Genomic DNA, 115,343 nt, shown 5'->3' with positions numbered 1-115,343 from the left:
TAACTAAATCCCAAAATATTTTATACGCTTATTTACTTTTCGCCAGTTTGGCTTCAATGCTTAAAGTTGCGTGCGGAACAGCTCTGAGACGTGCTTTATCTATGAGTTTACCGGTTACGCGGCAAATGCCATAGGTTTTGTTTTCGATGCGCATCATTGCTTTTTCCAGGTGATCGATGAACTGGATCTGACGGCTGGCCATTTGATTGAGTTGTTCTCTTTCCTGAGAGCCACTGCCATCTTCCATGCTCATGTATTTATTTTCAGTATCGTCGGTGCCGGCTTCATCTTTACGTGTGATTAATCCTTGCAGGTAGATGAGTTCCTTTTTAGCTGATTCCAGCTTCTTTTGGATTAAATCTCTAAATTCCTGCAAATCAACATCACTATATCTGTATACAGGACCAGTAGAAGGTGCTGGTTGATCCAGTACCGACTTGGTGAATTCAGGCTGGTATGTTACCAACGTAGCTTTTCCTCCTTTTTTCTCAGACTTTTCGGTTTTCTCGGACTTCTCCGCCTTTACTGATTTTTCGGCCTTTGTAACAGGCTTCTCGGCTGCTTTTTTAGTGGATTCTTTCTCCTTAGCAACTTGTTCCTTAGTATCTGCTTTCTTTACTGCCATCGTTTTAAGGTCTTTTTCTTCTGACTTAGAAATTAATGGTTTCTCTTTAACAGCGGCAACACTTTTCGTAACCACTTGCTGCTTTACAGCAGGCTCTTTTTTAACGGTCGATTTTGCAGGTACAGCAACTTTTTTAACGGACGATGTTTTACTGCTTTGGGTGGCTGGAGCCTTCTTTACTACGTGTTTCGGGACAGGTGCTGTCTTTTTAACAGTAGTCTTAGATACCACGGCTTTTTTCACTGCCGGCTTCGTTGCCTTAGCGACCACTTTTTTTGCGGTTGCTTTTTTTGGCGCAGGAGCGGGCATGGCTTTTTTAGCCGGTGCAGGTTTAGCAACTTTCTTTACAGTAGTTGCTTTCTTTGCCACAGTTTTTTTAGCCTGAGCTGCCTTTGGGTTCGATTTACTAGCAACCTTCTTTTTTGTTGCCATGGGGGATTAGCTTTTTTTGTTAACTAATACATTAAATTTAAGGTCATTCACCTCTATTTCTGTACCACCCTGTAATTGCTCCACTAATTCCAAGCTATCTGCCAAAATTTCCGTGCAAATATAGTCATTATAGTTAATAATCGCCGATTTGAGAGAATCTACTCTCTCAACAGCGACATTAATCCTGTCAGTTAATTCAAACCCGCTGTCTTTGCGGATTTTCTGTATACGATTTACCAGCTCTCTGGCATTTCCTTCATCCTGTAACTGGGGTGTAATGGTAATATCAAGCGCCACCGTTAAGGCGCCTTTGTTAGCAACTGTCCATCCAGGAATGTCTTCGGAAATGATCTCTACATCAGAGAGTTGTATTTGCAACTGCTCCTCTTCCACCACCAGGTTGAAATGGCCGTCTCGCTCGATAGTGGCTATATCTGCATCTGTAAAACCACCGATAACGGCAGCAACAGACTTCATCTTTGCCCCCATTTTACTTCCGAGCGATTTGAAGTTTGGCTTAATCTTTTTCTTGATAAAGCCTCCCGTTTCGGTAAGATAATCAATCCCTTTCACATTCACCTCACTTTTTATCAGGTCCGCAACTTTTCCCAATTGCTCCTGCATACGGACACCGGAAACAGGTATTAATATCTTTTGCAATGGCTGGCGAACTTTGATGTTCACCTTCTTACGCAATGATAATACCAGTGATGAAATATCCTGCGCCAATTGCATCCTTTCTTCCAGATCCTCATCAATTGCTGCCAGGGATACCGCCGGAAAGTCAGTATGGTGGATAGAAACAGCCTGGTTGCGCCCGCTTACTTTATTCAGGTTGTTAAATAACCAGTCTGTAAAGAATGGGGAAACCGGGGCCATCAATTGTGTAATTTTTTCCAAACATTCGTACAATGTCTGGTAGGCACTGATTTTGTCCTGCGCATATTCCCCTTTCCAGAACCGGCGACGGCACAGGCGAACGTACCAGTTACTCAGGTGTTCGTCCACAAAACGTTCAATGGCCCTGCCTGCCTGAGTAGGCTCGTAATCGTCAAAATTGCTGGTCACATCCCGTACAAGCGAATTCAGTACAGAAATGATCCAACGGTCAATTTCCGGCCTTTCTTCCAACGGAATATATGCTTCTTTAAAAGTAAACTTATCAAGATTCGCATACATTGCGAAGAAGTTATATGTATTGTACAGGGTACCAAACAGTTTGCGCTGTGCTTCTCCAATACCTTTCACATCAAACTTGAGGCTATCCCAGGGAGATGCATTCGTGATAAGATACCAACGGGTGGCATCTGCACCAAACTGCTCAATGGTATCAAACGGGTTCACCACGTTGCCGAGGCGCTTACTCATTTTAAGACCGTTTTTGTCCAGCACCAGGCCATTGGAAACCACCGTTTTATAAGCCACCTTATCAAACAGCATCACACCCAGTGCATGCAGGGTGTAAAACCAGCCACGGGTCTGATCCACACCTTCCGCAATAAAATCGGCCGGGAAAGCTTCCCCTTTATCGATCATTGCTTTATTCTCAAACGGATAGTGCCATTGCGCATAAGGCATAGCGCCACTGTCAAACCAAACATCCACCAGATCCGGCTCACGACGCATGGGTTTACCTGATTCACTCACCAGGATGATATCGTCTACATAAGGTTTATGTAAATCAAGAATGCCTTCGTGCAGGTAAGATTTGTTGACATCGCCGCCCAACACCTCGTTCGCTTTGCGGATTTCTCCATTGAGCTCTTCGATGCCACCGATACATTTTTCCTCGCTGCCATCTTCTGTACGCCAGATAGGCAAAGGTGTGCCCCAATAGCGGCTACGGCTGAGATTCCAGTCTACCATGTTCTCCAGCCAGTTACCAAAACGACCGGTTCCGGTAAAGGCAGGCTTCCAGTTAATCGTCTTATTCAGTTCTACCATTCTGTCTTTCACCGCAGTGGTTTTAATAAACCAGGCGTCCAGCGGATAATACAATATCGGCTTATCGGTACGCCAGCAGTGAGGATAGGTATGTTCGTATTTTTCTACTTTAAAGGCGCGGTTCTCTTTTTTCAGCTTCACGGCGATGTCCACATCTACATCTTTGTAGTCCGGATCATCTTTATAATTCTTTACATATCTACCTGAAAATTCTCCTACATTATCCGTGAATTTACCGGTTCTGTCTACCAACGTGAGGATACCAATACCATTTTTCTTGCCTACCCTGTTATCGTCTGCACCAAAGGCCGGAGCAGTATGTACGATACCTGTACCATCTTCTGTGGTCACGAAATCGCCCAGGATAACCCGGAACGGATCACCTTCTTCCGGCTGTGCATAAGGGAGCAGCTGTTCGTAACGGATGTTTTCCAGCTGGCTGCCTTTAAAGCTGGTCAGTATTTTCCAGGGGATTATTTTATCTCCTTCTTTATAGGCGTCAAAATCAGCATTTTCACCTTCTGCTTTAAAATACTTACCCAGCAACACTTTGGCCATGATCACATTCACCGGCAGGTGAGTGTATTGGTTGAAAGTATTGACCAGCACATATTCTATATTAGCACCTACGGTTAAACCGAGGTTGGAAGGCAGGGTCCATGGAGTAGTGGTCCAGGCCAGGAAAAATACTTCTCCGGCGCCGGCTGCTTCAAACAGGAAGGTTGAATTTTCCGCGGGAAGGGCTTTAAACATAGCCACCACGGTAGTATCCTTTACATCTTTATAAGTGCCGGGCTGGTTCAGTTCATGCGAGCTTAAACCGGTGCCTGCAGCAGGAGAGTAGGGCTGAATGCTCACGCTCTTGTACAGCAATCCTTTCTTATACAAGGTTTGCAGACACCACCACAGGGTTTCAATGTATTTGTTATCGAAAGTGATGTAGGGATCTTTCAGGTCTACCCAGTAACCCATCTGACGGGTCAGGGCATCCCATTGATCTTTATATTTCAATACCTCTTTACGGCAGGTTTCGTTGTAGTCTGCCACAGAGATTTTTTTGCCGATATCTTCTTTGGTAATGCCCAGTGTTTTTTCCACGCCCAGTTCTACCGGCAGGCCGTGGGTATCCCATCCACCTTTACGCTTTACCTGGAAACCACGCATGGTTTTGTAACGACACACCAGATCCTTGAGGGTACGGGAAATGACATGGTGAATACCCGGCAGGCCATTGGCACTGGGGGGACCTTCGTAAAAAACAAAAGGAGTAGCGCCTTCACGTACTTCCACACTTTTCTCAAAAGCTTGTTGTAGCTCCCATTGTTTCAGTATATCTTTTTCTATCTGAGGTAAATTCAGTTGGTTATATTCCTGATATTTGCTGGACATAAAACAATTCCCCGCCCTTTGATGTTATTTAGACAATAATTGATTAAAATTGTGCGAAGTTAAGAAAATACACTGGCACCAAGCGTCTCTAGTTTGCCAAAAACATAGCTTTTTGAATATTTTTTACAGATTTTTTAGTAATTTGCAATAAAGAGTATTTGTTTTACGTTTTTGGCATTGTTTTAGCTCACTTGCCGGGAAGAAAAGAATAGAAAAACCTAGTAATTAATTTAACCCAACAAACGGATAAAACCATATCTGAATATGAAAAAGTTGACGTTAATTTTTTGTGCGGTATTATTCACTTCCGGCATAACTTTTGCACAGCAGAAAAAATCAATTAAAAAACACAAGGTAGTTGCTAAAATGGTGGAAGCACCTGAAGCAGTGAAGAGTTCTTTTGATCAGAATTTTGCTGGCACAACTGACGCTAAGTGGAATAAGACAAGTGCAGGACGCTGGAGCGTAAGTTTCCACAAAGAAAATATTAAAACAATCGCTGAATATGATGCTTCCGGCACATGGATTGCAACAAGAAGCGAGTATGATGCACAGACACTGCCGGAATCGGTGGCTGGAACATTAAAAACGAAGTATCCGGCGGCCACCATAAAAGATGGCTGGAAAATTGAGAGAGCAGATGTAGCTGCTTATTACAAAGTAAATATTCAGGACAATGGTGCAGACAAAGCAGTGCTGTTGAATGATGCAGGCACCGTCACTGAATAACACAAATTAGTATTTCATAGGTATAGGGATAAATAGGACAGACCCTGCTCTTTTGGGCGGGGTTTTTCATTTTTATTACCGCTCCGCCAACGAATGAATACTTGCCCCCCAACGCCGATCCGGCAGCTCCCCCATTTCAAGCTCCAACGTACCACCCTCCATCAACTGCTGATGCGTAAAGAATGGTGACGTCAATACCTCTCCATTCATCTTTGCCCCCTGGATATATTTATTTACCACAGAACAATGATGCGCTATAACGGTAAACTGTTTTCCACCCGGTAAGGCAACCGTTACCTTACTAAAGACAGGACTCCCAATTGTATATATCGGAATACCGGCCGTAACGGGATAAAAACCCATGGAAGAAAAAACAACAAATGCACTCATGCCCCCGCCATCTTCATCTCCCGGGATACCAAAAACATTGTCTTTAAACCACAGATCCAGCAGAAAACGGATACGCTTCTGTGTTTTCCAGGCGGCACCCACATAGTTGTACAGATAAGGAATATGAAAACCAGGTTCATTCCCCATAGCATACTGCCCCACCAGCCCGGTAGCATCGGGGAACTTACACCAGAATGCATACTTCGGCATGCCCGGATCTTTTCTGAATAATTCATCCAGTCTTGCCTCAAATTGTCTTTCACCACCCATCAGCCTGATCAGCGCAGGGATATTGTGCTGCACCTGCCATAAATAGGTCCAGCCATTATTTTCATCGTAGTAGTCGCGCCCGCCGGGACCGCCATCAAAAGCGGGGTCAATATCGATCCAGTTACCGGCGCTATCCTTTGGCATAAAAAATCCGGCGCTTTCATTCCACAAATGACGATAGTTTTCCGCACGTGTTGCAAACAAACGATAATCATCTTCATGTTTTAATGCTTTCGCCAGTTGCGCCAGCGCCCAGTCATCATAACTATGTCCCAACGTAACCGCCACTGCCTGCCGCTTTTCCAGTGGATGTACGGCGCTCACCGTTTCCTTTTCATCAGGATGCAATGCGGGGTAATAGCCATTGCTGCGATAGAAAGTATCCAGCGAGCAACTGCTGCCATTCCGCCATGGCAACATGGTAGCTTCCATTGCATTTTTTCTCATGCCTTCATAGGCTTTTTCCAGCCGGGGAATTTTTAGTCCCTTCCGGTAGGCATCCAGGAATACGATGGTGCTGTGAAATCCATTCATGCAGGGATGATCACCGAAGATCCTCGGAAAAGTAGGCATCCAGCCACTTTGCTCATACATGCGCACGTAAGCATCCAACATATCTTCTTCCTGTTCAGGATGCAGGATCATGCGCAGCGGATGTAATGCCTGGTAGGTATCCCAGGTAGCATCATCTACATAAAAAGGACGGGAAGTACTGTCTGTTTTTTTATTGTAACCACTGTAGTAGAGTGAGTTCTCCGTAATATTCACCATGCGCTCATAACAACGATACAAAGCAGTATAGAATGACCGGCGTTGCGCTGTGGTACCGCCTTCTATCTGCACCTGACTCACTACTTCCTTCCAGCTTTCCTGTCCGTTACGCTGTACATCGGCAAAATCTTTCCCGGCTATCTCTCTGTCAAAACTTTTCTTGGCATTAGCTGCACTAACATACGAGATGGCATATTTAAATGTGATGGGATCTACGCTCTTATCAGTAAAAATCACGTAAGGCAAGGTATCTGATACGGTACCACTCTTTACCCGTGTGTTGAATTTTCCGTACATATATACCGGTACATCGCCATGAAAAAAAGTGGCGGCTGTTACGCCATCCGCAGCTATAAAACTAACCGGTGTTTCAAACAATAGTTGCCGCGTCACATGTTCCGGAAAAGTAAACCGGTAAATGCCCGTTTTACTACCGGGTGCAAATTCCACTTTAATATTATCCTCTATCAGGGTAGTACTGTAATACCAGGGGTGAATAATTTCAAGATCATGATCATACGTAAGCCTGCGCTGCCATTCAGCTGTGGTAAGTGGTTGCGTAGAGGGTTTCACAACGAATACAGGACCACTGTAATGACCTACCACATTGAGTGGAAAACCACTGATCTGATCGTCTGTATAATCTTTCCTTAACGGATATACGCGGATCATCTGATTAGGCAGGTGCATAACAGGTTTTGTAGGCTGCAACAACGTCGAAACATTACCTATGGTAGGGTCGATGTATTGTTCCGCACTCATTTGCTGATCAGTATCACAGGCATATAAAAACAGCATGCCCGTTACCGGCAATAAACGAAAAAGAAATCGCATATGCTCAGTTTAATAAAACGGGCCCGCTAAAGCAGACTATAGCGGGCCCTGGTTATAAAGAGGATAATTTTATTTGCTGTATTCTACAACTGCCATCACCGGAAAGTGATCAGAAGGTGTACGGGCCACATATTTTGACAAAGACACTTCTTTCGGGAAATTACCTGTATCCTCTTTTCCGCCATCAACACGTTCGCTGCGATAAGTATCGGTTAGGATACCATACCTTTTTACTTCAAACTGTTTTGTAAGAAAGATATGATCAATACGGCTATCTGTTTTACCATCGGGTTTAAAGGAATTAAAAGTACCGTTCAGTGCATAGCGCATAGCAGTTGTTTCATAAGCATCTTTCAACAAACCGGAGTTATTGATAAGCGTATACGCATCATTGTTCTGATCTACATTAAAATCGCCTGTCAGGATGGTCGGTTTATTTCCGGTCATCTCTTTCACTTTTGCCAGTACCAGTTTGGCGCTTTCAGCACGTGCTGTTACACCAATATGATCCATGTGCAGGTTGAAGAAATAAAAGGTAAACCCTGTTTTAATTTCCCTGAACTCGCCCCAGGAGCAGATTCTGGGCAATACGGCATCCCATCCTTTATTGGGCCTGTCTGTAATGGGAGAAAGCCAGAAATCGCCTTTACGCAATAATTTGAATTTACTGGTTTTATAGAAGATAGCAGAATACTCACCTGCCTGTTTTCCATCATCGCGACCAATACCGATGTAGTCATATCCGGGCATACTTCCTTTTACGTCTTCCAGCTGATGATGCAAACATTCCTGTGTGCCGAAAATATCAAAATCATGGAATTGAATCAGGGAGGCGATTACCGGGAGCCGTTGCTTCCAGCCATTGCCAGCCAGGGCATCACTTTTGTTGTTGTCGTTGCGCATGTTATAGGTGCCTACGTTAATCTGTTGTGCGTTGGACACATAGGACAACACTACTACACATGCCATTAATAAAATTACGCGCTTCTTCATCTACTATAGTTTATTCAGTTATCAATTCCATTATTGCTCCCAGCCCTGATTTTGTCCCAGCTTAGGATTGAGCTGAAGATCGGTATAAGGAACCGGGTATAAATATTTATAATCTGCCCATTTTTTAGGCACATTATCCAGCCAGTGTATTTCTCCATAGGTGTCGTTTGATAACAGCTGCGGATTTTTAACGCCGTTCACGGTAGCAGATACATTGATATAAGTAACCCCTTTTACCTGGGTGGCAGGTAATGTTTTGTAGAAACATACATCATTTACACCATCGCCATTCAAGTCCATCAACACATCCAGCGCAGGTACGTACATTCCGTTCCAGGAGTTGACCAGCAGGTCACCGCGTTTCCATCTTACCAGGTCATTAAAGCGGAAGCCTTCCAGTACCAGTTCAATGCCTCTTTCTCTTCTGATTTCCAGCAACGCAGGATCTGTTATACCCGGGAAATAATTATTCTTCAGGTAGGGATCAGCTACTGTTGGTTTTGCGCTGATACCGCCGGTAATACCGGCACGGGCACGCAATGCGCCTACTGTTTTGCTCCAGTCATCATCCGTGAGCAGACCCAGTTCCGCCTGTGCTTCGGCATAGTTCAGGAGTATTTCTGCATACCGCATCAGGCAGATGGCATTGATACTATTCTTGCCATTATCATAATAAGTATCGTCAAGACTCCATTTGATTGGCATATAACCGGTATAAACATACGAAAATACCGGCGGCGCTGCAATAGTAGTTCCATTGCTGGTTCTTGTATAAGATCCCATGCGGATGGTTTGCTGCAATCTTTTATCACGGCCCTGTGTTTCTTTTACAAAAGGCAGTGTATCATACCGGTCTTTACTGGTGAAAGGCGTACCATCGATATTCAGGTAGGTGTTGATGAATTTTCTTGTGAAACTAAGCCGGGAACCATAGGTAGAACTGGCATACCACCAGGTGGCATCGTTGAAAACACCCAGGCTGGTGTTGGCGATATTTGCCAGCATGATTTCTGATGAAACCGGTGCCGCGCTGATAAACAACTGCCGGTAAGAAAGTTCTGTACCACTACCCTGATTGATGCTGAATGCTTTACCATCCATTACTGCCTTTGCCGCGGCAGCCGCCTGTTTCAGCCAGGCATCCGCAGTGCCGGCCAGGTTCCAGGTAGTTTGATATTTACGGAAGGTCCCTTCAAACAAACATACCCTTGATTTAAAACCATTCACCACATCTTTGGTGATCTGGCTGCAGGTAGGATCTTTGGTAAGCGTAATATTGGCAGCAGCATAATCCAGATCTGCCACAATGGAATCCATAATCAGTGTGCGGGGATCGCGGCCTGCATACAGCCCCGGATCACCTACTTCAAATGGTTTTCCGATCCAGGGAACATCTCCAAAACGTTTTACTTTATCATAATAAAACCATGCCCTGAAAAATCTGGCCAGACCGATATAATTTGCTTTTGAGGCATCAGATACTTTGGGATCATTGCAGTTGGCAATGAAATAATTGATATTGCGCAATGGCTTCCAATCCCATCCGGTAGCGGTTCTTGAGTTAAGGCCGCCATCCCTCAACAGATCGGGCACCGAGTTCACTGCGCTGTAATCTGCCATGCCATCCACTGTATAGATATTAGAGAGATCTGGTAACACATCGTAGAAGGAAGTGGCGTATAATTTCATACCGTCTTCACTGCCGAAGATGGCCTCTTTTGTAGCTGTGGACCGGGGTACCTGGTCGAGGTTCTTCGAACAACTTCCTGTAAATATCCATGCCACCAGCACCACCGCTATCCATTGCAGCTTCATGGGCCTACATTTCAGGGAAAGTGCAGTTATATATTGTTGCATAACTTTTTCCTTTTATTGTTAAGATATGATGATGATCAAAGCGTGATGCTGAGACCGAATGTGAAACTCTTTAAAATGGGATAGTTATTACCATTACCAGAGCTGTTGGTATCTGTAACGGTGTCGGATCTGCGAATACTTTCTACATCAAGATCCTTTGTAATCTTGTATAAAGGTGACCATGACCAGAGATTTTCACCAGAGAGATAAACCCGCGCAGCAGTAATCTTAGCCCTGGAAATAAGCGCCTTTGGCAGATTATAGCCAATCTGAATATTCTTCATCCTGATATAAGCAGCATTCTGCAGATATTTTGTTTGCGGTTGTTTCAGTTCACCAGCCGTATTTTGTGCTACATAACCGCGGTATCTTGGGAAGTAAGCATCAGGATTATCTTCTGACCAGATCTTACCTACCTGCGATTTAGGCAGGAAGTTATATGGCCGGTTGTATTGTCCCCAGAAAACGTCTGACTCCGCACCAGGCCACCAGTCCTGTTGTGCTACCCCCTGGAAGAAAACGCTGAAGAAGAAATTATTCCAATCCGCATTCAGGGCGATGCCATAGGTATAGCGTGGTAAGGTGTCTCCGATAATCCGCATATCGCCATGATCACTCAATGTATTTGCGCCGTTATTGATGGCGCTGGCGGTATCGAGGTTTTTGAATTTGATATCTCCCGGCAACCATTGACCACTGTTGGATGCTTTGAATAACGCCTGCGTAGTTGCTGCGTTAGCTACATCCTCTTTGGTCCAGTAACCGTCATTTTCATATCCCCATATTTCACCTACTTTCTGACCCACATAAAAATCTGTGAGCTTGTTGTTGGTATTATTGTATTTGGTGATAGTAGCTTTGTAATCGGCCATGGAAACATTCACACCATAGTTGAAAGGTTTGGATGCCACGTTAAACTGTCCTCTCCAGCCTACGGACACTTCCCATCCCACCGTTTTCAGATCCGCATAGTTTCCTTTGGGTACATCTGTACCAAATACTGCGGGTTGTGTTTCACCTACCGTAAACATGTTTTTGGTGATACGCGTGTAGGCATCGCCGCTAAAAGTGAGGCGGTCGTTTAATGCAGCTACGTCCATACCGATATTCCGGGTGGTAGATGTTTCCCAGGTGAGCCCATCGGGTAATACAACGGGTTGCGAGGTTTGTTGCGGTTTAGTACCGTTGATCACCCTGCCTGATTGTTTAATATCCATTTTTTCCTGGAAAGCATAGGAACCGATATTACCATTACCCAACGAACCATAGGAGCCACGTATTTTCAGATCGGAGATAGCCGTTACAGGTACATGCCAGAAGGCTTCTTTTGATAAACGCCATCCGGCAGATACAGAGGGGAAGAAGGCATACCGCTGACTGGATGGAAACTTGGAAGAACCATCATAGCGGCCATTTACTTCCAGGAGGTAGCGATCCTTGTAGGAATAATTCAACCTGAAAAATTCACCCATAATAGCCCAACGTTCGTAACCACCAGCAGTACTGATATTGGTACCGAGTGCAAGACTGATATCATCTGCATCACTATATACCAACCCATTCCTGGTAGTAGCAAATCCTTTGTAGGTAGATTGTTCGTAGTTGAAACCCGCCATTGCCTTGAAGTAATGATCAGCGCCAAACCTTGTTTCATACTCACCATAAATATTGGATGCCAGGTACAGCGTATTGTAATTGCTCATCATCAGGTCGTTATAACCATTACCTATATATGCAGTTACCCCGGGAGCCGGGCTGTAAGGTATGGGAAGGCGTAAACGTTTCTGATTATCAGCGGTACTCTGAACGGTAAAATCTCCCTTCAGTCTGAATTTATCTTTATAGATATTGGCAACAAAACCGGTGGTGTTTCTGAATAACTGCCGGTTAAAATCGATGCCATTTTTACCATAATACATATCGCCTACGGTATACGCGGCGGAATAGGTAAGTGTACCATCGGGGTTGAGCAGCATAGAAGAAGGATGTGCTTCATCCGCCATATTCCGCCAGATACCACCGCCTTCACCCACATTTACGGGGTTATGGTAGTCTCTGCTGGAAAATTCTGTGTTATTATATATTTGCAAGAAGGGGAATAACTGGATATTACCTTTTGCACGCAGGTTATACATCTTGTAATCGTCAGAATTATATCTGAAGATGCCATCCTGCCCGTAGTATCTTCCTGTTACTAAATAACTAGCCTTACCGCTGCTACCGGATACTGAGAGGTTTTGATCCATGGCACTGGTGTTATTTTTATATAATTCCCCATACCAGTCGGTATTACCATAGTATTCATAGTTACCGGCGCCATTGATAATAGTATTGGGTAAGCCCGGATTTTCACTATGTTCTTTCAATGCTTCCAGGTAAGCCTGTGAAAAAGGCTGTGTTTTATTAATGTTCTGTGGTACCTGGGAATAATCATTCCAGGCAGTCCAGGCTTCATTGAACCCTTTAGCATATTCGTAGCCGTTAGTGACCATATCAGGCACAGTAGTGGGGCTTTTCAGGGAATAATTAGATGAATAGGTTATGCTCACCCTATCTTTTGTGGGCGTTTTAGTAGTGATCAGTACCACTCCAAAAGCACCCCTGGCGCCATAAATAGCAGCCGATGCCGCATCTTTCAGTACGGTCACACTCGCTACATCCGCCGGGTTCAGCATGCTTGGGTCACCTTCCACACCATCTATTAATACCAACGCGCTTCCGCCCTGGCCAATAGAGGTAGTACCCCTGATATTATAGGTAGGCGACTGTGTAGGCTTACCATCGCCTGGTACCAGGTTCAGGTTGGGGATAACCCCTTGTAGTCCCTGGCTCAGGTTGGGAATAGGCCTGTTTTCCAATACTTTACCGGATACCTGCGCAACAGATCCCGTCAGGTTTACTTTCTTTTGGGTACCATAACCAACAACGATCACGTCATTCAGCGATGACACGCTATTCAAAAGCGTTACCTCGATATTGCTTTGGGTACCAACGGTAATTGTATCAGATTTATAGCCAATAAAACTGAACGCTAACCGGGCATTTGCCGCAACGGAGAGATTGAAATCACCTTTCGCATCTGTATTGGTTCCCGAGGAAGTACCTAATACCTTGACCGATACTCCCAAAAGAGGCTGGCCATTTTCATCAATCACCCTTCCCTTTACAGGATGCGATTGCGCAGTGCTGCTAATCGCGTAGCCTAACAGCAGTAGAATGCATAACCATCTTTTCATGACGATTTTCTGTGGTTTAGTGGATCAGGAATAAATTATCTGTCTGCAATTAAAGAAGTGGTGGTTAACGGGTGGGTTAATTAGCGATTAACAGGAAGGATTAACCAGAAAAAATCACACATTAATTATGAATTGCGTGTTTTATGACCTAAATTAACACTAGGAAAGTTTCTTAAAACAAAGTTAACTTCCCTATTAAGGAATTTATTTGATTAGCCAGTAATTTGCCACGTTATAGAAAGCCGGTCATTCCCGCCTTCCTATCCAAGTCTTTTGAAAAACTTACATCATAATTGTAAGGATCCTATGTACAGATATATAGTCTTTTTACTAACGGCGCTATTCATATCAACCAAGAGCAAAGCCCAGGAAGCATATGGACTGGAGTTTGCCAGCAAGAATATTGCCCAGGAAACACGTACTTCTTTAAATCTTTTTCCGGAGAAACCATTACAGGTAACAAACGGGTATTCCGTTTCATTTGATTTGTCATTTATGCCGTTCTATGCGTCTTACTTTGGCTATGTGTTGCGGATGATTGATGAAAAGAAACAGAACATCGACCTTATATATAATGTACACACCCGCTCATTTGATGTAGTGACCGGCAACGAATTTTCAGGCATCTCTTTTAAAATAGGAGTGGATTCCCTGTATCATCAATGGAATAAGATCACGCTGGATTGCAATACCAATACACATATCCTGAGCGTCACCGTAAACGGGAAACATATCAAAAGTATCCGCAGCCCTGTAGTTTCCGGTAAACGGATCGGGGTATGTTTTGGCGCACATCACCGCAGGGCGTTCAAAACCTTTGACCTCCCGCCCATGCGGATAAAGGATGTGCAGATATACCAGGACAATGTATTGCAGCACCATTGGCCACTGGATCAAACCAAAGGCAATACAGACAAGGATCTGATAACCGGACAGCTGGCCAGTATTAAAAACCCGGTATGGCTGCGGCCAAAGTTTTCCCAATGGCAACTGACGGACTCCTTTGTTGTTAACGGCAATGCAAGTGTTGCGCTGGACCCTGTTACAGAATCGGTATATGTTTCGGGTAAAGACTCCATGTATAACTACAATTGTGGGCAACAAAAAAAATGGGCCAAAGCATTTGCCGGACCACAAGGGACGCCTGCCGGCATCCAGGCTGCTTTTGATTGGAAAACAAATAAACTCTATACTTTTTTCATTGACTCCCTGGAAGCCGCCCTGTATGATTCCGTCAATAATACCTGGAGTCAGCACCTCCCATCCAATGGGGTAACTACCTACTGGCATTCCAACATATTTTTTTCGCCCTTCGACAGCTCCATTTATACATTGGGTGGTTACGGCGACTTCCGGTATAAGAATGAGGTACACCGTTATATGCCGGACAAACAGCAATGGGACACCATACACGTTGACGGAGATCATCTTACGCCCCGTTACCTGTCGGCATTGGGGACCAATGAAACCGGCGATTCCGCCTATATCCTGGGTGGTTACGGCAGCCTGGAAGGCGACCAGCTACTCAACCCGCATAACCTATATGACATGGTATTGTTTGATGTAAAAAACAAAACCTTTAAAACCATCTATAAATTTAAAGAGCCGGAAGAACCATTCGCCTTTGCCAATAACATGATCATTAATAGTAAAAAGCAGGAATACTATGCATTGATCTTTGCCAATGACCGGATGAATTCATCACTGCAATTAATAAAAGGTTCGTTGAAGGAGCCTGTGTACACTACGCTGGCAGCCAGTATCCCTTACATGTTTTATGACATCCGGTCTGCTGCCCGGCTGTTTTACTGTCCGCAAAATGACAAGCTGATAGCGGTTACGTTATTCTCACTAAAAAATAATTTAACACAGGTACATATTTATACGCTGCAATTTTCTCCGTATGGACTGGAAGTAAAAGCGCCTGCCGGCAGGCATACGCCCATGTACGTTATGCGCATTCTGATAGCAGCCGCCGTGGCATTGGTATTGTTCCTGCTGGCAATAGGTATTTTATTATCAGGAAGAAGAAAAAATAATCATCTCCCTGAAAATAAAAAACGTGTACCCAATGAAACAAAAGAACCGGTAAACCCCGTTGCTACGGAAGCTCCTGTTATCATTTCTCCAACAGCCACTGTCGCGGAAAGTCAGCTGTCTGCGGTTTTCCTGTTTGGTCATTTTACCGTGCTGGATAAAGCAGGAAACGATATTACCAAATCATTCAGCCCGCTTTTAAAGGAGCTATTCCTGTTGCTTTTTCTCCACTCGCTGATGGGCAAAAACGGTATTTCCTCAGAGCGTATCAATGAATTGTTGTGGCCGGGAAGATCTGTAAAAGATGCTAAAAATAACCGCTCGGTAAATATCGTAAAGTTGAAAAGCATCCTGGATAAAACCGGCGCTTACACTTTGCTGAAAGAAAATGATAAATGGGTTTTCCATTTTGATGATGAATGCATTCATGTTGATCTGAAAACATATTTACAACTGTTGCAACATACCTGTGCCACAGATATTGCGGGTATTGCCCGCATTGCCGGTATTGTAAAAAGAGGCGCCTTCCTGCTGGAAACAGAATATGCATGGCTGGATAAATTCAAAGCAGACATCTCCACCAAAGCAATCCCGCTCCTGATCAGCTTCCTGGACCGTGAGGCCCATCATGTGGAACCGGAATTTGTGATCGATATATGCGATTGTATTTTGAATTTTGATTCATTAAGTGAAGAAGCGGTGATGTTTAAATGCAAGGCGCTGGTGGCGCTCCGGCAACATGCATCGGCAAGGAAAATTTACACTTCTTTCATCGCTGAATATAAAAGTATTTATGGCGAAGCATTTGAGATGGAATACACTAAAGTAATTGAGCAATACCAGTAAACGCTCGTCATTGCCCCAAAACAAAGTCGCCCTGCAAAAGCAAGGCGACTTTATAAAATCTGGTTGAAACTTATCTGGCAAAATTGCACTTTACTTCATGGTGTTTGATAAGAATGCAAGTTTTAATTTATGGCTTTACTTACTTTTTTTTGCCAGTTAAGCCTCTTCCATGGTCAAATCTATTAAGGAAGCTTTAGGATCTACAGATAGATATCTGCCCATCGTTCTACAAAGGAACGCCTATATTTTTTACAACATTTACGAATTCGGGAAAAGAAATGATCGAAGCGGGAAATTACCTGGAACTGATTATCTCAGCAGCAGTTCACAAGGCTTCAGGCCGGTATGCTTTTTAAAAGCGGTAGAGAAGTGGGAAATACAGGAATAACCCATGAGCATGGCTACTTCAGAAACAGACATGCCTTTTTCATACAGCAATCCTTTGGCTTTTTCCATTCTTTCCTTCTGGAAGTAGTCATAAATGGTAGTGCCATACATTGCCTTGAATCCTTTTTTCAGGTAACATTCGTTCATGGCTACACGACGCGCCAGATCACGGATGGTAACCGGCGAATCCAGCTGTTCCAGTAAAATGCCACGGGCTTTTTCTATTTTATCGCGGTCTTCCACATGTGTAAGGAAGCGGCAACCATAGCGTTCGTCCGTATCATTTTGCATGAACTGATCGGAGCTGTATAAAAGCAGGTCCAATGCGCGGCTTTGCAGGAAAATATTTTTCAGCATGCCATCATAATCGTGATGCACCATCGTTTCCAGTACGGATTTAGACCGGGTACAGGGCTGGATGGTTTTCACAAAAGGCTTGCGTGACTGATGTTCAAATAAAGAGAAAGTGGTGGTTCCTTTCTGAAGGGATTGTATAAAAGCTGGCTGGAAACGTACTGTTACAAGATCCACGGAAGGCACCCTGTCTACACAGGCTTCCTTATTCCCTTCGGAACACAATTGATCCGTACAGGCGGGGTTCTTACAGTATTTGCTTCCTGCTACACAATAACGGAGCTCGATGGCTGCCGTCTGGCCTTTTTTAGCCGGTTGATAAATGACCATGGCCACATCTTCCACCGGTAAAGGCTTATCGTATACAAAACGTTGCAATGTAAATTCAAGACAGTCCGGAACAATCACACTATCCTCCTCCGCCAGTTGTAACTGGTCGCTCATTGCTGGCTGTGGGATGGCTAGTGCTAATATTTCCTGGAATTCTTTCACCTATTTTGCTGTTTTAAACCGGGACAAATTTAGGGATTCAATTTTAAATGAAATACATTTTGACAATACACTTACAATGCAATCCTAACATAAGAAATAATTTCCACATATTTTAATCAGCCTGTGTACTACATTTACAACCAAATGGTATGAATTTCGTTTATCTTAATATAGATGGAAAAAAGAAAATTCAGCTTTTGGAGGCTTGTTAAAATTATATCGGTCGTTTTCGGCATCCTGGTAATACTCGTTCTGTGTACCGGGTGGTATCTTAATCAGCACTGGAACAAGCTGTTACGCAAGGAGTTATCCGGATACGTGACAGACCTTTCCGACAGCCTTTATACCGTGCGTTTCAGCGATCTGAAGCTGGACGTGCTTTCGGGTAGTGTTACCGTAACGAATGCCTCCATGGCGTTGGATTCGGCCATTTACAAGAAATTGCTGGCACAACACCGCGCCCCAACCGATATTTACCTGGTTAGTGTAGAGAAATTGCAGCTCAGGTATTTTAAACCGTGGCGATATTTCAACGGTAAAGAGCTGAATGCGGGTTCACTGACGGTTACCGGTCCCAGTATTATTATGGAGCAAAATGCGACCGTAAAGGATACCACCAAACCCAAAACAGCCTACGAAAACATTTCTTCCAAAATGAAATCCATCTTCATAGGCAAACTGGTACTGGATGGCACCAACTTTAAATACATCTTTACGAGAAAAGATTCTTCAAAGGTGATCCACCAGTTCCACAACCTACGGGTACGGGTAAACGATTTCCTGATCGATTCCGTGGCCATTAACGATCCTACCCGCTTTTTATATGCCCGTAACTATGAAATAGGCATGAAAGACTATATGCACCGCACCAGGGACAGTCTTTACTGGATGAATGTACGGGGCATCAGCTACGATGCAGCCGAAAGAGCCCTGAATATAGAGCAGTTCAGCATAGAACCCCGTTATGACAAGGAGGCTTTTCAAAAGAAAGTGGGCGTACAGCAGGACCGCTACGATTTATCATTCAACAATATCAGCATCCATGAACTGGATCCCCGGCTTTTACTACAGGAGCAACAGGTGTGGGCGCAGCGGATCAACATCGGAAGCGGAAAGCTGGATATTTACCGCAACCGCAACCTCCCTATGCCCCCCGGCAATAAATTAGGTCAATATCCTAACCAGCAACTGCAAAAACTGAAACTGCCTATTAAGATTGATACCCTGACGGGGAATAACGTGGAGATCCAATATGCAGAACTAAGTAATGAAACGCAGCAAACAGGTATCATCCATTTCAACCATGTACACGGCAATTTCAGGAATATCACCAATATAGACTCCCTGATAGCCAAAAACAACCACTGTGTAGCCGACCTGGACGCTATATTTATGCAAAGCGGTAAGCTCAAAGCGCGTTTCGACTTTACGCTTAACAGTAAACCCGGACAGTTTGCCGTTTCGGGGCAATTACAGAATATGAATGGAAAAGACCTGAATGTGGTAACAAAGCCATTGGGTAAAGTAGAAATCCGCTCCTGTGACATCCAGGATCTGACCTTTGTTATTAAAGGAGATGAACGAAAAGCAGCCGGTCATGTGAAACTGCTCTATAAAAACCTGAAAATAGCCGTTTTAAAGCAGGATAAGGATCACCAGGGCTTTACCCGTAAAGGATTGGTGAGTTTTGTGGCTAACCTGCTGGTAATCAAAGATAGTAACCCTCTGAAAGACGAAAAGGTGCGTACATCGGACCCTGTTTACCCCCGTGACATCAAAAAGTCGTTTTTCAACCTGGTTTGGAAGACCTTATTTACCGGCGTAAAGGAGACCGCAGGGGCAAAAAATATTTAAACAAAAAATTGCTCCTTCTCCCTGCTCAAAAACTGCCATTCTTTTATGGAAATAAGGCTTATTTTTCGTATTTTTGCATGATTGTCTACCGATTTTATTTCTAATAGATTTTACACCAACATATGAGCGAAGAATTAGTGCAAGCAACTAGCCCCAGCAACAGTTATGATGCGGGGAGTATTCAGGTATTGGAAGGTCTGGAAGCGGTGCGTAAGCGTCCGGCCATGTATATTGGCGACATTGGCACGAAAGGACTTCACCACCTGGTATATGAGGTGGTGGATAACTCCATCGATGAAGCCCTGGCTGGATATTGCAAAAATATTGATGTGACCATTTGCGAGGATAATTCAATCCGGGTGTATGATGATGGTCGTGGTATCCCCACCGGCATCATACCTAAAGAAGGACGTTCCGCACTGGAAGTAGTGATGACTGTGCTGCATGCCGGAGGTAAATTTGACAAGAACACCTATAAAGTATCAGGTGGTTTGCACGGTGTGGGCGTAAGTTGCGTAAACGCATTGAGTGAACTGCTGTACGTTACCGTAGAACGGGAAGGGAAAAAATTTGAACAGGAATTCCAGCGCGGTGTGCCGCAGTATCCTGTACGTGAAATAGGCCTAAGCGATGTTACCGGTACTACTATTCTTTTCAGACCGGATGGCGACATCTTCAAGGAAAGAACCTATAACCGCGAAATCCTGGCTGGCCGTTTACGTGAACTGTCTTACCTGAACCGCAAAATCAAGATCACCTTGTTTGACGAGCGGGAAAAGGACGAAGAAGGGAACATTTTCACGGAAGTCTTCTATAGTGAAGGTGGTATCCGGGAATTTATCCAGATGCTGGACAAGAACGGCCGTCGTAATCCGCTGTTACCGGCTCCGATTTATGTGGAAGCACATGACCCGGTGTCTAATGTAATGGTAGAAGTGGCGCTGGTATATAATGATGCCTTCAGTGAGAATATCTTCTCCTATGTTAATAATATCAACACCATCGAAGGAGGTACACACGTAGCTGGTTTCCGCCGTGCTATCACCCGTGTATTCAAATCTTATGGTGATAAGAATAAAATGTTTGAGAAATCGAAGGTAGAAGTTACCGGAGATGACTTCCGCGAAGGACTGAGCGCCGTTATCAGCGTAAAGGTTCCTGAGCCGCAATTTGAAGGCCAGACCAAAACCAAACTCGGTAACTCCGATGTAATGGGTGTGGTAGACAGCTCTGTAGCTGCCGTACTGGATGCTTTCCTGGAAGAAAATCCACGGGAAGCTAAAACAGTGATCAACAAAGTAGTGCTGGCCGCACAGGCCCGCGAAGCTGCCCGTAAAGCCCGCCAGATGGTTCAACGCAAAAGCGTGATGACCGGCAGCGGCTTACCCGGTAAACTGGCTGACTGCTCTGATAATGATCCAAAAAAATGTGAACTGTACCTGGTGGAAGGTGACTCGGCGGGTGGTACTGCCAAACAAGGCCGTAACCGTAACTATCAGGCTATCCTGCCGCTGCGTGGTAAGATCCTGAACGTGGAAAAAGCCATGGAACACAAGATCTACGAGGATAATGAAATCAAAAACATCTTTACGGCACTCGGTGTAACCATCGGTACAGAAGAAGATGATAAAGCACTGAACCTCTCCAAACTCCGCTATCACAAACTGATCATCATGACGGATGCGGACGTGGATGGTAGCCATATCGCTACCCTGATCCTGACCTTTATCTTCCGTTATATGAAGGCAATGGTAGAACAGGGATATGTATATATCGCACAACCACCATTATACCTCGTGAAAAAAGGTAAGGAACAAGTGTATGCCTGGACAGAAGATCAACGTAAAATGGCGACTATACAGCTGGCTGCCGGCGGTAAAGAAGACAGTGTTACTATTCAGCGGTATAAAGGTTTGGGTGAAATGAACGCAGAACAATTGTGGAGTACTACCATGGACCCTGAACACCGTACCCTTAAACAGGTAACGATTGAAAGCGCCGCAGAAGCCGATCGCGTATTCAGTATGCTGATGGGTGACGAAGTACCGCCACGCAGAGCATTCATTGAATCTCACGCGAAATACGCCAAGATAGACGCATAAATATTTAGGGATTTTTTGATTTACGAATTTAGGAATTTAAAAATGCAGCGAAGATTACCGTGTAGGTTTTCGCTGCATTTTTAAATTCCTAAATTCGTAAATCAAAAAATCCCTAAATATTTTTATTTCTCTTTTGAAATAACGTAGTTCGCTAAAAACTGATAAAGGAAAACCCCGATCAGCATAACGGTAACGAATATATTAAAAGAATCGTTGCTGATAAATGCGAAGCCAATTCCCAGCAAGCCCATTCCTGCTAAAGACAACGTATAGATCCTGAAAATACGGCGGCTCTTTTCGCCATCAGGTGCATAGATGCTGGATACCGGCAACAATAATACGCCCGCACAAATACAGATACTGAGAACACCGGGTATATTGGTGATCCAGAAGATGCCCGCCGCTAAAAGCGCGATCAACAGCAGTATACCTACCATATTGGACACATGGGTCTGTTCTTTCGTAAGCGCATATCTCCCATATGGATTCAGGCGCAGGAAGAGGTTACTCACCGGCGCAATCAGCCACGTAGAAATAGCCAGCAACGCCAGTAATACATATATCGGGAAAAAGACCCGGCTGGCAATTTGCGTCAATATAAAAATGGCGATGATAATGATCCATTGAGTACCGGCTTTCTGACGCCCCATAAAGAAAGCGTAGTTGAGGAACTGGCGGTACAGCCAGTACTTTGCTTTCATGGCCTGCACCATTCCACTTTTGGCCCACTGCTGGTTAGGATCAATTTTCAGTGATTCCCGGAAGTGTTCCAGTGATTTGCGGTGATCGCCCGCCTCCAGCCATTTCCAGCCGAGATTGGCGTGTGTATAGGCATTTTCCGGATTGTGCTCCAGCGCCTCATGCAGATCAGAAAAAGCCGCTTCTTTTTGGCCCAGGCTGAAAAGTGCGTGCGACCGCAGGTTAAGACAAGCCTGATTTTCAGGGTCAACAGCCAGTCCTTCTTCTGCCTTTTTCAGGGCTTCGGGATAATCTTTCTTAAACAACAGTATCTGACTCCACATACCAAAGTAATCAGCCTGATACGGGTTTATCGCTACCGCCTCCCTGATGGCACGGATAGCAGGATCTAACTGATTTTTATTGAGTGATACGCGCGCCTGTAAATATAAAAAACGGTCATCATCAGGCGCCAGGCTCAGCGCATTGCTGATAACCTGTGCTGCTTCCTCCGAATTATCCATTTCCAGGTAGCACACAGCGAGCAGGAAAAGCCCGTCAATATCATTGGCGCTTGTGCTCAGGTGTTGCCGCAGCGTGGTAAGCGCATCCTGGTAACGACCCTGCTGTAGCAGCAGTTGAGCGCGCTGAATTAATACAGCCATAAACGTTATTTCTTAATATCCAGGTATTTCAGTACTTCATCATACAGGCCGGCATCATTTGCATAGAGTGCATAGTTGCGGGCTGTATTAAACCATTCCCTGGTAGTAGCCTTGTGTGTTTTAACGGCTTTCATTAATTCTTTTTGTGAGATAGGTTGAGGTACTCCTTTCTTGAGTGCTTCCATCAATTTCTCTTCGATAGCTATATCCACAATAGCTTTCAGATCGGCGCCCGAGTAACCGTTGGTAGCTTTCGCCAATGCCGCATAATCAGGATCATCTACCGGTTTATTGCGGAGTTGCAGTTTCAGGATCTCTTCGCGGCCGGCAGTATCCGGTGGCGCTACAAAAATGATCCTGTCAAAACGGCCAGGGCGGCGGAATGCCGGGTCCAGGCTCCACGGTGCGTTGGTAGCCCCTATGATGAGCACATTTTCGTTATTGGCAGCAATGCCGTCCATTTCAGAAAGGAACTGATTTATGAGGTGACTGGCGCCACTGTTACGCATGGAATTGCGGTTGGCACCCAGTGCATCTACTTCATCGAAGAAGAGCACACAGGGCTTGCTCTGCCGCGCCAGTTCAAACAAACTATGCAGGTTCTTTTCACTGTTACCGATCCACATATCCAGTACATCATGGATACCTACATTGATAAATTCTGCCTGGATCTGTCCTGCTGTAGCTTTTGCCAGGTAAGTTTTACCACAACCCGGAGGGCCATATAGCAGGATTCCGCCGCCGGCTTTTTTCCCATAAGCCTTGTAAAGGTCCGGGAATTGCAGGGGTTTAATGATCTTCAGGTCTATTTCCTGCTTTTCTCTTTCCATTCCTCCTACATCGGAAAAATTGATGTCCGGCTTTTCCAGTGTAAATACTTTATCATCTTCCTCCTCATCATCATCTTCGTCTGTAGGTACATATTGTTGCTGGGGTAAGCGGAAATGTCCATCCAGGGCTTCGTCCCGGAAACCGGGATTGAGCAGCAGCAGATGCTGATAGATATCCCTGGCAGCTTCCATGGAATTTTCCTTTACCAGGATGCGGCAATGGAGCAACAGGCCGTCGAAATGATCGGGTTCATGATGTTCCAGTTGTTCCAACACCACTATAGCGGCTGAATATTTTTGCTGATGATAAAAGGTACGGGCCAGTCCCAGCTGCGCAGCAGCGTTTTCAGGCGACAGTTCCAATACCTTGCGGTACTGTTCTTCTGCCTGCACATATTCGTAATCCTGCAACAGCACCTGCGCCAGGTGTAAACGCAAAGGCACATTTTCCGGCGAAAACTGCACTGCTTCCTGTAATTGTTTAATCACTTCCGATGACATAATGCGCTTTTAAATGTAAACTCTCAAAGAGCGTAATAATACGCAATTACCATACAAAAATATTGTTAAATATGCTATTTCAGGCAGCAATACAGCCCCTAAAAGCGATAGAAACACCCGAAGGCTACCTTCTTCTTTTCCAGGATTTATATGGTAATGAAATAATACTGGTGCAATTAGCCTTATCCTGATCCCGGCAGACTTCTACTTATTATTTATTTATTAAATTTAAATATTTATACATATATTGCACCAGCATTTTATCCCTATGCCAGTAAAACTAACCGGTTTCCCTATGTCACTTTAATCGCTGGCCGCAGCTATTGCAGGCCAGCGCCGGTTTCCCTTTATAGATCGGCATGCAGAACAAAATTAAAATTATGCGTTTGAAACTATTTGTTACAGCCGTTATTGCCGCTGCAGCCACAGCTCTCACCGGTTGTGATCCTAAGAAGAATGACATCAGCCCCATAAGTACCTTTTCCTTTAAAGTGGACACCCTTCTTTTCAGATCCAACGCCACACAAGCCTATTTTACTGACACCATTTCAGCACACAGAAAAACAATGGTCATAGATGGTGTTACGAATAACTTTGGTCATCACCTGGAATTAATGATCACTTTCCCAGACTCCATACATACCGGCCAATATACAACCGGTGTGGAACTGTCGCTGATGAAAATACAACAGGACGGTATTGGATATATAGGAAAAACAATCACGGTTAAAATTGAAAGTATTAATAGTAAACAAGCGGAGGGAACATTCTCCGGCACATTAATCAGCGGTGACATGGAAAAACCTTTAACGGACGGGACTTTTAAAGTCAATTTTTAAGCAATTATCTTTTAAAATTCAGAAGCGCCCCTGCCTGTTAAGGCCACCATGGGGCCCGGGCTAAAGCCACCGGGCCTGTATTTCCAGGATGCAATAACCAGAGACGTGTCCTCACGGTAGCCTCAACAGGGGTTGTTTATTTTCAAGGCATTGCAATATTATTTTAACAATAAAAATAATTCCGCATGCCATTTTAAGCCTGTTTTAAGTCGTCCTTAACAATTTCGTAATGATCTGTTAACATTCTGGTTGCTTTGGACTCCGTCCTTTGCATCAGTAAATACTTACAGGCTTTATGAAATCTATCGTTACGCTAATTGCGGGCTTTATTGTGATTCTATTTTCTAATACTGCCCACGCGCAAATCACCACCTCCATTATATCCGGTAAAGTAGCGGATGCAGGTGGACAGGCAATCCCCGGTGTTACCGTGGTAATTGTAAACACCAGCACCGGCGCTAAATCCGGTGCACAAACAAATGGCGATGGCCGTTACATTCTGCCAAACCTCAATCCTGGTGGACCTTACAGCATCACCGTATCTTTTATAGGATACAAGAAAGAAACAAAAGAGGATGTCAACCTGAGCTTGGGTACTACCAACTTCAACTTCAAACTACAGGAAGAATCTACTGCCCTGAGTGAGATTGTAGTAACCGGCAGTGCAGGTAAAGCAGGTGGCACCCGCGTAGGACAGGAACAGATTAAATCCTTGCCCACCCTAAGCCGTAGCTTACAGGACTTGACAAAAGTAACACCACAAAGTAATAACAACTCCTTCCTCGGAACCAACTACCGTTATAACAACGTAACACTGGATGGCGCTATCAATAACGATGCTATTGGCTTCAGTCCTTCTTCGGGCGGACAAAGCAGCACGAGCGGACAACCCGGCAGCAGCACGCGTACCAACCCTGTATCACTGGATGCCATCCAGGACATACAGGTATTACTGGCGCCATTTGATGTAAAAGTGGGTAACTTCTTAGGTGGTAGTGTAAACGCGGTAACCCGCAGTGGTACTAACGAATTTCATGGTTCCGTATATGGCTATGGCCGCAACGCCGCTATGATCGGAAAGAACAATGCAGGCGATGGTTCCAAACTACCCAACGACTTTCACGAATACCAGAGTGGTATCCGTTTAGGTTTCCCTATCATCAAGGATAAATTATTCTTCTTCACCAACGAAGAAATTACCCGTCGTGTAGATCCCGTGATCCTCGCGGCAGGTTCTGCTGATGGCGGCGGCATCCTCACACAAAAAGACGCTGATGATATTACCGCTGTGATGAAAACCTACGGTGTAGATCCGGGTACAGCCGGCAATACCAGCATCTATTCCAACTCTACTAAATTCTTTAACAGGGTAGACTGGCATATCAATTCAAAACACCAGTTATCTGTTCGTAATAATACCATCACTTCCGATGCAACAAACCTCGAACGTGATCAACAGAACTTCCGCTTCAAAGGCATCGATTTCAAACAGGTAAATAACCAGACCTCTACAGTAGCGGAACTGAAAAGTAATTTCAGTAATACCTTTTCAAATAGCCTGATCGTTGGCTATTCCAATGTGCATGATTACAGAAACCCATTGTCTGATCCTGCGGTACCGCAGATCCAGATTAAAGGCAGAGCACCCGGCTCTACTATCTTCCTTGGTACAGACCGCGAAGCGAGTATCTTTAACATGAAACAAAAAACGTTTGAGATCACCGACAACGTTACTTTGTTTAAAGGCAATCATACCATTACTTTAGGTACACACAACGAGTTCTATAATATCACCTATGGTTTTGTAAACTCCTGGAACGGACGCCTGGATTACAACAGCATAGAAGACTTCCTGAATAACAATCCCGCCCGTGTACGCGGTAATTATAATTATACCAATAACTCACGCGATTATATCATGGCTAATCCTCCCGCACAGTTCAAAGCAAACCTGCTGAGTGTGTACGGACAGGATGAAATCCAACTCACAGACCGTTTCAGAATTACACCCGGTATCCGTGTAGATTATACCGGTATTCCAAATAAACAACCGCTGAGTGATAAAACCATTCATGCACCGGAAGATCCAAACTACGGTAACACCTATACGTATACAAAACCAGGCAACATCAAAAATGATTTCCTGAATAATGTACAGATCTCTCCGCGCTTAGGTTTTAACTATGATATCAAAGGAGATAACAGCCTGGTATTACGCGGTGGTAGCGGCTTTTTCACAGGTCGTATTCCATTTGCATGGTTAGGCTATGCCTTCTATAACAATGGTGTTACTTACGGCGCTTATGATCAGAAATCATCTTCCAAACCTTTTGTAAATACACCTAATCCAGCTGCCAAACCAACACCAAATGGTATTGCAGACTTTGCACAACAAAATGGTGTAAATGTAACGGACGCACAAGGCGCTACACAGGTAGATATGATTGACAACAACTTCAAAATGCCACAGGTATGGAGAAGCAGTCTTGCACTGGATTACAACACACGTAACCAATGGAAATTTACCCTGGAAGGTATTTATACCAAAGTGATCAAAGATCTGCAATTCCAGCAGGTTAACCTGGTAGACAATCCAACTTACTATGCTTACGACGTCAATAAATTACAACCTATTTACTCCGGTAAGAAAATAAATCCGCTGTACACCAATGCTTATCTCCTGTCTAATACAGACCAGGGGTACCGTTACAGCATTACTGCACAGGTGAGCAAGGCATTCCCTTTTGGCTTAAACATCATGACCGCGTATACTTACGGACAGGCGAAAGATCTGACAAACGGTATTCGTAACTCAATGGAATCCAACTGGCAGTTGAACCAGGCGCTGAACCCGAACAATCCGGGACTGGCTTATTCCAACTTCGATGTACGCAACCGCATTGTAGCTACCGTTAACTACAAACAGGATTGGGGTACCAAAGGGAAATGGGTATCCGGTTTCTCCCTGTTCTTCAATACATCTTCCGGTTTGCCATATAGCTACGGTTTTGTAAATGCTACCGTACAGGGTACACCGCAACAGGTAAGCCTGGCTTACATTCCAAAGGATGCCACCGAAGCCGCCAACTTCTTCACAGATATTGCCGGTGGTGCCACCGCTGCACAACAGGGTGCTGATTTCATGAACTATGTGAGCAGCAATAAATACCTGAATGGCCGCAAAGGTAATTTCACAGAACGTAATGGCGGACGCACTCCCTGGAATACACAGGCAGACTTCCGTTTCAGCCAGGACTTCAACGTAAAATCAGGTAACCGTGTGCATACTATCACATTGACTTATGATATTGTGAACCTGACCAACCTGCTGAATAAAGAATGGGGTATTCAATACTTTTCACCGAATACCTTCAACTCTACTGCGAGCGTAGGTTTGAACCCTACCGGCAAAGTGGTTAATAATTATCCTACGTATACTTTCGCTAATCCGGGTACACCTTACTCAAAAGATTTCTTTGCATCCCGTCATCAGATGCAGCTGGGCCTGAGATATAGCTTTTAATCAGATCTTACCTACAACAAAAAAGAGGTTGTCTCCATTACGGGACAACCTCTTTTGTTTGTATTAAACGGGGTATTATTTATTTGATACTGAAAGTAGCATTTACTTCCGCACGAACTTTGATAGTCTTGAAATCTGCACTGGCAAAGTCTTCTGTTGCCGCATCCGCACTTTTATACATCGCTACATTGCTTAAAGCGTTAGCACGGAAATCAACATTACGATCTGTATTTATTTCCTGTATTTCAATGACGCCACCCATTTTTTCATCTATCGCAGTGAGTAAATAATCTGCTTTTGCTTTTGCTGCCTGCAAAGCTTTAATTTTTACTTCTTTGCGATACTCTTCCATTTTTGTATGACTGTAGGAAGATACATTTACACGTTCAATACCATCTGCATCTACGGCAGCCAGGATAGCATTAATTTTATCCAGCTTACTCAATTTCAAACGAAACTGTTTGCCGGCCAGAAATTCTTTATCATCCTTTTTCCTGGCATTTAAGATCCGGTAGTTGTTGGCTTCCACATTTTCGATGGTGAAATCTTCTTTTGCAATACCTGCATCCTGAACGGCTTTTTGCAGTTGTTTTTCCAAAGTAGTGATGCTTACTTTATTGGTCTTATTCTTCAGATATTCTTTCAGGGAAATATCTATGTAGATGATATCCGGCGTGATTTCCATTTCCGCAGAACCGTTTACCTCAATCTTTTTTACGGGTTGTTTTTTGTCTGTTTGCTGTGCAAAAGTGCTGTATGCAAAGAATAATCCTGCGGCTAATAATATTACCTTTTTCATGTGTCGTTGTTTTACTTTATTCAAAAAATTTGTTTTCTTTTTCAATTACACCCACATGATGCGATAGCATAACCTGATTCCATAAACGTGTTTAAAAAAGTTAGCTTTTCTAAATCACTTTATTACAGATCGCTATCTGTTTCATATTAGATATGAAACGGTTATACCATTAAAATGTTACAGGAAAATTATTTTCTACTATCTACAATTCCTTTGAGGAAGTCGTGCAGATCATTCATATTGCGGATACGGGAAACAACCAGCATGAAGTTTTTGCCCACCTGTTTCAGTTTGGCGTTGTTGGTACGGGTTTGTATATACGTCAAAAGATGATTGAACGTAGGAGATTCGAAATAGGGTGAATCGGGGTTGTTGATGAAATAGCAACGAAGGTTTTCTTCTTTGAGCATCATCTTCTCAAAGCCAAGCTGTATCGCCATCCAGCGACACCGGATCATAGTAAGCAGGTCTTTTACCGGATCGGGTAATGGTCCGAAGCGATCGGCCAGTTCCTCGCCAAAAGCCATCAGCTTTCCTTCTTCTGTTATATTATCCAGTTCCTGGTAAAGGTTTAATCTTTCCTGGATGCTTTCTATATAAGTATCGGGGATGAGTATTTCGAGGTCTGTATCAATAGTACAGTCACTGATAAAGTCTTTCTTTTCTTCCAGCTGTTCTTTAAACAGGTCACGGAATTCATTTTGTTTCAATTCACGGATGGCTTCGTCCAGGATTTTCTGGTACATATCGAAGCCTATTTCCGCCATGAAGCCGCTTTGCTCGCCACCGAGCAGGTTTCCGGCGCCACGGATATCCAGGTCGCGCATGGCAATCTGAAAGCCGCTACCCAGTTCACTATGCTGCTCCAGGGTTTGCAGGCGCTTACGGCTATCAGCCGGTAATGTGCTCATAGGTGGCGCCAGCAGGTAACAGAATGCTTTTTTATTGCTGCGTCCTACACGGCCACGGAGCTGGTGAAGATCACTCAGTCCGAAATGGTGCGCATTATTAATAATGATCGTGTTGGCATTCGGGATATCCACGCCGCTCTCCACGATATTGGTACACACCAGTACATCGTATTTGCGGTCAATGAAGTCCATCACTACTTCTTCGAGCTGATGTCCTTCCAGCTGGCCATGGGCCGTAGCTATGGACAAATCGGGGCAAAGCCCCTGTATCAGGCCGGCCATTTCACCCAACCCTTTTACGCGGTTGTGAATGAAGTATACCTGTCCGCCTCTTTCTGCTTCATAATAGATGGCTTCCCGGATGAGGTCCTGGTTAAATACCTGCACTTCTGTTTCAATAGGCTGCCGGTTTGGCGGCGGTGTATTGATAATAGAAAGATCACGGGCACCCATCAACGAAAACTGCAGCGTTCTTGGTATAGGCGTTGCCGTTAGTGTTAGGGTATCTACATTATGTTTGATCTGCTTCAGTTTTTCTTTCGCAGAAACACCGAATTTCTGTTCTTCATCTACCACCAGCACGCCCAGGTCTTTAAACTTAACATCCTTGCTCAGCAAGGCATGCGTGCCAATGATAATATCGATCTTTCCTTCCTCCAGTCGTTTTAATGTTTCCTTTTTTTCTTTGGAAGATTTAAACCGGTTGATATAATCCACCGTACAGGGGAAATCTTTCAGGCGATCGGAAAATGTTTTAAAGTGCTGGAAAGCCAGGATGGTGGTAGGTACCAGTACAGCAGCCTGCTTGCCATCTACAATAGATTTGAAAGCTGCGCGGATAGCTACCTCTGTTTTACCGAAGCCCACATCACCGCAAACGAGGCGATCCATCGGGGCAGGGCTTTCCATATCGCGTTTCACATCTGCGGTAGCCTTACTCTGATCGGGGGTATCTTCATAAATAAAAGAAGCTTCCAGTTCCGTTTGCAGATAAGTATCAGGTGTGTGCGCAAACCCTTGCTGCGCTTTACGTACAGCATACAGCTTGATCAGGTCCTTGGCAATATCTTTTACCTGTGTTTTTGCTTTTTCCTTCAGCTTATCCCAGGCATCACTACCCAGTTTATTTACACGGGGCTCTACACCTTCCTTGCCGGTGTACTTGCTGATCTTATGCAGGGAGTTGATATTTACATACAACAGGTCGTTGTTCTTGTAAATGATGCGGATCGCTTCCTGCATTTTGCCACCGGATTCAATTTTCTGTAACCCGCTGTACATCCCTACACCATGATCAATATGCGTCACAAAATCGCCCGGTTGCAGCTCCCGCAAGGTTTTCATGGTAATTGCCTTGTTCTTGTTATAGGCTTGCTTTACCCTCGACTTGTGGAAACGCTGGAAAATCTGGTGGTCTGTATAACAAACGATCTTCAGGGAGTGATCAATGAAACCGTGGCTGATGGCTACGGGTATGGGAAAGAAAACAAAATCTGCTTTCAGGTCTTCGAAGATACTCCGCAGGCGTTCGAGCTGCCGCGGATTATCAGCGAAAATAAAAAGACTGTATTTATTGCTGTTGTGTTTTCCAAGATCTTTGAGTAACAGATCAAACTGCCTGTTAAATACGGGTTGCTCTTCCGTTTCAAAAAGGATTGTCTGCGGATGATAACCTTTCTCTTCCAGCCAGTTCTTACCATCAAATACGATGGTATGTTTTTGCAGCAGTTGCTGCATCAGTGGTGCGGCCTTCACAAAATCATCTTCCTGCAACACCATTTCTTCGTCTTCATCCACCTTTACTTTCTGCCCGGTTTGCAGCCAGTCATCCAGCCGTTGCTCCATTTGTTCAATCACGCCCTGTACATAAGCAGGGTCTTTGATCCACACAATGGTATTGGCCGGAAGAAATTCTGTCAGCGATGTTTTATTATGATCTACCGTATGTGTATCCATATTGGCGATCAGGGTCACCTGCGTGAGCTTACGTTCGCTCAGTTGTGTTTCCGGATCAAACAACCTGATGGAATCAATATCTTCCCCAAATAATTCTATCCGGTAGGGTTTTTCATTTCCAAAAGAGTAGATATCCAGGATACCGCCTCTTACTGCATACTGTCCGGGTTCATACACGAAATCAGTGGCATGGAATCCCCAGCCGATCAACTGTTCCAGCAGGGGATCTACTTTTAGTATATCGCCTACTTTCAGCTGCACCATATTCGTGCTGAATGCTTTGCTGCCGGCTACCTTTTCCCAGAGTGCTTCCGGGTAGGTAACGAGTATTTTTTTGCGGACGCTATCGGCGGATAGTTTCATGAGCGCCTCTGTACGCAGCATGCTGTGGCTGCTGTTCAGCTCATGGAACTGTCCGGTTTTTTTGAATGAGTCGGGGAAATAAAAAATATCAAGCGCCTGACTAAGCTCTTCCAGATCGTTATGGAAATAGGCTGCCTCCTCTTTATCGTTTAAAATAAAGAGATGGTTTGCATCTGCATGCGCCCAGGTGCTTACTGCCACAAAATTTATTGCACTCCCACTGAGGGAAGAAAGCTGAAAGTATTGTGGGGTGGGTGATTGAATCCCCTTCACCAGCGACTGCAAGCGCGCATCACGTTGAAATAATTGTAATACAGCCTGTAAATTCATGAAGGATGCAAAGATACGAACATTTACGGATTTTAGAATTTTGAGATTTAGTTATTTGAAATGCAGCGGATACGTTTCTTCATCTCCACAGCATTTCAAATAACTAAATCAAAAAATATCAAAATCCCTAAATATTTCATTATATTCAGTAGGACAAAACTCAACTTTCATGCAGGAAATATGGCATACAGGTATTGTAACCAAATTGGTGGATGAAACGCATAACACGCGTCGTTTCTGGATCCGTATTCCTGAAATGGAACGGTTTGATTTTAAACCCGGACAATTTGTAACCCTGGATCTCCCCATCCATGAAAAAAAGAATAAGCGGTGGCGCAGTTATTCCATTGCCTCTCATCCCGATGGCAGCAATGAATTTGAGCTGGTGATCGTACTGTTAGAAGGCGGAGCGGGAAGTACCTATCTTTTTAATGAAATAAAAGTAGGGAGTGAGCTGCAATTACGCGGCCCACTGGGTGTATTCGTACTACCGGCACTGTTAGAAAAGGAGCTGTTCTTTATCTGTACAGGTACGGGCATTGCGCCTTTCCGCGCGATGGCGCATTACATCCGGCTGCATAACATTCCGCATCCCAATATACACCTGATCTTTGGCTGCCGTTATGAAAAGGATCTGCTGTATGCTGCCGAAATGCAGCAACTGATGGCAGAGTTACCGGGTTTCCACTATATTCCTACCCTCAGCCGGGAAGATAACTGGACCGGTAAAAAAGGTTATGTACACAGCATCTATGAGGAAATTTTACAGGCCGAAAAACGGCCTGCCCACTTTTTCCTCTGTGGCTGGAAAGCCATGATTGATGAAGCCAGACAACGGATCGTAGCCATGGGCTATGACCGCCATGATATTCACCTGGAGCTCTATGGATAATAAAGTCACTATCTGCTAAAGCAATATCCAAATCCCAATTCTCCGTTCGGCGTTACCCTATTGGAGGAAAACATCGGCGTGAATGCCACTTTAAACATAAAACGTTTATCGATAAAATGACGGCGCATCCCGATAGACAGCCAACCCAGCAGGGTGTGGTCACTCACGCCTTCTTCAAACCACAGCGAATCACCAAATAAATAGGTGAGGCCGGCCCCCACCTCCATGCAATGACCATCCGGCTGCCCCAAAACATAGTTGATACCGCCAAAAATACTGGGTCTGTTATTGACATACACCCGGTGCCTGATCGTATCTGTGGGATTGCGGGAAGGAATCGTTAAAGGCCAACTACTGCTTTTAGACCAGGATTCTGCATATTCCGGTGCAAATCCAATCCCCACCCGGGCTCCCCAACCAACACGGCGCTGTGTAAAGCGCACATCATAGTTGACACCAAAGCCGCAGGCAGGACCTAACAGGCTTCCATATACGACATTCGGCCATATTTTCGGTTCATAATAAACAGGAGGAGATTCGGGTACCGGTTTCTTCACCCGGTGGGAAGGGTGACGCGGAAACTGTGCGTATAACGCGGAACAACACAGAAAAAGGGCTACAGCCATTACTAATTTTTGCATATGCATAGGAAGAGATGATATGCATTTAGAACGACTATAGCCCGTAAAAGTTACACGATTTTATTCAGCACCAGGTTTCTCACTTCAGACAACGGAATACGTTCCTGTTCCATGCTATCACGGTGACGGATGGTCACTGTACCATCTTCTTTGGTCTGATGATCAATGGTTATGCAGAAAGGCGTACCGATGGCATCCTGGCGGCGGTAACGTTTGCCGATACTATCTTTTTCTTCGTAATAACAGTGGAAGAACGGCTTACATTCATTCATCAGTTCTTTCGCCAGTTCCGGCAAACCATCTTTTTTCGTCAGCGGGAATATCGCCAGTTTAATGGGAGATAATTTAGCAGGCAATTTTAATACTACGCGGCTATCCGCTTTTTCCGGTGTGCTCAGGTCCTGTTCTTCATATGCATTGCAGATGGTGAGCAGGAACATACGATCCAGACCGATAGAGGTTTCTATCACATAAGGAACATAGTTCTGATTGATTTCGGTATCGAAATACTGTAATTTCTTTTTGCTGAATTCCTGGTGTTGCTTCAGGTCAAAATCAGTGCGGGAGTGGATCCCTTCCACTTCTTTGAAACCAAAAGGAAATTCGTATTCAATATCTACGGCAGCATCTGCGTAGTGCGCCAGTTTTATGTGATCTTTAAAATGATATTTAGCCGGGTCGGTACCGAGGCTCAGGTGCCACTGCAAACGCTCTTCTTTCCATTTCTCATACCACTCTTTCTGTGTGCCAGGGCGGATAAAAAACTGCATCTCCATCTGCTCAAATTCACGCATACGGAAAATGAACTGACGGGCTACAATTTCATTACGGAAAGCTTTACCTATCTGCGCAATACCAAAGGGGATCTTCATCCTGCCGGTTTTCTGCACGTTGAGGAAGTTCACGAAAATACCCTGTGCGGTTTCCGGACGCAGGTATATTTCGCTGGCTTCATCGGTCACACTGCCCAGCTGTGTAGAAAACATCAGGTTAAACTGACGTACTTCTGTCCAGTTAACGGTGCCGCTTACACTACATTTTATTTTATTTTCTTCTATCAGTGTTTTCAATCCTGCGAAGTCATTTTCTTTCAGCAGCTCGTCCATTTGTGCGAGCAATGCCTCTCCTGCTTCGGGTGACAGCGTTTCGGCATGACCTTCTATCAGGTGATCTACGCGATAGCGTTTATTACTATCCTTGTTATCGATCATGGGATCGCTGAAATTATCCACGTGCCCGGATGCCTTCCAGGTGGTAGGATGCATAAAGATGGCGGCATCGATCCCCACGATATCTTCGTGCAGCTGGGTCATGCTTTTCCACCAGTAGTCCTTGATATTTTTCTTCAGCTCGGCGCCGTATTGGCCGTAGTCGTATACAGCACTAAGTCCGTCGTATATTTCGCTGGACTGAAACACAAAACCGTATTCTTTACAATGCGATATAATCGCCTGGAATTTATTCTGATCTGTAGACATAGTGGCGCAAAGATAAATGCCAATTTTGAAAATATGGTTGTAATTATTTTTATATTTATAGGGAGATGATTAACAAATACTAACCTTCCTCCGGCTTTTCCATTTCCTCATGTGGCACTTCAATCTGCTTAATCCATACGGCATAATCATTCGGATAAATTTCTTTTCCGAAGTACTGCACATATACGCGGGTAAATACTGCCCCGAAGTACAGGATGGCTGCGGAATAGTATACCCAAAGCAGGATGATGACAATGGAACCGGCGGCACCGTATGCGGAGCCAACTTTGCTGGCGCCGAGATAATATCCGATGGCAAATTTACCCAGCATAAACAGGATGGCGGTGGTAACAGCGCCCACCATCACATCTTTCCACTTGATACGCGCATCGGGCAGTACTTTAAAAATGATGGCAAAAAGGATGGTGATAACGGTAAACGGCACTACCAGGTCTGCCACATACAGGATGATGGTGGTGGTGGCTTTTGTTGGGATCAGCTGCACCAGCAGTCCCTGAAAAAGCTCTACCAGACCGTTGATAGCCAGTGATACCAACAGGATAAAACCCATACTTATGACAAGCGAAAAGGAAAGCAGGCGGTTCAGCAGCATCCGTAACAGCCCATTCTTTTTGGGTTTTGATTTCAGCCGCCAGATATAGTTAATGGAGTCCTGTATTTCTGCAAACACCCCGGTGGCGCCAATGATGAGCGTTATAAAACCCACGATGGTGGCCCAGTTCATATCGTTGGAAAGGGTTGCATTGCGGATCATAGCCTGGATCTGCGCTGCGGCCTCACTGCCTACCATTCCCTGGATCTGCCCGTAAATACTGCCTTCTATGGCCTCTTTGCCGAGGAACAGGTCACATAAAAAAATGATAATAATGAGCATAGGCGCCACTGAAAAGATAGTATAGTAGGCCAATGCAGCACTGAGCTTCAGCACTTTATCATCCATAAAATCGCTGCCGGACTGCTTCAGCACCTGCCAGTAAATTTTTACTTTTCCGGTTTTTTGCATAGCGGTTATTTTAAACAAAGGAAGCAAAAAGCGTGCACCGGCCTTTTACTGCAGTGTTGGGGAGACAAGGGTTATTTTAGTTTTGGATTATTGACGTGCCGGTTGGCATCGCGGGTATTCTTCTTATCAAAATTTTTCTCCAGCGCCACCGTCATATCAATGCCGGTTTGATTTGCGATACAAAGCACCACCCACATTACATCCGCCAGTTCATCTGCCAGTTCTCTCTTTTTATCGCTTTCTTTGGCAGACTGATCACCATACCGGCGGGCCATTACACGGGCCACTTCTCCTACTTCTTCTGTGAGAATAGCCATGTTGGTCAGTTCACTGAAATACCGCACCCCGGTGGTGTTAACCCAGTTATCTATCTTTTCCTGTGCTTCCTGTATGGTCATGGATTCATTTTTATATACTAAAGATAACAGATTGGGCGCATTGCAGCCCCTTATTCTCTGTTTTGTGAATCAATAATAATGGTCACCGGCCCATCATTGAGTAAAGACACTTTCATATCTGCCCCAAAAATCCCCCGTTGGATGGTTGTTCCTATATCATGTTCCAGCTGTACAATCATTTTTTCATAAAGGGGAATAGCCACATCGGGCTTACTGGCACGGATATACGAAGGCCGGTTTCCTTTCTTCGTAGAAGCGTGCAGGGTAAACTGGCTTACCAGTAACAGTTCTCCGTGGATATCTTTCAGTGATACATTCATTACGCCCGCATCGTCATTGAAGATGCGCAGGTTTACGATCTTGCTGCTCAACCAGCTGATGTCTTCGGGAGTATCTGCATCTTCAATGCCCAGCAATACCAGCAGCCCCAGCTGAATTTCGCCGGTAATAACGCCGTCTACGGTTACGGATGCCTGGGTAACACGCTGTATAACTGCTCTCATATAAATATCTTTTCAGCGGAAAATTAATGAAATCCCTAAAGATATCCGGACTTATACCACAGTCATTATACCGTATTAAAATGTTCATCGGTGTGGGTTTGGCCGGATTTTAATAAATTGCTGTCCAATTTGCATTATTAATATTATAAAAAATAACAATACAATGAATATCAATGTTACCTCCGAACTCACATTCCGCACAGCCCGCAGCGGCGGCGCCGGCGGACAAAATGTGAATAAGGTGGAAACAATGGTGGAAGCCTATTTCAACATCATGGCCTCTGCACTGTTAACCCCTGAACAAAAAAATGTGCTGATGGAAAAGCTCTCCAACCGCATCAATGCGGAAGGAATACTGCTGGTGAAATCGCAAACAGCCCGCACACAGCTGGGCAACAAACATGAAGTCATCTATAAAGTAAATGATCTTATCAATAAAGCATTAATACCCCGCAAAAAGCGGGTACCTACCAAACCTTCCAAAGCGATGGTAGAAAAGCGGATCCAGTTTAAAAAACGGCTATCCGAGAAGAAACAAAACCGGAGACCAGGATTAATGGATTAACAGGATTTAAAAGGATGGGTGTTTTGTTGTTTGTAATGATCACCAACAACTGCTATCGCAGCTCGTTTTTTAAATCAAACAACAAAACACCCATCCTTTTAAATCTTATCATCCTATAATCCTGGTCTTTGGTTTAATTTGCATTAAAATATACAGTAACACAGCATACAGCTAAAATATACGCTATTGAGCATCAAACAACTGGCAGGACAAACAGTTTACTACGGTTTAAGTAATATAGTGAGCAAGTTGCTCAATTATTTCCTTACGCCTTTTTATCTGGGTATTCTTACGCGGGCATCTTTTGGGGAGATGTCTAACGTATATGCCTATATCCCTTTTGCCAATATTGTGCTGACCTATGGTATGGAAACTGCTTTCTTCCGGTTTGCGAAGAAGGAGAACAAGGCGCATGTGCTGGGTACTTCCACCATCTCGCTGTTGTTTTCCACTATTTCTATTACCATTCTGCTATTATTATTAAAACAGCCGGTCATTAATTCCTATGCCGGGGAACTGGCGGGGTTGAACGGGCATCCTACATTTTATACTTATGTGATCCTGCTGATGGCTTTTGATGCACTGACCGCCATCCCCTTTGCCCAGCTCAGGCTGGAAGGCCGACCGGTACGCTATGCCGCCATCCGGGTAGCGGGCATCCTGACCACGATATTCTTCAACGTCTTTTTCCTGGTGATCTGTCCCAAGCTGTATGCAGCCGGTCATCACTGGTTGCCCGATTTACAGAACGGCAGCGACCAGACGGGCTACATATACCTGAGCAATATGCTGGGCAGCGCCTTTACCCTGGTGCTGTTCCTCCCGCAGATCGGGGCCATTGAATGGAAGTTTGATACCGTCCTGTGGAAAAAGATGGTACACTATGCCCTGCCGCTGATTATAGTGGGCATGGCCGGTATGGTCAATGAAACCTTTGACAGGGCCTGGTTTTTACCCCAGTTCCTTCCCGGCAACGATATGGAAGCCAAAAAGGAGGTGATCGCACTGTATAGTGCCAACTATAAACTGGCCATCCTGATTACCATGTTCATACAGGCGTTCCGGTTAGGGGCCGAACCTTTCTTTTTTAAACAGGCCGAAAGCGGGAATCCGCAGAAGATGTACGCCCGGATCATGAAGCTTTTTGTGATCATGCTATGTTTCATGTTCCTTTTTGTAAGCCTGTACCTGAATATATGGAAGATATTCCTCCGCGTACCCTTCTATTACCAGGGGATGCGTATTGTACCGGTACTGTTGCTGGCCAACATGTTCCTGGGCATCTACTATAACCTGACCATCTGGTTTAAGCTAACGGATCGCACCAAAACAGGCGCCGTCATCACGATCATCACAGCTGTGCTGGCTTTCGGGCTCAATTACTGGTGGATTCCTCTAATGGGTTACTACGGCGCTGCACTGGCCACCATGGTATGTTATTTTGTACAAATGGTGATCTGTTATGTATGGGGACAAAAACATTATCCCATCCCATATCATCTTCCCAAACTCATTACCTATGTGGGGCTGGCAGTACTGATCTATCTTTTATTCAACTGGCTCAATGTCAGGGTGCTGTCGCCACAAGACATCTATGCCCTCAAACCGTCTTCCCTCGCAGTAGCTACCGGCTTATTCCTGGCTTATGCCTGGTTTATTTTCCGGATGGAGAAGAAAGAATTTGCGCGGCTGCCGTACATAGGGAAGTACATAAAATAAAATTTACGGATTTACGGATTTTGAGATTTCGGGGTTTTGTTTCCAAATGCAGTATCGTTTGGAAACAAAACCCCGAAATCTCAAAATTCCAAAATCCGTAAATTTTCTGAAAGGATCACACTAAAAATGGATTCGTTTTCTTTTCAAAGCCGATGCTGGTTGCTGGTCCGTGGCCGGGAAATACCCTGACATCATCCGGTAACACGAATAGTTGGTCACGGATGCTGCGCAGCAAAGTTGCGTGGTTACCACCGGGAAGGTCTGTACGGCCTATACTCTGGTAAAAGAGGACATCGCCGCCAATCACGAATAGCTGGTCGGCGCAGTAGAAAGAAACACTGCCCGGAGAATGGCCGGGAGTCAGCAAAACCTCGAGTTCATGTTCGCCGAACGGAATCTTTTCACCCGCTACGAGGTAACGTCCAGGCATAGGTGAAGGGTCAAAAGGAATGTTATACGTGGCAGCAGCCTGCTGGGAACGGTCCAGGATCCCCTGTTCCGCCTCGTGTATTTCAGGGAGTACCTTATACGTTTCAGACACCAGTTTATTGCCGAAGATGTGATCAAAGTGGCAGTGCGTATTCAATAATCTTATAACATTTAACCCGGCTGTTTGTATATATTGTAATAATTCTTTTCTTTCGTCCTGAAAATAACATCCCGGGTCTATAATTATACATTCCCTTTTTCCGTTAATAAGCAGGTAGGTGTTTTCCTGCAAAGGACCAAAAGTGAATTGTTGTATTTCGATCATTGTTACCTGATTTTTAGCTAATTTTAAACAGATCACAATATTATCAATACTTTCTGTATGAACAGATTTATTACCAGGTTATTATTCCACAGTGCCCTATTACTTGGAACGATAGTTTCGCAAGCTCAAACCAATACAGTCGAATTCGGACAAAATCGCGTTCAGTTCAAAAATTTCAAGTGGAGATACTATCAAAGCCGCCATTTCAACACCTATTTTAGCCAGAATGGGCTGGAATTAGGGAAATATGCAGCCCAGGTGGCCGAAAAGGAATTGCCCTCGATAGAGCAGTTTATGGAAACAAACCCCCGTCAGCGTATCAATATTGTGGTCTATAACAGCTTCGGGGAGATGAAGCAATCCAACATCGGTATAGGCGTGGAATGGCAGAATACCGGCGGTGTTACCAAACTGGTAGGTAACAAAATGATCGTTTATTTTGATGGTAACCACGAAAACCTGCACCGGCAGATCCGGCAGGGTATCGCCCGTATTTTGCTGGAAACCCTGTTATTTGGTGAAGACATCGGCGAATTTGCCGGTAATGCTGCCTTAATAGATTTCCCGAAATGGTTTACCGACGGCTTCATCGGCTATGCAGCTGAAAACTGGACCGCCAAACAGGATGAGGAACTGAAAGCGGTATTGCTCTCCGGCAAATACAGGAACTTCAACCAGCTGGCCTATGAAAACCCGCTCCTGGCAGGCCAGGCTTTCTGGTACTATGTGGAAAGTAAATATGGAAAGGACGCCGTGCCTTACCTCATGTATATCACCCGTATTAACCGGGGTCTTAAAAAAGGTTTCGACCAGGTACTGAATCAAAGCCCTAAAAAAGCTACCCAGGACTTCTTCCTATTTTATCAGAAAAGATTTGCAGAAGATAATCGTAGAAGGAAAACTTCTGCCAAAGGCCGCACCATTGTTGCACAGGAAATCGGAAAATCCGACTACTATCGCTTCAATGCCAACCCCAAAAACAACTCCTATGCAGTCGTACAATTCAGGAAAGGCGTGTACCGCGTACAGATCCAGCTGGGCTGGAACAAGCCTAAAGTGTTGCTGCGCAGCGGCGTTGTACAACTGGCCAACCAGGTGGACCCCAACTATCCACTCATGGCCTGGAACACAAAAGGCAACCGCCTCGCCATTGTGTACGAACACGAAGGCAAAACAAAACTGATGATCTATGACCTGATATCGCACACGACTATACGTCAGGATCTGCATCAGTTTGACCGCGTCGTGGACTTCAAATACATGCCGGTACAAGAAAATACATTGCTCCTGTCGGCCATCAAAAACGGACATACCGATATTTTCACTTATAGCATCAGCAACTACAAAACAGACCAGATCACCAACGATGTGTATGACGACCTGGACCCGTCCTTTGCGGCGTTCCCGGGTAAAAGCGGGATCATCTACTCTTCCAACAGGCCCTCACCAAAAGGAAGAGGTACCGATACGTCTCTCCCTGGCCGGCCGTTCAACATCTTCATGGTAGATAACTGGAACAAAAGTTCTGAAAAACAAATCACCCAGCTGACCAACCTCCAATACGGAGACGCCAGACTGCCCATGCAATACAATACCACCCACTTTACCTTTGTTTCTGATGCCAACGGTATCCGTAACCGTTATGCCGGTTTCTTCAAATCACAAAGTGCAGGTATAGACTCCCTGTTCTATGTAGGTTCGGAAATTCTGCATAACCCCGAAAAAGAGGAACTGGATTCAGCCCTGGCTGCTTACGGTACCTCCGCACCGGATTCTGTGGAAGCGATCACTATCACCAACGACTCTACGTACTCTTTCCCGATCTCCAACTATCCTTACGGCATCCAGGAATCCAGGATTACCGGCGAGCAGGGAGAAGTATCTGAAGTGGTAGCATATGCAGACGTAAAACGGCTGATGAAGCTGAAAGTAGATACCAACGCACTCAAGAAAAGGAATATCACCGCACGCGCTACCAATTTCAGAAAGGCAGAGATGCATGCGGACAGCCTGCGTTTAGGTCTTCCTACGTATAATACCATACCAAGGGATACCTCTTCGCATCCTAACTTCTTCCAGAATGAATTTGGCAACGAACCTGCTGATACCAGTCATGCTGTAACGGAATCTTCGTCATTATTTGAGGGGAGGAGAGATAAGGAACAGACCCTGAAGAAATCGAAACTATTCCCTTATAAATTCAAATTTGCGTCCGATTACCTGATCCTGCAACTGGATAACTCGGTACTCATCAATAAATACCAGCCTTTTACCGGCCAGCCCAGCGGGCCTATCCGCCTGACCGATCCGGTGAATGGTTTAATTCGTATAGGCGTAAGCGATTTGTTTGAAGATATTAAGTTCAATGGCGGTTTCCGTATTCCGTCTTCCCTGCAGGGCTCTGAATACTTCTTCAACGCTTCCTATCTGAAGAAACGTTTTGATTACAAACTCACTTACTACCGCAAGGTAGACAAGAGCAGCGGTATCCCCGTGGTAGACTCAAACGGCTTATATATCATCCCTACAAAAATGATCACCAACATTTACCAGGGTGAAATACGCTATCCGTTTGACCAGGTGAGAAGTGTGCGTTTGCAGTTAGGCTACCGTACCGATAAGCTGGTGATCCAGGCAATCGACAAGCCATCGCTGTACGCGAAAGACTATAAAGAAAGTTACATTTTAGGCAGACTGGAATATGTGTATGATAATACCATTAACCCGGCTATCAACATCTGGAATGGTACCCGCTATAAAATTTATGGCGAAATCAATTCCCAGCTGACGAATGGCGGTCTGAATGAATTATTTAACAGCGGCTCTCCGGCAGCCAACGGCAGGTTTACCTATAATATGGGTATTGATGTGCGGCACTACGAAAAAATATACCGCAACTTCATCTGGGCCACCCGCTTCTCTGCTGATCTGTCCTGGGGTACCCGCAAATTGCTGTACTACCTGGGTGGTGTTGACAACTGGTTAAATCCGCAGATCAACCTGAACAACCCGGTAAACACAAGTGCGAACTATGCGTTCCAGACACTCGCGGAAAACCTCCGTGGATACAAACAGAATGCGAAAAATGGTAACAATGTGATGTTGATAAATACGGAGCTTCGCTTACCGGTGTTTGCCACTTTTATTGATAAGCCGATCAACTCCGCATTCCTGCGCAATTTCCAGTTAACCAGCTTCGTGGATATAGGCACGGCCTGGAATGAAAAACTGAGCTTTAAAGACGCCAACTATACCAATTATGATGATGGTACGGGTGTAATTACCCGCGTAAAAGAAGGTTTCCTCGGACCCTTCGTAGGTGGTTATGGTTTTGGTGCCCGCACTACCATTGCAGGCTACTTCCTCCGCGCTGATGCAGGCTGGCCTATGGTAGGCTTCTTCCGCGGTGGCCCCATCTGGTATTTTGGTATGGGCGTAGATTTTTAAAATTTAGGAATTTATTGATTTACGAATGTAGGAATTTGAAATGCAGCGGATATTTACGCGAAAATCTTTACTGCATTTCAAATTCCTACATTCGTAAATCAATAAATCTCTAAATCTTAGGTTGTTGCTTCTTTACAAGGGGGTACATTAAACTCAGGAAGATACCCATACACAGCGTGAATGCCCAGGCGCTGCGGTTTTCCCAGGGATGCAACAGAATATCTCCCACATCTCCCAATAACGTCAACGGATCTTTTACCACATCCCAGCTGTTATACCGCAGGTACCTGCCAATATACACGCCCATTGCACACAGGAACATTACCGGAAAAGTAAAGAGCCATGCCGGCCAGCGGGTATGACGGGTACTCCACATCCTTTCCATACTGCGGATAGATATATATCCCATCATCATACCGTTCCAGGCGAAAGAGAAAATAACGAACAGATCGAACCATAAAGGTACGCCGCCATCAAAAAGATGGAACAGGTCTGTGAGGATATATGGTGAGTTGGGGATGAACAATAACCACACAATAAAGTAGCCGTACCAGTTATACCGGTTGCTGATTTCCTGCGGGCGCTTTTCCATTCTGCGGGTGATGGCAAACGGAATAAAAGCCAGGAAAAGGTTCCACGCAAGTGATGCACGCAGGTAGCTACCGGTATGGGCTATACGAAACAATAATAATGACAGGCTAAACAGAATAGAAGCATATAAAGTAAATTCCTGTTGGTTGCGGCTGATGCGCAGCTGTAATAATCGGACGGTTCTTTTCAATCGCATACGGCTGTTTTTTTTAATAAATAGTACAGGGATGGCACAGGCTTGTTAACAAATATGTGGAATAAAGATCAGCGCGCCCGTTATAACAGCTCCCATAGCTGCCACCAGTACTGCGCCTGCCGCAACATCCTTGATCCATTTTACTTTTGGATGTTGTTGTGGCGACAGGTGATCCATTATTTTCTCTACAACAGTATTAAACATTTCAGTGATCCAAACGAGGGAGATGGTCATGACGATCCAGATCCATTCGGGAGGGGAAAGTTTATACCAGCAGCCGGCGGCCACTACGAACAAAGTGGCTGCTGCGTGTATGCGTGCATGTGGTTCACTGCGCAGGAAAGCTGCAATGCCGCTGAATGCATATCCGAAACTGGCTATCCGTCTGCTGATATAAGAATTTCCCATGATCGATACTTAGTTTACTGGTGTTGTAGTTTGTGATAAATTATCCCACCTGATCTTTCTGCTGAAATACATGATCACTGCCAGGATGATGAAGAGTCCGAGGCTGCCCATTAGCAGCGCCTGGTCTTCCGCACTGATGATCACATAAATAAATCCATATAACAGTACCAAAGTACTGCCAATCCCTGCAGCTATACGGCTGCTTTTATAGGCGCTGGCGGTATATATGGTGATCAGGCCGATGGTGAGCCCACTGGAAATAACATAGGCCAGGACAAAGTTAAGTTGTTCTGATATGGATATCAGCAGGGTATAAAAAATACAAAGGGCTAACCCGATAAGGGCATACTGCAATGGATGAATGGCGCGGCGCTGTGATAATTCTATAAAATAAAAGATAAAGAAGGTTAACCCGATGATCAGGATGGCGTACTTAACTGCGCGCATGGATTGCTGATAGCTTTCCGCGGGCATAAAAAGCTTGATCCCAAAATCGGCGGAATGGATGTCGAATTTGTTCCCTGCCCAGCTTTGGGGATAGTTGCGGTTCAGGTGCTGTATTTGCCAGGCTGCGTTGAATCCTTTGTCATCCACCTGGCGTACTTTGGGCGGAAAGGCCTCATCGAAGCTGGGGCTGGGCCAACTGGAATTGATGTTCACCATAGTGGTTTTACCTACAGGAGAGAAGCTGATCCTCTCGGAGCCTTTTACACCCAATTCCAGCGTGAAGTTACCAGCCATGGCGGCGGTATCGGCGGGATTAAGCGGCACCGCCGTCTGAATGCCGCTGGCAAACAGGTCTGTGCTGACCACGCCGGGGTTAAACATATACGATTTACCGTTCCAGGTCATTTGTACCTGGTTGTCGATACCACGCAAATCGCTGATACCGATGAGCAAAGCGGCCTGCTCCCATCGGAGCGAGGCCGCCGGAACATCGATATTCGCCAGGGCTTCTTTGCTGAAAGTGCCGCTCAGTTGCATTTTGGCGTCATATACCGCCACATTGAAAATGCTTCTTTTAAGTTTCTGGGGCAACAATTCACCATTGATCTTTAGAAGCTCGGGCAGCAGGTATACATAGGCTGTAGTACCCTTTGAGGCAACGGTGTAAGGAATAGCGAGTACCGGGCCGGTAATGTTCTGCGCTGCCCCCCATCTGCTGGTAATTTCGCTGGTGACCTCTTTCTGCCTTTCCTGGCGCTCCCAGATAAGGTCTTGAATCATACTGGCGGGTATCAGCAATATGAGTACCATAAATACAATGAATAGGGCTTTCAAGGCGTAGAGGTGTCGGTCAAAGAAAGAAGGAGAAACAGTAGTGGAAGGTTCCATGGTTGTAAGATTTAAAAGTGCTTTGTATTTCAAAGTGTAAAGACAAAAAAAATTATTTTGTGAACTTGATCATATTTTCCAATGCAATAAGATGTCCTTTAAAAGCTTTCTCACCAGTAGCCGTAATAGCATAGGTGGTATTGGTTTTGCGGCCAATAAACCCTTTGTATACTTTGATATAACCGTTTTCTTCCAGCGTATTAAGGTGGGAGGCCAGATTTCCATCTGTTACTTCCAACATTTGTTTGAGATCATTAAAATTGATCTCATTGTTTACCATCAATATGCTCATAACGCCCAGGCGTATACGGCTTTCAAAAATCTTATTTAAATTACCGATTGGATTCATGTTATTGATTGAAAGCTCCCCCTTTCCTTTCATATTTCCACCACATCAATGCACCATAAATAATGTGCAGCAAACCAAACCCTACAGCCCAGAAATACAAGCCCTTCCGCAAAAAGAACAGGTTAACGATTCCCAGTAACGCTTCCAGTATGCCCAGGTAACGCACATCCGGTAAAGTATATTTGCTGCCATTGATCAGCGCCAATCCGTAAAAAACAAGACAACTGGGCGCCACCAATGACTCCAGGTGATTATATAGCAGTCCTGCTATAAAAGCACCACCGGCCGCCAGCGGAATAGCTACGTTCACCAACACTTTACGCGCGGTAACATCCCAGATAGGAAGATTATTCCGTCTTGCCCTGCGCCAGGTAAAAAAGGTGCCACCACATAAAGCTGCCACCAGCACACACAGCGCCAGTACAACCAGGCGAAACTTCAGCGAGGCATAGTCCGCATCATTATATACACCACTGGCATCCCACCGGTGATAGTAGTCCACCAGCCAGGTATGCGCCAGACCAGCACCTATCAGCGCACTGATCCCGGCAGAGATGCCACTCAGCCCACTGAGAGAGATAAAGCGGCTGCTACGTTCCATCAATTTCCTGATGTCACTTAACGTTTGCAGATGTTGTTGATCGTCTGTCATACAAAAAAGCACTTTGCGCTACAAAGCTACTTAAAAATATCACATTTTAAAATATAATTTTTTGTTATAACTGCGTTACCTATAGGATACCTTCGATACAGATTAGCAGTAAATAATCTAATATTGTTGTCAGATATGCTTGGTTGGAAAAGAATATTAGCAGTAATTATTGGCGTAAGTGTTTGTTGTTCGGGATTGATGGCGCAGCAGTATAAGGTTAGCGGAGTTGTAAGGGACGCCCACTCTCAGGAAATCATCCCTTTCGCCACGCTACAGTTTGTTGGTACGCAAACAGGTATGGTGAGCAATGCGGAAGGTAAATACTTGTTTGAATTAAATGTTATCCCATCAGATTCAATACTGGTAAGGGTAATGGGGTATACCATCCTTAAAATGCCGGTCAGCCGGGAACAGAAAGAACAAACCATCGATTTTGAAGTTACCCGCTCCGATGTTTCTCTCAAAACATATGAAATAAAAGCCAACGTAAACTTCGCGCTTATTCTCCTGAAACAGATCGTAAAACATAAACCGGAAAATAATTATAACCGTCTCGATAATTATAAATACGAGGTGTATAATAAGCTGGAACTGGATATGAAAAACCTGAACAAGGATAAACTATCAAAGAACCGCTTCACCAAACCATTCGCTTTTATTCTTGATAATATCGACAGTACTTCGGAAGACAAACCCTTTCTACCCATCTTCCTCACCGAATCGCTGTCTGATTATTATTACCAGGCTAATCCGCGCAAAACAAAAGAAATTATTAAGGCAGCCCGCACTTCCGGCATCGACAATGAAAGCGTAACCAAGTTCCTCGGTGCGATGTACCAGAACGTAAATGTGTATGATAATTTCATCCCGGTATTTGATAAACAGTTTGTAAGCCCTATTCATCACAACGGCGCTTTTTACTACGATTATAAAATTGCAGATACGCAATATGTGAGCGGCCAGCGTTTCATCAAACTAAACTTTACGCCTAAACGAAAAGGAGAGAATACATTTATTGGCGACCTGTGGGTACACGACACTACCTACGCCGTGCAGAAAACTACTTTATCTGTGCCAAAGGATGCCAATATCAACTTTATACACAAAGTCAGTATGGTACAGGAGTTCCGCCAGTTGAAAGATAGCAGCTGGTTCCTGTATAAAGATAAATTTATTGCCGACTTCTGGGCACCCAGCCCGAGGCCGGGAAAAACATTTGAATTCATTGGTAGGAAAACCACTAGCTATGATAGTGTCGTCACCAATGATACCGCCGCGACCAACATCTTCCATGATAAAAAATATCCGGAGAGTGTAGTTGTTCTCGATAGTGCACGCGACCGGAAAGATGCCTTCTGGGATGATAACCGCCCGGAAGACCTGAATAAAAATGAAGTAGGTATTTATAAGATGATAGATACCTTGCAACGTATGCCCCTGTTCCAGAAATATTCCAACACCATCCGGTTTCTGGCCACCGGCTATAAGCCATTCGGACCAATAGAGTGGGGTCCTTACTATTACCTGTTTTCACAAAACAGGCTGGAAGGTTTCCGTTTGCGGCTCGACCTCGGCACCACACCTAAATTCAATAAGGATCTCTATCTCTATGGCTATCTTGCCTATGGTTTTAAAGATCAGGTGTATAAAGGAAAAATGTCTGCCTTATGGCTGTTGAAAAGACATCCGCGGATGTACGTCTATGGCGCCTATACAAAGGATCTCGACAATGGCTCGCACTATTATGATGAAGTGGGTACCGATAATATTTTCACGCTGGCTATCCGGAAAGGTGGTGTACCACAAAAATTTCTTTTGATAGAAGAGAAGCGCGTTGAGTTTTTTAAAGAATACTACAGTGGCTTTTCGCACCAGGTATCGCTGATCCATAAAAAGGCCCGGCCTTATGAACCATTGCCTACAGCAGCCTACTTCCCCAAAGAGCCAAATGGCCGTGATCCGCTCACCACAACGGAAGTAGAGTTAAGACTCCGTTATGCTTTTCATGAACAGTTCCTGGAAGGCAACTACTACCGTGTAAGCCTGGGCAGCAAATACCCGATCACAGAAATAAAATATGCATTGGGCATACCCGGAATAGGTAATAGCGGACAGCAGTATCAACGGATGACACTCAGTGTATCCGACTACGTTAAGCTGCCGCCATTCGGTTCACTTTACTATAATGTTTTTGGTGGAAAAGTTTTCGGCACGGTGCCTTATACTTCGCTGGAAGTACATCCCGGCAACGAAATTTATTACTATAATAAGTATGCGTTCAATATGATGAACCGCTTTGAGTTCCTCAGTGATCAATATGCAGGATTCAACGTGGAACACACCATCGGGAATGGTATTTTTGGTTACATCCCGTTGATCAAGAAGCTGAAGTGGCGCCAGTTCTGGACGGCCAAAGGTGTAATTGGTTCCTTATCCGAATCCAACAAACAGCTCAACCTGAATAACGGTTATCCTTTCAAAACACTACAGGGAAATCCTTATCTTGAAGTAGGTACCGGTATTGAAAATATCTTCAAATTCCTGCGGGTGGATTTCATCTGGCGCGTAGCACCGGGTTCATTGCCCGATGAAGCAGCCAGTAAACGATTCGGTGTATTTGGCAGCTTTAAGCTTCAGTTTTAACTATGAAAGATATTACGCATTCCGAACTATTTGAAACCCTGGTAAACGGGGAAATTGATGGCGAATATTACGACCTTCACAACGACTATCAATGCATTAAAATATCCTGCAACGCTGCTGAAAAAAAAGTAGAAATGCGATTTATCAATGATGACTATAAGATCATTGTTACTTTCAGTCAGGCTACCATTGTGAACTGCGTCTTCAACCCCGGAAAGCCGCCAGGAGGCAATACTTTAGATCTTTTTTTCAGAGGCAGGTTTGAAAAAAATAATAACCTGCATGAAATGACGGATCTGGGTGAATACTATTATCATATAAAATTTCAGGAAGATGATATCCTGGAAATTTTTGCCAGACAGGTTGTCCTTAAAATGAGCCGCCTCAATTCCTGATAAATGCTACCCGCAGGTGACAGGTCAGGCATTATCCAGCCCTTCACAAATCACTTTGCAGGCATGTATGATCTCTTCTTCCGTAATAATCAATGGTGGTGCTATCCGCATACATTCAGGCGCAAACAGGAACCAGTCTGTCAGCACGCCTTTATCAATACAATAGTCGATCACTTTTTTATTTGCGGCAAAGCTTTCCATTTCCACGGCTATCATGAGGCCGAGAGAACGAACGGCTTTTATGGCGGGGTGCCTGAGGTGTTGTAAAAACACCTGTTCCTTTGCCTTTACTTCCTGTATTAACTGCGCATCCAGCAATGCTTTGAAACCGGCAAGGCCGGCAGCGCAATTCACCGGATGTCCGCCAAAGGTGGTGATATGGCCCAGTACCGGGTTATTGGTGAGGGTCCACATCGTTTCACGGGAGGAGATGAAAGCACCTAATGGCATACCGCCACCCAATGCTTTGCCTAGCAGCAGTATATCGGGTGTAACGCCCAGCTGTTCAAAGGCCCAGAGGGTGCCGTTCCTCCCGAAGCCGCACTGAATTTCATCCAGCACCAGTAAGGCGCCTGTAGCAGCGCAGCGTTCCCGAAGTGCGTGTATCCATTCCCGTTGTGGTACGTTTACGCCGCCTTCTGCCTGCACACTTTCAGCAATCACCGCGGCAGTGTTTTCCGTGATCCGTTCCAGTGATGCAAAGCTGTTGTATTCCAGGTGCTGAATGCCAGGCAACAGCGGGCGATAGGCATTACGCCAGTATTCATCACCCAGGATACTCAATGCGCCTTGTGTAGAGCCGTGGTAACTGCGGTTAAAGGCCGCTATTTCTGTTCTGCCTGTAAAGCGTTTGGCCAGTTTCATGGCCCCTTCTACCGCTTCAGCACCGGAGTTGGTGAAGAATACACAATTTAAATTTTCAGGCAGATGCTGGGTAAGCAAGCTGGCAAAGGCCACCTGTGGCGACTGTACAAACTCACCATACACGAGCAGGTGCATATATTGTTGCGCCTGATCCTGTATGGCTTTCACCACCGCAGGATGACAGTGTCCCACATTACACACACTGATACCGGCTATCAGATCAAGGTATTGTTTGCCGGATGTATCCCACATATACATGCCTGCTGCTTTTACAATCTCCAGTGCCAATGGGGCATCGGAAGTTTGTGCTACATGCTGCAAAAAAAGTTGCCTGTTATTCATATCACTTACTGCGCTGTTATTTGCGAAGTTAGAAAACAACCGCTAAATAGTAATTGTTATATTTGTAAGACAAGCACTAAAACAAATTGTTATGCCGAACATTATACCATTAAGAGGATTTACACCGCAAATTGCTGATGACTGTTTTATAGCCCCCAATGCCACTATTGTAGGTGATGTGATAATGGGTAAAGGCTGTACCATCTGGTTCAACGCAGTTGTGCGCGGAGATGTAAACAGTATCCGCCTCGGCGAAAATGTAAACATCCAGGATGGTGCAGTAATCCATTGTACCTATGAGAAATCTAAAACCATTGTAGGGAATAATGTGTCTGTAGGCCACAATGCCATTTTACACGGTTGTACCATTGATGATGATGTACTGATCGGAATGGGTGCTATTATTATGGATAATGCACACATCAGCAGCAACAGTATTATTGCCGCCGGCGCTGTGGTGTTGAGTGAAACACATGTGGAACCGGGTACTATCTATGCGGGTGTACCTGCTAAAAAAGTAAAGGATATAGATATGGCGCTGATCAAAGGAGAAATCAACCGCATTTCTAAAAACTACAACATGTACGCTTCCTGGTACCAGGAAGAAAAGGTAGAACAACCTTAATACACACGTTATAAAAAAACATTATATTGCAGGCAAATATCCCTATGAAAATACTTATTTGCCTGCTCCTTTTGGGTTGCATCCTGCTTCCCGGCTGCGCTTCGCAGAAAACAGGATGTCCGGCCACCAGTTACAATAAAAAAGACCTGCAAAAGCAGAACCGTAAAGCAGGGAAACAAATGCGCCTGTTTTAAATCCTGATCATGCGCAAACCCGCCTTGATAGCATTGCTACTGGCTATTATTCTTTTGCCCGCCTGTCGCACGCAAAAGAAAGGTTGTCCATTGCCCAAACGTAACTGGGGGGCGGAAAAAGTATTCGATGAAATCAATAAACCGGGAAAACACGCCTGATCAGTACAGCTCCTCCCGCATTGTTTCCAGGATAGTGGCGTAGCTTACATATCTGTCTACATCTATTTCTCCGGCTTCTACCGCCACTTTCACGGCGCAACCGGGTTCATTGAGATGGATACAGTTATTAAACTGGCACTGTGGAATGTAGGGCAGCATCTCCAGGAAGTAATGAGACAACTCCGTTTTGGGAATATCTACGATGCCGAATTCTCTTACACCAGGGGTATCTATTAAACAACCGCCATCAGGCAGATCGTACATTTCGGCGGAGGTGGTGGTATGCAAACCCTTGCCACTCCAGCCGCTTACAGCCGTGGTTTTCAGATCCAGGCCAGGCAGCAGGTCGTTGATCAGAGAGGATTTACCCACACCGGAATGGCCGGCCATCAACGTAGTTTTATCTTTCAACATCGCTTTTACCACATCTACCTGATCGCCGGTGGTAGCGGAAATCAGCACCACCCGGTAACCAATACCTGTATACAGTTCTTCGATGGCTTCGTACTTATCCATCTCTTTGGCTTTGTAAATATCTTTTTTATTGAATACCAGGATAACGGGGATATGATAGGCTGCAGCTGTAACCAGAAAGCGGTCAATGAAACCCTGTGAAGTGCGCGGATCTTTTACCGTGCATACCAGCACCGCCTGATCCAAGTTAGCTGCTACGATATGTTTTTTATTTTTCCCGTGCGGGGAGCTGCGGACAATATAGTTTTTACGGGGGCCGATCTCCGTTATCATCGCATTCTTCGCATTGGCGTCGCTATCATCGGGTTCTATCTCCACTACATCGCCTACCGCAATAGGGTTGGTAGAGGTAATAGATTCATCCATTTTGAAAACGCCTTTCATACGCGCCTGGAACGTTTCACCCGTGGCTGTTTTCACCACATACCAGCTACCCGTTGATTTATATACTGTTGCTTGCAATAGTCCTTTTTATTTATAATAAGCCCAAAGGTAGTGAAATGGGAATTATGGCAGGCTTTTGAATACGGAATAGCGCAATACCGCTTCCAGCAATATGCAGCCCAGTGCAATCATGGCCAGCGGAAAGAAATGCTCTGCAAAACGTTTATAAGAAGTGATCTCCACTTTGGTTTTTTCCAGTTGGTCAATCTCTCCATAAATATTTTTCAGATCACCGGTACTGGTAGCGCGGAAATATTTACCGCCGGTTTCTTTGGAGATCTTTTTCATCAGCGGCTCATCAATCTGTACATCCTGCATCACCATCTGTACGCTGCCATCAGACATAGGCATCGGGAAGGGCGCTTTTCCTATGGTTCCTACCCCGATGGTGTATACCCTTATTTTAAATGCTTTGGCTATTTCCAGTGCGGTGAGCGGATCTACAAGCCCTGTATTGTTTACACCATCCGTAAGCAGGATGATGACCTTACTTTTAACGTGACTGTTGCGCAGGCGATCTACCGAAGTAGCCAGGCCCATACCAATGGCGGTACCGTCCTGTAACATGCCGCTTTTCACCTGCATGATCTGATTTTTCAATACCGCATGATCGGTGGTGATAGGACATTGTGTAAAGCTTTCGCCGGAAAACACTACCAGCCCGATACGGTCGCTGATACGTTTGTCCACAAAGTCCATCGCTACTTTTTTGGCGGCTTCCATGCGATTCGGCTGAAGATCCTCTGCCAGCATACTACCGGAGATATCTATGGCCATCACAATATCGATGCCTTCACTGTCTATATTTTCAGAAGTATTGGAAGTTTGTGGTCTTGCAAGTGCTGTTACCAATGCTGTAAATGCCAGCAGTCGCAACGCCAGCAGCACTGGCCTGAAACGTACTTTCCAGGAAACCGGCAGCCCTTTCAGTCCTTCGAGGGATGACATCATCATAACGCCCTGCTGCCGCTTGCGCCGGGCCAGGCGCCAGTATATCATCACCGGTATCAGCAGCAAAAGCCAGAAGAAAACCGGGTAGGCAAATTCAATATTTTTCCACGTTGAAAAATCCATTATTTCAATTACGAATTACAAATGATGAATTGCGAAGAACCATTATACGGTAGGCTTTTCGTTTGCTGCTTCATTTACCGGCTCTACTTTAGGCTTCGTCCACTCCAGGATCTCTTCTGCCTTATGCAAACAATCCTCGTGCTCATCAGCCGTAGGCTGCAACTTCGCAAACTTGGCCAGATCCGCTATCGCCAGTAGTGCCCGCAGCTTATCCCGCTGCTGATTTAATTTGGTCACCGGTTTGATGTTCTGCAACAGCTCTTCACTGGTTTGTTCCAATGCAGCAATGCCAAACTGGTGTTCAAAATAGGTACGCAAAATATCAGTAAGCCTGGTATAGTATTGTTTGATATCTCCCTGCTGCCATAACTTCTCCTCTTTCAATGTTTTCAACTGCTGCATGGCCAGTTCATAAGGCGTTACAGATGGCCGTACTGCCACCGGTACTTTCTTAGGTCGCTTGCGGAAATACAACCAAAGCCCCAGGGCTATCAGCACTACAGCCAGGCCTATAGCAATATACATCCAGTAATCCCAGATGTTCCAGGGCACTGTTTTCACCGTTTTAATAGGCTTAAATGCTTTGGAGGTATCTACTGCTACGGTGTTTACATCTATTCCCAGCGGCTGGCTGAACAAAGAATCATAACTGTTGCTGCCGGCGGTGCCATATACTTCAAATTTCAGGGGAGGAAATTCCCAATGGCCGGAGTCAAAGCTGGTAACCGTAAATGTTTGCCGGAGAATTTTCTGATCCTGTAGTGTGGTGGTATCCAGGGCGCTACGTGCTACTACTTCAAAATGGTCCATAGAATCAGGCAATACCGGAAACAGGACCCTGAAATCAGCACTGTTGAATTGTTTGGCCGGAACAGCGGCACTCAGTTCTACTTTTATCTGCTCACCAATCCTGATACTGCTGGTATCCGCCTGGGCAGACACAGCTACCGTGTGCTGCGCCAGCAGGCTGAAAGGATACAACAACCCAACAAAGAAACATAAAAATATACGCCTTATAACTTGCTGTTTATACATGTTTAATTTGCTCTCCTTTATAACTTATGCCCTGTTCAGGAAAAATGTTTGCAATACCTTCACATAATCTTCATCGGTACGTATCGTAACAAGTTCTGCACCACTTTTCATAAAAGCATTTTTACAATATTGTGCATGCTGCTGAAATTGCTGCTCGTAATATTGTCTTACCCGGCGGTCTGCGGTGTCTACCCATTGTGTAGCGCCGGTTTCAGCATCTATCGCCTGTATTAATCCTACCGTTGGTAATTCTTTATCCCGCTGGTCGTATACCTGAACGCCCACCACATCATGTCTTTTGGAAGCGATGTTGAGTGCTTCCTGGTAGTTGCCGGATAAAAAATCGCTCAGCATAAAAACGATACTGCGCTTCTTGGTAGCATTATTAAAGAAACGTAACGTTTCTTTAATGTTGGTTCCTTTTCGTTTAGGCGTAAACGATAGTAGTTCACGGATAATGAAAAGAATATGTGATTTACCTTTTTTTGGCGGAATATATTTCTCCATTCCATCACTGAAAAAGATCACGCCTACTTTATCATTATTTTTGATAGCCGAAAAAGCAAGTACGGCGCACAACTCTGTAATCAGGTCGCGCTTATCCTGTTTTTTGGTACCGAAGGAAGAGCTTTCACTCATATCTACCAGCAGCATTACCGTCAGCTCTCTTTCTTCTTCAAAAACCTTCACAAAAGGGTGGTTGAAACGCGCCGTTACATTCCAGTCGATAGATCTCACATCATCTCCGAAATGATAATCCCTTACTTCACTAAACGACATACCGCGTCCTTTGAAAGCACTATGGTATTCGCCTGCAAAAATATGATTGGTAAGCCCTTTCGTCTTGATCTCTATCTGTCTTACCTTTTTTAATATTTCAGCTGTATCTAACATGTGATAATTACGGATAACGGATTACGAATAACGGACCGGCGCGAAGAGCAATGTCTTGGCGAAAATCCGCGCTATGGCACTTCTACCGTGTTCAGTATTTCACTGAGGATGTTTTCACTTGTTACGTTTTCTGCTTCTGCTTCATAAGTCAGCCCTACACGGTGGCGCATAACGTCGAAGCATATACTACGGATATCTTCAGGAATAACATATCCCCGGCGTCTCATAAAAGCATATGCTTTGGCTGCCAGTGCCAGGTTGATGCTGGCCCTCGGCGAACCGCCGTATGAAATAAGCGGCTTCAGTTTCTGCAGCTTATAATCTTCAGGGTTGCGGGTAGCAAAAACGATATCGATGATATATTTTTCAATCTTCTCATCCATATACACTTCCCTTACCAGTTTGCGTGCTTCCATAATATCGGCAGGCTGGATCACCGGCCGGATAGGTGTGGCCGCATCCGGGTTCAGGTTCTGACGGATGATATGTACTTCTTCTTCTTTAGTAGGATAGCCGATCACTACTTTCAGCATGAAACGGTCTACCTGTGCTTCAGGCAGGGTATAAGTACCTTCCTGTTCAATCGGGTTTTGTGTAGCCAGTACCAGGAAAGGATCATCCAGTTTGAAAGTGGTATCACCGATCGTGATCTGTCTTTCCTGCATGGCTTCCAGCAGGGCGCTCTGTACTTTGGCGGGGGCACGGTTGATTTCATCTGCCAGGATAAAATTGGCGAAGATGGGACCTTTGCGCACCATAAATTCATTACGCTGCTGATTGTAGATCATAGTACCTATCACATCCGCCGGAAGCAGGTCCGGTGTAAACTGGATGCGGCTGAATTTGGCATTGATCGCTGATGCCAGCGATTTGATAGACAATGTTTTTGCCAGACCCGGTACACCTTCCAGGAGTACGTGCCCCTGCGCCAGTAAGCCGATGAGGAGTCTTTCCACCATATAACGCTGGCCCACAATTGCTTTACTCAACTCCATATTCAGGAGATCCACAAAAGCACTTGCCTGGTGAATTTTTTCGTTCAGTTGCCGGATGTCGGACGATGTATTTTCCATGCTAATAGATTTTCAGGTGTGCTAAAATAAACATTCTCTTGCCAAATAAAACTTATCAGTGTGTGAATGCCCCGTTAAAGTGCTGTTAAACTTGCTACCATGGCTCTTTTACATGTATATACCCCTAACGTGGACGCCCAAATTAATAAAGCTACCGCATATTTATATAATATTTTTCCTTATAACGTACATTTGCTGATAACTATTAGCTTTTATTATTAAACGGATATAAGTATTAAACAGATAAAAAATGGACGATTTTGCGCAACGCTGGAAGCGTGTAGATGATATGCTCACCGAAAAATTCGGTAAACAACCCAACATGGAAGCTATACTTTTCCTGATAGGTATCAATGAACTCAATAACCTTAAAAAGAAATATACCAAAGAACAGAAGCAGGACCTGATGCACGTAGCGGTATGTACCCTCCTGAGCCAGAGCGGCTATTATGAGCTGGATGGCTATGACCAGGACGGATGGCCTCATTTTAAAGAATTACAACCTGTTCCAAAACTGGAAATGACCGAACAGGAACATTTCCTGAAAGAGCATATCATTGCCTATTTTTCGGACGAAGCAGACGAAGCCTAACCAAATAAAGAAATGGGGCTTTTTTAAGCTGATTAGTAATTTCTTCCGTATTTTTACGGCTCAAAATCAAACTTGTTATGAATTTTCCGTCAAATCTGCGTTACACAAAGGATCACGAATGGGTTTTATTAGAGGGTAACATTGCAACTATTGGTATTACTGAATTTGCTCAACGCGAGTTAGGTGATATCGTTTTTGTGGATATTACCACTGTAGGTAAAGCAGTGAACGCAGAAGAAGTATTTGGTACTGTAGAAGCTGTTAAAACAGTATCTGACCTCTTCATGCCGGTTACCGGCACCATCAATGAAGTTAACCCTGCACTGGAAGCAGCTCCCGAGCTGGTAAACCAGGACCCATACGGCAAAGGCTGGATGGTGAAGGTTACTTTAAGCAATTCTGCTGATGTAGCAGCACTGCTGGATGCAGCTGCATACCAGGCACTGGTAGGCGAATAATTACGCCATCAACATTCTTATATAACAAAAAGGACAATGGGCTGCGTTATCAATAACAGCCCGTTGTCCTTTTCATTAAGTGCCTTTTCAGGAAACCCGTATTATAATTATTATAATTTTTTTATAGGATGATGAAAATCTGGAAATACTATATTCCGGCCACTGTATGGATCATCATGATTCTTGTTTTGTGTACGTTACCCAGTAAAGATCTTCCCTCCAACTCTTTTTTTGACGAGATCCATTTCGATAAGATCGTGCATTTCGGCATGTTTGGCGGCATCGTATTGTTTTTAAGCCTGGGCGTTTACTGGCAGAAGAAACATATTGCTGCTGTTACCTTATTCCTGTTTGTGCTGGTGGCCGCCAGCTATGGGCTGGCTATCGAATTTATTCAGAAGTACTGGGCAGTAGGCCGCAGTTTTGATATGTACGACGTTTTAGCAGATACATTGGGCGCCATTGCGGGTGTGATCGTATTTAAAATCGTACTCCGCTTATTCTTCCGGAATAAATAAAAAATCCCCCCTGAAACCAGAGGGGAATGTAGATCTGCTTATGAGAAATAATTATTTTTTACTGTTTTATTACTGCTGACCAGCTTCTTTCTTCGCGTCTGTCTTCATCTTGTCGTTTGCAAAGATAGAGAACTCGCAACGGCGGTTTATAGCACGGTTAGCTTCTGAATCGTTCGGCACTTTAGGCTGACTCTTACCATACCAGAAACCCTGGATACGATTAGCTGCAACACCCTGCGCTTTCAGGTAAGCTACTACACTGTTGGTTCTTCTTTCAGATAAACCAAGGTTGTAAGCATCTGTACCCTTATCATCCGTATGACCTTCTACACGTACATATGTATCAGGATATTTGTTTAATACAGCGGCCAGTTGCTGAATATTCTCCTTGGCAACAGCAGACAGATCAGATTTATCAAAACCAAACAGTACGCCAGCGTCAAAAGTTACATTGATACCTTCACCAACACGTTCTACTGTAGCATTCGGTACTTCTGTTTTGATTTCCTGCGCCTGTTTATCCATCTTTTTACCGATCAAGGCACCACCAGCACCACCTAATGCAGCACCTATGATAGCACCCAGTGCCGTGTTACCAGCCACTTTACCAATTACGGCTCCGGCAGCAGCACCACCACCAACACCTATCGCAGCACCTTTCTTTGTATTGTCCATGCCCTGCCAGGTTTTACAACTGAATAACATGGTTACAGATAAGACCATAGCTACCAGAACATTGAATTTTTTCATCGTAGTAATTTTAAACATGAAGGTTATTATGATAAGGATGACAAAAGTAATTGAAAAACTGGTAAACAAATACTTTGCCAGTTTCATTTTTGTTTCGCAACTTATTGATTATTATAAGTAAACAGGAACCAAAAAAACAGCAATTAAATTTATACATAATTATTAAAACACATACAATTTTAACACCGTCCCGTGGGCTGGGAACCGTTACTACAACAAAAAAACAAAGATCAGCCCAAAAGGTTCTTCAAGAGGCCACCAATTCCGCCGCCACTATTACCCTGTTGTTGCTGTTGCGCGCCATTGCTCAGCAAACTTGTAAGGTCATTAAAATCCACATCGCCATCACCATCCTTATCCAGACCACCTTTCAATTTACCAAGCACACCCTGCAGGTTGATACCCTGCGCGGAACCGCCCGTTAAAGAATTAAGGATCCCGTCCAAACTAAAGCTGCTGTTAGCCGGATCATTGGTTTTGCTTACCAGCGACCCCAGTACACCCGGTATCAGCGTACTAGCCAGTTTCATGGCAGTACCTTTGTCCAGGTTGAATTTCTCCAGCAATGTACCTACCAGGTTATTGGAAATATTACCCACTACCGGGTTGTCCTGTGCAGATACATCAGCCTGGCCACCTAATAAAGCCAGCACTTCCTTTGCATTGCCACTGGCCAGCTGCTGCTGTATGCCACTGGCAATAGATTCAGTAGCAGCGCCAATTACCGCTTCATTTTTTTCATTCGGGACATCAGGATTGTTTACAACCGCGCCCTGCGCATTTTCGCGAACGAGTTCCATTAATTGCTCTAACATGATAATATGGATTTTAGGGGAGAATAAGAATCGCGAAGCAACATGAATAAATGCTGCGACCGCCAACTAAATGTAGGATAATTTGCGAAAAGTAAGTGTGGCGGCTGAAAAAATCATAGCAACTTAATTGATAAGTATGATTAGCGGGATGACTAATCATACTTATCAATTTTAAAGACAACTTAGCCGCCTTGTTTCAGCTTCTCCGCGTTTTCGGCAAACTGGAGAGCATCTACCATATCTTTAATTTCCCCGTTCATAAAAGCATCGAGGTTGTAAACGGTCATGCCGATACGATGATCTGTAACACGCCCCTGTGGGTAGTTATAGGTGCGTATTTTAGCAGAGCGGTCACCGGTAGATACAAGGCTTTTACGCTTAGAAGCAATGGCATCTTCATGTTTACGCACCGCAGCTTCGTAGATCCGTGTACGTAACATCTTCATGGCTATTTCCCGGTTGGAGTGCTGGCTGCGGCCCTCCTGGCATTCAACCACCACGCCGGTAGGAATATGCGTTAACCTTACCGCCGACTCCGTTTTGTTTACGTGCTGACCACCCGCACCAGAGGAGCGGAAGGTATCCATTTTAATATCTGCTTCCCGTACATCCACATCCACTTCTTCCGCTTCGGGCAATACCGCTACCGTAGCCGCAGAGGTATGCACACGGCCGGAACCTTCCGTAGCCGGTACACGCTGTACGCGGTGTACGCCTGATTCAAATTTCAGCGTACCATATACATCTTCCCCGTTCACTTCCAGCACCACTTCCTTAAAACCACCGGCAGAACCGGCATTCTCGTTCAGCAGGTTGGTCGTCCATCCTTTGAGTTCGCAGTAACGCAGGTACATCCGCATCAGGTCGCCGGCAAACAGGCTGGCCTCATCACCGCCGGTACCGGCGCGTATTTCCAGGATCGCATTCTTTTCATCCTGCGGATCTTTCGGGATCAGGAGGTTGCGGATCATTTCTTCCTGCGCCACCTTCTGTTCCTGGAGTTCTTCGGTTTCAGCTTTTGCCAGTTCCCGCATTTCATCATCTCCACTATCCAGTACTTCTTTGTTAAATGCGATATTGTCCAGCAGGGAGCGGTAGGCATCATATGCCTTAACGATCCTTTCCAGCTGACGGTATTCTTTGCTAAGCTGGCCAAACTTTTTGTTATCACTTACCACCGCAGGGTTGGTAAGGGCCAGCGATACCTGTTCAAAACGGCCTTTTATAGCTTCCAGTTTGTCTATCATAATTATCTTTGACTTTTGCGTATCGTTCCCAACCGGGTAGATGATACCGCCAATCGGGTTGCAAAATTAAATCATTAACTTAATTAAATATCAGGTTATTGAAACAGATCAAATTAAAAGGAAAGGATATATTCAACGGGGAGCGGTTACTCGGTCCCGGCAAGGTGCTTATAATTGACGAAAACGGCGTAGTGGCGGGCATTGTAGCCGAAGAGGAAGCCGGAGCCGATGTGTCAGAACTGGATGGTATTTTATGCCCCGGATTCATAAACGCGCATTGTCACCTGGAATTATCCCACATGAAAGGGGTGATCCCGGAAAAAACAGGGCTGCCCGCCTTCCTCACCCAGGTGATGCAAGCCCGCAACACCAACATTGACGGGCAATCCGCCGCCATAGCAGTGGCCGCACAGGCCATGTGGGAAAGCGGCATCGCCGCAGTAGGTGACATCTGCAACAGTACCGCCACCCTGCCCCAAAAGCAACAACACGGCCTTTACTATCATTCCTTTATTGAATGCATGGGCTTTGTAGATGCCGGCGCCAACGCCCGCTACACCTACAGCATGGATATTTTAGCAGCGTTCCGCGCTATAAACGGCCCCCTGCACAACTCCTCCATCGTACCCCATGCGCCCTATTCTGTCAGCAAACCCCTGTTCAGCCTGCTGGCAGGTACGCCTGGCAATGCGCCGGTCAGCATCCATAACCAGGAATGTATGGCCGAAAATGAGCTATACACCAGCAAAACGGGCGACTTCCTTGATTTCTATCACCACTTCGGCATGGATATCAGTGCATTCAAAGCCCCCGGTAGCAATAGCCTGGAGGCTTACCTGCCGGTCTTCTCCCAAAATAAAATCCTGCTCGTTCATAATACGTATACAACCGGACAGGATATTGCGTTTGCGCTGCAACAACCGGTAGAAACCTGGTGGTGCCTCTGCCCGCAGGCAAACCTGTATATAGAAAACCGCTTGCCGGATATTCAACTCTTCCGGCAATTCAATTGTAATATTACCCTGGGAACAGATAGCCTGGCATCCAACCATCAGTTGTCTGTGTGGGAAGAAATAAAAACGATCCGCGCCCATTATCCGGATATCCCCCTGGAAGAAATTTTACAGTGGGCTACCAGCAACGGGGCCAAAGCACTCGGCATCAACGACAAATACGGTAGTTTCCGTACCGGAACAAAACCCGGTGTAGTATTGATTAACAAAGAAAGCAAAAGAATAATTTAGACCTCCCCATATGAATGATTTCCTGAACAAAGTGATCCTGGAAAACCCGGTACAAGACTACCTGGTCCTGATCGCTGTATTACTGTTTGTTTCTTTTGTCAAAAGATTCGTATCAAAAGGAATGGCCGCCTTGCTGTTCCGGCTGGTAAAGCACTGGTCGCCTCACATCGAAGAAAAAGAGTTTACCAACCTGCTGCTGCGGCCACTGGAATACTTCCTGCTGCTGGTTACTTTCATGCTGACCATCGACCGCTTTACCTTCCCACAGGTACTAAACGTCCGGGTGTACAACGGCGCCACTCTGCATGACATCACCAATACCTTACTCAGCCTGGCTTTCAGCATGAGTATTATCTGGATCATGCTGCGGCTGATAGATTTCATCGCCCTGGTACTGGGAAAGAAAGCAAACCTGATGACGGATAAAACCGACAACCAATTCATTGTTTTCTTTCGTGACTTCTTTAAGGCGATCATATTTATTATGGGCGCCATCGCTTTTATACGCATTCTTTTCGGCCCCGGGCTGGTAGAAAAAATTATCGCGGGCCTTGGTATCGGTGCGGCAGCCCTTGCACTGGCCGCCAAAGAGAGTATCGAAAACCTGATCGGCTCTTTCATCATCTTCTTCGACAAGCCTTTTCGTGTAGGCGACAGCGTTAAGGTGGATACCTTTCAGGGTACCGTGGAAAAAATCGGCTTGCGCAGCACCCGTCTCCGCACGCTGGAAAAAACATTTGTAACGGTACCCAATAAAAAAATGGTAGACAGTATCCTGGACAACCTCTCTCTCCGCACCCAGCAACGGGTGGCTATGAAGCTGGAACTGGGTTCAGACACCCCTGCAGATAAACTGCTCCTGGTACTACAGGGCATCCGGGCCCTCCTGAAAGGCAACACCAACGTACTGGAAAACTTTACCGTAAATCTGAATGATTTTACAAAAGATACCTACGTGATACAGATCGTTTTCAACACCTATATCATTGATGGGAATCAGTATGCTTCGTTGCGGGAAACCATCAGCCTGGCGGTGATCCAGCTGCTGGCAGAAAACGAGGTAAAAATGCCGACCACCTCTACCAATGTAACCCTGGTCCAGGGAGGAGACTAAAAAAGACCGGCGAAGATAAAAGCAGGAAACCTGTTTTTATCTTCGCCGGTCATCTATAAAAATATCAAATCGTTATTCTTTGTTCCCTTTCTCTTTTTTGCTGCTGCTCAGCAAAATACGGGACAAATCACCTTCGATAGATTCTTTAGGTTGGCCAACGATTCTGCCGATTTCTTTGCCTTCGCTGAATACGATAACAGTAGGCACTTTTTTCACCTTATAGTCAGTCGGGGCATCTGTCTGCATTTTCTGATCTGCGCCAAACATCAGCACCTGCTCCTCCGGACTACCAGCGGTGATCATTACTTTATACAATTCAGGTACTACTTTACGACTGGTTTCATCCCAGGTGCCCATTACCACTACCACATTAAAGTTGCTGCGATTGGCTTTAAGATAGTTAAGCATATTATCATTAGGCTGATAGCCGTTTACCCCTTTATAAAACCAGGCGGTAGACTCGTCCTGCATGAGGGTTTTCATCTCAATTTTTCCTTTAAGCACTTTATCATTGCCATTCTGTGCCCAGGCCATGGAAGACAATAACAGGCTACCTCCCAGGAGTAATGTTTTCAAACGCATATTTATGTTTTTATAATTGATCTTTAAGTTCGGTCAAGAATCCCCGTACTTTAAGCAAAGCTTGTACCATTTCGAAATTACGGGCTGCCAGTTTGTGATCTTCCTTCAGTTTTTGCTTGGCGCCTTCAATGGTATACTTCCTTTCACGTAGCAAATGATAGATCAGTTTCAGGTGCTGTATATCTTCCTGGCGAAACAGGCGATCTCCTTTGCGGTTCTTTTTGGGTTGCAGTATATCAAACTCGTTTTCCCAATAGCGAACCAGGGAAGTATTCACCCTGAACATGGCTGCTACTTCACTGATTGAATAGTATTGCTTATCTAGTACTAATTTATCCAACTCCATAATCAGGTCAGGATCCTCCGATAATTCTTTCAATGATTTACGTCCCCGTTTTTTTCCTGGCTGCTGCACCTTAACGACCGTTTTTGCCGCCTTTTCTTTTTTTGGATGTTCCTTTGCATCCGGAGCCGGATGAGGAGTACCAGATGTAGAAAAGAGGTCTAACTGTTGCATGTTGGTAAAAAACGGTGAAACAAATATCCTTTTACGAGGATGAATTTAACCATTTTTTAGATAGCCACCCTTTAGCATCTGACGGTCAACACTTAATTAATCAAAAGACTGGTTACCCGATCTTGCCATTTTCAACATACGATCAAATTGTTCGGGGGTAAGATCGTTAAAGAAGAAGTATACCGGATCAACTTTTTCTCCATTCTTGATAACTTCATAATGGCAGTGCGGACCAGTAGATTTACCGGTACTTCCTACCCAACCCAGTACATCTCCACGTTTTACAGACTGTCCGGATTTCACTTTCATGCGTAGCATGTGCCCGTAAAGCGTTCTGTAACCGTAGCCGTGTCTTACCACTACGTGATTACCATAGCCCACGTCACTGAGACTGGCTTCTTCCACCGTACCATCGCCGGTGGCGTAGATAGGGGTGCCGCTGGGGGCGGCGAAGTCGAGACCAGCGTGGTATTTCATCGTTTTATAGATCGGATCTATCCGGTAGCCAAAGCCGGAAGCGATGTGCTTCAGATCTTTATTGGATACCGGTTGGATGGCGGGAATAGAAGCCAGCATCTGCTGTTTATTCTTTACCATCTTATCTATTTCGTCATATGATTTTTCCTGTGATTTCACCCGGTTTGTCAGTTCTTTCAGCAGGATGCCGGTAGAGGCGATGATTTCGCTGCTGGCAAAGGATTGTAGCTGGGTAGCTTCTTCCTCCCGGTTTATTTTACCCAACCGGGTGCTGTCCGGGATAGGGGATGCTTCAAATATTACCCGGTAAATTTCATTATCGCGGTCTTCCAGTTCGGCCAGTTTGCCTTTCACTTCTTTCATACGACCCTGCAAGGCATCGTATTTTTCTTTCATACCTTCAAGGTCACTACGCAGTGATTTTTCTTTGGGAGAATCGAGTAAACGGTAAGCAAGGGAGAGGAAGAGAGCCCCGGTAACAATAGCCGCCGACACAAACCCGAGAATCCTCAGGATCTTTACCCGTAGGGACACTACGAGCTTCTCATACTTTAATGTTTGGGTATTATAAAAATATTTAACCTTCTTCATTCACCTGGGTATACTTTATGTGCCATAGTGCAGTGAACGCTATAGCAGCCGATTTATTTCATTGAGATACAAACATCTGGATGCAGGATATGGCATTATTTCTCCCTACACGAACTATTTTGCCAGGTAACACAACCTGTTTTGCATAATCATACAGGTTTCGATATTTTTGCACTCCCTGTGGCACGGCGGGAAATAAGGCGTACAAACCTACTGTAATTAGATTAAAACATCAACCTTTTGAATGTACATTTTCTAACTACTTTGTAATGCATTGATTAACAAGTAGGAAGCGCACGCGACAGTGCAATTATAAGACATAAAAGACATATTAACTCGTATCAATATTTATGACAGCATCTGAAATAAGACAGCAATTCCTGGATTTTTTTGCGTCAAAAGGGCACCAGATCGTGCCTTCTGCACCGATTGTTATTAAGAATGACCCCACTTTGATGTTCACCAACGCGGGCATGAACCAGTTCAAGGATTATTTCCTGGGCAACAAAGTGCCGGCGCATACCCGGGTAGTTGATACGCAAAAGTGCCTCCGTGTAAGCGGCAAGCACAACGACCTGGAAGAAGTAGGTATCGATACCTACCACCACACCATGTTCGAGATGCTGGGCAACTGGAGTTTTGGCGACTACTTTAAAAAAGATGCCATCGCCTGGAGCTGGGAACTGCTCACAGCAGTTTATAAAATCCCGAAAGACAAGTTGTATGTCACTGTTTTTGAAGGAGATGCGAGTGAAAACCTGCCAAAAGACGAAGAAGCCTATAATTTCTGGAAACAACATATCGGAGAAGACCGTATTCTGTTGGGAAATAAAAAAGATAATTTTTGGGAGATGGGAGATACCGGCCCATGCGGACCCTGTTCTGAAATTCATGTTGACTGTAGACCGGAAGCAGAAAAGAAACTGGTACCCGGCCACACCCTGGTCAATGCCGATCACCCGCAGGTGATTGAAATCTGGAACAACGTATTCATGCAGTTCAACCGCCTGAAAGACAGGTCACTGGAGCCTTTACCAGCCAAACACGTAGATACCGGCATGGGCCTGGAACGCCTTGTCAGGGTGCTGCAGGAAAAAACATCCAATTATGATACCGACCTGTTCATGGGCACCATTCATACCACGGAAAGCCTAACCGGTAAAAAGTATGCAGGTACAGACGACAAGAAAGATGTGGCCTTCCGCGTGATCGCTGACCACATCCGCGCCATTTCCTTCACGATTGCAGACGGACAACTGCCTTCCAACACCGGCGCCGGCTATGTAATCCGCCGTATCCTGCGCAGAGCGGTACGTTACTACTTCTCCTTCCTGGAAGTTAAAAAACCGTTGTTGCATGACCTGGTACCGGTACTCGCCGCCCAGTTTTCACATGTATTTCCAGAATTGCAGCAGCAGATGGACTTTGTGAAGAAAGTAGTATTTGAAGAAGAAAACAACTTCCTCCGCACCCTGGACAGTGGTATCCGCAGGATCGAAGACTTTATACAACACGCTCCCACCAAGGCTATTGATGGCAAAACAGCGTTCGAACTATACGACACCTACGGTTTTCCCTACGACCTCACCAGCCTGATAGCTGCTGAAAATAACTTCAGTGTAGACAAAAAAGGCTTCGAGGCCGCCATGAAGCAACAAAAAGACCGCTCCCGCGCCGCTACCGAACTGGATACCGGCGACTGGATCGTATTGGACGAAACACCCAGCTCTATATTCATTGGCTACGAACAACTCGAAGGCACTACCAAACTGCTGAAATACCGTACAGTAAAAGCCAAAGGCAAGGAACAGTTCCAGCTGGTACTGGGTCAGACCCCTTTCTACGCCGAAAGCGGCGGACAGGTAGGCGATACCGGCACCCTGCACTTCGGCGGGGAAGTGATCACGGTAACAGATACCAAAAAAGAAAATAATCTTACCATTCACTTCGCCGATAAACTCCCTGCCGATCCTACTGCTCCGGTGAAAGCCGCTGTGGCCAAAGATAAGCGCAGCGATATTGCCCGTCATCATTCCGCCACGCACTTGCTGCATGCAGCACTGCGCCAGGTTTTAGGCACGCATGTGGCACAAAAAGGCTCCCTGGTAAATGCAGATAACCTGCGTTTCGATTTCTCTCACTTTGCAAAGGTGACAGACGAAGAAATGGCACAAGTAGAAACTATTGTAAATGAAAAGATCCGGCAGAACATTCCCGTAGTAATCCGGGAACTGCCCAAAGAAGAAGCATTGCAACTCGGCGCGATGGCCTTGTTTGGCGAAAAATATGGCGATGTGGTACGTGTAGTGATCATGGATCCTAATTATAGCGTGGAACTCTGTGGCGGTACGCATATTGGTGCTACCGGCGAACTGGGGCAGTTTAAATTTGTCTCCGAAGGGGCCGTAGCCGCAGGTGTGCGCCGTATTGAAGCCGTTACCGGCAACAAAGCAGAAGCATTTGTAAATGAGCAACTGCAACAACTGAAAGATATCAAGGCCGCGCTGAAGAATCCCAAGGAGCTGGTAAAAGCAATAGAAACACTGGTGCTGGAAAAATCATCCCTGGAAAAACAACTCGAAGCCCTGGAACTTGAAAAAGTACGACAGCTGGCTACCAGCTTGCGCGACCAGGCACAGGATATCAACGGCGTTAATTTCCTCGGAAAAATAGTGACCGTAGGCAATGCGGAAGGACTGAAACAACTCTCCTTCCAGTTGAAAAATGAAATTCCTAACCATGTACTCTTATTCGTTGCCAACATCGGCGGAAAAGCCAGTGTGGCCCTTACCATTGATGAAAAATTAGTGGCAGAAAAAGGCTGGGAAGCACCAAAGATTATTAAAGAAAAAATTGCACCCCTGATCAAAGGTGGCGGCGGCGGACAAAAATCCTTTGCCACAGCCGGCGGACAGGAAACCGATAAACTGGAGCAGGTAATTGCAGCTGTAAAATCGCTCCTGAACCAGGATTAGAAGGATTTAAGAGGATTAATAGGATTGAACCGGGAGATATAAAGAGAAGAGCAACAACTGTTTTTCTCCTTTTATATCTCCCAGTTCAATCCTATTAATCCTTTTTTATTCCTGCTAATCCTGGTCTATTTTAACTTTTCCTTACCCCTTCCTCTCATTAATTTTGCAGTATTACATTAAATTTAATCAACAAAATACTGCTGACTTATGACCAATTTGCTAAAAACCTTTACGCTGGCAGGCTTCAGTTGCCTGGCCCTGGGTATAGGCTCCGTGCAGGCGCAAAACGCCACCCAGAACAAAATGGGCGAGTTCGATGAAATTGTGATCAAACACAAAAGTGATAAGGATGGCAAAGTAACCATTGAGATTAAGGATGGTGAAGTGCTGATAGATGGCAAAAAACCAGACCAGTACAGTAGTCCGGACATCTCTGTTTTCCGCCGCAGCATTACGCCGGTTAACGGCAATAACTTCAGCTTTGAAAATGGAGACGACCGTGGCGGGTTTGATCTTTTTAATGACGACAACGCCATACCCATGCCCGGCAACAAAGCGGTGCTGGGAGTGATCACAGAAAAGGTTGCTGCCAAAGGCACCACTGTAAAAACAGTGGCAAAGGGCACCCCGGCAGATAAAGCTGGTATCCTCGCTGGTGACATCATCACCAAAATTGATGACAGCACCGTGAATGAACCCGAAGAACTGTATAAAAAAATCGGTGAATACAAACCCGGAGACAAGGTAACGGTTACGTACATACGTAATAAAAAAGAGGGTAAAGTTTCTCTTACACTGAGTGAAAGGAAAAATGAAGGTGGTACCGGCATGCGGATGCTTCCGGCTCCCGGCAGCAGAAACGATTTTTTCCGCTTTTCTCCCATGCCGCGCGACAGGCAAGGCTTTGGCCGCGGCTGGTTCGACAATGCTGATCAGGATGCAAAACTCGGTATCCAGGTACAGGATACAGAAAACGGAGAAGGCGCCCAGATCATTAATATGCAACCTTCCTCCATCGCGGAAAAGGCCGGTTTCAAAGTAGACGATCTTATCACAGAAATGGCCGGCGCACCGGTCAAATCAGCCCACGATGTAGCAAAAGCCTTCCGCGAAAACCGCAGCAAAGGAACAATAATGGCAACGGTTAAACGAAATGGGAAAGAACAGACACTGCAAATAACAGTACCGAAGAAATTAAATAAAGCAGACCTGTAATATTTATGCCCCCTCCCAGCCTCCCCCGAAGGGGGAGGAGAAAGGAGACTAGGGCTTATTTTCGTTTTTGAAGTGGCTATCTAATGCAGGTAGAGAATATTATGTTATCACATCAGGCACCTCCGTATTATCCGTAAAATGGTGGTAAATCAAAGGTTAAAATAAGCCCTAGTCTCCTTTCCCCTCCCCCTTCGGGGGAGGCTGGGAGGGGGCATAATAGCACAATGCGTTAAATAAAAAAATAATCAAATCCCAAAATATTAATCATTTCATTATCAGCTTCAGCATTTTCAGCTTGTTCTTGAAGGGGGGATATTTTACGGGAACGTCCAGCCAGGTACCGGTTTTCAGCATACCTTTCTGATGGGTAAAAGTATCAAAGCTGTAACGGCCATGATATTGGCCCATACCGCTGTAGCCGGCGCCGCCAAAAGGTAGTTCGGGATTTGTAAGATGTACCAGCGCATTATTGATACAGCCACCGCCAAAACGTACTTGCTCTATCAGCATTTTTTCTGTTTTCTTACTTTTTGTGAAGACATATAACGCCAATGGGTATGGGTGCTGCCTGATAGCCTGGATGGCCTGTGGCAGCTCTGTAAAGGTGAGAATAGGTAAAACCGGTCCAAAAATTTCTTCCTGCATTACCGGATCAGACCATTCCACGTCATCCAGCAGGGTGGGCGCGATATACAGGTTGTCACGGTCGGTTTGTCCGCCGTGCAGGATCTGCCCTTCATCGAGGTAAGCAGACACCGTATCGAATCGGCGTGTATTGATCATACGGGCGTAGTCCTTGCTGGCGGCGGGATCTTCCCCGAAAAAGGAAACAATTGTTTCTTTCAGGGCGGCTACCAGTGCATCTTTCACCTTATGATGTACCAGGAGGTAATCCGGCGCCACGCAGGTTTGCCCTGCATTCCAGAACTTCCCCCAAATAATACGTTTAGCCGCTACCGTTATATTTACCTTTTCGTCTACTACGCAGGGCGATTTACCACCCAACTCCAGTGTAACAGGGGTGAGATGCGGTACGGCCATCTCCATGATCTTCTTACCTACTGCTATACTACCTGTAAAAAATACATGATCAAACCGGAACTGCATCAGTGCGGGAATAGCTTCGCTACCATCGCCCTCCACTACGGTGATATAGGCAGGGTCAAAAGTCTCTTTTATCATGGCAGCGGTAACCGCCGCCGTATGCGGCGCCAGCTCCGAAGGTTTCAGAATGGCGCAGTTACCGCCAGCCATAGCACCTGCCAGCGGACTAATCAGCAACATAAAAGGATAATTCCAGGGGGAAATGATCAGGGTCAGGCCCAATGGCTCGCGATACACCCGGCTGCTGCTCGGATAGGTGACAAAAGGAGAGGTCACTATTTCCGGCTCCATCCATTGTTTCAGGTTGGCCAACATATAATCTATCTCTTCATATAAAAATCCGATTTCACTCGCATACGCTTCCATCGCGTGTTTATGAAGATCCTGGTGCAGGGCCTCCATAATCCTGGATTCAAACTTCTCAATACCTTTTCTCAGCCGCTTCAGCTGCGCTTTTCTGAAAGCGTAAGGAAGCGTAACCCCCGATTCAAAATAGCCCTGTTGGGCCTTATAAAGCTGACTTACCTGGGCATTGCTGGTCATAGGGGAGCATTTTTTAAAAAGATGAAGTACTACAATTTAGGAATTTATTGGCACGAAATAGCCCGGAATCCCGGCATTATTTGAATATATTTGCGGTAATCAGTATGGAATATGAGCGATATCTATAGCAAATATGAAACAGTGATAGGGCTGGAAGTACACGCCCAGCTGCTTACAGAGAGTAAATTATTTTGTGGTGACAGCGCCACCTTTGGTGGTGCGCCCAATACACATATCAGTCCCATTACGCTGGCACATCCGGGTACTTTACCACGGATGAACCGGAAAGCAGCCGAATATGCCATCAAACTCGGTCTGGCTTGTCATTGTGAGATCGAAAAAGATAATTATTTCGCCCGTAAGAATTACTTCTACCCGGATCTTCCCAAAGGTTACCAGGTATCACAGCATACAGCGCCCATCTGCAAAGGTGGTTACGTACGCATTATTACAGATGCCGGTACCAGGGATGTACAGCTGAACCGGATCCACCTGGAAGAAGATGCAGGTAAACTACTACATGACCAGGATCCGCACAGCAGCTATGTGGATTATAACCGCGCCGGCGTACCCCTCGTGGAAATTGTGAGCGAGCCGGATATGCACAATAGCGATGAAGCCTATGCCTATCTCACAGAAATGAGGCGCCTTGTGCGCTACCTGGGCGTATGCGATGGTAATATGGAAGAAGGCAGCATGCGCTGCGATGCCAACGTTTCTGTGCGCATAAAAGGTGTTACCACCCTGGGCACCAAAGTGGAAGTGAAAAATATGAACTCTATCCGCAACGTAAAGCGGGCTATAGATAATGAAGTAAAAAGACAGATAGAGCTGATTGAAGCCGGTGGTACCCTGGTACAGGAAACCCGTAGCTTTGACGCCTCCAACGGCAGCTCTTTTTCGCTGCGCTCAAAAGAAGAGGCCAACGACTACCGGTACTTCCCGGAGCCAGACCTCGCACCTTTCAAGCTGACGGATGAATTTATTGCCGGTATAAAAGCCACCCTGCCTGCACTGCCGGAAGAACTGATCCGTAAGTACACCCAGGAATACGGCCTGCCGGAATATGATGCCCGCGTTATCTGCGATGATAAAGCCACCGCTGATTATTTCGAAGGACTGACCGCCAATACCACCCATTACAAGGCAGCGGCCAACTGGATCCTGGGCCCGGTGAAATCTTATCTCAACGAAGGCGCAAAAGATATCACACAATTTCCGGTTACACCCACAGCACTGGGCGCTTTAATCGGCTTGACCGATAGCGGGAAAGTCAGCTTTTCCATTGCATCCTCCAGGATCTTACCGGAAATGATCAATGCACCGGAAGACCCGCTGGCCATCGCCACCCGGCTCAACCTGTTGCAGGATCATAATGCAGATAATATTACACCGATCATCGACGAAGTACTGGCAAAATATCCTGACAAAGTAGCGGCCTTCAGAGGCGGCAAAAAAGGTCTGATGGCCTTGTTTGTAGGCGAAGTAATGAAGTTGTCGAAAGGAAAAGCAGATCCACGACTCACCAACGAGCTGCTGACAGAAAAACTCAAAGGTTGATACCCTTGAAAATATTTAACTTATATTGATCAATCATAGGTCAGCAAAACGATTAAAAAAAGCAGCATGAAAAAATACTTATTGTGGATATCCGTGGGAGCATTTCTGGCAGGATGCGCCGGACAACAGGAAAAAGGAGAATTTAAAATAGAAGGTCATTTTACAAATCTTCCACTTGGACCGGTGGTACTGGAAGAGCTGACCCTGGAAAGTTTGAAAGTGGTAGACTCTACCAATGTAAAAGATGCCGCCGGTAACTTTACACTGAAAGGTATGGTACCCGAGCAAGGGCTGTACCGCATCCGTTTTGAGAATGGTAAATTCATACTGCTCGCACTCGATGCCGGTGATATGAAACTGGAAGGCGATGCTAACAACCTGGAGAAACTCACCGTTTCCGGCTCAGAAGCCACTGCTGAACTACAACAGTTCCTGCTTGATATCAGTCAGAAAAATATTGCACTCACAGAAGAGATGCGTAAACTGGATAGCCTGCACACCGCCGGTATACCAGACAGCGTATTCCAGCCACAACTGGCAGCTCTCCAAAAGAAAGAAAAAGATTTTGAAGAAGGATTTTTTGATCTGGCAGAAAAAACAAAAAACCCTGCCAATGCAGTGTTTGCCGTTAGCCAGGTAAGAAGCGGAGAGGAAATCATGGCACACAAGCAAGTGATTACCAGTCTTACTACCCGCTTTCCAAAGAATACGCTGGTGAAAAGCATGACCGAAAAAATTGCGGAACTGGAAAAAGCACAGGGCAGCGGCGCACAGGACAGCGATGCTGCCGGTGGTCAGGAACCTTCTGCTATGAAAGTAGGTGAAGTAGCCCCCGATTTTACATTGCCTGATCCGTCCGGCAAAATGATCAGCCTGAAATCTTTCCGTGGCAAATATGTATTGATTGATTTCTGGGCCAGCTGGTGTGGTCCCTGCCGCCAGGAAAATCCTAATGTGGTAAATGCTTACCAACAATACAAGGGTAAAAATTTCACCATCCTGGGTGTATCACTGGATAAAACAAAAGATCAGTGGTTGGCCGCTATCCAACAGGATGGCCTTACCTGGAGTCATGTAAGTGATCTTAAATTCTGGGATTCTGCGGTTGTACCTTTATATGGTATCAACGCTATCCCTACCAATTACCTGCTGGATCCCCAGGGCAAAATTATTGCCGCTAACCTGAGAGGACCCGCACTGGAAGCGAAGTTGAAAGAAGTGATCAAGTAACACACAACAAATATTCATCTACATAAAAAAAATCCTCACTGGTGAAAATACCAGTGAGGATTTTTTTATGCAAAATGATTAAAGCAGCACCCCACAAAAGTGTTATAACTAAAAATACCTTTATCATACAGGGGCATAAATGAACCGCCCCAATAAAAATCGGGGCGGTTCATTTCAGTTCTTATTTACGTATAATCGTTAGCGATAGTAACGCGTATGTTTAGTTTGATTTCTTGAAAATCTTGACACTGACAGTACCAAATCCACCTTCTTTCACAGAGTTGTTAAGAGAAACCGTGATGGAAGTATCACAGGGGTTGATATCTCCTTTACCTTCTATTGTCCAGTCGTGATAAGGGCCAAGCTCCGGAGCCAAAGGCGCATAGATCTGTTTCTTAAAGGTAACCTTGTATGTACGTGGATCTAATGTCATGGTAACTACAGCATTCGGCAGTTCCACCCATCCTTTAAATGTCCAGGTATTTCCTTCAATTTTCACTGTTACCGGGTAACTGGCTTCATAGAAATCCTTATCATCTACGGTCAGGATATTGTCTGTACCCAGATATTCTTCCAGTTTCAATGGACAAACCTTTTTGTAGGTGATCGTTACATTTGATTCAGGGAAGTTCAATCCATCGCTACCATAAGGTTCAGTATTGGTAGGTACTCCATCAATTATTAACTGCTGGAATGCAGGTAATACGGAACCATCAGGGAGTGTAATATCGGGTCTTATTTCGAAATACTGACCGGTTGTTACATCTTCCGGTGCTATACCAAACAGCTGCGCCAGTTGTACACCCGTAACTTCCTGTTTTACAGGGAAGGTGGTGATATCTGCCTGCAGGGTTTTTACATTGGTATAGTCGCCATCCATAGCCACTTTCAGGTCCATCTTTTTTGGTTTCTCTCCATCTTTAAAATAGAGATCCATAGAGAACGCACTGTTAAAGTCGGCCATTTCCTGTATAAGTACTTCCCTGGTATCGTCCTGTACTAATTGAGGCAGTACCCCTTTGGTGATACCTTCAGGAAGTTTTGGATTATCATTTTTACGACAAGCGTAAAACGTGACTACCAATCCTGTTAATATGATTAAACTGAATATTCTCTTCATAAACTTTCTTTTTTAAATAACTTAAAACCTAGTTTTTATCCCAGAAAACCGGTGCTACATCCGGAGATTTTGCCGGTGGTGTATTTGGATTCACATTCGCCTCACTTGCCGGCCATGGAAGGGATAAAGGATATTTTTTACCGTTGATTACCTTCACTTTAGCCTGAGCGCCCGGATGAATCGGATCTCCGTTTATCGGAGGTTGGGCAAAACCACCTGGTGCCTGTACAGGATTAGCAGGATCAAACAATACAGGATAACCGGTACGACGGTAATCAGTGTATTGATCACAGCTAAAGCCAAAGCTCTGGATCCACTTTTGAGTTATTATAATTTCCAGTTTACGTGCATCAGTACCTGCCTGATCATATGCTTGCAATATCGCATCACGGTAAGCAACCGCTTCGTCTGTTCCGCCTAATGCAGGAACAGCTTGTGCTCCTTTAGCCAGGTTTACTACATAGTCTACCTGGGCCATAGATGCATCAATAGCTGCAGATAATTTTGCTTTGGCATCACCGGCTATAATTTTTGCATTGATCAATTCTGCTTCGATGAACAAACGATCCGCATACGTTAACAACCTTAACGGTGCAGCTCCGGTAGCATTTGTAGCAGATACGGCTACTGCATCGCCATCATCGTAACGGCCGCCTATAGGATAGATACCGGCTACGCTCATACTTTTATCATTGGATTTATCGCGGTTAGGACCGGTAGAACCAAAATAAATAGAAACGAAACCACCATCACGGTATTCAGTTCCGTTCTGCGGTGCTCCATCGGGAGTCAGCTGATTGAAGAAATAATAAGGAACACGCGGATCTACGATACCTGTAAAGATCTGTTTGTTATATCCTTTCAGGATTTCATAAAACCAGGGGCTTTGATAGTGACTTTTCTGTGTAGCTACATAATCAGCAAAACCGGGGTTACGGCTATCCGGAGAGCTTACACTGGTATATTTCATCATGAAGCTATTAGCGGTAGAACTTATCAGGCCACCACCGGTAATCAGTGCATTAACAGGTGCAGAAACATCCTGCACTAATCTTAACTGGTTGTACAGTTTCAGCTTAATTGTTTTTGCTGCACTAATCCATAAAGCGGGTTTACCACCATAGAAAAGATCATCAGCCTCAGGAACAGCTGTGTTGGCAGCTCCATTATCCTGCAGATCTGCAATAGCTTCATCCAGCAGCGCCAGTAATTTCGGATATACTTCGCTTCCTTTATCAAATGCAGGATACCTGTTACCGGTTTCTCCAAACTTGGTAGCTTCTGTATAAGGAACATCACCATATGCATCCACAAACTGGCTTACACCATATGCTTTCAGTATTTTTCCGATACCTGCATAAATTTTATTATCGCCGGCAGTAGCCTGCGCAATCATCACTTCCAGGTTCTGCATAGTACCGATTACATCGGAGCTGGGCGCCTGGGCGGGGTTACCACTCCAGAAGTTTGTCCAGCTATTATCAATACTGAAGTCAGTACCTGTTGCATTGTACTTGTCCGGATCTTCACGCACAGTCATCTGATGCGTATATACAGCCAACACTTCTGTTAAACCGCGCACACCGGCATTGTCGTTTGTAAAACCGAGGCTGGAAGACAGCCCCTGCTCAGCAGTAGGTAACAACTGCGACAAAGACACTTTCGCAGGATTGTTCGGATCCTTATTAATATCAAGGAAACCCTTTGTACAACCCGTACCCACGATCAGCATTCCTAAAAATATATATCTGAATTTTAATCTTTTCATCAGTTCAAGTGTTTTCGTGATTATTAAAAGGTAGCTTTCAGGTTCACGCCAAAACGACGGGTAGTCGGCGCTCCGGACAATTCAATACCCTGCACATTTGTATTACCAAAACTGGCTACTTCCGGATTAAAGTTTGTGTACTTAGGCAGATTAGGCGCCAGGTACCAAAGGTTACGGCCGGTAAGTGTCAGTGTCAGTCCGCCGATGGGCGTTTTGCTAAACAGTTGTTTCGGGAAATCGTACCCAATAGTCAGCTCACGGAAAGTATAAACAGTTGCATCATACACATTCCACTCTGTAGCAGAGTTAATAGCGAATGAATTACCAAAATACATTTCGAATAAACTTACCTGTGTAGTATTGCGCACCTGTTCTCCTTTCGCATCCAGTATTGGCAATCCTGTATTTGCATCACCATAGAATCCCGGAATGATGAACATATTTTCACGATCCCTGGTGTCCATTGTTACACCACGTCCCAGTAAAGAGCTAACTGTTACGGAGTAAATATCTCCACCTCTTGTCAGGTCAAACAATGCATTCAGGAAGAAACCTTTATAGTTGATAGTAGTACTCAGACCAGCTTTGAAGTCTGCATTGGGATCACCAATCATTTGTTGATCCTTCGCTTCAATCAATAATCCTGTACTTGGGTCAACTAACAGGTTACCATTCTTATCTCTTTCATTCACGGTACCGCGCAGATAGCCGTAAGGCTTGCCTGCTTCCAGGTAAGGGCTGATGGTATTCAGTACACCGCCCAGCATCAACCGGTCAACACCTGGTAACAGCGACTCAACTACACTCCTGTTTTTGGTGAAAATACCATGCAGGCTCCAGGTCAGATCTTTTGTTCTGACAGGAATAACATTCAGGTCTATTTCCACACCTTTGTTGGAGAGTGAACCGAAGTTATCATACACGGCAGTAAAACCGGAAGAAGGAGCAATTGAAATCGGCGCAATCTGGTTTGTAGACAAGCGGTTATACCAGGCAGCATCCAGGGTTACACGACGATCAGCAAATTCGAGTGTGGCACCAATTTCATAATCACGGGTAAACTCCGGTTTCAGATTAGGATTACCTGCTGTAGGATCCTGTATAGCACCGGATTTGCCAAGGAACGGTGTATTTACAATGAATGTATTACCCAGGGAATAAGGAGATGCATCACGACCTACCTTAGCCCAGCTGGCACGCAACTTACCATAGTTCAGGAAATTGCTGTGCATATTTAATGCTTCTGTAAATATGAAAGAGGTAGCTACACTTGGATAAAAATAGCTGCGGTTATTTGATGGCAGGGTAGAAGACCAGTCATTACGGCCGGTCAGTTCCAGGTAAATCCATTTCTTGTAGTCAAGCGCCAGATCTCCGAAAACGCCCCACAGTCTCCGCTGAATCAGGTTATCCTCCGTTGGTAAAACAGTAGCCGTATTAGACATAGAATAAATGCCCGGTACCACGATACCTTTACCTGTAGTGATCTGTGAGTTGGTAACACGTTGGTTCACGTTATGTCCTACAGTGAAACGCAGACCAAAATCATTATTGATCCTGGGCGTAAAAGTACCTAACAGGTTAGATTCAATTTCGGTGAATTTATAGTTCTGCTGAACAACACGACCGATATTTTCTGCTGCCCTGGAACCTATGTCAACAACTTCTTTTCTTAAAAATGAATTGGTATTTGTACCCAGCTGATAACTTACATTAAACCATGGTTTGATGTCATAGTTCAGTTTCATGTTGGCAACAAAGCGGTCAGTTTGTGTATTAACCGTATTGTGTCTGAATGCCCAAAGCGGGTTATCATATTGGGATACGCTGGTAGATATTGGATTTCCGTTAGCATCTTCATATGGTAAACCTGCAATATCCCAGTTTCTTCCCAGGAACAGGTTACGTGCAAATGAAGAGGCAGCACCGTCTACCTGGTTTTCACCAAAAATACTACCCAGTTGATTGCTTTTGCTATAACTGAAGTTTCCACTCATCGTTAAGCCATTGACTAAGCGGGTAATGCCGCCCACAGCCATGTTTGCTCTGTTGAAAGATGAATTGGGAACATAACCATCCTGGTTAAGATAGGAAGCAGTAGCACTGAGAGAAGATTTTTCCGAACCACCATTAATGCTCACTGAATTTTCAGTAACAATACCTGTTCTGAACAGATCTTTTACGTTATTCGGCACTGCTTTGTAAGCCATATTGCCGGATGCAGGAAACAGATCCGGGAAGGCATCCAGGTAATCAGGCCATACCGGCACTGAATCCTGAGAGCCGAATTTGGAACCCCAGGAACCATTGGCATTTGCATATGCAAAGCTGCTACCTGTTCCGTAATCGTTCTGGTATTTAGGTAGATTCGCTACTTTTTCAAAAGCCAGGGAAGAGCTATAGGTCACTTCCAGTTTTCTTTTAGATAAAGAAGGGCTACCCGATTTAGTAGTGATGATCACCGCACCATTGGATGCACGGGAACCATACAAAGCCGCAGCAGCAGCACCTTTCAGCACTGTCATGGAAGCAATATCATTGGGATCGAGGGAGGATAAACCACTGGAGTAAGCACCACCACCGGAAGTTTGACTGGAGGTAGTTACTTGGTCGTTATTGTAAGGAGTCCCATCTACTACGATCAGTGGTTCGTTATTACCAAAGAAGGAAGTATTACCGCGGATGTTGATACGGGTAGCGGCGCCGGGAGTACCCTGCGAAACGCGGATATCCACACCTGCAACTTTACCCTGCAAACCTTTCAGCATGTCGGGCTCAGATTTCTGAACAATCACATCCGGCTTAATGGTAGTCACAGAATAACCCAGTGATGATTCGTTGCGTTTCAGCCCTGCAGCTGTTACCACAATTTCCCCGAGTTGTTTTTTGTCCTGGTCCAGGCTTACATTAATGTTAGTAGATTCGGCGTAAACGTCTTTGCTGACATAACCAACAAAGGAAAATACCAGCGTAGCGCCCTGTTTTACGTTGGGGAATTGAAAGGTGCCATCTGCAGTAGTTAGGACTCCTTTCCCGGAACCCTTTGCTACAACAGTAACGCCAGGAAGGGGTGAACCATCCTTTGCATCTGTAACCTTGCCCGTAATCGTTCGCGTTTGCGCATATACATGCAAGACGCTGATGGCCATGAGAAGCCATAAGAGTAATCCTCTTTTCATAAGCAATTTAGATTTGAATAGATATTTCAGTTAACCTTGAATAATGGACACAGAAACGTAGTCTGGCTTAAGAGCAGAATTGCAAACAGGTAGAACATATACTGTTTAAATAGAAAATATACGATTAGGCATAAGGATCTATTTTTTCACTCAGCATAGGCTGCAATACACTATAACATATTGTTGTAAGCAAAAACTCAATTAACAAGCCGGGTCAAACATTTACTCTGTTTAGATTTGTTGTTTAAATTCGTCGTTTAGTTTCGTTGTATTAAAATTTGTTGTACCAGTGTTGTTGTATTAAAATTTTGTTGTATTAGATTCCGTTGTTTAGACTTTGGTTTTGTTACTCGCTCAGATTTGGATTTGTTAAATATTATTTAAAACCAGTTGCAAGATAGGGAAATTTAAAAATACTTGTTACTACAACTAAGGTTGTATTTTTATATGCTCCCGATTCATTATGATGCAAACTTGATAAGTTTGACACTTAACATGTCATTACAATAAATATATTACATGCTGATTTATATAGCCATCACAAAAAAAAGAGGAGCTATCCCAATCGGGGCAGCTCCTCTTTTTCATCAACATATATTCACTTCCGTTATTGTCCGGCGCTTATTTGTACACCTGTCGCACCAAAACTGCCCTCCGCAACAGTATTGGTAATCTGCAATGAAATACTGGTATCGCAGGCATTAAATGCCCCCTTGCCCTGCACCGCAAAATTATGATAAGGCAATCCGCCGTAAGTAGGTGCGTATACCTGCACAGGTACGGTGGCGCCTTGTGTACGTAGTATTGCTTTTATTTTCACCACTGCGCCGGCAACACCTCCCCATCCGGTAAGGATTAAAGTAGTGCTATCTGCGGGATCCAGTGCTGCATTAACGGTATACTTTGCAAAAGCAGCGTTAATAGATCCTGCAAAACCAGTATCCACTACCGTTAGCCTTCCTTTAGCAGCATAACTGCTCATATACAGCGGACATACTTTTGTATAAATAATATCCACGTTAGCGTCAGGAAAATTCATGGCATCGCTGCCATAAGGTGCGAGTTTAAAAGTATCCGTTCCGTTAACACCATACTTGAATGCTTCAAATATTTTTCCATCATTTAAATAAACATCCGGTCTGATAGTGAAAAAATCACCGTCTTCTACCTGATCCGGGGTTTTGCCGAAAAGCTGTGCCAGTTGCGGCCCTGTAACATTGATCGTTGCGGGGAAAGAAGTAACATCCGCCTGTAGTGTTTTTACATTGGTATAATTATCATTATACACAACCCGTATATCCATTTTCTTGGGTTTGGGGCCATCTTTGAAATAAACATCGACAGAAAAACTGGATGCAAATTTAGACACATCCTGGATGAGTACATCTCCGCTATCGCTCTGTACCAACTGCGGGAACAAACCTTGATCTATTCCCTCCGGTAGCTTGGGATTATCGTTTTTACGGCACGCATAAAACACGCATATCCCTGCAACTATTATGATAAAACTGGTTAATTTCTTCATACATTCTTTTTTTAATTGCAATGATGCTGTTTTTATTTATCCCAAAATACCGGTGTAGTATCCGGCGCCTTCTGCGGTGGCGCATTCGGATTTACGTTCAGTTCATTGGTAGGCCATGGTAATGACAAAGGATATTTTCTTCCCAGCACTACCTTAACAGCAGCCTGGCTACCGGATATACTGGGATCACCATTGATAGGTGGTTGGAAAAATCCACCAGGCGCCTGTGATGCATCATTCGGATTAAATATAACGGGATAGCCTGTACGACGATAGTCTGTATACTGATCACCACTGAATCCGAAACTCTGTATCCATTTTTCTGTCATAATTACTTCCAGCTTTGCAGCAGTGGTTGGACGGCTGTCATAATACGCCAATATCTTGTTGATATAAGCATCACTCTTCGCACCAACAATAGCCGGTACTGATTGCGCCCCTTTAGCACGGCTTACCACAAAATCTACCTGTGCAAATGATTCGTTCAATGCTTCTTCCAGGGTGGCCTTTGCATCACCGGCAACTATACCGGCATTCATTAACTCAGCTTTGGTATAGAGCACATCTGCGTAGGTAAGCAATCGTAAAGGCGCTGCCCCTGTTCCACTGGCAGCATTTACAACCTGGGGTTTACCATCATCATAACGGCCACCTACCGGATATATGCCAAATACCGTCATACTATTATCCTGCGATTTATCCCTGTTGGGACCTACAGAACCAAACAGAATAGATATAAATCCATTATTGCGGTAATCGGTTCCGTTCTGTGCCGCTGCTGTTGGGTCGTTCTGATTAAAGAAATAATATGGAATACGCGGATCTTCGATACCGGTAAACAATTTCTTATTCAATCCCTTTAATATTTCATAAAACCAGGGACTCTGGTAATGCGATTTCTGTGTTGCATAATATTCGCTGTAGCCGGGGTTTCTGTCGTCAGGTGATGCACTGGATCCGTATAGCAGCATAAAGCTTTCGTCCGCACTGCTAATCAGATTACCATCTGTAATCAATGCATTTACTTTGGCAGAAACATCTGTAGTAAGCCTGATCTGATTATATAATTTGAGTTTAATGGAATTGGCCAGCTTTATCCACAGATCAGGATCCCCTCCATAAAATAAATCATCTGCACCTGGCTTCAGGCTATTGCCGCTTGTAGCAGAGAGATCTGCAATAGCACTATCCAACTGAATAAATAACTGCGGATAAATATCCTGCCCTTTATCAAACTTCGGATAACGTATACCAGCGGTAGCAAACTTGTTTGCTTCTGAATAAGGAATATCTGCAAATGCATCCACAAACTGGCTGTAACCATATGCCTTCAATATCCTGGCTATTCCGGCGTAGATGTGGTTTTCCTGCGACTGCGCCTGAGCCAGTAACACTTCCAGGTTTTCCAGCGTACCAATATAATCTGCGCTGGAAGCAACGGATTGGGCACTGTAAAAATCAGACCATGAATTATTGATATCAAACTGGCTGCCGGTGGCACCGTACTGATCCTGCGATTCACGCACGGTAACCTGGTGTACGTATACAGATAATACTTCCGTTAATCCTCTTGCACCACGGGCATCATTGGTAAAACCCATTGCATAGGATAACCCTTGTTCCGATGCAGGCAACAACTGACTGAGTGAAGCCTTCGTAGGATTGTTAGGATCCGTATTTATATCCAGGAAATTTTTAGTACAGCTGACCAGCAATGCCCCCGTGACTAAAAAAATATAGCTTAATCTTTTCATCGCTTCAATTGTTTTTCGTGAATACTAGAAGGTCACTTTCAGGTTTACACCGTAACGACGGGTAGTAGGTGCGCCAGACAACTCAATACCTTGTGTATTGGTAGAACCAAAGCTGCCCACTTCAGGATTGAAGTTGCTATACTTCGGTAAATTAGGTGCGACATACCAGAGATTACGACCTGATAAGGTAATGGTCAGGCCTCCGATCGGTGTTTTATTAAACATTGATTTTGGGAAATCATAACCAAGCGTTACTTCCCGTAAAGTATATACGGTAGCATCATACACATTCCATTCTGTTGCCGAGTTGATGGCAAATGTTTCCCCAAAATATGTTTCGAATAAACTGATCTGTGTCTGATTCGGAATCCGCTGACCTTTCGGATCCAGCAGAGCGGTACCCGGAGAATTTACATCTCCATAGTAACCGGGAATTACAAACACACCTTCACGATCTTTTGTATCCTTGGTTACACCACGTCCCAGCAGAGAGCTAGTGGTAACGGAATAAATATCACCGCCGCGTGTAAGGTCAAATAAAGCATTCAGGAAAATTCCTTTATAACTCAATGTAGTACCCAACCCTGTTTTGAAATCCGGATTCGGATCACCCACCTGTCGCTGATCCAGCTCCCTGATAAGGAATCCGGTGGAAGGATCAATTAACAGGGCACCGTCTTTATCACGCGCATCTGCAGTACCACGCAGGTAACCATAAGGCTTGCCTGCTTCCAGGTATGGACTCATTTCATCCAGTACACCATTCAGCAACAAACGGGTTACACCTTCCTTCAGCTCTTTCACCTCACTTCTGTTTTTGGTAAACACCCAATGCAAACTCCACGTGAAATCTTTCGTCTGAACCGGTATTACATTCAGATCTACTTCTATACCCTTATTGGTAAGTTTACCATAGTTATCGATCACCTGTCCGTATCCTGAAGAAGGAGGCAGGGTAAGTGGTGCAATCTGGTTTGTAGACAAACGGGAATACCAGGCAACATCCAGGGCTATTCTCCGGTCAAAAAACTCCAGGCTGGTACCTACTTCAAAATCCTGTGTAAACTCTGGTTTCAATGCAGCATTACCACCTGTGGGTAACTGCATCACACCGGGTTGACCAAGAAAAGCTGTATTTACGTTGAAGGTGTTCGCCAATTGGTAAGGGTCCGCATCTCTACCTACTTTAGCCCAGCTGGCCCTCAATCTACCAAAAGTAAGTACGCTGCTGTTCATCTTCAGCGCCTCGGTAAAAATAAAGGAAGTAGCTACACTGGGATAAAAGTAACTACGGTTAGTTGTTGGTAGTGTGGAAGACCAGTCATTACGACCTGTCACGATCAGGTACAACCACTTTTTATAATCCAGGTCTATTTCCGCAAACGCACCCCATAAGCGCCGCTGTTCGTATACATCCTCTGTAGGCAATACACTCTTGGTATTGCTCAGGCTATAGGTGCCCGGTACGATAATATTTTTTCCAGAGATGATCTGTGATCTCATCGTACGTTGATTGACGTTATAACCAAGCAACCCTTTGAAACCAAAATCTTCGTTCCATAATTTTGGTGTAAAGGTGGCGATGAGGTTAGACTCAATTTCCGCAAGCCGGTAATTCTGTTCAATAATCTGTCCTACCGTTTCCGCACCTCTTGAACCAATATCTGTTACTTCTTTTCTGAAGAAGGAATTTGAGTTGGTTCCTATCTGATAACTTGCATTAAACCAAGGCAGGATATCATAATTGAATTTCAAGCCTGCTACATAACGGTCCGTTGCAGTAGTAACCGTATTATGTTTAAAAGCCCAGAGCGGGTTATCATACTGCGAGTTATTCGTGGAAACCGGTTTACCACTGGCATCTTCAAAAGGCAAGCCTGCTATATTCCAGGTCCTTCCCAGGAACAGGTTACGCGCAAAGGAAGAAGCGGCACCCGATACCTGGTTTTCCCCGAAAATACTACCCGCCTGATTACTGGTACTGTAGCTGAAGTTTGCGTTTACAGTAAGGCCGTTAGCCAACCTGGTAACACCGCCCACAGACATATTCCCCCTATTGAAACTGGAATGCGGCACATAACCATCCTGACTCAGATAAGATGCTGTTGCGCTCAATGCTGACTTTTCATTGCCACCATTTACGCCAACTGAATTTTCAGAGATAAACCCTGTTCTGAAAAGATCTTTTACGTTGTTTGGGTATGGTTGATATTTTATGTTGCCGGATGACGGAAACAATTCAGGAAAAGCAGCCAGATAATCTGGCCATGCAGGCACGGAATCCAGGGTGCCGAATCTGGGGCCCCAGGAACCATTGGCATTCGCGTAAGTAAATGAACTTCCTGTGCCATAGTCATTCTGATACTTAGGAAGGTTTGCCACATTTTCAAACGAGTAAGAAGTAGAGTAGCTTACTTCCAGTTTCCGTTTGCCAATAGAAGCACTTCCCGATTTTGTAGTAATGATCACTGCACCATTGGACGCTCTTGATCCATATAAAGCCGCAGCTGCTGCACCCTTCAGCACAGTCATAGCAGCAATATCATTAGGATCCAGTGAAGAAAGTCCGCTGGAATAGGCACCACCACCAGACGTTTGGCTGGAAGTAGTTATCTGATCATTATTGTAAGGAATCCCATCTACTACAATCAATGGTTCGTTGTTTCCAAAGAAAGAAGTGTTACCGCGTATATTAATACGGGTAGCAGCGCCGGGTGTACCCTGTGAAGTTCTGATGTCTACACCGGCTACTTTGCCTTGTAAACCTTTCAGCATATCCGGCTCTGATTTTTGAAGGATCTGATCAGGCTTGACAGACGTGACCGAATACCCCAGTGTAGCTTCATTGCGTTTTAAGCCCACGGCGGTTACCACCACTTCTCCCAGCTGTTTTTTATCAGCCTCCATGGATACATCAATAATATTATTACCCCCCACGATTACCTCCTTATTGAGATAACCTACGAAAGAAAAAATGAGTGTAGATCCCGCATCGATGTTGGTCACTTTATAAGTACCATCTCCGGATGTAAAAACACCCTTTGTTGTACCCTTGATTACCACTGTAACTCCTGGTAAAGCAGAGCCATCTTTTGCATCACTAACTTTTCCGCTGATCGTTCGTGTCTGGGCTACCGCGCTGAGGACGCTGCTGCACACGAACAGCAATAGTAGTAGCTCTTTTTTCATAAGCAATTTGGTTTAGATTGATTGACTAAAAAGAGTAGTTAACACTATTAAATTACGATAAAAAGAAGATATAATATCGATATTGGGTAAAATAATATCAGATAATTACATAAATTTTGCTATATGAGGGGATAAAAATATTTGTTAAATAACAGCTAAATAACAAGCAAACATTAGGAAATGTTGAATAAATTGATATAGACCCAATACATTTATTTTATGCAAATACAAAGAAAAGTGCATAAAAGAATTTTTTTACAAATGGGGAAACATACCGGCGCCGCACACAAAAAGGATTAACACAAAAAAAGGGCGCCGTAAAAACGACGCCCTTCCTGTGTATTATTATAGCATTAGTTCTTCTGATAACCCGGATTCTGCTCGATGTTTGCATTCGCATCGATTTCTATCTGGGGAATCGGATAAGCAATACGGTAGTTATCTGTTGTAATATCCGGTGTCTGCGGAAGGATAGCATCTGCATCTTTAATGCTGCGTTTATCATTCTTTCTGAAAATATCCGTCATACCATGACCTTCACCTACCAGCTCCAGTCTTCTCTCTTTCTTAATCTCCGCTTTAACATTCGCCTCATCTGTAAATTCAGCAAGTCCACGTTTTGCACGCAATGTATTAACATCAATTACTGCCAGTGATAAATTACCCTGCTCCGCATAAGCCTCTGCACGATTCAACAGCACTTCACTTATTCTCAGCACTTTCACATTCGCCATACCGGTCAGGCCCTGTCCGTTACCAATCCACTTAATCAGGTAGTTACTCCCTGCGTAGTTTTGAGTGATAGCCTTACGGGTATCACCGGCTTCCAGCAGATTCATAAAACCATCCGTCAGCCTGATATCTCCGTAACCACCGGTAGCACTTCCATCGGCAGGCAGGTAGATATTTCCGAAGTTGTTGGAACCCCGGTTTTCAGGCGCCAGAAACCGCAGCGCAAAAATATCTTCGGAGGTAGCGTTATCTGAAGTAAAATTAGCCAGGTAGTTACTGCCATCCCATAAAGGATACTTACCACCCAACAGGGAAGTAGCTTCTTTGATTACGTTTGCCCAGTCTTCTTTATAAAGATAAGCACGTGTCAGTAATGCAGTAGCTGCATCCTTTGATCCCCTGAACACGCCGGCAGTACCGGGTTTGGTGTCCGGCGCTGTTTGCTGTGCTGCTTTCAGATCACTGATAATGGCATCATAAGTAGCATTGAGTGTAGCACGTGCCGGTTTGTAATTACCCGGATCATCTATAGCTGCCATCACCAACACCACGCCTGTATTAGGCTTATCGGCATCCGCTTTGTTCAGGGAGTAGGGCCTGGTATATCTTCTCGTCAGATCAAAATGTGCGAGGGCACGCATAAAATATGCTTCTCCTTTAGCACCGGCAGTATTCTCTGTAGTAGGCAACTTATCAATGATCACGCTTGCCTGGTTGGCTACACGGTATGCATTCTGCCATGTTTTGGTCTGAGGACTCAGCAACGGAGAATACATGTATTGAAACTCATAGATAAACCTGTTGGAATTGGATGGCGTGATCTTCATATCATTCCCACCCACATCTGTTACCACCATGAAATCACGACCGTAGTATTCCAGTTCCTGCGCACGCTCATACATACCATTTGCGAGGATCCGCACATTTCCTTCTGTAATTGCACTATTATCATCCAGCGAATCCGCAGGCTTCAGATCCAGCTTGGAATTACAAGCTGAAATGAAAGTGGCCGCAGATAAAGCCAGTATAGAAAGTTTTGAATATTTCATAATTAAACTACAATTTTTGTTAAATAAACTTCTTCGTTTACAGACCTACAGTTACACCAAAAGTGAACACACGGGAAGTAGGATAACGATAAAAATCGAGACCCGCATTCACACTGGTAGGAGAAGTAGTGCTGGTAGGAGGCAGCGGATTGGTATTGATATCCGGATCCCATCCTTTGTAGCCAGTCAGCGTGAACAGGTTTTCAGCCTGTGCAAATACACGCAGCGACTGCATCTTCATACTACCTAACACACTTTTTGGCAAAGTATAACCCAGCGTCAGGTTCCTGATTCTTGCATAGGAAATATCTTCCAGGTAACGGCTGGAAGTAACGTTTGATCCGCTACCGCCAAACACAACTTTTGGTCTGTCAGCAATATCACCTTTCTGCTCCCAGTGATCCAATGCATCCTTAGCCTGGTTGCGGGTAACAGCGCCATCGCTTTCCAGGTTCATGCGGTTGTAGTTATATGCTTTGTTGCCTGCGCTGAAAGTGATCAGCATAGACAGGTCAAATTCCTTATAATTTATCTTGTTGGTAAATCCACCGGTGATCTTTGGCAATGCCTGACCCACATATTTTCTGGGCGCCAGGTTGATATCTTCCGTTGGCGCGCCCGTAGCATCTTCCCACTGTGCTGCACCATTTTCAGGATTCACACCATACCATACCGGCATATACCAGGAACCAAATGGTCTGCCCACTTCAATCCGTTGTCTGCTGCCAGCAGGGATCGTTTGCTGCTCACCAAGTGACAGTACTTTATTCCGCAGGGTGGCAAAGTTCAGGTCTGTTGTCCACGTAAAGTTTTTAGTGGCTACCGGTACAGCACCCAGGGTAATTTCGAAGCCCTGGTTCAACATCTGACCCACGTTCATATTCATGGTTTCATAACCGGTGGTCATAGACAATGGCATCTCCATCAGCAAGGCAGAGGAACGCTTGTCGTAGAAACCTACGCTACCGTATACACGTTTTTTAAACACGCTGAAATCCAGTCCTACATCAAACAGGTTCTGTTTTTCCCAGCTCAGCATAGGATTACCCGGCTGATTGGCAAATGCAGCTGTTTCTCCCTGGTAAGCGCCTGCAAGGCTGTATAATGCCTGGAAAGGATAGTTACCCAGTCCTTCCGCATTACCCATAATACCATAGCTGGCACGCAGTTTCAGGTCATTCAGCCAGTAAAGGGATTTGGTAAATTCTTCTTCGGTAATACGCCACGCAGCGCCTACAGAATAGAAGTTACCATAACGGTTGTCTTTAGGGAAACGGGATGATCCATCTCTTCTGAAACTACCGCTCAGGAAATATTTTGATTTATAGTCGTAATCAGCTTTTGCCAGGATACCCTGGAAGGCGTAAGCAGATTCATTACCACCGCCGTCAAACAGGTTAGCGCCTACGTCAGGCACCTGTAACTGACCACCGGGGAAACCATTTTTGGCGCCCAGTGACCATATGTGGCTCTGGTAAGAATATTCATTACCCGCCAGTAAGCGGAAGCTGTGATCTGCACCAACATTGAAGTTATACGTCAGCAATTGCTGCGTAGTATACAATGCTACATTACTGTTTACATTATACAGGTAACCACCGTAGTTACGGCCGTCGTAGCTATCAGGAGATGACCATTGTTTTTCACGGATACCGGTCAGCTCAGCATTTCCTTTTACTACAAACCGCAATCCGTCGGTGATGTTATAACCTAACGCCGCATTGAAAATGGTTTGTGTGTTATTGCTCTTGCTATAATTCTGCGCAACTGTGTTCAGGAAGTTACCACCCTGTAAAGTCGGGCGCCATGCCTGTGGAATATCCTGAAAACCAGCCCAGGTATCAGAACCAGGCTGACCAGGCTTGTAACCATTGTAAGGCGTACCATTTTCATCACGTGCAGGAATCCAGGGAACCTGTGTGATGGCACCTGACAATGGTGAAGAGTAGTTACTACCACCAGCTGCACTAAGCTGATCAGTATATGATCCGCTCATTTTTACACTCAGATCAAACTTATCGTTGAACTTGTGATCTACGTTCAAACGGCCGGCATAACGACTGAAATCACTTCCAATCAGGATACCTTCCTGTTTAAAATAATCACCGGATGCATAGAACGTGGTTTTTTCGTTACCGCCGCTGGCATTAATGCCAAACGCCTGGGTTTTACCAGTGCGGAACGCTTCATCCATCCAGTTGGTATTAATATCAGCCAGGAGATCCGGGCGATATTGCAGGATCTGTGCATCAGAATATTTTCTTTCTCCGGTAGTTTTATCAACCGCATTCTTCAAGCCTTCGCGCTGGTAAGCCAGCAACTCGGAAGCATTCATCATATCGATGCCTTTAGCCAGTTGTTGAAAACCATACTTACCATTGAAGTTGATCCTGTTCTGACCTTTTTTACCGGTTTTGGTGGTAATTACCACCACACCGTTGGACCCACGGGAACCATACAATGCAGTAGCAGAGGCATCTTTCAGAATAGTGATATTCTCGATGTCAGCAGGGTTGAGGTTAGATATGATGTCCTGCGATTGGGTGTTCTGTGTTAAATCACCGGAAGACATAATCACACCGTCCAATACATACAGCGGGCTGTTGCTCGCCGAAATGGAACCGATACCACGTACGCGCACTTCGGTTTTTGCACCAGGCTGACCGGAGTTGGTAGCTACGGAGATACCAGGCGCATTACCCTGCAACATCTGGTTTACGTCCGGCAGTGCAATGCTGTTTACTTTGCCACCATTGATAGTAGAAGCAGCAATGGTGGAATTTACTTTCCGTTCGATGGTGTAACCTGTTACCACTACTTCATCCAGGTTTTTGGAATCAACCTTCAGTTTAATATGAAGATTGGTGCCGGTACCTACTGGTACCTCCTGGCTTTCATAGCCGATAAAAGACACGATAAATACATCGTTGCTGGAAGCCTCCAGGCTGAATTGGCCATCGGGTTGGGTGGTAGCTCCTTTGCCAGTACCCTTAATCTGAATTGTTACCCCAGGTATAGGAGAACCGTCGGTTCCGTCGGTAACTTTCCCCGTTACAGTGCGACTTTGCGCGAAAGCTTGTCCCGTCAGGCATAGCACGGACAAGAGGAGAAATAATACTTTCCTCATAAGCATGATTTTGTTTCCTAATGTTTAACCTTCAAAAAAAATAATAATCATTATCAAGGCGATAGCCTTAATTCAATTGGTTCCCGTTAAATCTGTTGATTAAATTGTTTAGTGGAGACTTTTAATGTTGGTGTATATATAACATAAATTAAAAATCAACGACCTCCCTTGCGATTCCATTAAAGAATTGACAAGAGAAGTAGTGAACTTCTTTCTCACAAGCAGTTTCCTTAGCAAATTTTCAAACAGGCTGTAAATATAGCCATTATTAACAAAAAATTAAACTTGGGAAGTTGGTGATAACACTTAGATAACATTTTTTTAACTTCTCATTAACAAATTATAATAATAAATAACTTGTAATTCCTTGTGGTTAAACAAGCGGCAAGAATGCCGCCTGCGCTCATCAACCAAAATCTAAATCGAGATTAATGTTGCCCCACTTAAAGTGGGGCAATAATTTTTATCAGGCAAGGGTAAGCGGATATGTTTTCAACAACTCCAGCAATACCCCGTAGAGGTCTTCATTCCTGTTGTTAAACCTGTACTCGCACTCCTTCAGATGCAGGTATGCCGTATTCCGGTTCAGGCCCTTGAATTTGGCCAGCCTGTGCTTTGTCAGCGCCCAGAAAGCATCTACATCGTCCATAAGCGGACTTCCGTTTAACGTGTCGGTAATGGAACTACCCAACCGGTACAACCGGTACTGTCCCAGATCTACCACACCGTTAAACCCACGCAAACGCTCCGTGGCTCCCAGGGTTTCCAATACGGAACGCCCCCTGGTGGCAGCATGGATCATAGAACGGGTTACGTCAGGTAAAATCTCGGTGTACAACCGGTCCGGTAGTCTGCAAATCCCGAAAATAACAGGCTTTACAAGCCGTTCTACTTCCGGTTTTACAGCCACCAGCGTGTCGCTTCCGTGGTCTGGTTGGGAATTTTCCTGCCGGCTGTCATAGGCTATAACAGGCGCGGGCACAGGATGCAGCGTCTCGCAGCAGCGGGCTATCTGGTGTCTTAGCTTCTTCAGATAACTATTGATCGTTACCCTGCTTACACCGCTGATATTCGCTATCTGCGTCGCAGTGAGATCATCGGCAAACAGCCGCAGGATCTCCTTAAATTTGCGCTCGGATAAATGAGCGCCCTTTAAGTACTTGTTTTTCATGAACTAGTGGTGTTAAAATGGCATTATAAACCTCATACTTTTTTATGGGTATACCCACCCCTTTTATACAAACGGTGATAAGGGTATTTGAATGCTGTCCACTAGATTATTTCAGGGTGTTTTTTTGTCTCTTTTAGCTAAAAAAAAGGGTGCGTTTAGCACCCTTTAAAAAAAATATAAATTACAAGCTATCCGCTCCCTATTCTTTATCGTCTACTCCCAGCTCGGACATCGCTATATCTTCCTCCTCATCCAGCGTTTTCCACAGTTCCTTCTTCCGCGCCTTTTTCAGCAACGCCTTTTCCATCCATAACAACAATGCCGGCAGAATGGTAAGATTGGTGATCATAGCCACCACAAGCGTCAGAGAGGTAAGCCAGCCCAACGCCTTTGTACCGCCAAACTCGGAAAAACTGAAGATCATAAACCCGGCAAACAGGATCATAGAGGTATAAATAATACTTAACCCCGTTTCATGGATCGTTTGCTTAACCGTGGCGGAGATATCCAGGTCATGCTGCGGCAATTCCTGCTTGAAATTCACCAGGAAACGGATCGTAACGTCAATGGCTATACCCAATGCCACACTGAATACCAGTACAGTAGACGGCTTCAGCGCAATACCTACCCATCCCATCACACCCGCGGTTACTACCAGCGGAATAACATTCGGGATCAGCGATATAATCAGCATCCGCCACGACCGGAACAGGTACAACATACAGAACATGATCAGCACAAAAGCCAGCAGGATACTCTCTGCAAGCCCATTGATAATAAACCGCGTTCCCTCCTGGAATATAATACTGGTACCGGTAAAGGTCACTTTATAATGAGCCGTGTCAAAAATAGCGGTCACCTTGGGCTCCAGCGAATCCATCAGTACCGGCAGCTTTTGTGATCCCACATCTTTCATGTTTACACTCACACGGGCTATCTGCCGCGTACTATCCATAAAAGACGATACTAGCTTCGAAAACGTAGAAGTGGCGCCGGTAGCATTATTACTGCCTTTCATGCGCAGATAAGGCGCCAGAAAGCCCAGATCAAACTGATTAGGCACCGCATAATTGGAGCTATCACCATTATAATAAGCCTGCTTCGCAAACTTGATCCCTTCTACTACAGACAAGGGTCTGGCAAAATCCGGTTGCGCCGAAATCAATGCCGTCAGCTCATCCAGCTTGTTCAGGGTTTGCAGATTAATCACCCCGTTCTTTCGCTTCGTATCTACTGCAATCTCCAGGGGCATCACCCCTTTGAAATTATTCTCAAAAAATTTCAGATCCGTAAAAAGCTTATCTGTTTTAGGAATATCGTCCAGCATAAAGCCTACCGACTTCAAACGCCCCATACCAACAATAGACAGGATCACCAGTACGGCACTTACCACATAGATTCCCTTGCGGTGCTTAAATACCAGCGTAGTGATAAAGTCCAGCATTCCACGGAAAAAACCACTTTCCAGGTAGTTGGTATGCCGCTTATGAGGCGGTGGTAAATAACTGAGTACGGAAGGCAGGAAGATGAAGGAGATCAGGAAGATGAACATAATATTCAACCCTGCTACTACGCCAAACTCTTTCAGGATGGCACTATTGGTAAAACAGAATACCCCAAACCCGATGGCTGCCGTGAGATTGGTAAACAATGTTACGATCCCCATCCGCTGGATCATGCGTATGAGTGCCCGCGTTTTGTTGGCATGTTTTGCATACTCTGTGTGATACTTACTCAGGAAGTACACACAATTCGGAATACCGATGACCACAATCAGTGAAGGAATCAAACCCGTTAGCAGCGTGATCTTATAGCCCATCAGCACAATGGTGGCGACTGACCATATTACACCAATAGCTACCACTATCATTGACATGAGTACCGCTCCGAAAGAACGGAAGAACAGAAACAGTATTAATCCGGTTAACAGGAAAGATATTTTGAGAAATAATTTCAGTTCGTCGGCCACCTTAACGGCCATGACTGTACGAATTAATGGCAAGCCACTCATTCGCACCTCCGTATGATGCTTTTCTTCAAATGCTTTTGCGAGCTTCGAAATCTCCGCTACTACAGCGGTGCGCTGGGAGGAATTAAATACATCCTTATTCACATAAATGCCCATCAGGTAAGCATGTGTATCCGGATTGTAGAGGAGCCCTTTGTAAAACAACAGCGTTCTGAAAACATTGGCCAGGCTATCTATTTCCGCCTGATCCGAAACGCCGCCTTTAAATAGCAAACCCGCCTCCAGCTTATGTGTGCTATCATTTTTTATAAGATTAATGGCCATCGGCACACTCAGGATATTCTCTACTGCAGTCACTTTTTTCAGGTCCTGATTCAACTTTACATAGTCGTTGAAAAAATCTGCCTGAAAAAAACTATCTGTCTGAACACCCAGTACGAGCATGTTTCCATCACCACCAAACTTCTCTTTAAACCGCTGGTATTCAAGAAACTTAGGATTATCATGTGGTATGGTAGCCACGTAGTCGTAGGACATCTGTACCTTACTGGCAAAGTATGCCATCACTCCAGTGCCGGCGAGTAATAGTAGAAGAAGCGATAATCTATATTTTAGCACAAAGCCTGCTAAACGTTGCCACATAAGGATTTTTCAATTTGGTAAATGGCGTAAAGGTAATTAAAAAAGCCATCCTTATCCCCCATTTGGTTAAATTGCAGGCTTAAACACGCACAGCAAAAATGCTCCACAAAACCCGCGGCATCGTAATACGTACAGTGAAGTATGGCGACACAAGCGTGATCGTTAGCGTCTTTACGGAATTGTTCGGGCTACAATCCTACATCGTAAACGGCGTGCGCTCACAGAAGCCCAAAGCCGCCAGGGGCAACCTGTTACAACCGGGAAACATCCTGGACCTCGTTGTTTATCACAATGAAATAAAAAATCTGCAACGCATTTCTGAATTCAAGCTGGGCTATATTTATACATCGCTGCATTTCAGTGTGGCAAAAAACACCGTGGCTCTATACCTCATAGAATTGCTGCAAAAGTGCCTGAAGCAACCGGAACAGCAGCTGGAGTTGTACTACTTTACGGAAAACACCCTGCAACTGCTGGATGTATCCACCATGGCGGTAACGGCCAACCTGCCGCTATATTTTACGCTGAAATTGGGAGAACACCTGGGGTTCAGGCTGAATGGCCGTTTCTCTGAATACTCGCCCTACCTGGATTTACAGGAAGGTACCTTCTCTTATCTTCCGCCACATCATCCCTATCATCTCGATCCTGAAAGCAGTTCTCTCACAGATCAGTTATTCCAGTGCAGTGAAGTACAACACCTCGCCGGGATCAGTATGAATAAAGAAAGAAGAAGAAGGTTGCTCTATGCATACCTCGATTTTTTCAGACTTCATTTGCCTGATTTTACCGAGATGCATTCGCCCCCCATCTTACATGAGATCCTGGACGCTTGATCTGGCGGCCTTTTCACCGGCTGCTGTAAAGTATTTTAATTCGGTTGTTTGTCCGTCATAAACGGCGTAGGAGCAATAGTTGAGCCAGTCGCCCAGGTTAATGTAACGGCTGTTATTGCCTACTTTAATATCCAGCGGCAGGTGCCGGTGGCCAAAAATGAAGTAATCGAAATGTTCCTGCTGTAAAATTTCTTTGCTGTAAATAGCCAGCCATTCTTCTTCTTCTCCCAGGTATTTCTCCAGTTCCTGACCTGTTGCAGCGCGGCTTTTACGGCTGAAATAATTAGCCAGTGAAATGCCCCATACCGGATGGATACCGGAAAAGAGCCAGCGGCAAAAAGGATTCCTGAATACTTTTTTCAAAAACTTATAGCCATGATCGCCAGGGCCGAGCCCGTCGCCATGACCTATATAGAATTTCTTACCGGCTATTGTATAGGTTTGCGGTTCGTAGTAAACCGGGATGTTTAATTCTTCTTCAAAATATCCGTTCATCCACATATCATGGTTACCGATAAATACGGAAACCCCGATACCCTTGTCTGTTAAGGCTGCAAGCCTGCCCAGGATGCGGGTATAGCCTTTGGGAATAACATGTTTATACTCAAACCAGAAATCAAAAATATCACCCACCAGGAAGATGTGTTGCGCGTCTTTTTCCACCTGATCCAGCCATTGCAGGATGAGTTTCTCCCGCTCTCTGCTGGTGGCAGCATTGGGCGCACCGAGATGGAAGTCGGATGCAAAATATATTTTCTTACTGGCTGGTAAAGGAATGTCCATGCTTAAAATTATGAAGCCTTTTTTATTCTTTCAGCAAAAAAGCTGAATAAATAAAAGGCTTTTAGTTGTCAGCTGGCAGCAGGCAACATTTGTTCACCTGAAAGCTGATAACTAAAAGCCATAAATGCTGTATGTTATTCGTCTACTAAAAATACGTATACTTCTTTGGGTCCGTGAATCCCTACCACCAGTGTTTTCTCAATATCTGCCGTGCGGCTGGGGCCTGTTGCAAAGGATACGGCTGAAGGTAATTCGTTGCCGTATTTATCCTTCAACTTGCTGAACGCATCCTTCAGGTCAAATACCAGCTGGTGTGTATAGGCAATGATGATATGAACGGGGGCATATACCGGCAAGGCTCTTCCACTGGGTTGTGCGCTGCTCAGCACTGCTGTACCCGTACGTGCTACCAGGTATTCACAATCGGTAATGGCGGCATCTGCGTGGTGCATATCGCCCTGATTCAGAAAAGGTAATTCGTTTTGATGCAACGTTTTCATCAGCAGCGGGGTCTGGCAAAGTACATTCTGCCATTCCTTCTTTTCTGCCAATGTGCGCAGGTTTTCAATAAGCTCTCCTTTACCGGTACAGAAAACAAATTTCCCCTGTAACCTGGTGAACTCCTCTGCGAACTTTAACTCCAGCCCTTCGTTCTCTGTCTTAAAAACAGAAGAGTTGCCCTCCGAATTCGGGAAGGGCAACTGTACTGACTGACTTAACGCATTCCGTATTCTCTTCAGCATATTTTCCTTGGCAGGAGAAATCTTCATATCGCTATTTATGCATTAGCTGGTGAAGGAGAAGGGTTGATGATGTCTGACGGATGAACACCGTCTGTAGTCATGCCTTCTTTATTCAGTTGGTGTTCTCTGTGTACATCGTAAGGACGTTTACCGATCAGTCTTTCCAGGTCGGCCTGGTATAAAACTTCTTTTTTCAGTAATTCCTCTGCGAGTATCTTCACCTGATCCATCTTGGATGTAAGCAGGTCTTTCGTTCTGATATAAGCGGTAGCAATCAGTTTTCTTACTTCATCATCAATCATCTTGGATGTTTCTTCAGAGTAAGGTTTGGTAAATGACTGGTCGCTGTTCGGATCATAGAAAGATACGTTACCAACTTTATCGTTCATACCATACACGGTTACCATTGCATACGCCATACGGGTAATTACCTGCAGGTCGTTTTGTGCACCGGTAGAAATTTTACCGAATACCAGTTCTTCTACAGCACGGCCGCCAAGGGTCATGCATATATCGTCCAGCAATTGTTCGGTATTGTACAGATATTGTTCCTTCGGAAGATATTGTGCATATCCGAGGGCAGCAACACCACGTGGTACGATGGTTACTTTTACCAGGGGATTAGCATGCTCCAGGTGCCAGCCGCAAATAGCGTGACCAGCTTCATGGTAAGCAATGACTTCTTTTTCTTCCGGAGAGATGATTTTGTTTTTCTTTTCCAGACCACCAATTACACGATCAATCGCATCATTGAAGTCATCCATTTCCACTTGTGTTTTGCCTTTACGGGCAGCTATCAGCGCCGCTTCATTACATACGTTGGCAATATCGGCACCAGCGAAACCAGGCGTCATGGAAGCCAGTTTTTTCACGTCCAGGATAGGAGATGTTTTGATAGGCTTTAAATGCACTTCAAAAATGGTTTCCCTTCCGGCCAGATCCGGCTTGTCGATAGAGATCTGACGATCAAAACGACCCGGGCGCAATAACGCACTATCCAGTACATCGGGGCGGTTGGTAGCAGCCAGGATAATGATACCGCTGTCTGTTCCGAAACCATCCATTTCTACCAGCAACTGATTGAGGGTGTTTTCACGCTCATCATTACTCATCATCACGTTCTTGCCTCTTGCACGGCCAATGGCGTCAATTTCATCGATAAAGATGATACAAGGCGCTTTTTCACGGGCCTGTTTGAACAGGTCACGTACACGGCTCGCACCCACCCCTACAAACAGTTCCACGAAATCGGAACCGGACATAGAGAAGAAAGGAACCTGCGCTTCACCCGCCATGGCTTTCGCCAGCAAGGTCTTGCCTGTACCCGGAGGACCTACCAGTAAAGCGCCTTTAGGAATTTTACCTCCCAGGGCGGTATACTTTTTAGGATTCTTCAGGAAATCCACGATCTCCATTACTTCTACCTTTGCTTCATCCAGACCAGCCACATCATTGAACGTAATGTTCACGCGGGTGCCTTTATCAAACAGGGTAGCTTTTGATTTACCGATATTGAAAATGCCACCCGGGCCACCACTACCACCGGCAGGGCCACCCATCTTACGCATCAACAGTATCCACAAACCAATTATCAGGATGATGGGCAATAATAACTGGAAGATAGGTTCAAACCAGCTCTGACGTTCGTCATAAGAGATCTTCACCTGTTTTTCCATAGGCACATCAGCCTGGGCTTTGTCTATATCTTTTTTGAAACTCTCTTCACTACCGATAGAAAACCGGTAATGAGGACCAAGGTTTGCGCCACCAAATTTGCTTTTGGAAACCTCGTTGAATTTTGACAGTTTTAAGCTATCAGGGTTTATGTAGACTTCTACATATTTCTTGTTTACAACTACCAGTTTATCTACATCACCAGGTTTCAAATATTTTACCTGAAACTCCTGGAAGCTGATTTCTTTGGTAGGGGATCTGAAATCAAAAAAGTTCATTGCGAGCAAGGCTACACCTATAAAGGCGTACACCCAGTATATATTGAACTTCGGTCCTTTCTTAGGCGATTTTTCTGAACCCTTGTTGAAGTTATTGCCTCCTTTTTCCATAATCTTACGCTCCTTTACGGATGTTTATTGCAATCAGAATTAGATAATATTAATACTTTCCCGACTGTTTTACTCAGTCGTCATTGTGTTCCATCCTGTCGGCGTCACTCCACATTTCTTCAAGACTATAGAATCTCCTGGTTTCCGGCTGGAAAACATGGACAACGATATTCACATAATCTACGAGGATCCATTGCTGGGCAGTAAACCCTTCGTGTTTGTAAGGTTCTTCCCCGATCTGTTTCTCTACTTCATGAGCCACATAATCAGCGATTGCCCTTACCTGGGTATTGGAATTGGCTTCACATAATATAAAGAAATCGGCCACGGCTTCAGGAATCTGGCGCAGATCCAGGGATACGATATTTTCCCCCTTCTTTTCCTGTATGGCCTTTATGATGGTGGTAAAAATTTCACTTTCTCTGGATAGACGCGTTTGCGCTTTTTTCCTCGTGCTCAGAACGGTTAAGGGTGCCAATAAATCTCGTTTTTGTTAAAAATAAACTTTAATTGTCAAAGTTACTAAACAAGCACTAATATAACACGTAGAAATATCATGCTCAGGGCCTTCCAAATGTTAAGAAAACAATAAAATAAATTACTTTTCCGGCCCGAAATAAGACTAAAAAAGATGCACGTGATAGGTTACCCGTTTTATATCTTAGATGAAATAGACAGCACCAATAACTATGCCATGGAACAGGTAAATTCAGGGCAGGTCACATCCGGCACAGCCTGGTTTACCAGCAACCAGACAGCAGGAAAAGGAACCCGTGGGAAACAATGGATAGCCAACCCCGGAGATATTATGGCGCTTACGGTAGCCCTGCAACCTGCTATGTTACCGCTTTCCCGGCAGTTTATGCTCAGTGTGGCCATAACACTGGCAACCACTGATTACCTTTCCACCCTTGCCGGCGACGAAACTAATATTAAATGGCCTAACGATATTTACTGGCGTGACAGAAAGGCAGGAGGCATCCTCATAGAGAACGTTTTACGGGGAAATGTATGGCATTATGCCATAATAGGCATTGGATTGAACAGTAACCAGGCTACTTTCCCCGACCATTTACCAAATCCCGTTTCTCTGAAACAGATCACCGGCAAAACATGGGACCCCGTTTCCATCGCAAAGGAACTGTGCACCTGTCTGGAAGAACGGATTCGCCAACTCATCCCAGCCAATTTTGAACAACTGCTGGATGAATTTAAATCCCGGCTTTTCCGCTGGCAACAACCAGCCCTCTACCGGAAAGACGGGGAGCTTTTCCAGGGCACCATCCGCGATGTATTGCCGGACGGTCATCTCTGCCTGGAAAAAGACGGAGAAATACTGCAACTGGGATTCGGTGAAGTGGAGTTTATCATCCCCAAATAATCACTTGCCCACACCCCGGTATCCCTGCTGTCTGTCAGTAATCATTTTTTGTAATAAAACAGGTAGTTGTGGAGACAGATCCGACAACAGGTATACCCCTGAACCATACTCGCGGGCCAGTGTATCTTTCAGCGCACCCATTTGTTGTACCCGGCCAATGTATTCCAGTGGTTTTCCCCTGGGCGTTTCGCCTACTTTAATAATGTAACGGATGGTATCAAGTTTCGGAAACCAATACACATAGTCGGCATCGAAAGATACCGCCAGCGGCATCTCACCCCGGTTATAATAATTAACCGCACCTGCTTCTCCATAATTTTCACATATCACCAGCGTGTACGGCTTATCTGCTTCGGGAATCCGCTGATAGGCTGCCAATGTCAGACCAGCCAGTTCATGCCAGCCAAGCATATCCGCAAAATCCTGCGGCAACGGATGATCTTTCCCATCTTCCCAGCGTAATAATCCCAACATACGGAACTTGCCCGCCCTTTCCCGGATCTGTTCCGGCGCCATTACAGGAAAGATGGCACTGAGCAGGAAAACAAACGGTACAATAATAACAGCCACCCATAAGATCCGTAAATGCCTGGTCCAGCCATGTGCAAACACCCGCTCCCAGTAAGCACATCCAAAGGCAATCAGTACCGGATACAAACCAAGCGAGTAATAACTTTTAGCACGCAGGTAAGTAAACAACAGGATCACAAATATGTATGTCAGCAGGATGACCCGATAAGGCCGGTAAGGTTTGTGAAAAAGCAAGGCCACAAAAGCAGCCACAATAATAAACGCGCCTCCTATAAAAAAGATAAACTGGTCGCTGATAAAATCCAGCCGGCTCACATTTACCAGTTGGTATTCAGACAACTCTTTCATATGGTGGATAACCGGTAACCCGTGCTGTATCTGCCATACCAGGTTGGGAGATACGATCAGCAAAGCCAGCAACCCACCGATATACAGGTTTTTATCTTTAAATATTTTACGGTGAGAAGATAATAACAACGCTCCGATCAAACCGATAACAAGAAAGATAATATTATACTTATTCAGGAAACCAATACCGGTAACAACACCCATCCACAACAACCATTTGCCCTGCTGCTGGCGCAGGTATAACATCAGCAGCCAGAACAACAGCGTCCACGACAGGACATCCATGGAATTTGGCTGATATAAAAGGTTCAGACGCGACATGGCTGAGCAGACAAACAAAGTAGCCGCCAACACCTGCGCATACCAGCCTCCATCAATAAATGTGATCATCTTCCAGATGATCACCATTGTAAGTGCACCGTATAATGCCGGAAAAAAATGTATCCAGAAAACGCCATTGCCCAACCACTTTATCAGTAGCGAATTAAAGGCGGTGAATGGAGGTACGGATAAATAACCCGCGCTGATATGATTGGCCATGTCCAGGTGCAGGTACTCGTCGCGCTGCAAATCATAAGCAGGGCTTATCACCCAATACTGGAATATTATCTTTACAACTACAAACAACAACAATAATATCAGGGAACTCCGGCGATCATTCAGGTTCATATGAAAGTATTTGTAACTTGAATAGGGTTAAAAAATTATCATCATAAAAAAAGCGGAAACATGTGTTTAAGAAACACAGCATTTCCGCTTATAAATTTAAGTATCTTGTTTATCGCCTTATGTGGCAGGCCGCTCTACACAAGCAATCATCAAGGTTTGATGATAACAAGATTTTGGTTGATAAAGGCGTTAACAAATTGTGAAATTTTTTCAAACTTATCAAAAATGAATTTGCAACATCTGTTCATTTTTGTCAAACACCCAGTATTAACAAGGCTTTCCGGCTATTTATTTTTATTAAAATTTAACATGGCAATAATGATGAGCGGTAAAAACTTATCCGGAATTGCTTAAATTTGAATATGCCTACTCATAAACCCGCTTCCATCCAGGTGAAAACAATGGAGGATTTTAACGACGAACTCCTGCTTTACGCACAAAATGCGATAACGCCGAAAGCGCCTGTACGGGGCAGTTTTGCGATACATGAGCGATCTGAACTTCCCTGCAAAGATGAAGTAACGGCAAGCAGACGCGATTATTACAAGATCAGTTTCTTTTCAAAAGGAAGTGGCCTGTTTACCATGGGCGATACACAATATCATATAGATGGTCCTACACTATTGTTCATCAATCCGAACGATGTAAAAACATGGCGCGCAAGTTCTGAATCGCAGGAAGGCTACTACTGCCTGTTTACAGACCTGTTATTTGATGCCCCGCGCAGCCTCCAGGAAGATCTGCTGCAACACCCGCTGCTACAGCCGGGTGCACAGGCAGTATTTTCTTTAACGGAAGAACAAAGTGACTATCTCCAGTCTATCTTCCGCCAACTGTTAAGGGAATATAAGGAGAATGCCGCCTTTAAACAGGAAGCCATTCTTATCTATCTGAAATTATTATTGCTGGAAGGCAGGCGGATTGCTGCACAAACAAATAGTCCGGCCCGCATACAAACCGCAGCGCAACTTTTGTCGCAGCGGTTCACAGATAAACTGGAGAAACAGTTCCCGATAGAATTTTCCCATCATCAGCTGGCGCTTAAAACTGTGAAGGAATTTGCGCAGGTATTACACACGCATCCCAATCACCTGAATGCCTGCGTAAAACAGGTTACAGGACGCACAGTCAGTGAGCACATCCGCCAGCGCATGCTGCTGGAAGCACGCTTACTCCTCATCCATACCGATTGGCACATCGCTGAAATAGGCTGGTGTCTTGGGTTTGAAGACCCCGGTAATTTCACACACTTCTTCAAAAATCACAGCGGACAATCACCACACATTTACCGCGCGCAGTAATACATTGATTTTAACAAGTATTACTGTGACTACTACAATTGCAATCCCTGTACCTGCACTTACATTTGTATCTCTAAAACATTAACATTATGCAGTACAGAAAACTAGGAAAAACAGGTGAGTCAATATCAGCTATCGGACTGGGTTGCATGGGCATGTCATTTGCTTACGGCAATGCGGCGGATTTCAATGAACAGGAATCTCTTGCAACACTGGAACTGGCACTTGATTTAGGTATTAACTTTCTGGACACGGCCGATATGTACGGACAGGGTAAAAATGAAATCCTGTTGTCAAATATATTGGCCACCAAAAGAGATAAAATATTCCTCGCCACCAAATTTGGCTTCCGGTACAGAGAAGATGGCACTACTTATTTTGACGGTTCTGCCAAATACCTGAAACAGGCTTGTGAAGCAAGTTTGAAAAGATTAAAGGTAGATGTGATTGACCTCTATTATTCACACCGGGTAGATGATAAAGTTCCGGTAGAAGAAACAGTAGGTGCCATGGCCGAACTGGTAAAGGAAGGAAAGGTGCGCTATCTCGGTCTTTCCGAAGCGAGCGCCGACTCTTTGAAAAAAGCCCACGCAGTGCATCCTATTGCGGCGCTGCAAAGTGAATACTCTCTTTTTACAAGAGATGTGGAAGGCAGTATTTTAGCAGCAACCCGTGAGCTGGGCACTACCCTGGTGGCTTACAGCCCACTGGGAAGAGGACTTGCTACCGGCGCCATCACCAATACGGGCGCGCTCAGCGATGGTGATTTCCGTAAAAATTTACCCCGTTTCCAGGAAGGTAACTTCGAACAGAATTTACATACAGTAACAGCACTGGAAGCATTTGCCAAAGAAAAAGGTATCACCGGTGCGCAGTTGTCGCTGGCCTGGTTGCTGGCACAGGGCGATGATATTGTACCCATCCCCGGTACCAAGCGCAGAAAATATCTGCAGGAAAATGCCGCTGCGGCAGACGTTCATTTTAGCCAGGCAGACCTGAACGCCATTCAGCAGATCCTGGAAGGAAATGCGGTAGCTGGCGCACGCTACACCGAAGGTGGTATGAAACTCGTAAACCGTTAACAGTTGAAGATTAAAAAGGATTTTCCTGTCGGGCCGGGAAAATCCTTTTTAATTATTTTAATGCCGGTTTATAGCCCCAATCCTGCAACCACTTCACTATTTTATCTTTATAATCTCCCTGGATCAGTACCTGTCCGTCTTTTACGCTACCGCCGGTACCGCATTTGGTTTTCAGTTCTTTGCCGAGCTTTTCCAGATCTTCATCTTTCCCGATAAATCCATCTATCAGTGTTACCACTTTGCCCGCACGTTTTTTCGTGTCCAGCTTTACTTTCAGCGGCTGCTCAGCAGGCGGGAGGGTTACTGCGGATTCCCGGTGTTCCCGTTCAAAGGAAAAGTTAGGATCGGTGGAATAAACGATCCCGCTGGTATTTTTCTTCTTAGACATCTTCCTGATAAATTAAAAGGTTAATCATTTACCACTACTTTAATTGCCTGCGGGTGAACCCGCAAACGCACTGTACCACCTGCTGAAAGGGGAACGGCATCGCCGTCTACCTGGAGGTATTGAAGACCTTCACTGCTGACAGTAATGTCCCTGCCGGTAAAGTGTTTCATAAAGCGTGTTTTATCAATATTCCCTAACAATGAACAGATGCTTACAGGAAGCAGGTGATAAAAGCGCACCGGTGGCATGATACAGAGATCCAGCTGCCCGTCAAATACACTCGCTGCGGGCGCCAGTTTAAACTCATAGCCAAACTGGTTACCGTTTGCTACTGTGAGCAAAAATGCCTTCTCCCGGAGTGTTTCCCCATCTATATCAATGGTGTAGGATGCCGGCTGATAACTGGTAAAGCTTTTCAGCACCAGTTTTGCATAACCGGACAGTCCCCGTTTTGCAGTATGACGAAACTGTTCTGCAATCAGTGCATCGAAGCCCACGCCGGCGTTGCTGAGGAACAGGTGTTCATTGGCATAGCCCACATCAATGGCACGCTGCTTGTTGGCCACTATCAGGTTGAGCGCCTTATTCACATCCAAAGGAATTTTCAATGCGCGCGCCAGTCCGTTTCCACTGCCGAGGGGCAAAATAGCGAGGGCGGTGTCGCTATCTACAAGCCCCTGGGCAATTTCATTGATAGAGCCATCACCGCCAACAGCAACTACGGTATGCACGCCATTCTTTACCGCTTCTCTCGCCAGGTCAGCACCATGGCCAAGATAGGCGAGGTGCGTAATACTCACATCAAACCGGGCCGGCGGAAAATGCCGGCTGATAGCATCTTCCAGCCGCTTTTCACGATCAGTACCCGCTTTGCGGTTTATGATAAACAGAATCTTCTTCAAACAATCTTATTTAATGTATAATCGCCTTCAGGCTCAAATCCAGGCTCACGGCATGATGAATGATAGCACCCACGGAAATGAAATCTACGCCCGTTTTTGCATAGTCTTCGAGATTAGTGAGTGTGATACCGCCGGAGGCTTCTGTTTCAATGCGGCCATTGATCAGTTGCAGGGCTTCCGCTATCTGATCAGGTGTAAAATTATCCAGCATAATACGGTCTATCCGGCCGGCAGCCAGTACTTCCTTTACATCTTCCAGGTTGCGGGTTTCTACTTCAAGTTTCAGCGGCAGGTTGTTATCTTTCAGATAGTTCACGGTTTTATTCACCGCAGCGGTGATACCACCTGCAAAGTCAATGTGATTATCTTTCAGCATCACCATATCATACAATCCCATCCTGTGATTAACGCCGCCGCCTATACGAACCGCTTCTTTTTCCAGCATTCTGAAATTAGGGGTGGTTTTGCGGGTATCCAGCACACGGGTATGGTATCCTTTCAGTTTTTCCACGTACTGGTGGGTGAGGGTAGCGATGCCGCTCATACGCTGCATACAGTTGAGTACCAGCCGTTCACCCATCAGGAGGGTATGTACGGCGGCTTCTATTTCAAAGGCAGCTTCTCCGGCTTTCATCACGTCCCCGTCCTGCTTCAGTGGCTTGAATACGGTGTACATATCCAGCCATTTGAAGATGGCGGCGGCTACTTCCATACCTGCCAGTATCCCATTTTCCTTTATTTTGAGCAAAGCATTACCCTTTGCTGTAGGCGGTATACAGGCCAATGTGGAATGATCGCCATTTCCGATATCTTCTGCCAACGCGCTTCTGATAAACGCATTCAAAGCTGCTTCGTTTAACATATATGAGTTCGTTTTGTTGGTTCCGGCTTCCTGCAAAGCGCAGATCTTCAAAGATCTTAAATATAACGGTTGAACCGCTGTACTTCTTTACGCCGTAGCATGAAACCGCTGCAAAAATAAAAAGTGCCCCGCAATTAAATGCGGAGCACCGTTCTTTTTCAATTAATTTATGGTTTGCGTTGCTACTTACTCTCGAATCGTAGTTCATTCAGGACCATAGAGCCGCCTTTCTTCTGTAGAAAGAAGGATAGCCTGTAATTGCCGCCGGACGTAGTCAGCGTGCCAATACCGAACTTTGATGCTTCTCCACCCTGGTGCACCAGTTCAAAGGATTTCACCTGGTTTTTGGAAAAGAAATCTTTTAAAATAATTTCTGCCTGTGCTTTGCTATAGGAATTCGCCTTTCCACCTATATTTATTTCAACATTGTTATCGAGGTAACGGGATAAACCATTTACATCTCCCTGCTTAATAGCACTTACTACATCTTCAAACGGGCCGGCCACTGTGTTATTTAATGAGCTCGCCGACAGCGTAAATGCTGAAATAATTCCTCCCAACAACACCCCCAGCACAATCAATAGCTTTTTCATTGTCAGTTTTTTTATTAAAATTTGATTTTTTTCAAGCTCAAATTAAATGCGAAAACTATGCCAAACACGCTGTAAGTCAACAAAATCACATCATCGTGGTAGCTATGAAGTCATAAATCATAACAGATAGATAATATGTATTTTAATTTGAATAATTAATATGCGGAATCTATCCGATGCTGCTCAACCGTTCACATTATTTCCAATAGCTTTATTTTTGTAAAATATTTCGAAAGTATTCAACATCATTATAAGTACTTTCACGTCCCAACTTGAAAACATTAATAATAACCTTAACCAGATAGGATATGGAAAAGAAAAGAGCCATTCTCGTAATTATGGACGGATGGGGCGAAGGTAAAATTCCTACAGCCGATGCCATTGCACATGCTAAAACACCCTTTGTAAGCAGCCTGTACAACCAATATCCCCACAGTAACCTTGTTACCTGCGGTGAAGCGGTAGGCTTGCCCGACGGGCAAATGGGCAACTCTGAAGTAGGCCACCTCAATATCGGCGCCGGCAGAATTGTATACCAGGAGCTGCAACGCATTAATGTTGCCATCAGAGAAGGCGAACTGGCCAAGAACCCTGTTTTGCAGGACACCCTGGCACATGCCAAGAACAATAACAAAGCACTTCATCTCATAGGACTGGTCAGCAATGGCGGTGTGCATTCCCACATCGAACATCTGAAAGCACTCACCCAGATAGCCAAAAATTATGGCCTGGAAAAAGTATTCATCCACGCCTTTACGGATGGCCGGGATACCGATCCAAGGAGCGGGCTGGGCTTCCTGGAAGACCTTTCTGCCCATCTTGCCAAAACCACCGGGAAAATAGCCTCCGTAACCGGCCGCTATTATGCCATGGACCGCGATAAACGCTGGGAACGCGTAAAACTGGCCTATGACGCCCTGGTAAAAGGCGCCGGCACGCCAACACACGACGTACTAACCGCTGTAAAAGCCTCCTATGCAGAAGGCGTAACAGACGAATTTATCAAACCTATCATTGTACAGGACGCAGAAAACCAGCCGGTAGCTACCATCCAGGAAGACGACGCCGTACTGTGCTTCAACTTCCGGACAGACCGCTGCCGCGAGATATCACAGGTGCTGACCCAGGAAGCCATTCCGGATTTCGGGATGCAGCCGCTCAACGTGTACTACACCACCATGACGGATTACGACCGTACCTATAAAAATGTACACGTGATTTTTGAGAACGATAACCTCAACATGACACTGGGTGAAGTATTGGCCCAGGATAACTGTACACAGATCCGCATCGCCGAAACAGAAAAATATCCACACGTTTCCTTCTTCTTCTCCGGTGGCCGTGAGAAAGAATTTGATGGCGAACGCAGACTGATGGTGGCTTCTCCTAAAGTAGCGACCTACGACCTGCAACCCGAAATGAGCGCCAACGAACTAACCGATACCATTGTTCCGGAACTTGAAAAGAAATCAGCTGATTTTGTTGTGCTCAACTTCGCCAACGCCGACATGGTAGGACATACCGGTGTATTTTCAGCAGTAGTGAAGGCAGTAGAAACCGTAGACCATTGCGTAGAACGCGTGGTAACCGCAGCACTGGCCAGCGACTATACCGTTTTCCTCACTGCGGATCATGGTAATGCCGACTTTATGATCAATGCTGACGGCAGTCCCAATACCGCACATTCACTCAACCTGGTACCGTTCTTTATTATCAATAAAGATTTCAAAGGCACTGTAAAAGATGGTAAACTGGGAGATATCGCCCCTACCATCCTTCATTTCATGGGACTTCCCATTCCTACAGAAATGACAGGTAACCTCCTCGTATAGGACAAAGATTAGCAGGATTAACAGAATTAGCAGGATTGAACGGGTAGATTTAATAGAAAAGAATAACATAATAATTGTTATCTCCTATAAATCTACCCGTTCAATCCTGCTAATCCTGTTAATCCTTATAATCTTGGTCACCGGTTCAATCCTGCTAATCCTTTTTATCCTATTAATCTTGGTTTAATCCTGGTCCCCTGTAACTTTTACTTTACCCATCCCGTTTAACAGGGAATACCAACAAAAATTATCAGTCATACAAACTGATTTATATATTTTTAGTGCTCTCGACAGATTTGCTCATGCAACGATGCGCCGTTTTCACGGCGCATTTTTTATGACCCCATTTAAGTGCTAATTTTGCTGCATGAAACATTACCGCTATGTAACGGTACTATTAACCATACTCGGTTTTATAGCCTGTAACCCGGATCAGGAAAATCCAAACAGACCCGCCAATGATAAATTTGAGCAGCTGCCTGCGTATTTTAACGGGGAAAAAGCACATATCCGTGCCAGTGGCTTCAATTTGTATAAAACGGTTGTACTGAATGGACAGAAAGACAGCATCACGATAAGCGGTTCAGACAGCACGGCCGTACAGGATCTGCTGAAACCCTTTTCTGATATGGATCTCAACAAGCCTTCCCTGCGGGATGAATACGATACTTCCAGTTTGTATGATCCGTTTTCCGGCAGAAGATCCGTGATCTATAAATCGAAAGGCAAACAAACTTATCCTTCAGAGATCACCATGGAACTTGATAAGAATGGCACCATACAGCAGGTGAATATACATGCCTACACCCGCAATATGGTGTACGAATACCGCCAGGACCTGCTTTATCAACGCGATAAAATGGTACGCATTACAACCTGGCAGAAGATAGCTTTCCTGGCGCCAAAAGAGCTGGAGATCAGTGTAATGATAGCGCCCAAAAACAGGATGTAAAGATGACAGCAGCTGAATTTCACCAAATATCACATACTATTCCCGTAGATGCCGGCATCTACAAATATTACGATGAAAAGGGCGTACTGTTATACGTAGGCAAAGCCAAGAGCCTCCGCAAACGGGTGAGTTCCTATTTTGTAAAAAATCATGATAACTACAAAACACGGAAACTCGTTGAACATATCCATCACATTGAGTTTACCATTGTAAACTCCGAACAGGATGCTTTCCTGCTGGAAAATTCACTGATCAAACAATTCAGGCCCAAGTACAACATCAACCTGAAAGATGATAAAACATACCCGTACATCGTTATCAAACATGAATCTTTCCCCCGTGTATTCTTTACCCGCAATGTAATCCGGGATGGTTCCGACTACCTGGGACCTTTCACCTCCGTAGGGCGCGTCCGTGAAATACTGGAGGTGATCAAATACAATATTCCCCTGCGTACCTGTAACCTCAATCTCTCTGAGCAAAACATAAAGAAAGGAAAGTTCAAAGTATGCCTGGAGTATCACCTGGGTAACTGTAAAGGCCCCTGCGAAGGATTACAAACACAGGAAGACTACCGGGAAGGACTGCAACAGGTAAAGAATGTACTGAAAGGCAACCTTACGCCCGTTGTAAACCTCTTCAAGGAACAGATGCAGCAGCATGCCATCAATATGGAATTTGAGAAGGCGGAGATCATGCGTAAGAAAATTGAAAGCCTGGAAACTTACTCCGCTAAATCTACCATCGTGAATAACCGCATGGGCAATGTGGATGTATTTTCTATTCTCAGCGAAGGCAATCATGCATATGTCAACTATCTCCGTATCCTGAACGGTACTATTGCCGATACCAAAACCGTAACACTGGAAAAGCAGCTGGAAGAAAGTGAAGAAGAAGTGCTGGCGTATGCCATCGCCTACCTGCGGGATGTATTTAAAAGTATCACCGATGAAATCGTAGTACCGTTGCCGTTAGTATACCCCGAAAGTAATATTACGGTTACTGTTCCCAAAGGTGGGGATAAAAAGAAACTGCTGGAACTGTCTGAGAAAAATGTAAATTATTTTAAGGAAGAATTATACCGTAAAAAGATCCTGCACCTGGAAGGCAAAACCGACATGGAAAGGAAACAGGTGCTATACCAGCTACAGGCCGATCTGGAACTGCCGGCATTACCGGAGCATATTGAATGTTTTGATAACTCCAACTTCCAGGGAAGCTACCCTGTAGCCGCCTGTGTGGTATTTAAAGATGGAATGGCTTCCAATAAAGACTACCGGCACTTTAACATTAAAACCGTGGAAGGCATCAATGACTTTGCTTCCATGAAAGAAATAGTATTCCGCCGTTATAACCGGCTCCTGGCAGAACAACAGCCGCTGCCCCAGCTGGTAATCATTGATGGCGGTAAAGGCCAGCTCAGTTCTGCGATGGAAAGCATCCGTGAGCTGAACCTGATAGGTAGTATGACCGTAGTGGGGTTAGCCAAAAATGAAGAAGAAATATTTTTCCCCGGAGATTCTGAAAGCATCCGTTTACCCTATAACAGCGAGAGCCTGAAACTGATACGCCGGGTCCGCGATGAAGTACACCGTTTCGGTATTACCTTTCACCGGCAGAAACGCAGTAAAGGCACTTTCAAAAATGAACTGGAAAGCATTAAGGGCATCGGTGAAAATACTGCTACCCAACTGCTGAAAACTTTCCGGTCTGTAGCCAAGATCAAATTGCTGTCGGAAGAGGACCTTGGCAAAGAAGTGGGCGCCGCCAAAGCCAAACTGGTATGGAATCACTTTCATAACGGATAGGTATATACGTTATTTATGATCCACACTTCCCACATAGCCGGCTAAACTAAATTCCCTATTTGTTGCAGACAGGTATCAATGGCCTTCTCCGCCTGCTGTATATGCCTGTTGATATGTGCAGTCAGGAAACCGAAAGTATCCCCTATGGATAACCGGATGAAACGCGACAGGGAAGTAGGTACTTTCACCGCCTGCAGATCTATTTTTTCTGCGCGCAGCAATAATGTTTCCATCGTTTCCTGCTGGGCTATAAATTCCCCGATCACCGCTGCTGTATCCGGCTTAATGGCCGGCAGATGCCCCTTCGGGGATTTCATGCGGGAACGCAGTTCACCATCTTCTTTTGGTTGCATCAGGCGTGTAAAGTAGGCTCCCAGCCAACTACTATGAAAGTAAGCGGTGGGTTTACTTCCTTGTAACTCAGCGGTGCTGATTGCCTTTTCCAGCGCAGGCAGGTAATATCTTCCATAAGTATTTAAATGCTCCAGGCATTGTATGGCACTCCATTTACCGGGCATGGGTGCATGTTGCAGGATAGCCGCGCTCTTTTCACCAAAACGGTTTTCTACCTTGTATTGTGTGGCAACAATCTGTTTACGCAGGTTTTGCAGCAGCTCATTACTTTTAATCGGGGGCATAATTGAATATTTAGTACAAAATTAGGGAGGTCCGAAACAGAAAAAGTTGGTGCAGATCAACATTTTATAGTTTTACGGCATGCAGCAGTTTACTGAAGGTAGCGGGGTCTATACCCAGGTAAGCCGCCAGGTATTTTTGCGGGATCAGTTGTAATACCTGCGGGCTGCGGGTAAGGAGCGTCCTGAATTTCTGTTCTGCGCTGAAGGAAAGCAGTTCTTTATGTCTTTCCAGTACCCCGCCAAGCGCCGCTACAGTCCCCAGCCTGGCCCAGCGTTCTATCAGGGGGTATTGTAAGGTAAGACGGTTGAAGTCTGCATAGGTCATCCGCAGCAGCTTACTGGCCGTTAATGTTTCCAGGTACCAGGGGGAAGGTCGTTGCAATTGAAAAGAGTCCATGATCCCCGAAAAGGAGCCGGTGTAGGAAAATATGATGGTGGATTCCTTGTCGCCTTCCAGGCAAAAAATACGTTGTACGCCCTCCAGCACAAAGTAGAGATAACGTTCTACTTCGCCCGCAGGGGTGATCATCGCTTTTCGTTTATACTGCACCGGTAGCCAGCATGCGGACATCGCCTCCCATTCTGCCGTGGGGAGTGGCATGATCTGGTAAACAGTTTTTTGTAACAGCGTCAGGGACATACTGTAAGATAAAAAAAAGAAAGGCAATCAGTACAACCTGATTGCCTTTCCTGTATAGCGTTTAGTTCATATTAATATTGCCACAGATCCTGCTCCTTGTTAAAGATACGGTCCTTGATGGCTTGTCCT

88 protein-coding genes (1 of these 88 only partly in view) are annotated in these 115,343 nt (G+C 44.9%); 31 read left to right on the top strand and 57 right to left on the bottom strand.

Annotated elements, in window-relative coordinates; translation table 11 throughout:
- Window positions 1-28: 28 nt before the first annotated feature.
- Both ABQ275_RS25635 and ileS read right to left on the bottom strand, forming a co-directional pair.
- Window positions 29-1,057 carry a TraR/DksA C4-type zinc finger protein gene (locus tag ABQ275_RS25635; protein ID WP_349316001.1) on the bottom strand — a complete coding sequence of 343 codons (1,029 nt, stop codon included), beginning with the start codon at window positions 1,055-1,057 and terminating at the stop codon, window positions 29-31.
- 6 nt (window positions 1,058-1,063) lie between these two features.
- The gene (gene ileS, locus ABQ275_RS25630) at window positions 1,064-4,390 is read right to left on the bottom strand and encodes an isoleucine--tRNA ligase (RefSeq protein WP_349316000.1); all 3,327 of its coding nucleotides are present in this window, start codon (window positions 4,388-4,390) and stop codon (window positions 1,064-1,066) included.
- Between the two features lie 264 nt (window positions 4,391-4,654).
- Between ileS and ABQ275_RS25625 the strand changes: the two genes are divergently transcribed.
- Entirely contained in the window at window positions 4,655-5,119 is a 465-nt protein-coding gene (locus tag ABQ275_RS25625) for a PepSY-like domain-containing protein (protein ID WP_349315999.1), read from the top strand.
- Between the two features lie 75 nt (window positions 5,120-5,194).
- Here the strand turns inward: ABQ275_RS25625 and ABQ275_RS25620 are convergent, their stop codons facing one another.
- The 4 genes from ABQ275_RS25620 to ABQ275_RS25605 all read right to left on the bottom strand — a co-directional run bounded on the left by ABQ275_RS25620 (window position 5,195) and on the right by ABQ275_RS25605 (window position 13,470).
- The gene (locus ABQ275_RS25620; RefSeq protein WP_349315998.1) at window positions 5,195-7,384 is read right to left on the bottom strand and encodes a GH92 family glycosyl hydrolase; all 2,190 of its coding nucleotides are present in this window, start codon (window positions 7,382-7,384) and stop codon (window positions 5,195-5,197) included.
- Window positions 7,385-7,453: 69 nt separating this feature from the next.
- Entirely contained in the window at window positions 7,454-8,377 is a 924-nt protein-coding gene (locus ABQ275_RS25615) for an endonuclease/exonuclease/phosphatase family protein (RefSeq protein WP_349315997.1), read from the bottom strand.
- 30 nt (window positions 8,378-8,407) lie between these two features.
- Entirely contained in the window at window positions 8,408-10,234 is a 1,827-nt protein-coding gene (locus ABQ275_RS25610) for a RagB/SusD family nutrient uptake outer membrane protein (RefSeq protein WP_349315996.1), read from the bottom strand.
- A 35-nt stretch (window positions 10,235-10,269) separates the two neighbouring features.
- Window positions 10,270-13,470 carry a TonB-dependent receptor gene (locus ABQ275_RS25605; protein WP_349315995.1) on the bottom strand — a complete coding sequence of 1,067 codons (3,201 nt, stop codon included), beginning with the start codon at window positions 13,468-13,470 and terminating at the stop codon, window positions 10,270-10,272.
- A 306-nt stretch (window positions 13,471-13,776) separates the two neighbouring features.
- Between ABQ275_RS25605 and ABQ275_RS25600 the strand changes: the two genes are divergently transcribed.
- Window positions 13,777-16,353 (top strand): hypothetical protein, encoded by a 2,577-nt coding sequence (locus ABQ275_RS25600; protein WP_349315994.1) that lies wholly within the window; start codon window positions 13,777-13,779, stop codon window positions 16,351-16,353.
- Between the two features lie 309 nt (window positions 16,354-16,662).
- On the opposite strand, the gene ABQ275_RS25595 is transcribed toward ABQ275_RS25600, so the two are convergent.
- Window positions 16,663-17,586: an AraC family transcriptional regulator gene (locus ABQ275_RS25595; RefSeq protein WP_349315993.1), complete on the bottom strand. Its 924-nt coding sequence runs from the start codon at window positions 17,584-17,586 to the stop codon at window positions 16,663-16,665.
- A 174-nt stretch (window positions 17,587-17,760) separates the two neighbouring features.
- Here ABQ275_RS25595 and ABQ275_RS25590 point away from each other — a divergent pair, with 174 nt between their 5' ends.
- A complete protein-coding gene (locus ABQ275_RS25590; protein ID WP_349315992.1) occupies window positions 17,761-19,440 on the top strand; it encodes a hypothetical protein in 1,680 nt (559 codons plus the stop codon).
- Window positions 19,441-19,562: 122 nt separating this feature from the next.
- Window positions 19,563-21,542, top strand: coding sequence for a DNA topoisomerase (ATP-hydrolyzing) subunit B (gyrB, locus tag ABQ275_RS25585; protein WP_349315991.1), 1,980 nt, complete (start codon window positions 19,563-19,565; stop codon window positions 21,540-21,542).
- Between the two features lie 122 nt (window positions 21,543-21,664).
- Here the strand turns inward: gyrB and ABQ275_RS25580 are convergent, their stop codons facing one another.
- Together ABQ275_RS25580 and ABQ275_RS25575 are read right to left on the bottom strand one after the other, a co-directional pair.
- On the bottom strand, window positions 21,665-22,885 hold the full coding sequence (locus tag ABQ275_RS25580) for a tetratricopeptide repeat protein (RefSeq protein ID WP_349315990.1): 1,221 nt from the start codon (window positions 22,883-22,885) through the stop codon (window positions 21,665-21,667).
- A gap of 5 nt (window positions 22,886-22,890) precedes the next feature.
- Window positions 22,891-24,216, bottom strand: coding sequence for an AAA family ATPase (locus ABQ275_RS25575; RefSeq protein WP_349315989.1), 1,326 nt, complete (start codon window positions 24,214-24,216; stop codon window positions 22,891-22,893).
- A gap of 380 nt (window positions 24,217-24,596) precedes the next feature.
- On the opposite strand from ABQ275_RS25575, the gene ABQ275_RS25570 reads away from it, so the two are divergent.
- Together ABQ275_RS25570 and ABQ275_RS25565 are read left to right on the top strand one after the other, a co-directional pair.
- Window positions 24,597-25,055, top strand: a complete 459-nt coding sequence (locus ABQ275_RS25570; RefSeq protein ID WP_349315988.1) for a hypothetical protein — start codon at window positions 24,597-24,599, stop codon at window positions 25,053-25,055.
- Window positions 25,056-25,350: 295 nt separating this feature from the next.
- Window positions 25,351-28,578 carry a carboxypeptidase regulatory-like domain-containing protein gene (locus ABQ275_RS25565; RefSeq protein ID WP_349315987.1) on the top strand — a complete coding sequence of 1,076 codons (3,228 nt, stop codon included), beginning with the start codon at window positions 25,351-25,353 and terminating at the stop codon, window positions 28,576-28,578.
- A gap of 79 nt (window positions 28,579-28,657) precedes the next feature.
- Here ABQ275_RS25565 and ABQ275_RS25560 read toward each other — a convergent pair whose 3' ends face one another.
- Window positions 28,658-29,377 carry an SIMPL domain-containing protein gene (locus ABQ275_RS25560; protein WP_349315986.1) on the bottom strand — a complete coding sequence of 240 codons (720 nt, stop codon included), beginning with the start codon at window positions 29,375-29,377 and terminating at the stop codon, window positions 28,658-28,660.
- 188 nt (window positions 29,378-29,565) lie between these two features.
- Window positions 29,566-32,937 (bottom strand): transcription-repair coupling factor, encoded by a 3,372-nt coding sequence (gene mfd / locus ABQ275_RS25555; RefSeq protein WP_349315985.1) that lies wholly within the window; start codon window positions 32,935-32,937, stop codon window positions 29,566-29,568.
- Between the two features lie 169 nt (window positions 32,938-33,106).
- On the opposite strand from mfd, the gene ABQ275_RS25550 reads away from it, so the two are divergent.
- On the top strand, window positions 33,107-33,829 hold the full coding sequence (locus tag ABQ275_RS25550) for an FAD-binding oxidoreductase (RefSeq protein WP_349315984.1): 723 nt from the start codon (window positions 33,107-33,109) through the stop codon (window positions 33,827-33,829).
- 8 nt (window positions 33,830-33,837) lie between these two features.
- Here ABQ275_RS25550 and ABQ275_RS25545 read toward each other — a convergent pair whose 3' ends face one another.
- The 5 genes from ABQ275_RS25545 to dtd form a co-directional block, all read right to left on the bottom strand.
- On the bottom strand, window positions 33,838-34,470 hold the full coding sequence (locus ABQ275_RS25545; RefSeq protein WP_349315983.1) for a hypothetical protein: 633 nt from the start codon (window positions 34,468-34,470) through the stop codon (window positions 33,838-33,840).
- A 50-nt stretch (window positions 34,471-34,520) separates the two neighbouring features.
- Window positions 34,521-35,948: a glycine--tRNA ligase gene (locus ABQ275_RS25540; protein ID WP_349315982.1), complete on the bottom strand. Its 1,428-nt coding sequence runs from the start codon at window positions 35,946-35,948 to the stop codon at window positions 34,521-34,523.
- 79 nt (window positions 35,949-36,027) lie between these two features.
- On the bottom strand, window positions 36,028-36,972 hold the full coding sequence (locus ABQ275_RS25535) for a YihY/virulence factor BrkB family protein (RefSeq protein ID WP_349315981.1): 945 nt from the start codon (window positions 36,970-36,972) through the stop codon (window positions 36,028-36,030).
- Between the two features lie 71 nt (window positions 36,973-37,043).
- Window positions 37,044-37,370, bottom strand: a complete 327-nt coding sequence (locus tag ABQ275_RS25530) for a nucleotide pyrophosphohydrolase (RefSeq protein WP_349315980.1) — start codon at window positions 37,368-37,370, stop codon at window positions 37,044-37,046.
- 50 nt (window positions 37,371-37,420) lie between these two features.
- Complete coding sequence (gene dtd / locus ABQ275_RS25525) at window positions 37,421-37,873, bottom strand: D-aminoacyl-tRNA deacylase (RefSeq protein ID WP_349315979.1); 453 nt, start codon at window positions 37,871-37,873, stop codon at window positions 37,421-37,423.
- A 163-nt stretch (window positions 37,874-38,036) separates the two neighbouring features.
- On the opposite strand from dtd, the gene arfB reads away from it, so the two are divergent.
- Complete coding sequence (gene arfB, locus ABQ275_RS25520) at window positions 38,037-38,438, top strand: alternative ribosome rescue aminoacyl-tRNA hydrolase ArfB (protein ID WP_349315978.1); 402 nt, start codon at window positions 38,037-38,039, stop codon at window positions 38,436-38,438.
- Window positions 38,439-38,624: 186 nt separating this feature from the next.
- A complete protein-coding gene (locus ABQ275_RS25515) occupies window positions 38,625-40,157 on the top strand; it encodes a polysaccharide biosynthesis C-terminal domain-containing protein (protein ID WP_349315977.1) in 1,533 nt (510 codons plus the stop codon).
- Between the two features lie 115 nt (window positions 40,158-40,272).
- Here ABQ275_RS25515 and ABQ275_RS25510 read toward each other — a convergent pair whose 3' ends face one another.
- Window positions 40,273-40,911, bottom strand: a complete 639-nt coding sequence (locus ABQ275_RS25510) for an MBL fold metallo-hydrolase (RefSeq protein ID WP_349315976.1) — start codon at window positions 40,909-40,911, stop codon at window positions 40,273-40,275.
- 57 nt (window positions 40,912-40,968) lie between these two features.
- On the opposite strand from ABQ275_RS25510, the gene ABQ275_RS25505 reads away from it, so the two are divergent.
- Window positions 40,969-44,358 (top strand): hypothetical protein, encoded by a 3,390-nt coding sequence (locus ABQ275_RS25505; RefSeq protein WP_349315975.1) that lies wholly within the window; start codon window positions 40,969-40,971, stop codon window positions 44,356-44,358.
- A gap of 109 nt (window positions 44,359-44,467) precedes the next feature.
- On the opposite strand, the gene ABQ275_RS25500 is transcribed toward ABQ275_RS25505, so the two are convergent.
- The 5 genes from ABQ275_RS25500 to ABQ275_RS25480 are packed head-to-tail and all read right to left on the bottom strand — an operon-like array spanning window position 44,468 to window position 47,889.
- Window positions 44,468-45,145, bottom strand: coding sequence for a DUF1361 domain-containing protein (locus ABQ275_RS25500; protein ID WP_349315974.1), 678 nt, complete (start codon window positions 45,143-45,145; stop codon window positions 44,468-44,470).
- A 45-nt stretch (window positions 45,146-45,190) separates the two neighbouring features.
- A complete protein-coding gene (locus ABQ275_RS25495; protein WP_349315973.1) occupies window positions 45,191-45,553 on the bottom strand; it encodes a diacylglycerol kinase family protein in 363 nt (120 codons plus the stop codon).
- 9 nt (window positions 45,554-45,562) lie between these two features.
- A complete protein-coding gene (gene creD / locus ABQ275_RS25490) occupies window positions 45,563-46,888 on the bottom strand; it encodes a cell envelope integrity protein CreD (RefSeq protein WP_349315972.1) in 1,326 nt (441 codons plus the stop codon).
- 52 nt (window positions 46,889-46,940) lie between these two features.
- On the bottom strand, window positions 46,941-47,237 hold the full coding sequence (locus ABQ275_RS25485; protein ID WP_349315971.1) for a transcriptional regulator: 297 nt from the start codon (window positions 47,235-47,237) through the stop codon (window positions 46,941-46,943).
- A gap of 1 nt (window position 47,238) precedes the next feature.
- On the bottom strand, window positions 47,239-47,889 hold the full coding sequence (locus ABQ275_RS25480) for a hypothetical protein (RefSeq protein ID WP_349315970.1): 651 nt from the start codon (window positions 47,887-47,889) through the stop codon (window positions 47,239-47,241).
- A gap of 135 nt (window positions 47,890-48,024) precedes the next feature.
- Between ABQ275_RS25480 and ABQ275_RS25475 the strand changes: the two genes are divergently transcribed.
- Together ABQ275_RS25475 and ABQ275_RS25470 are read left to right on the top strand one after the other, a co-directional pair.
- Window positions 48,025-50,532 (top strand): DUF5686 family protein, encoded by a 2,508-nt coding sequence (locus ABQ275_RS25475; RefSeq protein WP_349315969.1) that lies wholly within the window; start codon window positions 48,025-48,027, stop codon window positions 50,530-50,532.
- A gap of 2 nt (window positions 50,533-50,534) precedes the next feature.
- On the top strand, window positions 50,535-50,927 hold the full coding sequence (locus ABQ275_RS25470) for a hypothetical protein (protein ID WP_349315968.1): 393 nt from the start codon (window positions 50,535-50,537) through the stop codon (window positions 50,925-50,927).
- A 24-nt stretch (window positions 50,928-50,951) separates the two neighbouring features.
- Here ABQ275_RS25470 and ABQ275_RS25465 read toward each other — a convergent pair whose 3' ends face one another.
- Entirely contained in the window at window positions 50,952-52,133 is a 1,182-nt protein-coding gene (locus ABQ275_RS25465; RefSeq protein ID WP_349315967.1) for an aminotransferase class III-fold pyridoxal phosphate-dependent enzyme, read from the bottom strand.
- A 91-nt stretch (window positions 52,134-52,224) separates the two neighbouring features.
- Here ABQ275_RS25465 and ABQ275_RS25460 point away from each other — a divergent pair, with 91 nt between their 5' ends.
- Genes ABQ275_RS25460 through ABQ275_RS25450 form a run of 3 tightly spaced genes read left to right on the top strand, consistent with a single transcriptional unit; the run spans window position 52,225 to window position 53,111 of the window.
- Window positions 52,225-52,758, top strand: a complete 534-nt coding sequence (locus ABQ275_RS25460) for a gamma carbonic anhydrase family protein (protein ID WP_349315966.1) — start codon at window positions 52,225-52,227, stop codon at window positions 52,756-52,758.
- Between the two features lie 44 nt (window positions 52,759-52,802).
- Complete coding sequence (locus ABQ275_RS25455; protein ID WP_349315965.1) at window positions 52,803-52,952, top strand: hypothetical protein; 150 nt, start codon at window positions 52,803-52,805, stop codon at window positions 52,950-52,952.
- A gap of 9 nt (window positions 52,953-52,961) precedes the next feature.
- Complete coding sequence (locus ABQ275_RS25450) at window positions 52,962-53,111, top strand: hypothetical protein (RefSeq protein WP_349315964.1); 150 nt, start codon at window positions 52,962-52,964, stop codon at window positions 53,109-53,111.
- Here the strand turns inward: ABQ275_RS25450 and rsgA are convergent, their stop codons facing one another.
- The 5 genes from rsgA to ABQ275_RS25425 all read right to left on the bottom strand — a co-directional run bounded on the left by rsgA (window position 53,112) and on the right by ABQ275_RS25425 (window position 58,027).
- Entirely contained in the window at window positions 53,112-54,047 is a 936-nt protein-coding gene (rsgA, locus tag ABQ275_RS25445; RefSeq protein ID WP_349315963.1) for a ribosome small subunit-dependent GTPase A, read from the bottom strand. It lies immediately after the preceding gene.
- Between the two features lie 45 nt (window positions 54,048-54,092).
- Complete coding sequence (locus ABQ275_RS25440; protein ID WP_349315962.1) at window positions 54,093-55,103, bottom strand: VWA domain-containing protein; 1,011 nt, start codon at window positions 55,101-55,103, stop codon at window positions 54,093-54,095.
- Between the two features lie 42 nt (window positions 55,104-55,145).
- Window positions 55,146-56,138: a hypothetical protein gene (locus ABQ275_RS25435; RefSeq protein ID WP_349315961.1), complete on the bottom strand. Its 993-nt coding sequence runs from the start codon at window positions 56,136-56,138 to the stop codon at window positions 55,146-55,148.
- A gap of 24 nt (window positions 56,139-56,162) precedes the next feature.
- Window positions 56,163-57,032: a DUF58 domain-containing protein gene (locus tag ABQ275_RS25430; RefSeq protein ID WP_349315960.1), complete on the bottom strand. Its 870-nt coding sequence runs from the start codon at window positions 57,030-57,032 to the stop codon at window positions 56,163-56,165.
- A 71-nt stretch (window positions 57,033-57,103) separates the two neighbouring features.
- Window positions 57,104-58,027, bottom strand: coding sequence for a MoxR family ATPase (locus ABQ275_RS25425; protein ID WP_349318808.1), 924 nt, complete (start codon window positions 58,025-58,027; stop codon window positions 57,104-57,106).
- A 328-nt stretch (window positions 58,028-58,355) separates the two neighbouring features.
- Between ABQ275_RS25425 and ABQ275_RS25420 the strand changes: the two genes are divergently transcribed.
- The 3 genes from ABQ275_RS25420 to ABQ275_RS25410 all read left to right on the top strand — a co-directional run bounded on the left by ABQ275_RS25420 (window position 58,356) and on the right by ABQ275_RS25410 (window position 59,673).
- Window positions 58,356-58,697 (top strand): hypothetical protein, encoded by a 342-nt coding sequence (locus ABQ275_RS25420; protein WP_349315959.1) that lies wholly within the window; start codon window positions 58,356-58,358, stop codon window positions 58,695-58,697.
- A 77-nt stretch (window positions 58,698-58,774) separates the two neighbouring features.
- Window positions 58,775-59,155 (top strand): glycine cleavage system protein GcvH, encoded by a 381-nt coding sequence (gene gcvH, locus ABQ275_RS25415; protein ID WP_349315958.1) that lies wholly within the window; start codon window positions 58,775-58,777, stop codon window positions 59,153-59,155.
- A gap of 128 nt (window positions 59,156-59,283) precedes the next feature.
- Window positions 59,284-59,673 carry a VanZ family protein gene (locus ABQ275_RS25410; RefSeq protein WP_349315957.1) on the top strand — a complete coding sequence of 130 codons (390 nt, stop codon included), beginning with the start codon at window positions 59,284-59,286 and terminating at the stop codon, window positions 59,671-59,673.
- A gap of 69 nt (window positions 59,674-59,742) precedes the next feature.
- Here the strand turns inward: ABQ275_RS25410 and ABQ275_RS25405 are convergent, their stop codons facing one another.
- The 3 genes from ABQ275_RS25405 to prfA all read right to left on the bottom strand — a co-directional run bounded on the left by ABQ275_RS25405 (window position 59,743) and on the right by prfA (window position 62,485).
- Complete coding sequence (locus ABQ275_RS25405; protein WP_349315956.1) at window positions 59,743-60,423, bottom strand: OmpA family protein; 681 nt, start codon at window positions 60,421-60,423, stop codon at window positions 59,743-59,745.
- Window positions 60,424-60,653: 230 nt separating this feature from the next.
- Window positions 60,654-61,238, bottom strand: a complete 585-nt coding sequence (locus ABQ275_RS25400; RefSeq protein ID WP_349315955.1) for a hypothetical protein — start codon at window positions 61,236-61,238, stop codon at window positions 60,654-60,656.
- Window positions 61,239-61,420: 182 nt separating this feature from the next.
- Window positions 61,421-62,485, bottom strand: coding sequence for a peptide chain release factor 1 (gene prfA, locus ABQ275_RS25395; RefSeq protein WP_349315954.1), 1,065 nt, complete (start codon window positions 62,483-62,485; stop codon window positions 61,421-61,423).
- A 98-nt stretch (window positions 62,486-62,583) separates the two neighbouring features.
- Between prfA and ABQ275_RS25390 the strand changes: the two genes are divergently transcribed.
- Together ABQ275_RS25390 and ABQ275_RS25385 are read left to right on the top strand one after the other, a co-directional pair.
- The gene (locus ABQ275_RS25390; RefSeq protein WP_349315953.1) at window positions 62,584-63,729 is read left to right on the top strand and encodes an amidohydrolase family protein; all 1,146 of its coding nucleotides are present in this window, start codon (window positions 62,584-62,586) and stop codon (window positions 63,727-63,729) included.
- 10 nt (window positions 63,730-63,739) lie between these two features.
- On the top strand, window positions 63,740-64,843 hold the full coding sequence (locus tag ABQ275_RS25385) for a mechanosensitive ion channel domain-containing protein (RefSeq protein WP_349315952.1): 1,104 nt from the start codon (window positions 63,740-63,742) through the stop codon (window positions 64,841-64,843).
- 72 nt (window positions 64,844-64,915) lie between these two features.
- Here the strand turns inward: ABQ275_RS25385 and ABQ275_RS25380 are convergent, their stop codons facing one another.
- From ABQ275_RS25380 to ABQ275_RS25370, 3 genes are all read right to left on the bottom strand, one after another.
- Window positions 64,916-65,425 carry a thioredoxin domain-containing protein gene (locus tag ABQ275_RS25380; RefSeq protein ID WP_349315951.1) on the bottom strand — a complete coding sequence of 170 codons (510 nt, stop codon included), beginning with the start codon at window positions 65,423-65,425 and terminating at the stop codon, window positions 64,916-64,918.
- A gap of 10 nt (window positions 65,426-65,435) precedes the next feature.
- A complete protein-coding gene (locus ABQ275_RS25375; protein ID WP_349315950.1) occupies window positions 65,436-65,942 on the bottom strand; it encodes a MerR family transcriptional regulator in 507 nt (168 codons plus the stop codon).
- 96 nt (window positions 65,943-66,038) lie between these two features.
- Window positions 66,039-67,010, bottom strand: coding sequence for a peptidoglycan DD-metalloendopeptidase family protein (locus ABQ275_RS25370; RefSeq protein ID WP_349315949.1), 972 nt, complete (start codon window positions 67,008-67,010; stop codon window positions 66,039-66,041).
- 350 nt (window positions 67,011-67,360) lie between these two features.
- On the opposite strand from ABQ275_RS25370, the gene alaS reads away from it, so the two are divergent.
- Both alaS and ABQ275_RS25360 read left to right on the top strand, forming a co-directional pair.
- Entirely contained in the window at window positions 67,361-69,985 is a 2,625-nt protein-coding gene (alaS, locus tag ABQ275_RS25365) for an alanine--tRNA ligase (RefSeq protein ID WP_349315948.1), read from the top strand.
- A gap of 207 nt (window positions 69,986-70,192) precedes the next feature.
- Window positions 70,193-71,200, top strand: a complete 1,008-nt coding sequence (locus ABQ275_RS25360; RefSeq protein WP_349315947.1) for a PDZ domain-containing protein — start codon at window positions 70,193-70,195, stop codon at window positions 71,198-71,200.
- Window positions 71,201-71,464: 264 nt separating this feature from the next.
- Here the strand turns inward: ABQ275_RS25360 and ABQ275_RS25355 are convergent, their stop codons facing one another.
- A complete protein-coding gene (locus tag ABQ275_RS25355; protein WP_349315946.1) occupies window positions 71,465-72,847 on the bottom strand; it encodes an aldehyde dehydrogenase in 1,383 nt (460 codons plus the stop codon).
- 111 nt (window positions 72,848-72,958) lie between these two features.
- On the opposite strand from ABQ275_RS25355, the gene gatB reads away from it, so the two are divergent.
- On the top strand, window positions 72,959-74,407 hold the full coding sequence (gene gatB, locus ABQ275_RS25350; protein ID WP_349315945.1) for an Asp-tRNA(Asn)/Glu-tRNA(Gln) amidotransferase subunit GatB: 1,449 nt from the start codon (window positions 72,959-72,961) through the stop codon (window positions 74,405-74,407).
- A gap of 66 nt (window positions 74,408-74,473) precedes the next feature.
- On the top strand, window positions 74,474-75,637 hold the full coding sequence (locus ABQ275_RS25345; protein ID WP_349315944.1) for a TlpA disulfide reductase family protein: 1,164 nt from the start codon (window positions 74,474-74,476) through the stop codon (window positions 75,635-75,637).
- Window positions 75,638-75,857: 220 nt separating this feature from the next.
- Here the strand turns inward: ABQ275_RS25345 and ABQ275_RS25340 are convergent, their stop codons facing one another.
- The 10 genes from ABQ275_RS25340 to ABQ275_RS25295 all read right to left on the bottom strand — a co-directional run bounded on the left by ABQ275_RS25340 (window position 75,858) and on the right by ABQ275_RS25295 (window position 96,862).
- A complete protein-coding gene (locus ABQ275_RS25340) occupies window positions 75,858-76,757 on the bottom strand; it encodes a hypothetical protein (protein ID WP_349315943.1) in 900 nt (299 codons plus the stop codon).
- Window positions 76,758-76,785: 28 nt separating this feature from the next.
- Window positions 76,786-78,525, bottom strand: coding sequence for a SusD/RagB family nutrient-binding outer membrane lipoprotein (locus tag ABQ275_RS25335; RefSeq protein ID WP_349315942.1), 1,740 nt, complete (start codon window positions 78,523-78,525; stop codon window positions 76,786-76,788).
- Between the two features lie 23 nt (window positions 78,526-78,548).
- Window positions 78,549-81,704: a SusC/RagA family TonB-linked outer membrane protein gene (locus ABQ275_RS25330; RefSeq protein ID WP_349315941.1), complete on the bottom strand. Its 3,156-nt coding sequence runs from the start codon at window positions 81,702-81,704 to the stop codon at window positions 78,549-78,551.
- 607 nt (window positions 81,705-82,311) lie between these two features.
- A complete protein-coding gene (locus ABQ275_RS25325; RefSeq protein WP_349315940.1) occupies window positions 82,312-83,229 on the bottom strand; it encodes a hypothetical protein in 918 nt (305 codons plus the stop codon).
- Between the two features lie 32 nt (window positions 83,230-83,261).
- Window positions 83,262-84,983, bottom strand: coding sequence for a SusD/RagB family nutrient-binding outer membrane lipoprotein (locus ABQ275_RS25320; protein WP_349315939.1), 1,722 nt, complete (start codon window positions 84,981-84,983; stop codon window positions 83,262-83,264).
- Between the two features lie 24 nt (window positions 84,984-85,007).
- Complete coding sequence (locus tag ABQ275_RS25315) at window positions 85,008-88,172, bottom strand: SusC/RagA family TonB-linked outer membrane protein (protein ID WP_349315938.1); 3,165 nt, start codon at window positions 88,170-88,172, stop codon at window positions 85,008-85,010.
- Window positions 88,173-88,525: 353 nt separating this feature from the next.
- Complete coding sequence (locus ABQ275_RS25310; RefSeq protein ID WP_349315937.1) at window positions 88,526-89,953, bottom strand: RagB/SusD family nutrient uptake outer membrane protein; 1,428 nt, start codon at window positions 89,951-89,953, stop codon at window positions 88,526-88,528.
- Window positions 89,954-89,990: 37 nt separating this feature from the next.
- Window positions 89,991-93,080, bottom strand: coding sequence for a TonB-dependent receptor (locus tag ABQ275_RS25305; RefSeq protein ID WP_349315936.1), 3,090 nt, complete (start codon window positions 93,078-93,080; stop codon window positions 89,991-89,993).
- Window positions 93,081-93,546: 466 nt separating this feature from the next.
- Window positions 93,547-94,251, bottom strand: a complete 705-nt coding sequence (locus ABQ275_RS25300; RefSeq protein WP_349315935.1) for an IS1595 family transposase — start codon at window positions 94,249-94,251, stop codon at window positions 93,547-93,549.
- Between the two features lie 199 nt (window positions 94,252-94,450).
- Entirely contained in the window at window positions 94,451-96,862 is a 2,412-nt protein-coding gene (locus ABQ275_RS25295) for an efflux RND transporter permease subunit (RefSeq protein ID WP_349315934.1), read from the bottom strand.
- A 98-nt stretch (window positions 96,863-96,960) separates the two neighbouring features.
- On the opposite strand from ABQ275_RS25295, the gene recO reads away from it, so the two are divergent.
- A complete protein-coding gene (gene recO, locus ABQ275_RS25290; protein WP_349315933.1) occupies window positions 96,961-97,698 on the top strand; it encodes a DNA repair protein RecO in 738 nt (245 codons plus the stop codon).
- Here the strand turns inward: recO and ABQ275_RS25285 are convergent.
- The 4 genes from ABQ275_RS25285 to rsfS form a co-directional block, all read right to left on the bottom strand.
- On the bottom strand, window positions 97,675-98,481 hold the full coding sequence (locus ABQ275_RS25285) for a UDP-2,3-diacylglucosamine diphosphatase (RefSeq protein ID WP_349315932.1): 807 nt from the start codon (window positions 98,479-98,481) through the stop codon (window positions 97,675-97,677). The two genes, recO and ABQ275_RS25285, sit on opposite strands and share 24 nt — an antisense overlap.
- 134 nt (window positions 98,482-98,615) lie before the next feature.
- Window positions 98,616-99,251: a lactate utilization protein gene (locus ABQ275_RS25280; RefSeq protein WP_349315931.1), complete on the bottom strand. Its 636-nt coding sequence runs from the start codon at window positions 99,249-99,251 to the stop codon at window positions 98,616-98,618.
- Window positions 99,252-99,259: 8 nt separating this feature from the next.
- The gene (ftsH, locus tag ABQ275_RS25275) at window positions 99,260-101,287 is read right to left on the bottom strand and encodes an ATP-dependent zinc metalloprotease FtsH (RefSeq protein ID WP_349315930.1); all 2,028 of its coding nucleotides are present in this window, start codon (window positions 101,285-101,287) and stop codon (window positions 99,260-99,262) included.
- A 73-nt stretch (window positions 101,288-101,360) separates the two neighbouring features.
- A complete protein-coding gene (gene rsfS / locus ABQ275_RS25270; protein ID WP_349315929.1) occupies window positions 101,361-101,765 on the bottom strand; it encodes a ribosome silencing factor in 405 nt (134 codons plus the stop codon).
- Between the two features lie 153 nt (window positions 101,766-101,918).
- Between rsfS and ABQ275_RS25265 the strand changes: the two genes are divergently transcribed.
- Window positions 101,919-102,668, top strand: a complete 750-nt coding sequence (locus tag ABQ275_RS25265) for a biotin--[acetyl-CoA-carboxylase] ligase (RefSeq protein ID WP_349315928.1) — start codon at window positions 101,919-101,921, stop codon at window positions 102,666-102,668.
- Here ABQ275_RS25265 and ABQ275_RS25260 read toward each other — a convergent pair whose 3' ends face one another.
- Window positions 102,669-104,216: a glycosyltransferase family 39 protein gene (locus tag ABQ275_RS25260; RefSeq protein ID WP_349315927.1), complete on the bottom strand. Its 1,548-nt coding sequence runs from the start codon at window positions 104,214-104,216 to the stop codon at window positions 102,669-102,671. It lies immediately after the preceding gene.
- Between the two features lie 362 nt (window positions 104,217-104,578).
- On the opposite strand from ABQ275_RS25260, the gene ABQ275_RS25255 reads away from it, so the two are divergent.
- Complete coding sequence (locus ABQ275_RS25255; RefSeq protein ID WP_349315926.1) at window positions 104,579-105,517, top strand: AraC family transcriptional regulator; 939 nt, start codon at window positions 104,579-104,581, stop codon at window positions 105,515-105,517.
- Window positions 105,518-105,606: 89 nt separating this feature from the next.
- Window positions 105,607-106,599: an aldo/keto reductase gene (locus tag ABQ275_RS25250; RefSeq protein WP_349315925.1), complete on the top strand. Its 993-nt coding sequence runs from the start codon at window positions 105,607-105,609 to the stop codon at window positions 106,597-106,599.
- A 52-nt stretch (window positions 106,600-106,651) separates the two neighbouring features.
- Here the strand turns inward: ABQ275_RS25250 and ABQ275_RS25245 are convergent, their stop codons facing one another.
- From ABQ275_RS25245 to ABQ275_RS25230, 4 genes are all read right to left on the bottom strand, one after another.
- Window positions 106,652-106,987, bottom strand: a complete 336-nt coding sequence (locus ABQ275_RS25245) for a translation initiation factor (RefSeq protein ID WP_349315924.1) — start codon at window positions 106,985-106,987, stop codon at window positions 106,652-106,654.
- 20 nt (window positions 106,988-107,007) lie between these two features.
- On the bottom strand, window positions 107,008-107,889 hold the full coding sequence (locus tag ABQ275_RS25240; protein ID WP_349315923.1) for a diacylglycerol kinase family protein: 882 nt from the start codon (window positions 107,887-107,889) through the stop codon (window positions 107,008-107,010).
- Between the two features lie 10 nt (window positions 107,890-107,899).
- Window positions 107,900-108,751, bottom strand: a complete 852-nt coding sequence (nadC, locus tag ABQ275_RS25235) for a carboxylating nicotinate-nucleotide diphosphorylase (RefSeq protein WP_349315922.1) — start codon at window positions 108,749-108,751, stop codon at window positions 107,900-107,902.
- A 182-nt stretch (window positions 108,752-108,933) separates the two neighbouring features.
- A complete protein-coding gene (locus ABQ275_RS25230) occupies window positions 108,934-109,344 on the bottom strand; it encodes a DUF4783 domain-containing protein (RefSeq protein WP_349315921.1) in 411 nt (136 codons plus the stop codon).
- Between the two features lie 308 nt (window positions 109,345-109,652).
- Here ABQ275_RS25230 and gpmI point away from each other — a divergent pair, with 308 nt between their 5' ends.
- From gpmI to uvrC, 3 genes are all read left to right on the top strand, one after another.
- A complete protein-coding gene (gene gpmI / locus ABQ275_RS25225) occupies window positions 109,653-111,176 on the top strand; it encodes a 2,3-bisphosphoglycerate-independent phosphoglycerate mutase (RefSeq protein ID WP_349315920.1) in 1,524 nt (507 codons plus the stop codon).
- A 367-nt stretch (window positions 111,177-111,543) separates the two neighbouring features.
- A complete protein-coding gene (locus tag ABQ275_RS25220; RefSeq protein ID WP_349315919.1) occupies window positions 111,544-112,128 on the top strand; it encodes a hypothetical protein in 585 nt (194 codons plus the stop codon).
- Window positions 112,129-112,130: 2 nt separating this feature from the next.
- Window positions 112,131-113,936 (top strand): excinuclease ABC subunit UvrC, encoded by a 1,806-nt coding sequence (gene uvrC, locus ABQ275_RS25215; protein ID WP_349315918.1) that lies wholly within the window; start codon window positions 112,131-112,133, stop codon window positions 113,934-113,936.
- Between the two features lie 41 nt (window positions 113,937-113,977).
- On the opposite strand, the gene ABQ275_RS25210 is transcribed toward uvrC, so the two are convergent.
- From ABQ275_RS25210 to gldN, 3 genes are all read right to left on the bottom strand, one after another.
- On the bottom strand, window positions 113,978-114,574 hold the full coding sequence (locus ABQ275_RS25210; RefSeq protein WP_349315917.1) for a DinB family protein: 597 nt from the start codon (window positions 114,572-114,574) through the stop codon (window positions 113,978-113,980).
- 64 nt (window positions 114,575-114,638) lie between these two features.
- Entirely contained in the window at window positions 114,639-115,214 is a 576-nt protein-coding gene (locus ABQ275_RS25205; protein ID WP_349315916.1) for a Crp/Fnr family transcriptional regulator, read from the bottom strand.
- A gap of 71 nt (window positions 115,215-115,285) precedes the next feature.
- Window positions 115,286-115,343 carry the 3' portion of a gliding motility protein GldN gene (gene gldN, locus ABQ275_RS25200; protein WP_349315915.1) on the bottom strand. 974 nt of this gene lie beyond the right edge of the window, so the window shows 58 of its 1,032 coding nt (coding positions 975-1,032); its start codon lies off the right edge, out of view; it ends in the stop codon at window positions 115,286-115,288.

Origin of the sequence: Chitinophaga sp. MM2321 (assembly GCF_964033635.1) — a bacterium.
Taxonomy (GTDB): Bacteria; Bacteroidota; Bacteroidia; order Chitinophagales; family Chitinophagaceae; genus Chitinophaga.
Note: the sequence above shows the minus strand (reverse complement) of the source record. Positions and strands in the feature narration are given on the sequence as shown.

Bases quoted from the DNA above. Each gene is read 5' to 3' on its own strand.
- ABQ275_RS25385 (WP_349315952.1), top strand. From the start codon at position 63,740: ATGAATGATTTCCTGAACAAAGTGATCCTGGAAAACCCGGTACAAGAC.
- ABQ275_RS25545 (WP_349315983.1), bottom strand. From the start codon at position 34,470: ATGCAAAAATTAGTAATGGCTGTAGCCCTTTTTCTGTGTTGTTCCGCG.
- ABQ275_RS25530 (WP_349315980.1), bottom strand. From the start codon at position 37,370: ATGACCATACAGGAAGCACAGGAAAAGATAGATAACTGGGTTAACACC.
- ABQ275_RS25580 (WP_349315990.1), bottom strand. From the start codon at position 22,885: ATGGCTGTATTAATTCAGCGCGCTCAACTGCTGCTACAGCAGGGTCGT.
- dtd (WP_349315979.1), bottom strand. From the start codon at position 37,873: ATGAGAGCAGTTATACAGCGTGTTACCCAGGCATCCGTAACCGTAGAC.
- ABQ275_RS25265 (WP_349315928.1), top strand. From the start codon at position 101,919: ATGCACGTGATAGGTTACCCGTTTTATATCTTAGATGAAATAGACAGC.
- ABQ275_RS25485 (WP_349315971.1), bottom strand. From the start codon at position 47,237: ATGAATCCAATCGGTAATTTAAATAAGATTTTTGAAAGCCGTATACGC.
- mfd (WP_349315985.1), bottom strand. From the start codon at position 32,937: ATGAATTTACAGGCTGTATTACAATTATTTCAACGTGATGCGCGCTTG.
- gpmI (WP_349315920.1), top strand. From the start codon at position 109,653: ATGGAAAAGAAAAGAGCCATTCTCGTAATTATGGACGGATGGGGCGAA.
- ABQ275_RS25470 (WP_349315968.1), top strand. From the start codon at position 50,535: ATGAAAGATATTACGCATTCCGAACTATTTGAAACCCTGGTAAACGGG.
- ABQ275_RS25420 (WP_349315959.1), top strand. From the start codon at position 58,356: ATGGACGATTTTGCGCAACGCTGGAAGCGTGTAGATGATATGCTCACC.
- recO (WP_349315933.1), top strand. From the start codon at position 96,961: ATGCTCCACAAAACCCGCGGCATCGTAATACGTACAGTGAAGTATGGC.
- ABQ275_RS25410 (WP_349315957.1), top strand. From the start codon at position 59,284: ATGATGAAAATCTGGAAATACTATATTCCGGCCACTGTATGGATCATC.
- ABQ275_RS25540 (WP_349315982.1), bottom strand. From the start codon at position 35,948: ATGTCTACAGATCAGAATAAATTCCAGGCGATTATATCGCATTGTAAA.
- ABQ275_RS25610 (WP_349315996.1), bottom strand. From the start codon at position 10,234: ATGCAACAATATATAACTGCACTTTCCCTGAAATGTAGGCCCATGAAG.
- ABQ275_RS25355 (WP_349315946.1), bottom strand. From the start codon at position 72,847: ATGACCAGCAATGCCCAGGTAAGTCAGCTTTATAAGGCCCAACAGGGC.
- ABQ275_RS25635 (WP_349316001.1), bottom strand. From the start codon at position 1,057: ATGGCAACAAAAAAGAAGGTTGCTAGTAAATCGAACCCAAAGGCAGCT.
- ABQ275_RS25315 (WP_349315938.1), bottom strand. From the start codon at position 88,172: ATGAAAAAAGAGCTACTACTATTGCTGTTCGTGTGCAGCAGCGTCCTC.
- ABQ275_RS25575 (WP_349315989.1), bottom strand. From the start codon at position 24,216: ATGTCATCGGAAGTGATTAAACAATTACAGGAAGCAGTGCAGTTTTCG.
- ABQ275_RS25250 (WP_349315925.1), top strand. From the start codon at position 105,607: ATGCAGTACAGAAAACTAGGAAAAACAGGTGAGTCAATATCAGCTATC.
- ABQ275_RS25230 (WP_349315921.1), bottom strand. From the start codon at position 109,344: ATGAAAAAGCTATTGATTGTGCTGGGGGTGTTGTTGGGAGGAATTATT.
- ABQ275_RS25325 (WP_349315940.1), bottom strand. From the start codon at position 83,229: ATGAAGAAATTAACCAGTTTTATCATAATAGTTGCAGGGATATGCGTG.
- ABQ275_RS25550 (WP_349315984.1), top strand. From the start codon at position 33,107: ATGCAGGAAATATGGCATACAGGTATTGTAACCAAATTGGTGGATGAA.
- gcvH (WP_349315958.1), top strand. From the start codon at position 58,775: ATGAATTTTCCGTCAAATCTGCGTTACACAAAGGATCACGAATGGGTT.
- uvrC (WP_349315918.1), top strand. From the start codon at position 112,131: ATGACAGCAGCTGAATTTCACCAAATATCACATACTATTCCCGTAGAT.
- ABQ275_RS25405 (WP_349315956.1), bottom strand. From the start codon at position 60,423: ATGAAAAAATTCAATGTTCTGGTAGCTATGGTCTTATCTGTAACCATG.
- ileS (WP_349316000.1), bottom strand. From the start codon at position 4,390: ATGTCCAGCAAATATCAGGAATATAACCAACTGAATTTACCTCAGATA.
- ABQ275_RS25345 (WP_349315944.1), top strand. From the start codon at position 74,474: ATGAAAAAATACTTATTGTGGATATCCGTGGGAGCATTTCTGGCAGGA.
- ABQ275_RS25625 (WP_349315999.1), top strand. From the start codon at position 4,655: ATGAAAAAGTTGACGTTAATTTTTTGTGCGGTATTATTCACTTCCGGC.
- ABQ275_RS25280 (WP_349315931.1), bottom strand. From the start codon at position 99,251: ATGAAGATTTCTCCTGCCAAGGAAAATATGCTGAAGAGAATACGGAAT.
- ABQ275_RS25450 (WP_349315964.1), top strand. From the start codon at position 52,962: ATGCGCAAACCCGCCTTGATAGCATTGCTACTGGCTATTATTCTTTTG.
- ABQ275_RS25370 (WP_349315949.1), bottom strand. From the start codon at position 67,010: ATGAAGAAGGTTAAATATTTTTATAATACCCAAACATTAAAGTATGAG.
- ABQ275_RS25300 (WP_349315935.1), bottom strand. From the start codon at position 94,251: ATGAAAAACAAGTACTTAAAGGGCGCTCATTTATCCGAGCGCAAATTT.
- ABQ275_RS25565 (WP_349315987.1), top strand. From the start codon at position 25,351: ATGAAATCTATCGTTACGCTAATTGCGGGCTTTATTGTGATTCTATTT.
- ABQ275_RS25210 (WP_349315917.1), bottom strand. From the start codon at position 114,574: ATGCCCCCGATTAAAAGTAATGAGCTGCTGCAAAACCTGCGTAAACAG.
- prfA (WP_349315954.1), bottom strand. From the start codon at position 62,485: ATGATAGACAAACTGGAAGCTATAAAAGGCCGTTTTGAACAGGTATCG.
- ABQ275_RS25455 (WP_349315965.1), top strand. From the start codon at position 52,803: ATGAAAATACTTATTTGCCTGCTCCTTTTGGGTTGCATCCTGCTTCCC.
- creD (WP_349315972.1), bottom strand. From the start codon at position 46,888: ATGGAACCTTCCACTACTGTTTCTCCTTCTTTCTTTGACCGACACCTC.
- gatB (WP_349315945.1), top strand. From the start codon at position 72,959: ATGAGCGATATCTATAGCAAATATGAAACAGTGATAGGGCTGGAAGTA.
- ABQ275_RS25440 (WP_349315962.1), bottom strand. From the start codon at position 55,103: ATGGATTTTTCAACGTGGAAAAATATTGAATTTGCCTACCCGGTTTTC.
- ABQ275_RS25400 (WP_349315955.1), bottom strand. From the start codon at position 61,238: ATGTTAGAGCAATTAATGGAACTCGTTCGCGAAAATGCGCAGGGCGCG.
- ABQ275_RS25430 (WP_349315960.1), bottom strand. From the start codon at position 57,032: ATGTTAGATACAGCTGAAATATTAAAAAAGGTAAGACAGATAGAGATC.
- ABQ275_RS25570 (WP_349315988.1), top strand. From the start codon at position 24,597: ATGCGTTTGAAACTATTTGTTACAGCCGTTATTGCCGCTGCAGCCACA.
- ABQ275_RS25220 (WP_349315919.1), top strand. From the start codon at position 111,544: ATGAAACATTACCGCTATGTAACGGTACTATTAACCATACTCGGTTTT.
- ABQ275_RS25600 (WP_349315994.1), top strand. From the start codon at position 13,777: ATGTACAGATATATAGTCTTTTTACTAACGGCGCTATTCATATCAACC.
- ABQ275_RS25510 (WP_349315976.1), bottom strand. From the start codon at position 40,911: ATGATCGAAATACAACAATTCACTTTTGGTCCTTTGCAGGAAAACACC.
- ABQ275_RS25285 (WP_349315932.1), bottom strand. From the start codon at position 98,481: ATGGACATTCCTTTACCAGCCAGTAAGAAAATATATTTTGCATCCGAC.
- ABQ275_RS25505 (WP_349315975.1), top strand. From the start codon at position 40,969: ATGAACAGATTTATTACCAGGTTATTATTCCACAGTGCCCTATTACTT.
- ABQ275_RS25340 (WP_349315943.1), bottom strand. From the start codon at position 76,757: ATGAAGAGAATATTCAGTTTAATCATATTAACAGGATTGGTAGTCACG.
- ABQ275_RS25425 (WP_349318808.1), bottom strand. From the start codon at position 58,027: ATGGAGTTGAGTAAAGCAATTGTGGGCCAGCGTTATATGGTGGAAAGA.
- ABQ275_RS25460 (WP_349315966.1), top strand. From the start codon at position 52,225: ATGCCGAACATTATACCATTAAGAGGATTTACACCGCAAATTGCTGAT.
- ABQ275_RS25305 (WP_349315936.1), bottom strand. From the start codon at position 93,080: ATGAGGAAAGTATTATTTCTCCTCTTGTCCGTGCTATGCCTGACGGGA.
- ABQ275_RS25620 (WP_349315998.1), bottom strand. From the start codon at position 7,384: ATGCGATTTCTTTTTCGTTTATTGCCGGTAACGGGCATGCTGTTTTTA.
- ABQ275_RS25535 (WP_349315981.1), bottom strand. From the start codon at position 36,972: ATGCAAAAAACCGGAAAAGTAAAAATTTACTGGCAGGTGCTGAAGCAG.
- ABQ275_RS25480 (WP_349315970.1), bottom strand. From the start codon at position 47,889: ATGACAGACGATCAACAACATCTGCAAACGTTAAGTGACATCAGGAAA.
- ABQ275_RS25615 (WP_349315997.1), bottom strand. From the start codon at position 8,377: ATGAAGAAGCGCGTAATTTTATTAATGGCATGTGTAGTAGTGTTGTCC.
- ABQ275_RS25475 (WP_349315969.1), top strand. From the start codon at position 48,025: ATGCTTGGTTGGAAAAGAATATTAGCAGTAATTATTGGCGTAAGTGTT.
- ABQ275_RS25435 (WP_349315961.1), bottom strand. From the start codon at position 56,138: ATGTATAAACAGCAAGTTATAAGGCGTATATTTTTATGTTTCTTTGTT.
- nadC (WP_349315922.1), bottom strand. From the start codon at position 108,751: ATGTTAAACGAAGCAGCTTTGAATGCGTTTATCAGAAGCGCGTTGGCA.
- ABQ275_RS25375 (WP_349315950.1), bottom strand. From the start codon at position 65,942: ATGCAACAGTTAGACCTCTTTTCTACATCTGGTACTCCTCATCCGGCT.
- gyrB (WP_349315991.1), top strand. From the start codon at position 19,563: ATGAGCGAAGAATTAGTGCAAGCAACTAGCCCCAGCAACAGTTATGAT.
- ABQ275_RS25495 (WP_349315973.1), bottom strand. From the start codon at position 45,553: ATGGGAAATTCTTATATCAGCAGACGGATAGCCAGTTTCGGATATGCA.
- ABQ275_RS25205 (WP_349315916.1), bottom strand. From the start codon at position 115,214: ATGTCCCTGACGCTGTTACAAAAAACTGTTTACCAGATCATGCCACTC.
- ABQ275_RS25260 (WP_349315927.1), bottom strand. From the start codon at position 104,216: ATGAACCTGAATGATCGCCGGAGTTCCCTGATATTATTGTTGTTGTTT.
- ABQ275_RS25335 (WP_349315942.1), bottom strand. From the start codon at position 78,525: ATGAAAAGATTAAAATTCAGATATATATTTTTAGGAATGCTGATCGTG.
- ABQ275_RS25360 (WP_349315947.1), top strand. From the start codon at position 70,193: ATGACCAATTTGCTAAAAACCTTTACGCTGGCAGGCTTCAGTTGCCTG.
- ABQ275_RS25320 (WP_349315939.1), bottom strand. From the start codon at position 84,983: ATGAAAAGATTAAGCTATATTTTTTTAGTCACGGGGGCATTGCTGGTC.
- ftsH (WP_349315930.1), bottom strand. From the start codon at position 101,287: ATGGAAAAAGGAGGCAATAACTTCAACAAGGGTTCAGAAAAATCGCCT.
- alaS (WP_349315948.1), top strand. From the start codon at position 67,361: ATGACAGCATCTGAAATAAGACAGCAATTCCTGGATTTTTTTGCGTCA.
- ABQ275_RS25245 (WP_349315924.1), bottom strand. From the start codon at position 106,987: ATGTCTAAGAAGAAAAATACCAGCGGGATCGTTTATTCCACCGATCCT.
- ABQ275_RS25295 (WP_349315934.1), bottom strand. From the start codon at position 96,862: ATGTGGCAACGTTTAGCAGGCTTTGTGCTAAAATATAGATTATCGCTT.
- ABQ275_RS25465 (WP_349315967.1), bottom strand. From the start codon at position 52,133: ATGAATAACAGGCAACTTTTTTTGCAGCATGTAGCACAAACTTCCGAT.
- ABQ275_RS25605 (WP_349315995.1), bottom strand. From the start codon at position 13,470: ATGAAAAGATGGTTATGCATTCTACTGCTGTTAGGCTACGCGATTAGC.
- ABQ275_RS25330 (WP_349315941.1), bottom strand. From the start codon at position 81,704: ATGAAAAGAGGATTACTCTTATGGCTTCTCATGGCCATCAGCGTCTTG.
- ABQ275_RS25255 (WP_349315926.1), top strand. From the start codon at position 104,579: ATGCCTACTCATAAACCCGCTTCCATCCAGGTGAAAACAATGGAGGAT.
- ABQ275_RS25500 (WP_349315974.1), bottom strand. From the start codon at position 45,145: ATGCGATTGAAAAGAACCGTCCGATTATTACAGCTGCGCATCAGCCGC.
- ABQ275_RS25560 (WP_349315986.1), bottom strand. From the start codon at position 29,377: ATGAAAAAGGTAATATTATTAGCCGCAGGATTATTCTTTGCATACAGC.
- ABQ275_RS25310 (WP_349315937.1), bottom strand. From the start codon at position 89,953: ATGAAATATTCAAAACTTTCTATACTGGCTTTATCTGCGGCCACTTTC.
- arfB (WP_349315978.1), top strand. From the start codon at position 38,037: ATGAATATCAATGTTACCTCCGAACTCACATTCCGCACAGCCCGCAGC.
- ABQ275_RS25590 (WP_349315992.1), top strand. From the start codon at position 17,761: ATGGAAAAAAGAAAATTCAGCTTTTGGAGGCTTGTTAAAATTATATCG.
- ABQ275_RS25380 (WP_349315951.1), bottom strand. From the start codon at position 65,425: ATGCGTTTGAAAACATTACTCCTGGGAGGTAGCCTGTTATTGTCTTCC.